Source organism: Verrucosispora sp. WMMD1129 (genome assembly GCF_029581255.1).
Classification (GTDB): domain Bacteria; phylum Actinomycetota; class Actinomycetes; order Mycobacteriales; family Micromonosporaceae; genus Micromonospora; species Micromonospora sediminimaris.
On sequence record NZ_CP120741.1, the window covers coordinates 5,262,186 to 5,377,528 of the forward strand.

Here is a 115,343-nt window from a genome sequence, read left to right on the forward strand (position 1 = left end):
CGGTGTCGGTCCCGACGGACCTGCCGGTGCCGTACGTGACGCTGCCGTACCTGTCCGACATGGACGCCGGGTACGCGGCGGCGGACCTGATGCTCGGCCGGGGCGGGGCGATGACCTGCGCCGAGGTCGCCGCGATCGGGCTGCCGACGATCTACGTGCCCTACCCGCACAGCAACCAGGAGCAGAAGCGTAACGCACTGCCGGTGGTCGAGGCCGGTGGCGGCCTGCTCGTCGACGACGCCGAGGTGACTCCGGACTGGCTCGAACGTACGGTCATTCCGCTGATCCGCGATCCGCAGCGGCTGCACGCGATGGGTACCGCCGCCGCGGCCTACGGGCGGCGCGACGGCGACGAGGCGCTGCTCAACTTCGTCTACGAGGCGGTTACCCGGTGACCCCGCAGTCGCGAACGAAAGGCTGGTCCCGATGACCACGTTCAGCCCGGCGGGCACGCTTACCGCCGAGGATCTCGGCCATATCCACCTGATCGGCGTGGGCGGGGTCGGCATGAGCGGGCTGGCCCGGCTCTTCCTCACCCGGGGCCTGCCGGTCTCCGGCAGCGAGCTGCGCGAGTGGCCGTCGCTGGCCGGCCTGCGGGCGCTCGGCGGGACGATCCACATGACCCACGAGACGGCCAACCTCGACGGGGTCGACACTGTCGTGTACTCCTCGGCGATCCCCGCCGATCATCTGGAGATGGTCGAGGCACGCCGCCGCGGGCTGCGGGTGCTGCACCGCTCGGAGGCCCTGGCAGCCGCGATGACCGGTCGCCGTACCGTGGCCGTCGCCGGCACCCACGGCAAGACCACCACCACCTCGATGGTCACCATGGTGCTGCAACAGGCCGGGGCCGATCCGTCCTTCGTGATCGGTGGGGAGATCTCCGAGGTCGGCTCGGGGGCACACCACGGCACCGGCGAGTACTTCGTGGTCGAGGCCGACGAGAGCGACCGTTCGTTCCTCATCTACCGTCCGTACGTCTCGATCGTCACGAATGTCGAGGCGGATCACCTGAACACCTACGGCGACCTGGCCAACCTGGAGGCCACCTTCGCCGAGTTCGCCCGGCTCACCGACCCGGAGGGGTTCGTCATCACCTGCGCCGACGACGCGGGTGGCCGGCGGCTGGCGGCGACGCTGCGCGCCGAGGGGCGTCGGGTGTACACCTACGGGGAGGCCGAGGACGCTGACCTGCGACTGACCGACATCGCCTCCTCGGCGCGGGGGGTGCGCTACCTCGCCCACATCGACGGTCGCTCGCTGGGCGAGTTCCGACTGCCGGTGCCGGGCCGGCACATGGGGCTCAACAGTGCCTCGGCGGTGCTGGCCGCGTACCTGCTGGAGCTGCCACTGCCGGCGGCGGAGGCCGCGCTCGCGGCCTTCCCGGGGGTGCGCCGACGTTTCGAGCGCAAGGGCGACGTCGACGGGGTGCTCGTCTACGACGAGTACGCCTACCACCCGACCTCGATGACGTTGGCCCTGCGGACGTTGCGCGAGGTGGCCGGGGAGGGCCGGCTGATCGTGGTCTTCCAGCCCTACCGGCTCTACCGCACCCGGGAGTTGCAGGCGGAGATCGCCGAGGCGCTGGCGATCGCCGACGAGCTGGTGCTGCTGGAGGTCTTCGGGCCGGGCGAGGAACGTGCCCCCGGCGAGGGCTCGACGGCGCTGGTTGAGGCGGTGTCGCTGCCGGCGGAGCGGAAGGTCTTCGTCGACACGTGGGAGGCGGCGCCGGCCGAGGTGGCCCGCCGGGCCCGGCCGGGCGACGTGGTGGTGACGATGGGGGCTCCGCCGATCTCGCTGATGGGTGACGAGTTGTTGGCCGCGTTGACGGCGCGTACCGCCGGTGCGTCGGCGCTGACCGGCACCGTCGCCGGCGGGGCGGCTGGCGGGTCGACGAGCATCGGGGGCAGCGTTCCCGGAGCCGTCGGCGTGGACGGCGCGGCGCCCGTCGCGGAATGAGTCCCGGTCCGGCCCGGGGGCGCGGCACCGGTGTGGACGGTGGCGCGGGGCGTCGCCCCGTGCGCCGGTGGCAGTTGGTACGTGCCGGCAGCGACGCGGTACCCGCCTCGACCCGGCGGTTCATGGCCCGGGCCCGGCGTCGGCGGATGCGCGCGGCGTTGCCCTGGGCGGTGGCCGCTGGTGTGGTCGCGGTGGCCGGGCTGGTGGCGTGGACGCTGCTGGGCACCGGCCTGTTCGGGGTACGCGAGGTTCGGGTGGAGGGTGCCGAACTGGTGACGGCGGTGCAGGTGCGGGACGCAGCGGGCGTGCCGGACGGTGCTCCGTTGGCCCGGGTGGACCTGGCCGCGCTGGCCGGCCGGATCGGTGCCCTGCCGCCGGTGGAGCGGGTCACCGTCACTCGGGACTGGCCGGACGCGTTGGTGGTACGACTGACCGAGCGTACGGGTGTGGCGGTGGTGCCGCGCGGGGAGCAGTTCGCGGTGGTCGACGCCGCCGGGGTGGTGTTCCGGACGGTGCCGCAGCGGCCGGACGGCCTGCCGCTGGTACGGCTGGCCACGCCCGGTCCGGACGACCCGGACACCCGGGCCGGTCTGGAGGTGCTCGGTGTGCTCACCCCGGAGCTGCTCGACCAGCTGGTCGAGATCAGTGTCGAGGGGCTGGCCCGGATCAGCCTGAGGTTGCATGACGACCGTACGGTGTTCTGGGGCGACGCGACCCGTGGTGCGGACAAGGCGCGGGTGGCCACCGCGCTGCTCGACCAGGATGCGGCCCGGATCGACGTGAGCGCGCCGGATGTGGTCACCTTCCGGTGAGCGACCGGTCAGTGGTGAGCCGTCTCGCTACACCGGCGACACGCCGGAGAGGTCCTTGGCTCATCGCTCGGCTGCGCTTACGTTGCCCCGAAGAGGATCAGTGGTTGACATAACTCTAACCCTCTAGTAGAGGGTGAGGGTTTACCTCTCGACCTCGGTGGTGGTAACTGCGTCGACCGTCGGTCCGGCCAGGCCGTAGCTCGGTCGGGGAGTAGCCGATCTCGAAGGAAAGGACCGGAGATGACACCTCCGCACAACTACCTGGCGGTCATCAAGGTCGTCGGCATCGGGGGTGGCGGCGTCAACGCCGTCAACCGGATGATCGAGGTTGGGCTCAAGGGCGTCGAGTTCATCGCGATCAACACGGACGCGCAGGCGCTGCTGATGAGCGACGCCGACGTCAAGCTCGACGTCGGCCGCGAGTTGACCCGGGGGCTGGGCGCCGGCGCCAACCCGGACGTCGGCAAGAACGCCGCCGAGGATCACCGCGACGAGATCGAGGAGGTCCTCAAGGGGGCCGACATGGTCTTCGTGACCTGCGGTGAGGGTGGTGGCACCGGCACCGGCGGCGCGCCTGTGGTGGCGAACATCGCCCGGAAGCTCGGCGCGCTGACCATCGGTGTGGTCACCCGCCCGTTCTCCTTCGAGGGCAAGCGCCGCCAGGTGCAGGCTGAGGCCGGCATCGACGAGCTGCGTAACCAGTGCGACACCCTGATCGTCATTCCCAACGACCGGCTGCTGGCGCTCGGCGACCGCAACATCAGCATGATGGACGCGTTCCGGACGGCCGACCAGGTGCTGCTCTCCGGTGTGCAGGGCATCACCGACCTGATCACCACGCCAGGTCTGATCAACCTCGACTTCGCCGACGTCAAGAGCGTGATGAGCGGCGCGGGCAGCGCGCTGATGGGCATCGGTAGCGCCCGGGGCGAGAACCGCGCGGTCGAGGCCGCCGAGGCCGCCATCTCCAGCCCGCTGCTTGAGCAGAGCATGGACGGTGCCCGTGGCGTGCTGCTCTCCATCGCCGGTGGCTCCGATCTCGGCCTGTTCGAGATCAACGACGCGGCCCAGCTGGTCACCGACGCGGCACACCCGGACGCGAACATCATCTTCGGTGCGGTCATCGACGACGCGCTCGGCGACGAGGTGCGGGTCACCGTGATCGCGGCGGGCTTCGACGGTGGCACACCGGCGTACAAGGCGGCCGAGCCGGCCCGCAAGACCAACCAGAACCAGCCGGCACAGCCGAGCACACCGATCCTGCCGTCGCCGGCCGCGCCGGCCGCGCCGCAGTCGCCGCGTCGGGTGCTCTTCGACGACGTGGATGTGCCCGACTTCCTGAAGAACGGGTCCTGAACACCGCCGATGACCGACAGCCAAGCCCCGGCGAGAGCCGACCGGCGCGCGGAGATCGCCGCCGGGCTCGCCCGCGTACGCTCCCGGATCGCTGACGCCTGCGCGGCTGCGGGCCGGGACCGGGCGGAAGTGACCATGATCGCGGTTACCAAGACCTACCCGGCATCCGATGTGGTGACTCTGGTGGGCCTCGGCGTGACCGACGTGGGGGAGAACCGTGACCAGGAGGCGGCGACCAAGGCGCCGCAGGTCGCCGCCGCCGGGGTCGCCCCGCGCTGGCATTTCGTCGGCCGCTTGCAGCGCAACAAGGTCAAGTCGGTGCTGCGGTACGCGGACGTGGTCCAGTCCGTCGACAGCGTCCGCCTGGCGTCCGCGTTGGACGCCGGTGTCACCGCCATTGGCCGGGACCGGCCGTTGGACGTCCTGGTGCAGGTCAGCATCGACGGAGACGCGGCCCGGGGCGGTGCCGTGCCGGACTCGGCCGATCCGGACGCCGGCCTCGGCGCGGTCACCGAGGCGGTCGCCGCCGCCGGTGGGCTGCGGCTGGCCGGCCTGATGGCGGTGGCGCCGCTGGGCTGGGAGCCGGAGCGCGCCTTCGCCCGGCTGGCGACCATCGCGGCGCTGGTGCGGGCGGACCATCCGCAGGCGACGGAGCTGTCCGCCGGCATGAGCGGCGACCTGGAGGCAGCGATCGGTCACGGCGCGACACATGTCCGCGTCGGCAGCGCGTTGCTCGGAATGCGTCCCACGCTGCGGTAGCCTGGCCGCGAGGGAAGCAAATTACATCAGTGTTGTTTGTGGGAACGGCCTTCCCGGCGACGGGGGGCGTGACGTGCAACGCGAATTGCGCGTCGGGGGATTGCCGTTCCAGTCCGGTGGGCAGGGATGGTCCACTCGCGACAGGCGACACGGCGGGGGCGTGTGCCGCACGGCGGACGGGAAGGGCGCGGGGATGGGTGCACTGCGCAAGGCGGGGGTCTGGCTCGGACTGGTCGAAGAGGACGACGAGCGGGCCTACGACGACGGTGGCTACGACAAGGGTGGCTACCGGGAGTCGCGCTACCGGCAGAGCCGGTACGCCGAGGAGTTCGCCGACGAGGAGGAGGAGCCGGAGGAGCCGCCGGCGCCGCGTCCACGGTTGGGTGACCGTGGGCGGCTGAGTGAGCGGTCGGGCCGGCTGGGTGAGGCCGAGCGGCTGGAGTCCGAGCGCCCGGAGCGGTCTGAGCGGTCCGAGCGGTCCGAGCGGTCCAGTGTCCGGTCGATCACCAGGTCGACCGGCGAGCCGTCCGGCGCGCTGACCTATCACACCCGGGACAATCTCGCCCTGGCGCCGCAGGTGCAGCCGCGCGAGCGCCCGCTGGTGCCGGAGGAGGAGCAGCGGTACCAGATCACCACGTTGCACCCGACTACCTATCGCGAGGCGCGGACGATCGGCGAGCACTTCCGCGACGGGGTGCCGGTGATCATCAACCTCACCGAGATGGATGAGGCGGATGCCCGCCGTCTGGTGGACTTCGCCGCCGGGCTGGCCTTCGGGCTGCGCGGTACGATCGAGCGCGTGACCAACCGGGTGTTCCTGCTCTCACCGGCCAATGTCCAGGTCACCGCGGAGGACAAGGCCAAGATCGCTGAGGGCGGGTTCTTCAGCCTGAGTTGACCCGCCCGACCCGAGGGACGTCGCCTGCCGTGTTGTCGATCTTGTTACAGGTCCTCTACCTGACCACGTATGTCTTTCTGATCGTTCTTCTGGCCCGTTTCGTGCTGAGCGCGGTGTTGCAGTACGGCCGACGCTGGCAGCCCGGTCGGGGAGCGTCAGCCGGACTGGAATCCGTGTGGAGCGTCACTGATCCCCCGCTCCGGGCGTTGAGGCGTGTGATCCCTCCGCTGCGAATTGGTACCGTGAGCATCGACCTGGCCTCCCTTGTGCTCCTGGTTATCCTGTTCGTGCTGATGAGGTTTGTGTTAGAGCCGGCGATCATCAGGACCGCCTGATGACCGACGCGCTATCGCGGCCGCAACTGACCCGAGGAGTTTCGATGCCGCTGACCCCGGCCGACGTCCACAACGTCGCCTTCAAGAAGCCGCCGATCGGCAAGCGGGGCTACGACGAGGAGGAGGTCGACGCCTTCCTGGACGAGGTCGAGCGCGAACTCGCCCGTCTGATCGAGGAGAACAACGAACTGCGCGCCCAGGTGGAGCGCGGTGGACGGGGCGGTGCCCCGGCCGGCCCCGGCGGCGACGCCCGCCTGGCCGCCGAGCTGAACGACGTCAAGGCCCAGCTCGACCGGGTGCAGCGCGACAAGGCCGCCGCCGAGCAGGCCGCCCGCGCCATGCAGGCCGAGCTGGAGCAGGTCCGCTCCGTCGGTGTCGGTGGCGCCGTGGCCGGCCCGGACGGCGAGCAGCAGGCGCTGCGCGTGCTCATGATGGCCCAGCGCACCGCCGACGACCACGTCTCCGACGCTCGCCGCGAGGCCGACCAGCTGCTCTCCGAGGCCCGTTCCAAGGCCGAGGAGGTCACCCGCGAGGCCCGTGCCAAGGCGGACGCGCTGGAGCGCGACGCCCGGCAGCGGCACCAGGAGGCCATGGGTGGCCTGGACGCCAAGCGCACCGCGTTGCAGAAGCACATCGAGGAGCTCAAGCAGTTCGAGCGCGAGTACCGCACCCGGCTCAAGGCGTACCTGGAGAGCCAGCTGCGGGACCTCGACGGCCGCGGTCAGGGCCTGGAGGCCGAGATGACCCGCGGCGAGGGCGCCCGGGCTGCCGGCAACGGGCTCGCTGCGGCGGGTCTCGCCGGTTCCTACGGCGGGGGCCGCTCCGGCGCGCTTGAGGCCGGTCGCTGAACCGGGTCGGTGACTGCCGCCAGCGCGGCGATCACCCGCCCAGCCTCATCGGTACGACACGGCGAGGGTGAGCCATGATAGTCATCAGTCTCGGGCTCATCCTCGTCGCTGTGGTGCTGCTGGTCTTCGGCCTGGCTGGTGGCTCCAGCCCGCTGCTGGTCGTCTCGATCGGGGCCAGCCTGCTGGCCGCCGTGGCACTTGTCGCAGGCGCCCGCCAGGCGGCTGGCCGGGCCTCGGCTCCCAGCGGCGATCCGGCGGGCCAGACCCGTCGCGACGGCGACGGGCGTGGGTGGGGCATTCCGAACCAGCAGACCTCGGCAACCGTGGACACCGGCGATGTCGGGTGGCGGCAACCACCCGGCTCGCCGGTTACCGAGCCGCGCGAGCGGTCGGGTGTTGCCGACGAGTACGACGACGAGCCTGCCGCCGAGGAGACCACGGCGGAGCAGGCCGCCCGGGTGGCCCGCCTCGCGGACGAGGTGCGGGTCGTCGACGGCCGGCCGCGGTACCACCTCGACGGGTGCCCGCACCTGGTCGGCCGGGAGCACGAGCCGCTGCCCGTCGCCGAGGCGGTCGAACTCGGTTTCACCCCCTGCGCGCACTGCACGCCGGACACCGTGTTGCTGGCGGAGACCGAGCGCCGCTGACGTGGCCCCGATGGACGATGCGCTGGTTGTCGCCGTACGGGTGAAGCCGGGCGCCTCCCGGGCCCGCGTGGGTGGCCGGTTCGACGGCCCGCACGGGCCCGCTCTCGTCATCGCGGTGCACCCACCGGCGGCGGACGGTCGGGCCACCGAGGCCGCCCGTCGCGCGTTGGCTGCCGCGCTCGGCGTCCGGCCGGCCGCCGTGTCGCTCCGCACCGGTGCGGCGAGCAGAGACAAACTCTTCCTGGTCACGCCCTCCGGGCCGGATCTGATCGGCCGGCTGAGCCAGCTGCGGGACGGCGCGGAACCGACCGGCTGAGTGTCGGACATCTGCTAGCGTTCCCTTTGCCCTGAAATGGCGGTAACCGGGGTGGAACGGGCGTCGCGGTGCGGCACGTTGTCGGACGCCTTTACGTTCCGTATCCTTGCCAACCTCCGGAGTGCGCGGCCCCGTGGCCGCGCGCCCGTTTTGTACCTGGGGCGGCCGATGCGGCGGCCCCTGTCGAGGCGTCGCGGGCAACCGCGGCTCCGTGGCCGAGGGAGCGACGATGGCCAAGCCAGCCGACACCAGGACCGCAGGCCGCAAAACTGCGGCGAAGTCCACCCGCAGCGCCGCGGAGACCGAGAAGATCCGAGCCGCGTTGGCGGCCCGGCACGAGGAACTGCGAGCCGAGTACGATCAGACGCTGAGCGAGATCACCGAGCTGCAGCGCGACCGCCTCACCGACTCGGCCGGGGACGACCAGGCCGACACCGGCACCAAGACGTTCGAGCGGGAGCAGGAGATCTCCCTCGCCAACAGCATCCTGGAACGGATCACGCAGGTCGAGCGCGCCCTGGAGCGTCTCGATGAGGGTGGCTACGGCTGGTGCGAGCGATGCGGCAACCCCATCCCGGTGGAGCGGCTGGCCGCGTTCCCGTCGGCCACTCTCTGCGTGACCTGCAAGCAGCTGGAGGAGCGGCGCTGACGGCACGTTCCCCGGCGTGAGTGCGCAGCGGTGCGACCGTACCGCCGCGATAGTCGATGGGGAGCAGATGAGCGCAGCACCGCCCGTTGGATCCGGCACCACCGGGTCGGGCACCGCCACGAGATCGCGACGCCGAGCCGTCACGATCCTCCTCTCGCTTGCGGTGTTCGCGTTGGCCGTCGACCTGTTGACCAAGCACCTGTCCCTCCAGGAACTCAGCGACCGCGAGCCGGTGCGACTGCTGGGTGGGGCGCTCTACCTGTCGCTGACCCGCAACAGCGGGGCCGCGTGGAGTCTGGGCAAGGACTACACCTTCATCTTCCCGATCATCGCGATCGGGGTGCTGGGCTGGATCGCCTGGATGGCGCGGACGTTGCGCTCGGCGTCGTGGGCGGTCGCGCTGGGCCTGGTGGTCGGTGGCGTCACCGGCAATCTGCTCGACCGGATCTTCCGGGCACCGGGCTGGTTCGTCGGGCACGTGGTCGACATGTTCAGCGTCTTCGACCCGTACGGTCGGGTCTTCCCGATCTTCAACGTCGCCGACAGTGCCCTGGTCTGCGGCGTGCTGCTCGCCGTTGCGCTGGAGTTCACCGGACGCCAGCGCGACGGCACCCGGGCGCTGCCCGACGGCCGGCGCAGTGACACCGACCGGGAAGACCCACCGGCCGGGGGCGGCACCGCCGACCGGCAGCCCGCCGGGGCCGGCGACCCGGGCGACACCGACAGCGGACGGCGGGAGCGGGCGTGACGGCCACCTTCGCCGCCGGCGGCGACCAGCGGAGCCTGCCGGTGCCCGACGGACTCGACGGGATGCGACTGGACCAGGCCGTCGCCCGGCTGTTCGGCCTGTCCCGTACCGCCGCCGCCGCGCTCGTCGATGCCGGGGAAGCGCTGGTGGACGGTGCGGTACGACCCAACTCGCACAAGGTGCGGGCGGGCTCCTGGCTGGAGGTGACGTTGCCCGCGCCGGCCACGGCGCCGGTGGTGGTGCCCCAGGCGGTGCCCGGCCTGCGGGTGGTGTACGCCGACGACGACATCGTGGTGGTGGACAAGCCGGTCGGCGTGGCCGCGCATCCCAGTCCCGGCTGGACCGGCCCGACCGTGATCGGCGGGCTCGCCGCGATCGGGCACACCATCGCCACCAGCGGCGCCGCCGAGCGCCAGGGCGTCGTGCACCGCCTCGACGTCGGCACCACAGGCGTCATGGTGGTGGCCAAGAGCGAGCAGGCGTACAGCGTGCTGAAGCGGGCCTTCAAGTATCGGGAGGTGGAGAAGCGCTACCACGCGGTGGTGCAGGGCCACCTGGACCCGTTGCGGGGCACCATCGACGCCCCGATCGACAGGCATCCGCACCACGACTACCGCTGGGCGGTGGTCTCCGGCGGTAAGCCGAGCATCACCCACTACGACACCATCGAGGCGTTTCCGTCCGCGAGCCTGGTCGACGTGCGGCTGGAAACCGGCCGTACGCACCAGATCCGGGTGCACTTCTCGACGCTGCGGCATCCGTGCGTGGGTGACCTCACGTACGGCGCCGATCCGACACTCGCCGCCCGGCTCGGACTGGACCGGCAGTGGTTGCACGCCAGAGAGTTGAGCTTCGAGCACCCCCGTACGGGGGACGAGGTCCGCTTCGTCAGCGACTACCCTGACGATCTGGGACGCACGTTGGAGATCCTCCGCGACTGACGCGTCCCACCCGTTCCGACCGACCGACGAGGGGACCGCCCGTGCGCGCCGGCGATCTGCTGCGGAAGTTGGACCAGCGACTGCTGCCCCGCCTCGCGGCCACGGTGACCCGGCTCGGCCATGGCCCGAGCCGCACTCCGCTGCTCGGCTGGGTGGCGATGCTGTCGTGCACCACGGTGCTGGCCACGGCCGTGCTCGCCACCGGTGGCCCGCCCGTGCCGGACCGCACGGTCGGCGAGGTGACCCGGGTGGGCGTGGTCGAGGGCGACTCCATCCCCCGTTACGAGGCGACCGCGGCGGCCGACCTGGCCGCGCTGGCCGGCTCGCTCGGCGACGGCACGTACGCCCTCGTCTCGCTCACCGAGTACCTCACCCCGGCCCGACTCGCCGCGGTGGTCGGTGACGTGGGGGTCGCGGTGGTGTTCGGACGGGTGCCGCTGCCGGAGCGGCAGACCGAGATCGTCCGTATTCCGACCCAGCGGGTGCCGGAGGACGTGACGGCCGGAATGATCAAACTCGCCGAGCGCAAGGAGCGGGAGGCCGCCGACTACCGGGCCCGGGCCACCGCGCTGGGCGGTGGTGGCCCGGAGGAACGCGAACTGCGCGGCCTGTACCTCAGCGGCGCCCAGGTCGCGGCGGCGGAGGCGGCCGCGTTCCGGGCCGAGTGCGCCTGCCTCTACGCCCTGGTGGTACGTGCCGAGCCGGCGAAGCTACGCGGCGTTGCGGCCCGCTCCGGGGTGCGGGTGGTGGATCCGGCTCCTGAGGTTCGGCGGTTGGAGCGGACCGTCTTCACTCCGCCGCTGCCGGAGCAGCGAGATGTCGTCCGGCCGCCGGTGGACCGGACGGCCACACCGGAACCGACGGCGAGCGCCACCGTCTCCGCCACCGCAAGTGCCACCACAGCCGCCACCGAGGGCCCGCCCGCGCCGGAGCCGACAGTGGCGGACCGCTCGCTGACACCGCCGGAGGTGACGGATCCGTCACCGTCACCGTCACCGTCGCCGCCCGCACCCGCGCCTTCGGCTTCGACATGGACGCCCTCGACCTCGGCAGACACCGACGACGAGGATGATCCAGAGTCGGCACCTTGACGGTTGTCGACACATCCGGTTGTCGCCCGGTGTGGCCTCAGTAGGCTTTCGTTCGTAGCCTGTCAGACGGAGACCGAAGCGCTGGGGAGGCGATCCGTGGAGGGCAGCGAGACCGGTTGGGAACGGCCCGCCGAACCCGCACCGCGGTGGCGGGCGCTGCTCGACCGAGCCCGCCTCGGCGGACGCAGCGCAGAGCCGGCCGCCACCGAGCGGCGGGCCGAGGAGCCACCGCCGTCTCCGTCACCTGAGCCGTTGCCGCGGCGGGGGCCCGGCACCGGCTACGCGGGGCGGGCGCCGGCCGTCGGCCAGCCGGCGGACCGGTCGTACGGGGAGGAGCCGGCCTACCGCGCCGAACCTGCCTACCGCGCCGAACCTGCCTACCGGGTCGACCCGGCGCATCCGGTCCAGCCCTACCGCGGACAGCCGGCGCAGCCGCCGTACCCGCCGGTGCCGGAGCCGCGCCGGCCGGAGCCGATGGAGTCCCGGTACAACCTGCTGGACAACGGCTACCGGCACGCCGCGCCGCCGGTGGAGTCCCGGTACGCCCTGCTGGACAACGGCTATCAGCCGCCCTCGGCGGCGATGGCGCCCCCTGCCGTGGCGCCGCCGGTGGCACCGTTGCCGGCCGTGGCCCCGCCGACCCCGCCGCCGGCTGTGCTGCCACCGGCCACCGTGGCCGGCCGCCCCGGGCGCATCGAGTGGCGTGCGCAGAGCGCCGGCAGCGACCTCGAACGGGCCGCCGCCGTGCTCCGGCGCGACCTGGGCACCCCCCGGGTGATCGCCTTCGCCAACCCGAAGGGCGGGGTGCACAAGACCACGGCCACCGTGCTGGCCGCGGCGACCGTCGGCAGCGTACGCGGCCGAGGCGTGCTGGCCTGGGACGACAACGAGCTACGTGGCACCCTCGGGCTGCGCGCCGGCAGCGCCCGGCATGCCCGAACGATCCGGCACCTGGTCGCCGATCTCGTGCAAATCGAGATCCGGGAGGGGGCGGAGCTGCTGGAGATCCTGGACGACTACCTGCGGCACGCCTCCGACGGGTCGTACGACGTGCTCGCCGGTGAGGAGAGCCCCCGGTTCGCCCAACGGCTGGACCAGTTCACCGTCAAGCGGGTGCTGGAGCTGCTGCGTCGCACCCACGACGTGATCTGTGTGGACACCGGCAACAACGTGGAGAGCCCGAACTGGCGTACCGTCATGCAGGCCGCCGATCAGCTGGTGGTCACCACGGTGCCCCGCGAGGACGCCGCGTTCAGCGCAGACTGGATGCTCGACCTGCTGCACGAGGAGGGGATGGGTCAGCTGGCCGACAACGCCGTCACGCTGATCTCCTGCCCCACCCCGGGCCGGTTGCCGTTGCAGGGCGACCTGGAGAAGCACTTCGCCACCCGGACCCGCGCGGTGACCGTGGTGCCGTACGACCCGGCGCTGGAGACCGGCTCGTCGATCGAGTACCACCAGCTCCAGGGCGAGACCCGACAGGCCTGGCTGCGGGCCGCCTCGGCGATGCTGGAGCCGTTCGGCCGCTGACCGACACGCGGGATACCGGCCGGCCGGGCGGCTCGCGGCACCTGCTGCCGCGACACGGTGTACGACCGACGACGGTAGCTGCGAGGATCATCGGGTGAGCCCGACCACCCCCGCCGCCGAACCGCCCGCCCGGCCGTCGGCTGCCCTGCCTAATTCGTCGACCGAGCCGACGACCAGATCGACAAGCCAGCCGGCGACGGACGCCGCCGTGGCGGCTACCCAGTCGGCGAGCCAGCCGGCCGCCGAGGCCGCTGCGCCGGGTACCGAGACCACCGAGCCGGGTGGCAAGGTCGCCGGGCTGGCCGCCGAGATCGACGGGCCGGCGGCTGCGGCCACCGGGCCGAGCAGCGACCCGGCTGCGGGGGCCGCGGTGCTCTCCGCCGAGACCGTCGATTCGACCGCCGGGGGGCCGGGTGGGCGTGGCCGAGTGGCGGCGTTCGGGGCGGCGACGGTGTTGGTCCTGGGCCTGCTGGGGGCGCCGCTGGGGTGGCTCTGGGCGGCGGTCGCGCCGGCCACGCCGGTCGTCAAGAGTGGCGACGGCGCGGTGTACGGCCAGGCGCAACCGGAACAGCCGATCGCCGCGGACGGATGGTTCAGCCTGCTCGGGCTGGCGTTCGGGGTGCTCACCGCGCTCGCCGTGTGGTTCCTGCTGCGTCGCCACCGGGGGCCGGTCGGGCTGGTCGTCGCGGCGGCCGGTGGGCTCGCCGCCGGACTGGTCGCCTGGCAGGTGGGGCGTCGGGTCGGCCTGGCCAGCTACCAGCGGCTGCTGGACAGCGCCCCGGACGGCACGCGCTTCAGCAAGCCGGCGGACCTGCGGGCCGGCGGGATCGAGCTGTTCCTCGGGGTGCTGCCGGTGCCCTACGGCAACCTGCTGCTGCCGGCCTTCGCCGCCGCGGTCACGTACACCCTGCTCGCCGGCTGGTCACGATGGCCGTCGCTGCGGCCCGAGCCCGAGCCGGACGCGGCCTGGCTCGCCGCGCATCCGCCAGCGGCGCCGAAGCCAGCGGGGCCGGAGCCGGACGCGGCCTGGCTCGCCGCGCATCCGCCGCTGCCCGCCGGGCCGGCGGGAGCAGCCGGTTCCGGGCCGGCGGGCGAGGTCAGTTCGGGGCCGGCGGGGGCGAGGCCAACTCCGCCAACGGCACCGGAACCGCCCGCACCTGGCGAAGCAGCGCCGCCTCGCGGTTGAGCAGGTGCAGTTCGGCGCGCAGCCGGGCCGCCGTGCCGTCGATGGCGAGTAGGCGCTGGCGGTCGGTCAACGTCAGCGCCGCGGTCGCGGCGACCAGGTGGGACAGCACCGTCGGGTCCTCGGGCAGCTGCTCGGTGAGCTGACCGGCCTCGGCCCGGATCAGGCCCAGGTACTGCCGGAAGACAGCGATCACCCGGGCCGACAGCAGATCGGCGGTTTCGTCCGGGCCGTCCGGCTCGGGCAACCACTGCACCTCGGCGGTCAGGTACGGCGCGGAGGTCCGGTCGACGTCGCCCATCCGGAAGCGACGCCGCCCCACGGTGACGATGTCGAAGCCTCCGTCATCCAACTCGGTGACCTGCCGCAGCTCGGCGGTGCAGCCCACCTCGTGCAGGGTGACCTCGCCGGTGCCGGACATGTCCTGGCCGGCAGCGGAGGCGACCTCCCAGCCACTGCGGATGGCCACCACCCCGAACTCGCGTGGGGCGCCCTCGGGCAGCGCGACGAGGTGTCGGACCAGCGCGCGGTAACGCTCCTCGAAGATGTGCAGCGGCAGTACCAGCCCCGGGAAGAGCACCGTGGCGAGCGGGAACACCGGCAGCCGTGCGGTCACGTGATCAAGCGTAGCCCGATCGGCGGGCGGCGGCGTGTCCCGGCTCACCGTCCCGGACAGCGGACGGCGCGGTCGGCCCGACGGAGGGCCGCCTAGACTCGCAGGCGTGTTGAACCGGATCGACCTGCGCGGTGGCGCGCGTGACCCGCGCCACCTGCTGCCTCGTGCCCAGCTCGACGTCTCGGTGGCGGTCGAGCGCATCCGCCCGATCGTCACGGCGGTGCGTGAGCATGGATATCCGGCGGTCCGCGAGGCCAGCGAGCGGTTCGACGGGATCGCCCCCGAGGTGCTGCGGGTGCCGGCGGAGGCCATCGCGGCGGCGGAGGGCACGCTGGACGACCAGGTCCGTGCGGCGCTGCTGGAGTCGATCGCCCGGGCCCGGCGGGTGCACGCCGATCAGCGACGGGTCGACCACACCACCCAGGTGGTGCCCGGCGGCACGGTCACCGAGCGGTGGACCCCGGTCGACCGAGTCGGTCTCTACGTCCCCGGTGGGCTGGCGATGTACCCGTCGACCGTGGTGATGAACGTGGTGCCCGCCCAGGCGGCCGGCGTCCGGTCGCTGGTGGTGGCCAGCCCGCCGCAGAAGGACAACGGCGGCCTGCCCGATCCGCGGGTGCTCGCCGCCTGCGCGCTGCTCGGCGTCGACGAGGTGTACGCCGTCGGCGGCGCCCAGGCCGTGGCGATGCTGGCGTACGGCTGTGCCGTCGACGCCGCCGGCAGCGCGCACTGCGCACCGGTCGACATGATCACCGGCCCGGGAAACATCTGGGTCACCGCCGCGAAGCGGCTGCTGCGCGGGGTGGTCGGCATCGACGCGGAGGCTGGCCCGACCGAGATCGCGATCCTGGCCGACGACACCGCCGACCCGGTGCACGTCGCCGCCGATCTGATCAGTCAGGCCGAGCACGACCCTCTCGCGGCCAGTGTGCTGGTCACCCCGTCGGTCGCCCTGGCCGACGCGGTGGATCGGGAACTGGCCCGACTGGTGCCGGCCACCAAGCACGCCGAGCGGGTCGGCACCGCGCTGGGCGGCGAGCAGAGCGGCGTGGTGCTCGTCGACGACCTGACGGCGGGCCTGCGGGTGGTCGACGCGTACGCGGCCGAGCACCTGGAGATCCAGACCGCCGACGCCCGTCAGTGGGCGATGCGGGTACGCAATGCCGGCGCGGTCTTCGTGGGCGCGTACTCGCCGGTGTCGCTTGGCGACTACTGCGCCGGCTCCAACCACGTGCTGCCCACCGGGGGATGCGCCCGGCACTCGTCCGGGCTGTCGGTGCAGTCGTTCCTGCGCGGCGTGCACGTGGTGGAGTACACCGAGGAGGCGCTGCGGGAGGTCGCCGGCCACGTGGTGACCCTGGCGAACGTGGAGGATCTGCCGGCGCACGGCGAGGCCGTCATTGCCCGGGTTCCCGGTGCTTCCCGACCCCCGGCGCCGCAGTCGCCGACCGGGGCGACCACATGACCGGGTTGGCCGACCTGCCGATCCGTGACGATCTGCGGGGGCTGTCGCCGTACGGTGCGCCGCAGCTCGACGTGCCGGTGCGGCTGAACACCAACGAGAACTCCCACCCGCTGCCGGAGGCGGTGACCGAGGCGATCGGCAAGGCCCTCGCGGCGGAACTGCGCGACCTCAACCGCTACCCCGACCGGGACGCGCTGGCGTTGCGGGCCGACCTGGCCGGGTACCTCGGCCACGGGCTCACCGCCGACGGGGTGTGGGCGGCCAACGGTTCCAACGAGGTCCAGCAGCAGCTGCTCCAGGCGTTCGCCGGGCCGGGACGCAGCGCGCTCGGGTTCACCCCGGCGTACTCGATGCATCCGCTGTTGGCGCTCGGCACGGGCACCCGGTGGGTGCCGGCCCGCCGGGGCGCCGACTTCGCGCTCACCGCCGACGAGGCGGTCGAGCAGGTCCGCGAGCACCGGCCGGACGTGGTCTTCCTCTGCTCGCCGAACAATCCCACCGGCACCGCGCTCGACCCGGCGGTGATCGGCGCGGTGCTGGACGTCGCTCCGGGGATGGTGGTCGTCGACGAGGCGTACGCGGAGTTCGCCCGGCCGGGCACGGTCAGCGCCCTGTCGATGCTGCCCGGGCACCCACGGCTGGTGGTCACCCGGACGATGAGCAAGGCGTTCGGGTTCGCCGGGGGTCGGCTGGGCTACCTGGCCGCCGATCCGGCGGTGGTGGCGGCGGTGCAACTGGTCCGCCTGCCGTACCACCTCTCCGCACTCACCCAGGCCGCCGCCCGGGCCGCGCTGGCGCACTGCGAGGCCCTGCTCGGCACGGTCGCCGAGATCGCCGAGCAGCGCGACCGCATCGTCAGTGAACTGCGCCGCCGTGGCCTGCGGGTCGCCGACAGCGACGCCAACTTCGTGTTGTACGAGGTGGGCGGCGACCAGTCGGTGGCCTGGCGGGCGCTGCTGGCGCACGGCGTGCTGGTACGTGACGTCGGCCTGCCCGGCTGGCTGCGGGTCACCGCCGGTACCCGGGCCGAGACCGACGCCTTCCTGGCCGCCGTGGACAGTATTCAGCGCGAGGGTTCCATCGCCCCGCAGCCGCGACCGACGAAAGGCACATCATGAGCCGGACCGCCCGGGTGGAGCGGATCACCAAGGAGACCAAGGTCCTGGTCGAGGTCGACCTCGACGGCACCGGAGTGGCCGAGATCAGCACCGGGGTCGGGTTCTACGACCACATGCTGCACCAGATCGCCCGGCACGGTGGCTTCGACCTGACCGTGCGCACCGTGGGCGACCTGGAGATCGACGCGCACCACACGATGGAGGACACCGCGCTGGCCCTCGGTGCCGCGTTCGACCAGGCGCTGGGCGACAAGGCCGGCATCCGCCGGTACGGTTCGGCCACCGTGCCGATGGACGAGGTGCTGGTCCGGGCGGCCGTGGACCTCTCCGGCCGGCCGTACGTGGTGCACGACGAGCCGCCCCTGGCGCCGTACATCGGTCCGGTCTATCCGACAAGCATGACCCGGCACATCTGGGAGTCCTTCGGCCAGGCGGCCCGGATCACGCTGCACGTGGACGTGTTGCGGGCGGCCCGGCCCGGCGGGCATCCGGACGCCCACCACGTGGTCGAGGCGCAGTTCAAGGCGGTGTCCCGGGCGCTGCGGGAGGCCACCGCGGTGGACCCGACGGCGGGCGGGGCGATTCCCAGCACCAAGGGGGCGTTGTGACGGGTACGGCGCGGCGGAGGTGTCGCCGGTGAGCGGCATCCTGCCCACGTTGCTGTTGATCCTGGCCGGCGTGCTTGTCGGCGGGGCGTTGTCCCTGCATCGGCAGGGTGCGCCCCGCGGCGCGGTGGTCGTCACCGCGCTGCTGGCCGTGCTGGCCACCGCCGCGGGGGTGCTCTGGCTGCTACCGGGGGACGGGTCGTGACCGGCCGACCCGACGGCGGGGCGGCCCCCCGTGGACGGCGTCGAATCGTGGTGCTCGACTACGGCTCGGGTAACCTGCGCTCCGCCGAGCGGGCGCTGGCCGCAGCCGGCGCCGACGTGGTGGTCACCGGTGACCTCGCCGCCGCGGCCGACGCGGACGGTCTGGTGGTTCCCGGAGTGGGCGCCTTCGCCGCCTGCGTGGCCGGCATCGAGGCGATCGGTGCCGGGCCGGTGATCGCCGGACGGGTCGCCGCCGGCCGCCCGGTGCTGGGCATCTGCGTCGGCATGCAGATCCTCTTCGAGTCCGGCGACGAGCACGGGGTGGTGACCAAGGGGCTGGGACTGCTGCCGGGCTCGGTCACCCGGCTCGCCGCCGCCCGGCTGCCGCACATGGGCTGGAACACCGTGCAGGCGCCGGTCGGCTCGGTGCTCTTCGCCGGCCTGCCCGCCGACAGCCGGTTCTACTTCGTCCACTCGTACGCTGTCGGCGACGCCGCCGCGTTGACGGCGTCCGGGGCCCGGGTGACCACGGCCCACCACGACTGTGACTTCGTCGCGGCGGTGGAACGCGGCGCGCTGTCGGCCGCCCAGTTCCACCCCGAGAAGTCCGCCGAGACCGGTGCCGCGTTGCTGCGCAACTGGCTGGCCACCGTGCCGGCCGGTGACTGAGCCGGTGGGGCGCACCCGCCGGGAGGCACAATGAGCAAGGAACGGGCCCAGCGCCGGGCGGCCCGCGAGGCGGAGGCGGCCCGGCAGCGGGTGCTGCGCGAGCGGGCCACCGCCCGTCGGGCCCGCCGTCGGGCGTTGGTCCGCCGGGTGGTGCCGACGGTGCGTCGTGGCCGCACCGGCCGGTTGCCGCGATACTCCCGGGGAGAGCGGGCCACGATCGTGGCGCTCACCCTGGCGGCGATCACCCTCATCTGGGTGCTCGTGCCCGACCTGGCGCTGCGGGTCGGGCTGATCCTGCTACTGCTGCTCGTCCTGCCGGTGATCGTGGTGATCGCCCTGGACCGCCGTTGACCATGCGAGAGGGACACGACACATGAGCCTCACCCTGTTGCCCGCCGTGGACGTCGCCGACGGCCAGGCCGTCCGGCTCGTGCAGGGCGCCGCGGGCAGCGAGACCACCTACGGCGACCCGCTGGAGGCCGCGCTGGCGTGGCAGCGCGACGGTGCCGAGTGGATCCACCTGGTCGATCTGGATGCCGCCTTCGGCCGGGGCAGCAACGCCGAGCTGCTCGCCGAGGTGGTGCGCCGTCTCGACGTGCGGGTGGAGCTGTCCGGTGGCATCCGGGACGACGCCTCGTTGCGGGCCGCGTTGGCCACCGGTGCCGAGCGGGTGAACATCGGCACCGCCGCGCTGGAGGACCCGCAGTGGTGCGACCGGGTCTGCGCGGAGTACGGCGACCGGGTCGCGATCGGGCTGGATGTACGCGGCCGGACCCTGGCGGCCCGGGGCTGGACCCGCGACGGCGGCGACCTGTACGAGGTGCTGGAGCGGCTCGACAAGGCCGGCGCCTCTCGGTACGTGGTCACCGACATCACCAAGGACGGCACCATGCGGGGGCCGAACCTGGACCTGCTGCGCGAGGTGTGCGCCCGTACCGACGCCCCGGTGATCGCCTCCGGCGGCGTCTCCACCCTGGACGACCTGCGGGCGCTCGCCACCCTGGAGCCGGTCGGCGTGGAGGGCGTCATCGCCGGCAAGGCGCTCTACGCGGAGGCGTTCACCGTGGCTGAGGCGCTGGCGGTCCTGGCCAACCCGTGATCGGGCCGAGGCCCGGTCGCGCCATCGCCCCGACGGCAGAGAAAGGACACTCCCGTGCCCACCAACCGTGAGATCCAGCTGGCCTCGCGCCCGCAGGGCTGGCCCACCGAGGACAATTTCCGGCTCGTCACCGCCGAGGTGCCCACGCCCGGCCCGGGGCAGCTGCTGGTCCGCAACCGGTACATGTCGGTGGATCCGTACATGCGCGGGCGGATGAACGACGTTCGGTCCTACGTGCCGCCGTTCGCCCTGGACGCGCCGCTGGACGGCGGGGCGGTCGGTGAGGTGGTCGGCGGCGAGGCCGACGGGTTCGCCCCGGGTGACACCGTGCTGCACGGTCTCGGCTGGCGGGACTACGCGCTGGTCGAGGCGAAGGCGGCCCGCAAGGTCGAGCCGGGTCTCGCGCCGGTGACCGCGTACCTCGGTGTGCTCGGGATGACCGGGCTGACCGCGTACGCCGGGCTGCTTGAGGTGGCGGCGATGCGTCCGGGCGAGACGGTCTTCGTCTCCGGGGCGGCCGGCGCGGTCGGCAGCATGGTCGGCCAGATCGCCCGGCTCCGCGGTGCGGGCCGGGTGGTCGGCAGCGCCGGATCGGCGGCGAAGGTCGAGCGACTGCGAGCGCTCGGCTTCGACGACGCGTTCGACTACCACGACGGCCCGGTACGCGACCTGCTGCGGGCCGCCGCCCCCGACGGCGTCGACGTCTACTTCGACAACGTCGGCGGCGAGCACCTGGAGGCGGCCATCTCGTCGATGAACCTGCACGGTCGGGCGGCGATCTGCGGCATGATCGCGCAGTACAACGACACCGAGGCGCCGGCCGCCCCGCGCAACCTGGCCCAGGTGATCGGCAAGCGGCTGACCCTGCGCGGCTTCCTGGTCAACGATCACGGCCACCTGCGGGAGCAGTTCGTGCGGGAGGTCTCCGGGTGGCTGCGCGACGGCACGCTGGCGTACGACGAGACGGTCGTCGACGGCCTGGAGAACGCCCCGGCGGCCTTCCTCGGCCTGCTGCGGGGGGAGAACCTCGGCAAGATGCTGGTGCGGCTGTGACCGGCGGCGCACCCCGTCGCCCTGGTCGGGCCGGCGCAGGTCGTCCGGGCGGCGATAGGCTCGTCGCATGACGGTGGCGGTGCGGGTGATCCCCTGTCTCGACGTGGACGCGGGACGGGTGGTCAAGGGCGTCAACTTCCTCGACCTGCGGGACGCGGGCGACCCCGTGGAGTTGGCTGCCGCGTACGACCGCGCGGGTGCCGACGAGTTGACCTTCCTCGACGTCACCGCCTCGTCGAGCGACCGGGGGACGATGCTCGACGTGGTCCGGCGTACGGCGGAGTCGGTCTTCATCCCGCTGACCGTCGGCGGCGGGGTGCGGACGGTGGCGGACGTGGACACCCTGCTGCGCGCCGGAGCCGACAAGATCGGGGTCAACACGGCGGCGATCGCCCGGCCGGAGCTGCTCGCGGAGATCGCGGAGCGGTTCGGTCGGCAGGTGCTGGTGCTCTCGCTCGACGTGCGGCGAGCATCGGCGGGCACCACTGCCAGTGGCTTCGAGGTGACCACCCACGGCGGGCGGCGCGGCACCGGGCTGGACGCCGTGGAATGGGCGCGGCGCGGCGCGGAGCTGGGCGCGGGTGAGATCCTGCTCAACTCGATGGACGCCGACGGCACGAAGGCCGGGTTCGATCTGGAGCTCATCGGCGCGGTGCGCCGGGTCGTCGACGTCCCGGTGGTGGCGAGCGGCGGTGCCGGTGCGGCGGCCCATTTTCCTCCGGCGATCGGTGCCGGCGCCGACGCGGTGCTGGCCGCCAGTGTGTTCCACTTCGGGGAGCTGACCGTGGCGGAGGTCAAGGACGTGCTGCGCGGCGCCGGTCACCCCGTGCGCTGACGCCGATCACTGCGCTGCGGCCGTCAGGGCGCATCCTGGCAGCCGCAGCGGACGACGGCGCGGAGGTCAACCGCGTCCGGAGTGTCCCTCGGGGGAGCGTCGGGGCATCGGGATGGATCGCACCAGGTACTCCTGCACGGCGGCGGCGTGCTCCTGCTCGTCGAGGTGCCAGTCCGCGGTGCCGGGCGCGTGCCGGCGGCTGAGCACCCCCTGCACGGTGTCGACTGTGGTGGCCAGCCCGGCGCTCGGCCGTGAGCGCCACAGGTGCTCGCCGTCGGGCGTGATCCGGAACCAGCCGTCGGAGACGTCGACCAGCCCGGCGCCGAGCAACCGGCGGATCGCCTCCTCGATGTCGTGCCGATCGGGGATGCTGCGGTCGAGATGGTCGGCCGTGGAGAGCACGTCGGCGAGGCGTACCCCCTCGGGGCGGCGAGTGGTCGTGGACCGTCGGTGGCGTCCGGCGCCGCTGGCGATCACCAGCGAGACGAAGATCCATGCGTCGGTACGACGCCAGGCGTTGTCCCCCATGCGGAGATTCTGCCGGGCGACCCGGCTCCAGGAAAACACCGACCGTCGCACTGCGACCGTGAGTGGCATCATGATTGCCGACAGTCGATGTGGGTGGACGGAAGCGGCCCGATCCGGTATGTGGCGGTGGCGCTGGGTGGTCGTCAGGTCGCCGGAGCCGGCTCGATCCGGGCCGGTGGGTTCGGTTCGGCGACGTCGAACAGCGGCAGGAACAGTTGGGCCAGTGGTCCGATGGTCAGCGCGTAGGCGATGGTGCCGATGCCGACCGTGCCGCCGAGCAGCGCTCCCACGGCCAGCACGCCGACCTCGATGACGGTGCGGACCAGGCGTAGCGACCGGCCGGGGCGGCGGGCGACCAGGCCGGTCATCAACCCGTCGCGGGGGCCCGGGCCGAGTCGAGCGCCGAGGTAGAGCGCGGTGGCCGCGCCGTTGCCGACGATCCCGACGACCAGCAGGACGATTCGCAGCGCAAGTGGCCCTCCGGGTGGCAGCAGGGCCAGGGTCGCGTCGACCGCCAGGCCGATCACCACCACGTTGGCGACGGTGCCGAGGCCGGGGCGTTGGCGCAGCGGGATCCAGGCCAGCAGCACCAGCGCGCCCACCGCGATGACCACGGTGCCCATGCTCAGGCCGGTCAGTCGGGACAGCCCCTGATGGAAGACGTCCCACGGGTTCAGCCCGAGCCCGGAGCGGATCATCAGCGCCATGCTGAAGCCGTAGAGGAGGAGCCCGACGAACAGGTGGGTGAGCCGTCGCGTCGGCCGGTGCCGGAGGTTGCCAATCATTGCCACGCATGCCACTCTAGGTGCCAATTGGCCTCGCGACAGAGCCAATATTGGGAGAGTGGCCATGGTCAGTCAAGTGCGTGGGGTCCAATTGGCCCGGCTGCTCGGGCAGTGGCACGCCCTGCCCGGCCGGCGACGCAGCCCTGACTACGCCGCGCTGGCCGGGGCGGTACGCGGTCTGCTCGCCGACGGGCGGCTACCTCTCGGCGTGCGCCTGCCGGCCGAACGCGACCTGGCCGAAGCGCTGCGGATCAGCCGTACCACCGTCACGGCCGCGTACCGCGAGCTGCGCGACAGCGGGCACCTGGCCAGCCGGCGGGGTGCCGGAAGCTGGACGATGCTGCCGGGAACGCACCGGGTGGCGCCCAACGGGCTCTGGATCCCGCTGGACGACCGGGACATGCTCGACCTCGGGGTGGCGGCGCTGGCCGCCCCGCCCGAGCTGCTGCCGGCGGCCCGCGCGGCGGCGGAGGACCTGCCCCGCTACCTGAGCGGCGCCGGGTACCACCCGATCGGGATCATCGAGCTGCGGGAGGCGGTCGCCCAGCGCTACACCGAGCGGGGCCTGCCCACCTCGCCCGACCAGATCATGGTCACCAACGGTACTCAGCACGCCCTGGACCTGGTACTACGGTTGGCGCTCGCGCCGGGCGGCGGGGTGCTTGTCGAGTCGCCGAGCTACCCCAACGCGCTCGCCGCGCTCGCCGCCCGGCGAGCCCGGATCACCACGTACGGCCTGGCCGCCGATGCCGACGGTTGGGACGCGGACCTGCTGCTGGGCACGCTGCGGCAGGTGCGGCCCCGGGTCGGCTACCTGATCCCTGACTTCCAGAACCCGACCGGGCACCTGATGCCGGCCGAGCTGCGGGAACGGGTGGTGGCCACCGCGCACGCGGTCGGCACCGACCTCGTGATCGACGAGTCGTTCGTGGACCTGCCGCTGGACGGGACGGACCTGCCGCCGCCGACGGCGAGCTTCGACCGGCACTCCCGGGTGGTGAGCATCGGCGGCATGAGCAAGCCGTTCTGGGGCGGGCTGCGGATCGGCTGGATCCGCACCTCGGCGCCACAGGTGCAGCGGCTGGCCGCGGCCCGGGTGGGGGTGGACATGTCCAGCCCGGTGCTGGACCAGTTGGTCGCGGTGCACCTGCTGGACGTCGCGCCGGCCATCGTGGCCGCCCGGCGGGCGCAACTGGCCGTGCAGCGTGACGCGTTGCTCGGCGCGCTGGCCGCCCGGCTGCCGGAGTGGCGGGTCACCGTGCCGCGTGGCGGAGTGACCCTCTGGGCCGAGTTGGACGGGCCGATCTCCAGCGCTCTGGCGCGGGCCGCCGAGGAGGTCGGCGTACGCCTGGCGCCCGGACCCCGCTTCGGCCTCGACGGGACGCTGGAGCGTTTCCTGCGGCTGCCGTTCACCCTGCCGGCCACCGACCTGGTCGAGGCGGTCGGACGGATCGCGGCGGTCCGGTACGACCTGGACCGGGCGGGGCAGCCCCGCTGGCGGGAGCCCGCCGTCATCGCCTGAGCGGCGCAGCGGCACGGGTCGTCACCGGCTTGGCCGGTCGGGAGGCGGGCTCGATGCGGCCGTGTCGCGGCGGCCGGCCACCGGTGCCGGGGGTTCGTGGAACCTGCCCGGGCCCGTCGTCGTCCTTGGCACACTGCCCGGGTGGGCACTGGCGGGAGACTCGAACTGGTCAGCTGGGGACGGCCCGGCACCCGGGTGACCCGCCTTGAGCTCTTCTACGACGTGGTCTTCGTCTTCGCCTTCCTCAACGTCACCACCTTGACCTCCGAGAATCTAACCGGGGTGGCCCTGTTCGAGATGTTCCTCGTGCTGGCGCTGCTGTGGTCGTGCTGGAGCGGCTTCGCCGCACTCGGCAATTTCGTCCGTGCCGACCAGGCGATCATGCCCGCGATCGGCTTCGGCATCATGGCGTCGATCTTCGTGCTGGCCCTCACCACCGACGTGGCGTTCTTCGACGAGCCGGGCGGTCTGGACGGTCCGCTGGTGTTCGCCACGGCCTACCTGCTCACCTGGCTGATCAAGATCGTGACCTTCTGGGTGGGTGTGCGGGTGTTGTCACGTCGCCGGGCGCTGCTACTGACGCTGCCGACGACGGGCGGCGCGGTGCTCATCCTGATCGCCGCTGTGCTGCCCGACATGTTCTTCGACGGCACGGTGGCGCTGGGCGTGCGGCTCGGGCTGTGGGTGGTGGCACTGTCGTTCGAGTACGCCACCGCCCTGATGCTGATCCGTACCGAGTGGCAGGTGCGCTCGGCCGGGCATCTGGCTGAGCGGCACGGACTGATCGTGCTCGTCGCGCTGGGTGAATCGGTGATCGCCCTGGGCCTGGGTGCGGCGGAACGCACCGGACGGCCGATCACCTGGTGGGCCATCTACGCGGCCGGCGTCACCCTCGGCATCATCTTCGCGCTGTGGTGGCTCTACTTCGACACCCTCGCCCTCGCCATGGAGCAGCACCTGCACGGTGTGCGAGGGGCGGAGCGGATCCCCCTGATCCGCGACGTCTACACCTACCTGCACCTGGCGTTGATCGTCGGGATCATCTTCTTCGCCCTCGGGATCAAGCGCATGCTCGCCCGCCTCACCGACCCCGACGTGCTGGCCAGCCGGAACATCTTCGGCGGGCTGGAACTGCTCTCGCTCTACGGCGGGTTGGTGGTCTACCTGCTGGCGTTGGTCGCCATGCAGTGGCGCATGTTCCATCGGTTGGCCCGCCGGCCGCTGGTGGCTGCCGGCCTGCTGACCGTCTCGGCGCCGGTGCTGTTGTCGTTGCCGACCCTGGTCGACCTGACCCTGATCGGTGTGGTCTTCGTCGTCCTGGCGCTGATGCAGATCGGGCGGGACCGCCAGGTGCGCCGACGGGTGCGGAGCCTGGCCCTGGAGGAGCAGGTCGCCCTGGAGGACGAGGCGAACGTGTTCCGCGGCCGCCGCCTGTGAGCCGAGCGTCATCGCCTGAGCGGCTGACTCGCCGCTGTCCGTGGCGCGGCACGGATCGGCCCCGCACCCCGGGGAGGGACGGGTGCGGGGCCGAGGCCGTGGGCCGTCAGATCTCGGCGACGGTGCCGGCGTACATCTTGTCGATCTCGTCGGCGAAGTTGTTCTCCACGCCACGGCGCTTGATCTTCAGCGAGGGGGTGATCTCGCCGTCCTCGATGGTGAGGTCGCGCCGCAGGATGGTGACCTTCTTGATGGTCTCCCAGCGGTTCAGCTTCTGGTTGAGCTGGGCGACGTACTCCTCCACCATGGCCTGGGCCTCCGGAGAGGCGACGATCTCGGCGTACGGGCGACCCTCCAGCGGGGTGCCGGCCGCCCAGCCGGCGATGGCGTCCGGGTCCAGCGTGACGAGCATGGTGCAGTAGTTGCGGGCCTGGCCGATCACCACGGCCTGCGAGGTGTACGGGCAGGTGGCCTTGAACATGCCCTCGATGTGCGACGGTGCGACGTACTTGCCGCCGGAGGTCTTGACCAGGTCCTTCTTGCGGTCGGTGATGCGCAGGTAGCCGTCGTCGTCGAGGCTGCCGATGTCGCCGGTACGGAAGAAGCCGTCCTCGGTGAACGCGGCGGCGCTCTCCTCGGGCAGGTTGTGGTAGCCCCGCATCACCGGCCGGCCCTTGAGCAGGATCTCGCCGTCGGTGTCGATGCGGCACTCGAGGTCGCCCATGGCCCGCCCGACGGTGCCGATCCGCAGCCCGTCGGGCGGGTTGACGAAGTTGCCGGCGCTGGTTTCGGTAAGCCCGTAGCCCTCGGAGATCGGCAGGTTCGCCGCGGCGAAGAAGGTGGCGATCTCCGGGCTGAGCGGGGCGGCGCCGGAGACCAGCACCCGGATCCGGCCACCGAGCCGGGCCTGGAGCTTGCTGAAGACCAGCTTCTCCGCCAACGTGTACTTGAGCTTCAGCCCGCCCGGCACCGGTTTGCCGGCCTGCTCCAGGGCGACCTTCTCCTTGCCGACGCCGACCGCCCAGGCGAAGATCTTGGCTTTCGCCCCACCGGCGTCCTGTGCGGTGGTGACCGACTTGTTGTAGACCTTCTCGAAGACCCGGGGTGCGCCGCACATCAGCGTCGGGCGGACCACCGAGAGCAGTTCGACGAGCTTGTCGACCCGGCCGTCCACGTACGTGGGCAGGCCGACGTGCGTGGCGCCGCAGAGCAGCGTCTTGCCGAACGAGTGGGACAGCGGCAGCCAGAGGTACTGGAGGTCGTCCTCGCGGAGCAGCCCGACCGCCTCCTGCGCCACGCCCTCCCAGCACCAGCCGCCGTGCAGCAGCTCGACGCCCTTGGGACGGCCGGTGGTGCCGGAGGTGTAGATCAGGGTGGCCAGATGATCCGGGCCGATGCCGGCGACCAGGCGCTCGATCAGTTCCGGATCCTCGGCGAGCCGCTGGGCGCCCTGCTCCTCCAACTCGGCGAGGGTCAGTTGCGGCACGGCCGCGGACGGGTCGGGGGCACCGTCGAAGAGGACCACGTGGGTCAGCGCGGGCAACTGCGCTCCGGCGATCTTGGCCGCCTGGTCCGGGTTCTCCGCGAACAGCACCTTGGAGCCGGAGTCGGAAATGATGTAGGTGGCGTCCTCCGGCTCGGTGGTCGGGTAGACGGTGGTGGTGGCGCCGCTGGCGCACATGATGCCGAAGTCGGCGATCACCCACTCGATCCGGGTGTTCGCCAGGATCGCGACCCGGTCCTCCTGACCGACGCCCAGGCCGTGCAGGCCGGCGGCGATCGCCGTGGCCCGCTGGGAGACCTGCGCCCAGGTCAGCCAGACCGGGCCGTCGGGGCCGGGGTGGGCGAAAGCGTGGCGGTCGGGGGAAGCCGCGACGCGCTTGAGGAACATGTCAGGAATGGAGCTGTACGGTACATCGAGAGCCATCGCTGTAGCCGCCTTCGGGGGTGGAGGCGTGACGGTCGTCACGGTCGGTGTTCGTTACCGAAGGGTATTGCCTGTCCCCGGGCATCGGCTAGCCCTGACGATCATCCACCAGCCTCTTCCCACGAAAGGCACCTTCGTCTCACTCGTAGCGGGCCGCCGCCCGTGACCAGTCGTAGGTGGCCCGGATCCAGTTCCGCCGGGTGTCCAACGCCGGGCGTACCGCGTCGCCGTGGCTGGCCAACAGGTCGGTCTCGGCCGCCAGATACGCCCCGAGTCGATCGTTGAACCGGTCGGCAGCGGCCCGCAGCGCCACCGACTCGTCGCCGGTCTCCCTGGCCAGTACCGTGATCAGATTGTGCGCGTCCGGCCCACCCTGGTGCTCCTTGCGGTAGGAGAAGACGTCGTTGCACCAGCAGATGAGATCGGCGGCCAGCGCCTCCAGGGTGGCCCACCCGGGATCGGCTCGGCGTACGGCCGGCGGAAAGCCGTCCAACGCCAGGTCGGTAAGGGTGAGGCTGGGGTACACGGCGCCGGTGTGCCGGCGCATCTGGACGTACTCGTCGATCGGCGGGACCCGCTCGTGTTCCCGGTTCGCCGCCTCCCACAGCAGCGCGAGCAGGTACTCGCGCATCCCGGCGACGAATCGCAGCAGCACCGCCGGACGCCGGTGGCCACGCACCCGTTGGCACAGGTCGGCCAGGCCGAGCGCCAGCGTCCCGGCCGCTCCGGGCGGCACCGGACCCGGCGCGCCCTGGCGGTCCAGCACGTCCAGCAGCGCTGCCACGGTCGGCGCGAGTCGGGTGGGTTCGGCGCCCAGCCCGTCCTCGTCGCAGGCGTCGTCCATCACGAACAGCCAGGAGATCAGATCGGTCAGTAGGCGCAGACGTTCCCGCGGAGCCTGCGGACAGGCCCGCCCAGCGAGCCCGGCGGCATCTGCCCGGTGCAGCCGCTGCCCGTTACTGATCAGGCCCAGGTCCTGCGCCCAGTCCGCGCTCTCCCGCGCCACGTGCTCGGTGTCCTCGTGCCGCACGTGGGCGAACGGAGGCTCGCGCAGGGCCGAGACCACAAAGCTTCGCATCGCGCTCCCTGTCGCCGCCCCCCCACGAGGCGGCGCGGTCAGCGTACGGGAGCACCGATCGTGGTCGACCGATGAGCTGAGTAACGTTTCGGATTTTGCCGTGACCGGTTCCGCACAGAGGGTTAGAAGCCCAGGCTGGCGGTGCGGAGCCGATCGGCCAGGGCCGGCGCGCCGTCGAGTTGCACCCGCGCCGCGCGTTGCCGGCCGGACAGGAACAGGGCCAGCTCACCGGGGGTGCCGACCAGCCGCAGCGGTTCGCCGCCACGGCCGGTGGCCACCTCGCCGTGGCCGGGCGCCTGCACCAGCACCTGGGCCGGAAAGCGGCGCAGCGCCATCCGCCCCAGCGTCGACACCCGTCGCCACAGTCCCCGCTCCAACCCCACCGGCAACTCCCGGGGCTGCCAGCCGGCCCGGGCGCGGCGTACGTCCTCGTGGTGGATGAAGAACTCCAGCGTGTTTGTCAGCTCGTCGGTCAGCGGGTTGCTCACCGGGCTCCACAGCGGAGGACGTCGCACCTGAGCGAGCAGTTCGGTCCAGTCGAGGGCGGCGACCTGACGCCGCACCCGCTCGGCGTGCCCGCTCAGTGGTGGGAGGACGATGCCCGCGGCGGCGTCCGGACGACGCTCCCGGACCACCAGGTGGGCGGCGAGGTCACGGGTCGTCCAGCCCTCGTTGAGGGTCGGGGCGTCCGGGCCCAGGGTGGACATCAGTTCGGTGAGCGCCTCGCGCTCCGATCGGGCGTACCGCGGCATGGCAGTGATCGTAGGCCGGTGCGGGGCAGCTCGCGTCCTGAGCCGGGCGCGCGGGCGACCCGGGTCCCGGGGTGACGTCGGACATATCGCCGCGGGTCGGCGTACCGGGTCGGTAGCGGTAAGGATGAGAGAGGATTATGGCGGCTTACGGCGGGGGAGAATGTGGCGAGCGGGACTAGTCGGGACGTGCTCGGTCGCGGGCTGACCGTTCTCGGGCGGGCCATCCGGGAACAACCGAGGATCTTCGCGGTCGCGGTGGCCGGCAGCGTGCTGTTCGGGCTGATGGTGGTCGCCAGCGCGTTCGTGGTCGGCGCGGTCGTCGGTGATGTGGTGGTGCCGGCCGTCGAGAGCGGTTCGGTGGCGGTGGGCGCGTTGGGGCTGGCCGCCGCGGCACTGCTCGGGCTGAGTGTGCTGCGGGTGGTCGGCATCTTCGGTCGCCGGCTCGGCGCCGGCTACATGCAGTTCCGCCTCCAGGCCGCCTACCGTCGCCGGGTCACCCGGCGGTACCTGGAACTGCCGCTGTCCTGGCACCACCGCAACGCCACAGGCACGCTGCTGTCCAACGCCAACTCCGACGTCGAGGCCGCCTGGCAGCCGATCGCGCCGCTGCCCTTCGCGGTGGGCACGCTGGTGATGCTGATCGGCGCGGTGACGTCGCTGTTCGCCGTCGACTGGGCGCTGGCGCTGGTCGGGCTGGCCGTCTTCCCGGCCCTGTTCGCGCTCAACGTGGCGTACTCCCGCCGGATGGCGCCCCGGCAGGCGCGGGCGCAGCGGCTGCGCGCCGAGGTCAGCGGCATCGCGCACGAGAGCTTCGACGGCGCGCTGGTGGTCAAGACGATGGGTCGGGAGGCCCAGGAGACCGCCCGGTTCGCGGCCCGGGCCGCCCAGTTGCGCGACGCGCTGATCTCGGTCGGTCGGCTGCGGGGCATCTTCGACCCGATGCTGGAGACGCTGCCCAGTCTCGGCACCCTCGCGGTGCTGGTGGTCGGCGCGTACCGGCTGCGGCAGGGTGCCATCGAGGTGTCCGAGCTGGTCAGCGTGGCCTTCCTCTTCACCGTGCTGGCGTTCCCAGTGCGGGCCATCGGCTGGGTGCTGGCCGAACTGCCGCGCAGCGTCGCCGGCTGGGACCGGATCCGCCGGGTGCTCGACGCCACCGGCGAGATGCCGTACGGCGACACCCGGCCGGACCCGGCCGTGGCGACGCCGGCCACGCTCACCTTCACCGACGTCGGCTTCGCCTACGAACCGGCGGAGGCGCACCTGCCCGGCGCCGAGGTGTTGGGCGAGGTCACCTTCACCGTGCCGGCGGGCAAGACCGTCGCCCTGGTCGGACCGACCGGCGCCGGCAAGTCGACGATCACCGCGCTGGCGGTCCGGCTGGTCGATCCATTGTCGGGCACGGTCAGCATCGACGGCGTGGATGTTCGCGACCTGGCCGCTGACGTGCTTGCCGGCACCGCCGCGCTGGTCGCCCAGGTGCCGTTCGTCTTCGACGACACGGTCCGGGCCAACGTCTCGCTGGACCGTCCGGGCGTCGACGACGAGGCCGTCTGGGCCGCGCTGCGCCTGGCCGAGGCCGACGGGTTCGTCGCCGCCCTGCCCGACGGGCTGGACACCATGGTCGGTGAGCGGGGTACCTCCCTCTCCGGCGGCCAGCGGCAGCGACTCACCCTCGCCCGGGCGTTGGCGGGTCGTCCCCGCCTGTTGGTGCTCGACGACGCGACAAGCGCGGTCGACCCCCGGGTGGAGGCCGCCATCCTGGCCGGGCTGCGCTCGTCGTCCGGCGGCGGCCCGGGCGCGTCGATCCTGGTGGTGGCCTACCGGCGGGCGACCATCGCGCTCGCCGACGAGGTCATCTACCTGGAACAGGGGCGGGTCGTGGCGCGGGGCACCCACAGCAGGCTGCTGGCCACCGTGCCGGGGTACGCCGATCTGGTCACCGCCTATGAGCAGGCCGAGGTCGACCACGACCGGCAGCGCACGTACGACGAGGTCACCCCGATGACCTCCGGACTGGAGGTGGACCGGTGAGCGTGGGAGCGGGGACGGTCGGCGAAGCGCCTGAGCAGGCCGAGTCGACGTGGCGGACGCTGCGGCGAGGGCTGGCGCTCTCCCCGGAACTGCGGGTCGGGCTGGCCGGCACCCTCGGTCTGGCGCTCGTGTACATGGTCGGCCGGGTGGCCGTGCCGGTGGCGGTGCAGCAGGGCATCGACCGGGGCATCGCCGGCGGGTTGGACCTGGACGCGCTGTTCGTGGTGGTGTCGGTCACCGCGGCGGTGCTGGTGGTGACCACGACGTGTGGCTACCTGATGATGCGCCGGCTGTTCACGGTGAGCGAGACGGCGCTGGCGGGGGTACGCGTACGTGCCTTCCGGCACGTGCACGACCTGTCGATGCTGCACCAGCAGTCGGAGCGGCGCGGTTCGCTGGTCTCCCGGGTCACCAGCGACGTCGACCAGATCACCCAGTTCCTCCAGTGGGGCGGGGTGATCCTCCTGGTCAACCTGGGGCAGTTGGCGGTCACCACGGCCGTGATGCTGGCGTACTCGTGGCAGTTGACCCTCGTGGTCTTCGCCGCCTTCGGGCCGGCGGTGCTGGTGATCCGGCTGCTCCAACGCCGGCTCGCCGCGGCGTACGGGGTGGTCCGGCAGCGCACCGGCGCCCTGCTGGGCGCGGTCGGGGAGAGCGTGGTCGGCGCGCCGGTGATCCGGGCGTACGGCATTGCGGGGCGCACTGCCCGGCGGCTGGACGAGGCGATCGACGGTCAGCGGCGGGCACAGCAGAAGGCGATCCGGATCAGCATTCTCGGCAGCTCGGTCGGTGAGCTGGCGGCCGGCCTGGCGTTGGCCGGTGTGGTGGTGCTGGGGGTGTTCCTCGGCGCCGACCAGACGCTGAGCATCGGTGAGATCACCGCGTTCCTGTTCCTGGTGACGCTCTTCATCCAGCCGGTACAGATCGCCACCGAGGTGCTCAACGAGGCGCAGAACGCGATCGCCGGCTGGCGTCGGGTGCTCGACGTGCTGGACGTCGAACCGGATGTGGCGGATCCCGGGTCGCAGGGGCGTGAGCTGCCCACCGGGCCGCTGGACATCCGCTTCGGCGGCGTACGTTTCGCCTATCCGGGCGGCCCGACGGTGCTGCATGACATCAGCCTGGAGATTCCGGCGAAGAGTCGGGTGGCGGTGGTCGGTGAGACCGGCAGCGGCAAGACAACCTTCGCCAAGCTGGTGACCCGGCTGATGGACCCGACGGCGGGGGCGGTGCTGCTGTCCGGGGTGCCGCTGACCGACGTGCGCTTCGACTCGCTGCGCTCCCGGGTGGTGATGGTGCCGCAGGACGGGTTCCTGTTCGACGCCACGGTGGCCGACAACGTCCGCTTCGCCCGCCCGGAGCTTACCGATGGGCAGCTGACCGCCGCGTTCACCGAGCTGGGTCTGGCTGACTGGCTGGACGGGTTGCCCGCCGGGCTGGCGACCGGGGTGGGTGAGCGGGGCGAGGCGTTGAGCGTGGGGGAGCGTCAGTTGGTGGCGTTGGCCCGGGCGTACGTGGCCGATCCGGACCTGCTGGTGCTGGACGAGGCGACAAGCGCGGTGGATCCGGCCACCGAGGTGCGGTTGCAGCGGACGTTGGACGCGGTGACCCGGGGTCGGACCACCCTGGCGATCGCGCACCGGTTGTCGACCGCGCAGAACGCCGACGAGGTGATCGTGGTGGATCAGGGGCGGGTCGTGCAGCGTGGTTCGCACGACGAGCTGATCCGCGACCCGGATTCGGTGTACGGGCTGCTCTACGCCTCGTGGCTTGAGCAGACCCGGTAGACGCCGCCGGGCCGATGCCATACCCTCCGAGTTAGGTAAGCCTAACCTCAAAGGAGGTCGTGTCATGCGGCCCAGCCCCGCTGAGATCGTCCGGACCCTGGTTGCGGGTCGGTTGCCTGGCCTCGTTCACCTGGCCTGCCGGCCCGGCCTGCACCATGCGCGCCACGCCACCGACCCCGAGGGGCGGGTGCTGCTGCTGGTGCCGGTGGTCAGCGATCTCGCGGCAGCGCTGGGTGCCGGTGCCGAGGAGCGCGCCGTCGCGGTGGTGCTCGACGTGCTGGACCTGCCGCCCGCCGCCGGGGCGCCGTCACTCGGCCGGGCCCTGGTCTCCGGTTGGGCGCGCCGGTTGGCCGGCGACGAGGCACGGGGCGCCGCGCTGGACTTTGCCGCGGTGGAGCCCACCGGCGACCTGCTCGACGTCGGCACCCGCTTCCGGCTGTTCCGCTTCGAGGTGGCGGAGGCGCGTTGGCACCGGGCCGGCGAGTTGCGCCGGATCGACCCTGCGGCGTACGCGGAGGCCGAGCCGGATCCGCTGCACCCGGTCGAGGCGGGGCTGCTCGCCCACCTCGGCGAGGACCACGCCCAGCGGATGACGGACTACCTGCGCCGGCAGCTTGGCCTGGCCGCCGGTCCGGCCGGGCACGCGCCACGGGTCGAGCGGATCGACAGGTACGGAATGCTGGTGACCTTCGGTCGGCCGGGTGCCCGGCGACGTGCCCGGCTCTCCTTCGGCCGCCGGTTGACCGACCAGGCCGACCTGACCCGGCTGCTGGAGCCGGTGCTCAGCGCGGGCTGATCCTGGGCGACTCAGCCGCCGAGTTCGCCGGTCAGATAGCGGTGCACGGTCGGGCCGACCGTGGCGATCAGGGTCTCCGGCGCGGCGGAGGCGACCGGCTCCAGCCGGATCACGTAGCGCATCAGCGCCAGCCCGACGAGTTGGCTGGCCACCAGCGACCCGCGCAGCGGCACCTCGGCCGGATCGACGTCGAGCTGGTCGAGGACCCGGCGCAGCACCTGGGTGGTGAGAAACTCGCGCAGGAGCCGGGCGGTCCATTCGCTGCTGACCGCGGAGCGCAGCAGGGCCACCCCGGCGGCACCGGCGGGCGAGTCCCAGACCGTGACGAACATGCGGACCAGCCGTTCGCCGAGGGCTGCACGGTCACCGGCGAGCACCTTGGGCAGCAGTTCCCCCGGGTTCACCGGAAAGCGCATGGCGGCCAGGAAGAGCTGTTCCTTGGTGCCGAAGTAGTGGTGCACCAGCGCCGGATCGACCCCGGCGGAGGTGGCGATGGCTCGGATGGTGCTGGTGTCGTAGCCGCGTTCGGCGAAGACGGCCCGGGCGGCGTCGAGAATCGTGTCCCGGGTGCCGGGTTTGCCGGGTCGCCGTCCGCTGCGCCGTACCATCGCCCTCCCTCGCTCCTGTCCGCGCCGGTGCCTGCCCGGCGCGCGCGGTCCACCCGCGCCGGGCAGGCATGGTGCCGTCAGCCGCTGCGTCGGCGCAGGGTGGCCGCGGCGAGCACCAGCGCCAGCACCGCCGCGCCGGCGACGATCGCCACGTCGCGCCACATCGTCCCGGTCGGTTCGGCGTGCCTGCCGACCTCTTGCAGGGCCTCGACGGCGTACGACAGGGGCAGCACGTCACTTATCGCCTGCAACCAGCCGGCCATCTCGTCGCGGGGTACGAACAGCCCGCAGAGCAGCAGTTGTGGTGCGACCACGACCGGCATGAACTGTACGGCCTGGAATTCGGTGCGGGCGAAGGCACTGCAGAGCAGCCCGAGCGCGACGGCGAGCACGGCGTTCAGTGCGGCGATCATGATGACCAGCGCGCTGCTGCCAGCGGTCTGGAGACCGAAGACCCAGTACGCGACGGCGGAGGCGATGCCGGCCTGCACCGCGCCGGCCAGCCCGAAGGCGATCCCGTACCCGAAGAGCAGGTCGGTCTTGGCCAGTGGAGTGGTGAGCAGTCGTTCCAGCGTGCCGGTGGTGCGCTCGCGCAGCATCGCGATGCTGGTCACCAGGAACATGATGATGAACGGGAAGAAGCCGAGCATCACCAGCGCGATCCGGTCGAACGTCGACGGCTGCCCGGGCGGCGCGGGCTGGTCGGCGTACATGTAGTAGATCAGGGTGAGCAGGACGGTGGGCACGGCCACCAGCAGCGCGACGGTTCGTTTGTCGTGGCGCAGCTGCCGCAGGATGCGGGCGACGGTGGCGGCCAGGATGCGCGGGCTCATCGCGCCTCCCCGGACTGGTCGGGCTGACTGGCTCTGATCAGCCGCAGGAACGCCTCGTCGAGGTCGTCGACCCCGGCGGCGGCCCGGACGCCCGCCGGGGTGTCGTCGGCGATGAGCCGTCCCTCCCGGATGAGCAGCAACCGGTCGCACCGGGCGGCCTCGTCCATCACATGACTCGACACCAGCAGAGTCGTCCCGGTCGCGGCCAGCGCATGGAACCGGGCCCAGAGGTCGGCCCGCAGCACCGGATCCTGACCCACTGTGGGCTCGTCGAGCACGATCAACTCGGGCTCGCCGACCAGTGCGCAGGCCAGCGACGCCCGGCTGCGCTGCCCGCCGGAGAGGGTGCCCACAAGTTGGCCGGCCGCCGAGGCGAGGCCGACGTCGGCTACCGCGCGGTCGGCCTCGGACCGGTCGCGGCCGTGCAGCGCGGCGAAGTAGCGGGCGTTCTCCCGCACCGTCAGGTCGGCGTAGACGCTCGGCGACTGGGTCAGGTAACCGACCCGGTGGCGCAGCGGCGGTGAGCCGGCCGGGGCCCCGAGCACCGTCACCTTGCCGGCGCTGATCAGCTGCACGCCGACGATCGCGCGCATGAGCGTGGTCTTGCCGCTGCCGCTGGGCCCGAGCAGCCCGGTGACCGAGCCGCGCGGCACCGTGGCGTCGATGCCGTGCAGCACCCGCCGTCGGCCCCGGTCCACGACCAGGCCCCGAACGGCGATCGCGTCGTCCATCGCCCACCTCCCCAAATTCATTGTCTGTTGAAATCAACGGTAGGTGAAATACGGCCGGTTCGGCAAGCGCGGGTCACGGGGTCGCGCCGGGCCGTCCGGTGCTGGGACCCTCGAACGATGGACATCGGTACGCGGGAGCCGACCTACACCGTCAGCGAGGCAGCCCAGCGGGTCGGCCTGACCACCCACACGTTGCGCTGGTACGAGCAGGAGGGGCTGGTGGCCCCGGTGGGCCGGGATTCCGCCGGTCGGCGTCGCTACACCGCGGACGACGTCAACTGGCTGCTGCTGCTGACCCGGCTGCGCCGTACCGGCATGCCCGTCCGCGACATGCGCCGCTACGTCGAGCTGGCCCGACAGGGCGACGGCACGCTCGGCGCCCGCCGGGCGCTGTTCGAGGAGCACCGGGTACGGGTGCTGCACCGGATGGCCGAGCTGGAGGAGGACCTGAAGGTCCTCGACTTCAAGATCGACCATTACCGGCGGGCGGAGCTGGGTGAATTCGACTGAGCCGCAGAATTGGGCGAAACGCCCTCTGGGTTAGGAAGGCTAATAGCACGGTCAGCTGCCGTCAGATCGGACGCCAGGTCCGTCACCGGTCATTGCGCCCGGATCGGACGTGCGGCACGATTGCTCAGTGGATCACGCTCCGTCACCGGACAGTGGGTTCTTCGACGACTGGGCCGCCCGGCTGCGGGCGAGCGCCGACCGGCCCGTGGTTGGCATCCTGCTGCGTGGCAGCCACGCGCGCCGGGCCGCCACCGCGCACAGTGACGTCGATGTCGACGTGCTGCTCGGTGGCGCTCCGTACGCGGCCCGTCGGGCGTACCTCGCGGAGCACTCCGGCCGGCTGACCCATGTGTCGGTGGCGGCCCGGGACATCCGCTCCTGGGTGACCCGCCTCGGTGAGCCGGCCGACTGGGCGTTCGGCCTGCCGGTGACGGCCCCTACCCGGCTGCTCTGGGCCGACCCGTACTGGCGGCACCGCATCGACCTGCCGGTGCTCTGCCAGCCGGCCGACGAGCCCCGGCTGGAGGAGTTGATCGCCACGCTCGGCAAGGTGGCCGCGGCCCGGGACGACGAGGATCCGCTCGGTGCCCGGCTGGCCGCTGCCGACCTGGCCCGGCTCTGCCCCTCGGTGCTGCGGCTGGCGAACCCGTCGGTACGGGTGGTCTCCCGCCGGTCCGCCTTCGCCGCCGCGCTCGACCTGCCGGTGGCGCCGGCCGGCTACCGCGAGGACATGCTGCGCTGTCTCGGCCTGCGTCCCGGCTCGACCGGCCAGGTGTGGGCGGCAGCGGCTCGCCTGGTGACCGGCACCCTGCCGTTGATCCGTCCGTACGCGGCCGAGGTGGGCCAGGTAGCCGGTCCGGATCTCGCCGACGCCCTGCTGGACGGGCGCCTGGACCGCTACGTGGCCCAGTTGGGCCGAACCGGCGGCGGTGCCCCGTCCGCCAGCCGGGAGCCCGCTGGGGTGCCCGCGCCGCGTGCGGGACAATGGGTCACTGTGCCCGTACCTGACGCGCCGGTGACCGGCGCCCACCCTGACCAGCCGGAGCCGTTGGGCGGTTCGCAGCGACCGTCACGGCTCGATCCGGCTATCGCCGGCCGCCTGCGGCGGACCCCTGACGGCCTGGTGGCCGCCGTGGTCCGCCAACACGACAGCGGTGAGGTGCTGATGATGGCCTGGATGGACGACGAGGCCCTGCACCGCACACTTACCACCGGTCGGGCCACCTACTGGTCGCGCAGCCGGCGCGAGTACTGGGTCAAGGGCGCCACCTCGGGCCACCACCAGTACGTCCGCTCCGTCGCGCTCGACTGCGACGGTGACGCGGTGCTGGTGAGCGTCGACCAGGTCGGTGCCGCCTGCCACACCGGGCAGCGCACCTGCTTCTCCACCGAGCTCCCCGTCACCGGCGAGGTGGCCTCATGAGCGAGCGGAGCGAGCGAATCATCAGGCTCGGCGCGGTGGTGCCTCATGGCGGCGCGGAGCGAAGCGGAGTGCCGGCATGAGCGAGCGGAGCGAGCGAATCATCAGGCTCGGCGCGGTGGTGCCTCATGGCGGCGCGGAGCGAAGCGGAGTGCCGGCATGAGCGAGCGGAGCGATGGTCGGGTCAGCCCGGACGCGGCCACCTTCACCGAACTGGCCGCCCGGTGGCGGGTGGTGCCGGTCACCCGTCGGCTGCTTGCCGACGCGGAGACGCCGGTCGGCGTCTATCGCAAGCTCGCCGGTGGCCCGGGGACGTTCCTGTTGGAGTCGGCCGAGCAGGGGGTCGGCTCGTCCGGGCTGGCCTGGGCCCGGTACTCGTTCGTCGGGGTGCGCAGCAGCGCCACCCTGGTCGAGCGGGACGGCTCCGCGGCCTGGCTCGGCGTGCCCCCGGCCGGGCTGCCGACCTCCGGGGATCCGGTCGAGGCGCTACGCGCGACGGTGACGGCGCTGGCCGGCCCGCCCGGCACCGCGGGTGACGGGATGCCACCGCTGACCGGCGGCATGGTCGGTTATCTCGGCTACGACCTGATCCGCCGCTTCGAGCGGCTGCCCGCGTTCACCGAGGACGATCTGCGCCTGCCGGAGTTGGGCATGATGCTCGCCACCGATCTGGTGGTGCTCGACCACTTCGACGGTTCGGCGATCCTGGTCGCCAACGCGATCCTGCCGCCGTTGGATGAACCGGGGCGCGACGAGCGGGTCGTCGCCGCCTACCACCACGCGGTGGGCCGTCTGGACGCGATGACCACGGCGCTGTCGCGGCCCATCCCGCCGATGGTCGCCACGGTCGCCCGCCCGCCGGCCGGCGAGGTGCGCAGCCGCACCCCGGAGGGCGGATACCCGAAGGCGGTGGAGGCGGCCAAGGAGGCGATCCGGGCCGGTGAGTGCTTCCAGATCGTGCTCGCCCAGCGGTTCGAGCGGGAGACCGACGCCGACCCGTTGGACGTCTACCGGGTGTTGCGCACCACCAACCCCAGCCCCTACATGTACCTGCTGCGCTTCGACGACTTCGACATCGTCGGCTCGTCACCGGAGGCGCACCTGAAGGTGACCGGTGAGGTGGACGGCGAGCGGCGGGCACTGCTGCACCCGATCGCCGGGACCCGGCCCCGTGGCGCGACCCCGGAGGCCGACGCCCGGCTCGCCGCCGAACTGCTCGCCGACCCGAAGGAACGCGCCGAGCACGTGATGCTCGTCGACCTGGGCCGTAACGATCTCGGCCGGGTCTGCCGTCCCGGCACGGTCGAGGTGCCGGAGTTCGCCACCATCGAGCGGTACAGCCACGTGATGCACATCGTCTCCACGGTGGTCGGCACGCTGCGGGTGGACCGCACCGCCTTCGACGCGCTCGCGGCGACCTTCCCGGCGGGCACGCTCTCCGGCGCGCCGAAGGTACGCGCAATGGAGATCATCGAGGAGCTGGAGCCGGTCCGCCGGGGCCTCTACGGCGGGACGGTCGGCTACTTCGGTTTCGCCGGTGATCTCGACATGGCCATTGCGATCCGGACCGCGCTCATCCGGGGCGGCCGGGCGTACGTGCAGGCCGGGGCAGGCGTGGTGGCCGACTCCGACCCGGCCGCCGAGGACCAGGAGACCAGGAACAAGGCCGCCGCGGTGCTGGCGGCCATCGCCGCCGCGGAAACCCTCAGGCCGGCCCGGTGAGCGCGAGGAACGTAGCGCAGCGGAGTCCCGCAGTCGCGAACGGAAGGTGGGCTCGGTGAGCGCGAGGAATGTAGCGCAGCGGAGTCCCGCAGTCGCGAACGGAAGGCTTACCCGGTGAGCGTGCCGGTGGGGCCCGGGACGGGCGACGCACGGGCCGTGCCGGGCCGGCGTGAGCTGGCGTACGCCGTGCTGCTCTGTTTGGCCGGCGCGGGGCTGGCGCTGTGGGCGGCGACCCGCACCTGGGCGGACGGGGCGGTCGACCGGACGGAACCGATGTTGCGGGTGGCGGAAGGCCGCACGGGTGGGCAGCTGCTGCCGTGGCTGCCGGCGTTGGCCCTCGTCGGGCTGGCCGGTGGCGGCGCGGTGCTGGCCACCCGGGGCCGGCTGCGTCGGGTGCTCGGCGGGCTGCTGACCCTGCTCGGCCTGGCCCTCGCGGCGGGTGGAGGCTACGGGCTGCTTGGTGATCTCGGGGACCCGGTCACCTGGCAGTGGCCGGCGCTCACCCTGCTCGGCGGGATCCTCGCCGCCGTCGGTGGCGCGCTGACCATGCTGCGTGGTCACCGCTGGCCGGCGATGGGTGCGCGCTACGAACGTCGGACCACCCGGCCGACCGGCACCGGCGGTGCGATCGGCGGGGCGGGCACCGTCGAGGCGTGGGAGGCGTTGGACCGCGGCGAGGACCCGACGATCCGCTGACCGGCCGGCGTCGGTGCGGTCAGCCGACCGGTTGCCGGGCGCGCCCCCGGGCGGCGCTGAGTTCCGCGACGAGGCGGTCCAGTTCGGCCCGCTGGTCGGCTCGGGCCCGGTCGGCGCAGATGGCCTCCCAGGCGTTGCCGGACGCGGTCCGCATCCGGTCCGGTCCGATCACTGCCCGCTCCAACGTGTGGACGACACCGACGGCGAGCGACGCGACGGTGCGCGAGATGGTGGTGAGTCCGATGGTCTGGTGCGGCGCGGAGGTACTCATGATCACCCCGGGGAGAGATCGTCGTGGCGATGGGGCAGGCGCGTCATTGAGTGTGCCCGAGCCTGATGCTGCTCGGCCCGGGTTTCGTGGTGATGACTGCACCGTCAACTCTGCGGTAGCGGGCCTGACCGGCACAGGGACCTTGGTCCTTGAGCTTGGTCACAGCATCGACATGGCCGGATCCCCCGGCCGTCGCGCGACCTCCCGGCCGCTCTCACATGGGTGATCGTCGATGATGCCGTGACGTAGAGTCACGGTCCGTGCGCACAAGTGGGCCATTATGCCGCAGCCCATTTCGTGAGGAGCGCCATACCCCCGGCGGTCGGGTCCAGGTGGGGCCCCCTAGCATCGGCCCATGACACCCGGAGAGGGGAGTCCGTTGGTGACTGCTGAACATGCCCACGCGGAGGGGGACGAGGCCGGCTCGGCGACGCCCGTCAGCGTGCTCGACGAGATCCTGGCCGGCGTCCGGGAGGACGTGGCCCGGCGGCAGGAACAGGTTCCGCTGGAGCGGATCCGTGAACTGGCCGCCGCCGCGCCGCCGCCACTGGACGCGTACGCGGCCCTGCGCCGGCCCGGCGTCGCGGTCATCGCCGAGGTGAAGCGTGCCTCGCCGTCCAAGGGCAAGCTGGCCGAGATCGCCGACCCGGCGGACCTGGCCGGCGAGTACGCGGCCGGTGGTGCCCGCGCGATAAGCGTGCTCACCGAGGGGCGCTGGTTCGGCGGGTCACTTGACGACCTCGCCGCCGTGCGGGCCGCGGTGAACATCCCGGTGCTGCGCAAGGACTTCGTGGTCTCCAGCTACCAGGTGCACGAGGCTCGCGCCCACGGCGCGGACCTGGTGCTGCTGATCGTCGCCGCGCTGGAGCAGAACGTGCTGGTCGGCCTGCTGGAGCGGATCGAGTCGCTGGGCATGACCGCGCTGGTCGAGGTGCACGACGAGGAGGAGGCCGACCGGGCCATGGAGGCCGGCGCTCAGGTCATCGGGGTCAACGCCCGTGACCTGCGTACCCTTCAGGTCGACAGGTCGGTGTTCGAGCGGATCGCGCCCGGCCTGCCGAGCAACGTCGTCAAGATCGCCGAGTCGGGCGTACGCGGCCCGCACGACCTGATCCGGTACGCCTCGGCCGGCGCCGACGCCGTCCTCGTGGGGGAGGGTCTGGTCACCCAGAAGAGTCCCCGGGAGGCGGTGGCCGAGCTGGTCAACGCCGGCAACCACCCGGCGACGCCCCGCCCGGTGCGCTGAACCGAGCCGGGCGACCGTTTGTGAGCGAGAGGACCCGCGATGAGTGCTGACGCCACGAACACCGAGGTGCCGGCGCAGTTCCCCGACGCCGCCGGCCACTTCGGCACGTTCGGCGGCCGGTTCGTGCCGGAGGCACTTGTCGCCGCGCTCGACGAACTGGCCCTGGCGCACCAGGCGGCGATGGCCGACGAGACGTTCCGGGCCGAGTTCGCCGGATTGTTGCGCGACTACGCGGGGACGCCGTCGCTGCTCTACGAGGCCCGGCGGTTCTCCGCCCGGGCCGGTGCCCGGGTGCTGCTCAAGCGGGAGGACCTCAATCACACCGGCGCGCACAAGGTGCGCAACGTGCTCGGTCAGGCGCTGCTGACCCGGCGGATGGGCAAGCGGCGGGTGATCGCCGAGACCGGTGCCGGTCAGCACGGTGTCGCCACCGCCACCGCCGCAGCCCTGTTCGACCTGGAGTGCGTGGTCTACATGGGGCAGGTCGACACCGGGCGGCAGGCGTTGAACGTGGCCCGGATGCGGATGCTCGGGGCGACTGTCGTGCCGGTGACGACCGGCTCGCGCACCCTCAAGGACGCGATGAACGAGGCGATGCGGGACTGGGTCGCCAACGTCGACGAGACCCACTACCTGATCGGCACCGCCGCCGGACCGCACCCCTTCCCGGCGCTGGTCCGCGACTTCGTCCGGGGCATCGGCGAGGAGGCCCGGGCGCAGTGCCTGGACCTGACCGGTGCGCTGCCGGACGCGGTGACCGCCTGTGTCGGTGGCGGCTCCAACGCGCTGGGCATCTTCCACGCCTTCACCGACGACCCGCAGGTGCGGCTGTACGGCTTCGAGGCCGGCGGCGACGGGGTGAACACCGGCCGGCACGCCGCGAGCATCACCGGCGGCTCCACCGGCGTCCTGCACGGCACCCGGACCTTCGTACTCCAGGACGCCGACGGCCAGACGCAGGAGTCGCACTCGATCTCCGCCGGCCTGGACTACCCGGGCGTGGGCCCGGAGCACGCCTGGCTGCACGACACCGGCCGGGCCACGTACCAGCCGGTCACCGACGACGAGGCGATGGCCGCCTTCGAGCTGCTCTGTCGGACCGAGGGGATCATCCCCGCGATCGAGAGCGCGCACGCCCTCGCGGGCACCCTGGCCATCGCGCCGAAGCTCGCCGCCGAGCTCGGCCGGCAGCCCACCATCGTGGTCAACCTCTCCGGCCGGGGCGACAAGGACGTGCACACCGCCGGCGAGTACTTCGGCATCCTCGACAAGGAGTGAGGCCATGAGCGAGCGGACCAGCCGGATCGGGGTGGCCTTCGACAAGGCCCGGGCGGACGGCCGGGCGTTGCTGGTGGGCTGCATGCCGGCCGGCTTCCCGACCGTCGAGGGCAGCATCGCCGCGATGAAGGCGATGGTCGCCGCGGGCGTCGACGTGATCGAGGTGGAGATCCCGTACTCCGACCCGGTGATGGACGGCCCGGTGATCCAGCGTGCCAGCGACATCGCCCTGGCCGGCGGCGTACGCACCCGGGACACGCTGCGCATCATCGAGGCGGTGGCCGCCACCGGCGCGCCGGTGGTGACGATGACCTACTGGAACCCGATCGAGCGGTACGGGGTGGACGCGTTCGCCCGGGATCTCGCCGCAGCCGGCGGGACCGGGCTGATCACCCCCGACCTGATCCCCGAGGAGGCCGGCGAGTGGCTGGCCGCCTCGGACGCGCACGGGCTGGACCGGACGTTCCTGGTCGCGCCGTCCTCCACCGATGAGCGGCTGGCGATGACGGCCGCGCACTGCCGGGGCTTCGTCTACGCCACCGCGATCATGGGCGTCACCGGTGCCCGGTCGCAGACCTCCCAGGCGGCGCCGGTGCTGGTGTCCCGGGTGCGGGAGGTCACCGACCTGCCGGTCGGCGTCGGGCTGGGTGTGGGCACCGGTGCCCAGGCCGCCACGGTCGCCGGGTACGCCGACGCGGTGATCGTCGGCAGCGCGCTGATCCGCTGCCTGCTCGACGCCCCCGACGAGGCGGAGGCCCTGGCCGCCCTGCGCACGCTGAGCGCCGAACTGTCCGACGGCGTCCGCCACCCCGACCGCTGATCTTCCACGCCACCCCTCAACGTCGATCTTGCAGTTTGGTCGCTGTTTAGTCCTTGATGCCGGCTTTGCGGTGACAGGAAGTGCAAGATCGCGAGCGTTGGTGTGGGGAGGGTGCGACAGACCGGGGTGACGGTACGGGGGTCCGCAGCGGTAGCGTGTGCACCCGTGAGTCTCGCCTCGCCGACGTCCCTGGCCGCCATCCCCAGCCCGAGCAACGCCGTGTGGCAGCTCGGCCCGATCCCCATCCGGGCGTACGCGCTGTGCATCATCGCCGGCATCGTGGTGGCCTGCTGGGTCACCGAGCGGCGGCTGCGCCAGCGCGGCGCGGCTCCGGGTGCGGTGCTCGACATCGCCGTCTGGGCGGTGCCGGCGGGCATCATCGGCGCCCGGATCTACCACGTGATCACCTCGCCGGAGCAGTACTTCGGCACCGGCGGGGAACCGATCAAGGTGTTCTTCATCCACGAGGGCGGGCTGGGCATCTGGGGCGCGGTCGCCGGTGGCGCGGTCGGCGCCTGGATCGCGGCCCGGCAACTGGGCATCCCGCTGACCGTGGTCGCCGACGCGCTGGCGCCGGGCCTGCCGCTGGCCCAGGCGATCGGCCGGCTCGGCAACTGGTTCAACAACGAGCTCTACGGCGGTCGGACCGACCTGCCCTGGGGGCTGGAGATCCACCGGATGGACGGCGGGCAGGCGCTGCGCGACGAGGCCGGCCAGCCGATCCTGGAGGAAGGGCTCTACCACCCGACCTTCGCGTACGAGTTGCTGTGGAACGTCGGCGTCGCCGCGATGGTGTACTTCCTCGACCGTAAGCTGCGGCTCGGCCGTGGCCGCGCCTTCGCCCTCTACGTGATGGGCTACACCGCCGGCCGGTTCTGGATCGAGATGATGCGTACCGACGAGGCCAACACGATCCTCGGCGTACGGGTCAACGTCTGGACCGCGGCGCTGGTGTTCCTCGGCGCCCTCATCTACTTCCTGCGGGTACGCGGGCCACGGGAGTACCTGATCCCGGTCGGCCTGCCGAGCGTCGCCGCCCCGCCCGCCGGCTCCGACGTCTCGCAGGTGGACCTGTCGGCCAAGGGCGCCACCACCGAGCCGGCGGTACCCGAGGGCTACCGGGTGGTCGGCGAGGAGCAGTTCGCGCACTGGCGACGGACCGGGGAGGCGCCACCCGAAGCGGCGGCCCCGGTCGACGCGGGCTCCGAGTCCGCCCCGGACCGGCCGGCCGGCGAGGCGTCCGCCCCGGACCAGTCGGACATGGACGACGTGGTGACCCCCTCGAAGCGGGCCGACGAGGCGTCCGTCCTGGACCGGCCGGCCGGCGAGGCGGCGACCGCCGCCCGGCCGCAGGGTGAGCCGTCCGGAGGGTCGGCTGGCGGGCCCGCCGGGTTGGCTGGTGAGCGCCCCGGGTCGGTTGGTGGGCCCACCGACGGCGAGGAGACCGGGTCGGCGTCGGATTCACCGGCCGAGAGCACGGCGGGCGAGTCCGCCGCTGCGCGGCCCGCCGACCGCGACAGCTGAGGCCGGGTACGGTCATGCGTACCGCGGTGGTGGTCGGCGGCGGGCTCGGCGGCCTGGCGGTCTCCGGTGCCCTCGCCCGTTCGGGCTGGCAGGTCACTCTCCTGGAGCGGGCCGACCGGATCCGTCCCGAGCCGGCTGCCGTGGTGCTCTGGCCCAACGGGGTCCGGGCGTTGCGCGCCCTGGGGCTCGGCGCCGGTCTGGACGCCATCGCCACCACCCTGTCCGACGGCGGGGTACGCCGTCCGGACGGGCACTGGCTGGTGCAGCCCCGACCGACGCCGGCCGAGCGTCTCCCGGTGGTGGTGCACCGGGAGGACCTGCACGACGCGCTGATCGCGGGCCTGGGCGAGCGGGTCGAGCTGCGTACCGGGGTGACGGTGCGGACGGTGCGCGCCGCCGCCGGTGAACGGCCCGCTGTCGGCGACGGCCGGCACACGTACGAGGCGGATCTGGTCGTCGCCGCCGACGGCACGGACAGCGTGATCCGGCGTCAGCTCGCCCCCGCCTCGGGGGTGGTCAGCTCCGGCTGCGCCGCCTGGCGGGCGGTGATCCCCTGGTACCGCGCGCCGAGCCTGCCCGATGCGGTCGGCGGTGAGATCCTCGGTGCCGGTTACCGTTTCGTGTCCGCCTCGCTGGGCGAGCGCGGCTCCTCCGGTGCCTCCAGCCGTGGCGGCATCTACTGGATGGCCACCGCGGCGGGCGCGGCCCGTCCCGAGCCGCCGGAGACCCAGTTGGCGCTGCTGCGCCGCTGGTACGCCGGCTGGCCCGCGCCGGTCGACGAACTGCTGGCCGCGACCGAGCCGGGCGACCTGGTGCAGCGGGAGATCCGGGAGCTGCGTCCGCTGCCCCGGACGTTCGGCTTCCCGGCCGGGCCGGGCGGGGTGGTGCTGCTCGGCGATGCCGCGCACGCCATGCCGCCGCACCTCGGGCAGGGTGCCTGCCTGGCCTTCGAGGACGCCGCGACCCTCGCCGTGCTGCTACGTGAGTCCACCCTGCCCGACGCGGTGTTGGCGTACGACCGGGCGCGGCGACCCCGCGCGGCTGCCGTGGTCCGGCAGACCCGACGGATGTCCGCCGTGCTGCGCACCCGGGGGCGCCTGGCCCTGCGCGCCCGCGACGCCGCCCTGGGCACCATCACCCCCCGCCTACTCGGCACCGCCGCCACCATCGCCGCCCAATGGCGCCCCCCAACCTGACCCGCCCCCGCCCCCGCGCCTGTCAGAGTTGATCAAGAGGTTTTGGTCACCGTAAGCGCGGATCCCGACCAAAACTTCTTGATCAACCGGGTGGGTGCGTGATCAACCCGGGTGGGTGCGCGGTCAACCGGGTGGGCGTGCGGTCAACCGGGTGGGTGCGCGGGGGTGGGGGAGGCGATGCAGGCGGTGCCGATGCGGCGGAAGCCGACGCGCAGGTAGACGCGGGCGATCTCCTCGCTACCGGCGGAGAGGAACACCAGGTCGGTGCCGGTGTCCAGCAGGGCGCGGGCCAGGGTGGCGGTGACTGCCGCGCCGAGCCCTCGACGGCGGGCGGTGGGCAGCGTGGCCACTCCGGCGATCTCGGCGACGTCGCCGACCCGCAGGGCCATCCCGCTGGCCAAGGGGCCCTCCGTCGGGGTGCCGGCCAGCGCGGACAGCCGGCTGCCGTCGGCGATACGGGACCGTTCCTCGTCGACCGCCGCCGCGTCCAGCCCGATCATGGCAGCGTCGCGGTCGGCCGGTCCGGCCTCGCCTCGTCCGGTGCCGGGGGCGGCGAATCCGACCGCCGCCACGGCCCGCCGGGCGGCCACCGCCGAGTCGAAGTCCTCGTCCGCCGGGTCGAGCAACCGCACCGGTGCGCCCAGGTCCGCCGGGTTCGGCAGGGCTGCCGGATCGAGCACCATCAGCGGAGCTTCGAGGACGCACAGGCCGCCCGAGCGGGCCACCGCCAGCAGCGCGGGGGTGGTGTCGTGCACCCATTCGAGGGCCTCGGGTAGACCGAGTTCGCGCTGGCGCGTCCGCACCGCCGACACGTCGGCGAGAGTCGGTGACCCGGTGCCGTCCCGCCGTGGCCGGGCGTAGAACGGCCATCCCGGGCCTTCCCGGACGAACAGCACCAGACCGCCGTGATCTTCCACACGGGCCGCGTCCCGGGGCACCGCGTCGTAGAACCGTTCCAACCGGTCGAGGAGGTCGGTACGCTCGGAATCCACGGCGCGAGACTACATGTCCCAGACTCTGGACGGTGTGATCAATCTGCACTGGCCTTGCGTGCCGGGCCCTAACGTAGACTCAATAGTCCGATACAGGGCCGACGTCGTCCCGACCATGATCCAGCCTGAGCGACGACAGGAGGCCCGGTGGCCCTTGCGTACCCACACCGCCCCCAGCCGGCGCCGCGAGAAGGCCAGGTAGCGTCCCCTGCCGGCCTCCATGACCCCGCGTACGAGCATGATGCGTGCGGCGTGGCCTTCGTGGCGGACCTGCACGGCCGGCGCTCGCACACGGTGGTCGCCAACGGCCTCGGCGCGCTGTGCCGGCTGGACCATCGTGGTGCCCGGGGCGCCGAACCGAACACCGGTGACGGCGCCGGCATCATGATCCAGGTGCCGGACGAGTTCCTGCGCGCGGTGGTCGAGTTTCCGCTGCCTCCGGCCGGCGAGTACGCCACCGGTCTGGTCTTCCTGCCCGACGACGCCACCGCCGAGGCCCGTGCCCGGCAGGTGGTCGAGAAGTACGCCCTGGTCGAGGGGGCTGAGGTGCTGGGTTGGCGGGACGTCCCGATCGACCCGAGCGACCTCGGTGAGACGGCGCTGGCGGCGATGCCCCGCATCCGTCAGGTCTTCCTCGCCGCGAAGCGGCTCACCGACACCCCCGCCGGTCCGGCCGGTGCCCCGCTGGCCGGTGTCGAGCTGGAGCGGGTCGCCTTCTGCGTACGCAAGCAGGCCGAACGGGAGACCGCCGAGCGGGGCGTGCCGGCGTACTTCCCGTCGCTGTCCGGCCGGACCATGGTCTACAAGGGGATGCTCACCCCGGACCAGCTGCCCGCGTACTACCCGGATCTCACCGACGAGCGGGTGGCCAGCGCCATCGCCCTGGTGCACTCCCGGTTCTCCACCAACACCTTCCCGTCCTGGCCGCTGGCGCACCCGTACCGCTTCATCGCCCACAACGGCGAGATCAACACCATCCGGGGCAACCGGAACTGGATGCAGGCCCGCGAGGCGCTGCTGCGTACGCCGGACCTGCCCGGCAACATCCGGCGGGTCTTCCCGGTCTGTACCCCGGCCGCCTCCGACTCGGCCAACTTCGACGAGGTCCTCGAACTGCTGCACCTGGCCGGGCGCAGCCTGCCGCACGCGGTGCTGATGATGATTCCGGAGGCGTGGGAGAACGACCCCGACATGCGCGCCGACAAGCGCGCCTTCTACCGGTTCCACGCCAGCCTGATGGAGCCGTGGGACGGCCCGGCCTCGGTCGCCTTCACCGACGGCGAGATCGTCGGCGCGGTGCTCGACCGCAACGGTCTGCGTCCGGGCCGCTGGTGGCAGACTGCTGACGGCCTGGTGGTGCTGGGCAGCGAGGCGGGCGTCCTCGACCTCGACCCGGCTGCCGTGGTGGCCAAGGGTCGGCTCCAGCCGGGCAAGATGTTCCTGGTCGACACCGTCGCCGGCCGGATCGTGCACGACGACGAGATCAAGACCGAGTTGGCCGCCGCCCAGCCGTACGCCGACTGGCTGCACGCCGGGCTGATCGAGATGGACGACCTGCCCGCCCGCGAGCACGTCGTCTACACCCACGACTCGGTACGCCGCCGTCAGCAGACCTTCGGCTACACCGAGGAGGAGCTGAAGATCCTGCTCGCGCCGATGGCGCGGACCGGCGCGGAACCGATCGGCTCGATGGGCACCGACACCCCGATCTCCCCGTTGTCCACCCGGCCACGGCTGCTCTACGACTACTTCCATCAGTTGTTCGCCCAGGTCACCAACCCTCCGCTGGACGCCATCCGGGAGGAGTTGGTGACCAGCCTGGCCACCACCATCGGCCCGGAGGGCAACCTGCTCGATCCCGGCCCGGCGAGCTGCCGGCAGATCGTGCTGCCCTACCCGGTGATCGACAACGACGAGCTGGCGAAGATCCTCTGTATCGACGAGGACGGTGACCTGCCCGGCTTCAAGGCGGTACGGGTCTCCGGGCTCTACCGCATCCGCGACGGTGGGGCCGGGATCCGAGCCCGGCTGACCGAGATCTGCCGGCACGTCTCCGAGGCGATCGAGGACGGCGTACGGATCCTGGTGCTCTCCGACCGGGACTCCAACGCCGACCTGGCTCCGATCCCGTCGCTGCTGCTCACCGCGGCGGTGCACCAGCACCTGGTGCGGGAGCAGACCCGGACCCAGGTCGCGCTGATCGTCGAGTCGGGCGACTGCCGCGAGGTGCACCACGCGGCGGTGCTGATCGGCTACGGGGCGGCGGCGGTCAACCCGTACCTGGCCTTCGAGTCGGTGGAGGACATGATCTCCACGGGCGCGCTGGCCGGGGTCGAGCCGCGGGCCGCGATCCGCAACTACGTCAAGGCGCTCGGCAAGGGCGTCCTGAAGATCATGTCCAAGATGGGCATCTCGACGGTGTCGTCGTACTGCGGCGCACAGGTCTTCGAGGCGGTCGGGCTGGACACCCGACTGGTCGAGCGGTATTTCCGGGGCACACCGAGCACGATCAGCGGGGTCGGCCTCGACGGCATCCACGCCGAGGTGGCCGCCCGGCACGCGCTGGCCTGGCCGGCGGCCGGCGCCGAGGCGGTCGACCTGCTGCCGGTGGGCGGCGAGTACCAGTGGCGCCGCGAGGGTGAACTGCACCTGTTCAACCCGGAGACGGTCTTCCTGCTCCAGCACGCCACCCGCAGCCGCCAGTACGACGTCTTCCGCGACTACACCGCCAAGGTCGACGAGCTGGCCGCGCGGGCTGGTTCGCTGCGCGGGCTGTTCCGGCTACGCAGCGGCGTGCTGCCGCCGGTGCCGATCGAGGAGGTGGAGCCGGCCAGCGAGATCGTCAAGCGGTTCGCCACCGGCGCCATGTCGTACGGGTCGATCTCGGCCGAGTCGCACGAGACCCTCGCCATCGCGATGAACCGGCTCGGCGGCAAGTCCAACACCGGCGAGGGCGGGGAGGACGTCGAGCGGTTGCACGACCCCGCCCGCCGTTCCGCCGTCAAGCAGATCGCCAGCGGTCGGTTCGGGGTCACGAGCGAATATCTGGTAAACGCCGACGATCTCCAGATCAAGATGGCGCAGGGGGCCAAGCCCGGCGAGGGTGGTCAGCTGCCCGGCAACAAGGTCTGGCCGTGGATCGCCCGTACCCGGCACGCCACCCCCGGCGTCGGCCTGATCTCGCCCCCGCCGCACCACGACATCTACTCCATCGAGGACCTCGCCCAGCTGGTGCACGACCTCAAGTGCGTCAACCCGGCCGCCCGGGTGCACGTCAAGCTGGTCAGCGAGGTCGGTGTCGGCACCGTCGCCGCCGGGGTGGCCAAGCTCAAGGCCGACGTCATCCTGATCTCCGGCCACGACGGCGGCACCGGCGCGTCTCCGCTGAACTCGCTCAAGCACGCCGGTACGCCGTGGGAGCTGGGCCTGGCCGAGGCGCAGCAGACGCTGCTGCTCAACAAGCTGCGTGACCGGGTGACCGTCCAGGTCGACGGGCAGCTCAAGACCGGCCGGGACGTGATCGTGGCGGCGCTGCTCGGGGCCGAGGAGTTCGGCTTCGCCACCGCCCCGCTTATCGTCTCCGGCTGCATCATGATGCGCGTCTGCCACCTGGACACCTGCCCGGTGGGCATCGCCACCCAGAACCCGGTGCTGCGCGAGCGCTACACCGGCAAGCCCGAGTTCGTGGAGAACTTCTTCCTGTTCCTCGCCGAGGAGATCCGCGGCTACCTGGCCGAGCTGGGTCTGCGCAGCATCGACGAGGCGATCGGGCGTACCGAGCTGCTCGACGTCGCACCGGCGGTCGAGCACTGGAAGGCCGGTGGGCTCGACCTCGGTCGGGTGCTGCACCTTCCGGAGCTGCCCGAGGGCGCGGCCCGACGCGGCGTACGCGCTCAGGACCACGGCCTTGAGCTGGCCCTGGACAACGAGCTGATCGCCCTCGCCGAGCCGGCGCTTGGCGCCACCGGTGCCGACGAGTCGGTGCCGTTGGTGCGGGCCGAGGTGGCGATCCGCAACGAGCACCGCAGTGTCGGCGCGATGCTCGGCGGTGCGGTCACCCGCCGCCACGGCGGTGCCGGCCTGCCGGCCGACACCATCGAGTTCACCCTGCGCGGCACCGCCGGGCAGTCCTTCGGCGCGTTCCTGCCGCGCGGGGTGACCCTGCGCCTGCACGGCGACGCCAACGACTACGTCGGCAAGGGACTCTCCGGTGGCCGGCTGATCGTCCGGCCGGACGCGGCGGCACCGTTCGTCTCGGCCGACGCCGAGGCGGGCGGCCGGGCCGAGGATCAGATCATCGCCGGCAACACCATCCTGTACGGCGCCACCGCCGGTGAGGTCTACCTGCGGGGGCGGGTGGGGGAGCGGTTCGCGGTCCGCAACTCGGGCGCGGTGACTGTCGTTGAGGGTGTCGGCGACCACGGCTGCGAGTACATGACCGGCGGCACCGTGGTGGTGCTCGGTCCGACCGGCCGCAACTTCGCCGCCGGCATGTCCGGCGGGACGGCGTTCGTCTGGAACCTCGACCGACGCCGGGTCAACACCGAGCTGGTCGACCTGTCCGCGCCGAGCGAGGCGGAACGGACCCGCCTGCACGAGCTGGTGCAGCGGCACTTCGCCGAGACCGACTCGGCGATCGCCGAACAGCTGCTCAAGCGTTGGCCGGAGGCGGTGGAGGAGTTCACCGCCGTGGTTCCCCGGGACTACCGCCGGGTGATGGAGATCATGCGGGCCGCCGAAGCCGCCGGCCAGGACGTCGACGACGCGGTGATGAGCGCACTGGCGGCACCGGGGCAGCCGGCCGCCGGCTCGGCCGCGCCGGTAGCCCCCGCCCCGCGGGCGGTCGCCCAGGAGGTGGCTCGTGCCTGACCCGAACGGTTTCCTGCGTTACGGCCGGCGGCTGCCGGCCCGCCGGCCGGTGCCGGTGCGCATCAGCGACTGGCGGGAGGTCTACCCGCCGGCCGGCGAGGGACTGATCCGCGAGCAGGCCACCCGCTGCATGGACTGCGGCATCCCGTTCTGCCACGACGGCTGCCCGCTGGGCAACCGCATCCCGGACTGGAACGACCTGGTCCGCACCGGCAACTGGGACGCGGCCGTGGAGTCGCTGCACGCCACCAACAACTTCCCCGAGTTCACCGGCCGGCTCTGCCCGGCGCCCTGCGAGGCCGCGTGTGTGCTCGGCATCGCCGGTGGCGCGCCGGTCACCATCAAGCAGGTCGAGGTGGAGATCGCCGACGCGGCCGCGGCCCGGGGACTGCCCCCGCGTCCGGCGCCGGCACCCTCCGGTCGGTCGGTCGCCGTGGTCGGCTCCGGGCCGGCCGGGCTCGCCGCCGCGCAGCAGCTGGCCCGCGCCGGTCACGCCGTGACCGTGTACGAGCGCGACGACGCGATCGGTGGCCTGCTGCGGTACGGCATCCCCGACTTCAAGCTGGAGAAGCGGCACATCGACCTCCGGATGACGCAACTGCGCGCCGAGGGGGTCGACTTCCGGACCGGGGTGAACGTCGGGGTCGACGTCACCGCCGAACAGCTGCGCGCCCGGCACGACGCGGTGCTGCTGGCCTGTGGCGCGTTGCAGGGCCGGGACACCGACACACCGGGACGGCAGCTGCGTGGCGTACACCAGGCGATGGCGCATCTGGTGGCGGCCAACCGGGTGGTCGCGGCGGCCGGCGAGGGCCAGCCGGCGCTGGCCACCCTGCCGGACGGTACGCCGATCGACGCGGCCGGCAAGCACGTGGTCATCATCGGCGGTGGCGACACCGCGGCGGACTGCCTGGGTGTGGCGCACCGGCAGGGCGCGGCCGGCGTGCACCAGCTCGACCTGTATCCGCAGCCGCCGCGCGCCCGGGACGAGGGCCGCGACCCGTGGCCGACGTGGCCCTGGATCCTGCGGGAGTACCCGGCCCACGAGGAGGGCGGCGAGCGGGTCTTCGCGGTGGCGGTGCAGGAGTTCGTCGACGACGGCACCGGTGCGGTGCGGGCGGTGCGGATCGCCGAGGTGACCGTCGAGAAGCGCGACGGCCGGCGGATCGTCACGGCGGTGCCGGGCACCGAGCGGGAACTGCCGGCCGACCTGGTGCTGCTGGCGATCGGCTTCGAGGGCACCGAGGAGCAGCCGTTGCTGGCGCAGCTCGGGGTGGCCCGGAACGCGCGGGGCGCGGTCGACTCCCGGGCGGACTGGCAGACCGAGGCCGACGGGGTCTTCGTCGCCGGTGACATGCACCGGGGTGCGTCGCTGATCGTCTGGGCGATCGCCGAGGGGCGGGCCGCCGCCGCGGCGATCCACACGTACCTCGACGGCGTCGGCGCCCTGCCGGCCCCGGTCCACCCGGCCAGCCAGCCCCTGGCGGCCCGCTGACGGCCAGCTGCCGGAGAGGTCTCGACGAGGCCGCGTCCACGCGGGACGACCGCGCGGACGCGGCCTCTCCTTAACGGCTATTCACTTTATCCAGATGTTTCGATAGCATTACCGACCAGTAACAACCCTTGGCCACGCGCGCGGCTCTCGGGCTCCACCACCACCCCCGTGGAGGTCCGTCATGCCCCACCGTCCGTTGGCCCGCGCCCTGACCGCGCTGGTCGCCCTCCTCACCGCCGCCGTCGGCGCGCTGGCCGTCCCCGGCGTCGCCCAGGCCGCCGCCCCGATCCACTACGTCGCCCTGGGCGACTCGTACTCCTCCGGCGTCGGCGCCGGACCGTACGACCTGTCCACCTGCCTGCGCAGCCAGAAGTCGTACGCCCCGCTCTGGGCCGCCGCCAACAACGTGGCCAGTTTCCGCTTCCCGGCCTGCGGCGGCGCCGTCACCGCCGACGTGCTCGACAACCAACTGGGCGCGCTCTCCGCCACCACCACCATGGTCACCATCACCATCGGCGGCAACGACGCCGGTTTCGCCGACGTGATGACCGACTGCCGGTTCGGCAGCACCTCCACCTGCACAAACGCCGTCAACGCCGCGAAGGCGTTCGCCACCGGCACGCTGCCGGCCCGGCTGGACCGCACCTACGCCGCCATCCGGGAACGGGCCCCCAACGCCCGACTGATCGTGCTCGGCTATCCACGGCTGTTCGAGACCCGCTACTGCGGACTGCTGGCCATGAGCACCTACAAGCGCACCATCCTCAACGAGGCGGCCGACGTCCTCGCCACCGTGACCGCCGACCGGGCCGCCGCGGCCGGCGCCACCTTCGCCGACACCCGACCCACCTTCGCCGGTCACGGCGTCTGCGGCGCCCAGCCGTGGATCCGGGACGTCACCGGGGTCATCGAGGCGTACCACCCGAACGCCGACGGCTACCGCTACGGCTACCTGCCGGCGCTCAACGCGGTCACCGGCTGACCGTACGCCGCGGCCGACGGTCCGGTTCGGGCCGTCGGCCGCAGCGCGTCAGCACCCGGCCGAGGCGGCGGTCCGACACGTCCGGTTCGGACACGTGCCGGTGTCGCCGCCGTCCGTTAGGGTTTCTGCGACCAGGCGGCGCTCGGCGGCGAAGGGCAGGGGTGTGGGCAGGCTCGCGTCGGCGTACGAGCAGGCGGTCGCCGCTCACCGGGCGGCCCGCGCCCACCTCGAATCCGCCCGTACCGCGCTGAGCGCCACCCCACCATCGGCCACAGTGGTCGACACCGACCTGCTGGCCCGGCTGGCCCGGGTCGGTGCCGCGCTGGCCACCCCGACGCCGGGCACCCCACTGGCCCGCCGACCCGTCCCGGTACGTGTCGGGGAGGCGGTCACCGCCGGCGGCGGCTTCCCGGTGCTGCTGCCCCTGGGCGCCGGGCACCACCTGGCGATCGACGGCGACGCCCGCCAGCCGACGGTCGCCGGCCTGCTCCGCGCCCTGGTGCTGCGGCTGTTGGCCACCGCCGCGCCCGGTGGTGTCCGGGTCGCCGCGCTGGACACCGCCGCCCTCGGCGCCACCTTCGGTCCGCTGCGACCGCTGCTCGACGCCGGAGTCGTCGACCCGCCGGCCACCACCGAGGCGGAGGTCACCACGCTGCTCGACGCCGCCGAACGGCACGCGCGGGCCGCGCGGCAGGCCGACCGACCGGACCAGGACCTGCTGGTGCTGGTCGCCGCCTCCATCCCCGCGCCCCGCGAGGCCGCCCGACTGGCCGCGCTCACCCACGCCGGCCCCGCCGCCGCCGTCTGCGTGCTGCTCGCCGGCTGGCCGCCGGCCGGGCCGGGCGAGTCCGCCCCACCGCTGGGCGCCACCACACTGCTCCGACTGACCGACGGGTACGCCCGGGTCGGCGACCCGCCCGGCACGCCGTTCAGCGCCGACGGCAGCGGACTGGCCGCGCCGGTGGTCCTCGACGGCGACCCCCCGCCGGCCTCCGTCGCCGCGCTCGCCACCCACCTGGGCGAGGCGGCCCGACGCGGCGAGGCGGTCGGCTTCGCCGACCTGCTGCCCGGGCAGCGGTGGGGGCTCTCCGGCCGGGCGGGCCTGCGCACCGTGGTGGGCCGCGCCGGACGCGACCCGTTCCCGATGGCCTTCGACGACGCCACCCCGCACTGGCTGGTCGGCGGGCGTACGGGCGCCGGCAAGACCGTCTTCCTGCTCGACGTCCTGTACGGCCTGGCGGTCCGCTACTCGCCCGCCGAGTTGCAGCTCTACCTCCTGGACTTCAAGGAGGGGGTCAGCTTCACCGAGTTCGTGCCCACCGAACGCGACCCTTCGTGGTTGCCGCACGCCCGCGCCGTCGGTATCGAGAGCGACCGGGAGTACGGCGTGGCGGTGCTGCGCGAGCTGCGCCGCGAACTGCACCGGCGGGCCACCGCACTCAAGCGGCACGGCGTCACAAAGCTCGCCGACCTGCCCGCCGACACCCCGGTGCCCCGGATCGTCGCGGTGATCGACGAGTTCCACGTGCTGCTCGCCGGCAACGATCCGCTGGCCCGCGAGTCGGCGGACCTGCTGGAGGAGTTGGCCCGCAAGGGCCGCTCGTACGGCGTACACCTGGTGCTGGCCAGCCAGAGCACCACCGGGATCGAGGCGCTCTACGGCCGCGCCGAGGCGGTCTTCGGGCAGTTCGCCCTGCGGGTGGCGCTGCCCGGCGGCGGAGGAGTCCTCGACCACCTCAACGACGCCGCAGCGACGCTGCCGGTCGGCTCGGCCGTGGTGAACACCGCCGCCGGCGCACCCGGCGCGAACACCGTGATCCGCTTCCCCGACGCGCACGCCGCAGCCGACGAGTTGACCCGGCTGCGTCACGAGCTGTGGCAGGCCCGCCCGGCGGGGGCCCGCCCACCGTCGGTGTTCCGCGGCTACGACACCGCCCGCGTCGAGGAGGACGCCACCTTCACCGGGTTGCGCCCCGGCGGCCGGCGTCCCCTGGCGTTGGTCGGCCGGACGGTCGACGTGGACGGCACCACCGCCCTGTTCATCATGGACACCGCCCCCGGCCGGCACCTGGCCGTGGTCGGCACCTCGTCCGCCGGGGCCGAGGTGCTGCGGGCAGCCACCCTGAGCCTGGCCCGACAGCATGCCCCCGGCGAGGCGGTGTTCGTGCTTGCTCCGCTGGTCGCCGCCGCCGACCCGGCGGCCGACGACACGGCCGCCACGTTGGCCGCCGCCGGGCACCGGGTCCAGCGGCTCGACGCCGCTGCCCTACGCGACCGGATCAGCACCCTCGCCGCCGACGGAAGCGGTGACCGGCCCGCGCGCAGCTATCTGGTGGTGTTCGGGATGGACGCCGCCGCCGGCCTGCTCGGCGAGAGCGACCCGACCACGTTCCGCTCCGGCCACGACGACCTGCGGGTGCTGCTGCGCCAGGGGCCCGGCCACGGGGTGCACCTGCTCGGTTGGTGGCGCGGCCTGCGCCGGCTCGCCGACGACCTCGGCGGTACGCAGAACCGCGACGACGTCGCCTGCCTGGTCGCGCTGAACGTGCCCGGCTCTGATCTCGGCCTGCACCTCGGCGTGCACGACCTCGCATACACCCCCCGCGCGGATCGGGCGCTGCTGGTGGACCGGCATGACCAGCGGGTCCGGTTGATCGTGCCGTTCGCCCGCGACGGTCACCCCTCCGACGGGCAGGAGTGAGGCGTGTCCACCTTCGACGAGTACGCGGCGCTGGCCCGTCACCTCGCCGTGCAGCAGCGCGCCGGGGAGCAGGGCGCCGCCGCCGAGGCCGAACGGCAGCGGGATCTCGGCGCCGCCGTGGAGTACCTCGACCGGCGGCTGACCGCGCAGGGGCAGCGCCTTGACCACCTCGGCCGCACCATTGGCATCGCACCGGGCGGCCCGAGCGGCACCGCACCGACCGGTGCCACGCCGGGCGGAGTCGTGCCCGGTGGTCCGCCTCCCGGTCCGCCCCCGCCCGGCGCGCCGATGTCCGGCCCGCCGGCCCCACCCGGCGCACCGGTGTCCGGCGCACCGGTGTCCGGCCCAGCCGGGCCGTCGCCGACCGGCGCACCTGTGTCGGGCGCACCGGCCCCGCCCGACCAGTCGTGGCGCGGGGCAGCGGTGTCGGGCCCGCCGGGTCGGCCGCCGGGTCTGCCCGGGTACCCGGGCGGCGGGTGGGGACCGGGGACGGGGTCGGACGGCGGCGCAGCCGCCGCCCCGGGGCGGCCGGATGTCGGGGCGTACTCTCCGGTTGGGGTGGGACAGACGGGCCCGGCGCTGCCGGTGGCCGTGAGCGCGACGGCGGCTGGGGTGCCGGCCCCGCGCGCCGGAGCGGTCGACCCGGCGACGGAGCTGGAGCTGGCTCGGCGGTGGGCCGACGAGGCCGACCGGCACGGGCAGCAAGCCGAACTGCTCGCCCAGCAACCGGCGCTGTTACCTGGCTGGTCGTCGCGGGCCCGAGCGGTCGCGGTCTACGCCGGTGCCGCCGGCATCGCCGCGCTGCTGTTGCTGGTCCTGACGTTCGGCTGGAGCCTCGGCGTGGTCGGGTTGGGCACCCTGCTCGCCTGGATGCTCGCCGGCCTGCCCGCCATGGCGCTGATCGGCGGCTGGCTGGTGCTCGGCCGCTGGGGGCGGCCGGCCGTCGGCGCCGCCACCCCGCCGCGCCATCCGGTCATGGGTTTCCTGATCTGCTTCCTCGCGGTACCCCTCGCCTACTGCGGCTACCTGCTGCTCTTCCGCGTGCTGCGCTGACCCCGGAGCCGGTCCACCGAATCGTCGGCACGGCGGCTGGCGGGACGAGGCGAAACGGGGGGTGGGTGCAGTTGTTGTCGCCATGACAGCGACAGATGTACCCACCCTTGGCGGTGTGGCGCGTTCGGGTGGTCGCGATGCGTGTGTGGATCTCGTACGCTCCTGTGTGGTCGCTGCTCGTGGGCAGGCGGCGACGCCGGGGTGGTGCGATCGTGGGGAGGGCGTGTGAGCGCAGCGGAGATGATCGCCAGGCTGGCGGCGGCGGCGCAGAAGCTGGACGAGGCGAAGGCGAAGACAGCGGCGGCGGCGCAGGACGCGGCCGAGGCCCGCCAACTCGTCGCCGGGGCCCTTCAGGGTGTCGCCGCCGGGCCACTGATCAACATGATCGACTCGTACCGGCAGGCGCTCACGCAGGCGGCGCAGGGGCACGAGCCCGCCCGGCAGCACGTCCAGGAGACGATCGCCAAGGTACGGGCGCTTGGTAACTGAGTCGGAAACCGATCGAGGCGGTGGGATGAGCAGCGGCGAGAGGCGGGACGGCGGGCTGCTTGACGGTTTCCACATCGGGCAGGTGCCGGCCGGTGTCGGCGACGAGGTGTCCGACTTCGCCACCGAGTGGGGCGACGTACGCTTCGCCAGCCGGGTCTGGGAGCGGCAGACGCCCGAGGGGCATCGCGTGGATCTGCGGGTCCACGTGCTGCGCGGGGACCGGCTGGTCGACGTGACCGCGCTACGGGACTTCCTCTGCGAGTATCACGAGCGCGACCCCGCCGAGTGGCACCTGAGCGAGTTCCCGCAGGGTGACAGCGCCGGTCTGCACGACGGTGTCCAGGCGTTCTGGCTGGTCGAGCCCGGCGTCGCGGTAAACGTGCTGACGCTCCCGGAATTCAGCGATGCGCTGCTGCCGACCGCCCGGTCCATCCAGGCCGGTGACAGCGGGCCGCAGGAGTGACGAGGCTGGCCGCTCAGCGCAGCCACCGTACGCGTTTCTCGACGTTCCGGATCACCCTGCGCCACGCGATGCTCGCAGGCCCCGAATTCATGGCGTCGAGCCGACGCCGTGCGCCCCATCCGGCGAGTGGTCGGTCGGCGACCCGCATCAGATCGTCGAGAGTGTCGATCGCCGATCCGACGCGCAACACCTCCAACGCCTCGGTGATCCCGAACGCCTCCGCTATGTCCACCAGGAGATCGCGGTTGGTGATGAAGAGTCGGGGAACCCAGTCGGTCACCGGGCGCCTGATGCTGTAGAGAATCAACCCGAAGTCGTACGACCGATCGTCGCCGACGCTGATTCCGGCCTTGAGGATCGAGTTCATGAACTCGTCCCAACCGCCAACGGCGGCCAGCTCGTGGGAGCTGGTCTCGGTCAGGTACCGGTGCAGCGTCTCCTTGGCGCGGAACAGGAGCAGCTCGCCGTCGGCGCCGGGAAAGAAGACCACAGACTCCTGGTCTTCGGATCGAGCCAACAGCGTGTAACCCTCGGCGCCATCCGACAACGAGATGGTTATCGGTTCGATGGTCAGCGGTTCCGGTAGCTGCGCCGGCTGGTACCGGGGATGCGTCCACCGGGCGCGGGGATGCTGGTGCTCGCGTGCCTCCCGCTCGCGTATCCGCGCCAGCCGCTCGGCCTCCGCCCGCTCGCGCACCTCGCGCTCGCGGGCTTCCTGCGCGCGTGCCTCGCGTGCCGCCCGCTCCCGGGCCCGTCGTTCGTCTGCCGCCCGCTCCCGGGCCTCCTGTTCACGCGCCTCGCGTTGCTGTGCTGCCCAGTCGCTGGCCCGCTGCCCACTGCCCGCCCGCTGGTGCGTCGCGCGTTGCTGTTCCTCGGCCTGGCGGGCCTGGCGCTCGCGGGTCTCGCGTTCCCGAACGTCGGTGAGCAGTTTGTACGCGTGGTTGATCTGCTGCATCTGCCGGGTGGCTTCGGCGCGCACGTTCTCCGGGCTCGACTGATGCTTGTCCGGGTGCCAGACCTGCACCAGGATCAGGTAGCGCTCACGAATCTGCGCCAGCGACGCATCCCGGCTGACGCCGAGAAGCACGTACGGATCCTGCTCGTTCCGAGACATCGATTCGCCGGATCCTCATGAGTGCTGACCGCGTCCGCCGGTGATGCTAACAGCACCCGTCGATACGGAGGATCCGGCCGCCGCCGCAAGAATGGAGCGCTCTATCATGGACCAAAGCCAAAGATCACAGAGGCTGACGTCTGTGCAAACACCGGTTGATGAGGCGTCCAGATCAACGCTGTAGTGCGGCGACAAGCTCACCAACTGAGGTGGAGGGATTTCCAGCGGGTGGTGGATCGAGTCGCGCTGCCCGCCGGCATGCGTCGGGGACGCCGCTGCGGAAGCTGTCGAAGTCGAGCAGCGTCTTGTCCCAGTGGGGGAGGTGCTTACGGAGCAGGTCCCGGGCCTTCTTGGCGTTCTCGACATAGCCGGCGTGGTGACACAGATGGAGTAGCAGCCACACCTCGAAGCAGGGGTTGGACCAGGCAAGCCGTACCCCCGACCGCTGTGCCTCGGCTGAGGCTTCCTCGGGTGGGTAGTGGTCGACGTCGCACACGGCCCATGCCTCGTCGTAGTCGTTGTCCCGCTGCCGGCGGCCCGTGCCGCGTACCAGGTCGGTGGGGGAGCCGCGTTCCACTGCGACTGCCACTTTGGCGCTGATCCACGGTTCGCGCTTCAGCGCGTCGAAGTACGTCCGCTCGGTCGATTCACCGTTCGTGGTGATCAGCACGGTTCGCCGTTGTTCCCGAGAAGCCGGCTGCCTGCGTAGGTCGGTTTCCCGCCGGCCGGTGTCGACCGTGCGGCCTGTCCGGTGTTCAACGCGTCGAGGCGTCATCCACGTCTCCACGGGTGGCGAGTGCCTGCTCGAACAAGTGGCTGGACAGGTCGGGGACCGCCCCGTAGTTGCCGTTGAGGTAGCGGCGTTGACGGTTCTCACCCTCTTTGCGGGGTTTGAAGTCGGTCAGCGGATAGAGCGAGGACGTTCCCTGGCCATCCTTTTCCACAAACCAGATCTCATCGCGGCGCAGGATCTCCTCAGCGTCGATGGTGCCGAGCAGCGCCGCGTCGTGGCTGGTAAAGATGAGTTGGCTGCCCAGGGGGTTGGCCTGCGGGCTGCGGAACAGGCTGATGAGCTTGGCGGTCAGGATCGGATGCAGGCTGGCGTCGATCTCATCGATCAACATCGTGGCGCCGGTGCGGAGCATCGCAGCGGCGTGCAGCCCCAGGGTGAGCAACTGCCGGGTGCCGCTGGACTGGTCGTGAAGATCGAGCAGCGCGGTGCCGTTGGGACCTTGGTGCGCGAACTGGATCCGGGGGAGGCGCATCGAGGCAACCGCTGTTATCAGCCACTTACTGAGCGCATTCTGCGCGGGTTGCTCCTCGGGGTCTGCGTCAGTTCGGACCACGATGTCGACGATGCCCACGTCAGCGGCCTGCAACAGGTCGACGACGAGTTGGCGTACCTTCTCCGCGTCCGAACTGCCGGCACGCATCAGGGCGGAGAGCCCGGAGGCAGGATCGGTGCGCTGGCTCATCAGGTAGAACCATCGGTAGGTGTCGTGCAGCGGCTGCGGGTTTGCCGGATCCGGCTCCGGGCGGCTGTGGCCGAAACGGGCGACGGTGCTGAGGAAGAGCGCGGTCGGGGCGGTGATCTCGGCGATCTGCTCCAAGGGACGGCGGCCCGACTCTTCGCCCCAGGAGAATTCGCTTCCATCTCGTTCGAAGATGCGCCGCCTGCGACCCAGCGGATAGTGGTAGAGCCATTCGTCGAGCACCCGGTCGTCATCGATCGTGAACCCGTAAGTGTGCCGAACCCCGCCGAGCATGAGGTCCACGACGTACTGCGAGGGCTGCGTGGCGATGTCGGGATCCAGCCGGAATTGCTCCCGAGACAGTCCCACCCCGGGCTCGACCGCCCGGTCTGACTCCACGACCATCTGTCGCATGAAACCCAGGGCACTCAGACAGTTGGACTTGCCGGATGCGTTGGCTCCGAAAATGCCAACGACCTGGACCGCCTGCGGAGCTAGCTCGTCCGCCTCGGCGCCGTCGCCGTAGACGGGCATGAGGTTGAGCTGATGCTCGTCGCGAAATGAACGATGGTTGGCGAAGCGGAAACTTAGCAACATCGGCGGTGTGCCCCTACCCTGTAGGCGGTTACGAGCCCATCCTTGCGAGTAAACCACGGGAACGACACCCAAGCCCTTGAATGGGTCGCCCTGCTTCCGTGTCGGAGCTGACCGCATCATCCGCAGGACCCGCCCCCGGACGCGGCAGGGGATTACCGCGCTCCAGGGCGGGTGGCCTTCAGCGGGAGCGGGCCGGTATCCAGTCGGTGAAGCGTCGGTGCAGGTCCGGCAGGCGGGTGCCGGGATCCCGTTCGGCGAGTTGGGCGATGGCCTCTTCGCGTAACGTCACGAGGTAGATCATGAGTCCGGGGAGGTTGCCCCGGTACTCGGCGAGCAGACGCAGCTTCGCGGCAGAGCAGGGCCAGGCGATGCCGCAGGCCCGGCAGCGCCACGTCGGGCGGGACGGTGTGTGCTCACGGGCGGGCGTGCTCATCCGGCGGCCCTTGTCTGAGTACGCCGGGCCGGTGGGCTGTGTGGGTGCGGCGGCGCGGGGCGCATCCCGTCGGGGCGTACGTACAACTCGCGGCGGTCGGTCGCCTCGCCACGGGAATCGAGCTGATACACCTCGATCCACGCCCAACCGTCGTAGGTGCTCCGGCCGGTCCGTTCACGGATCACCCGTACCGTGATCGGCCTGACGAACTGCGGGGATGCGTCGCGGGTCAGCAGGTAGACGCCGGGTGTGACCCGGGGCGTCCCATCCTCGCGGCTGCCGCCCGGCGCGACGGCGGGGTGGGCGGCTCGGCGGGTCGGCCAGCGCGCTGTCGGAACGGCACTGGCTTGCCTCGTCGCGGCCACGACACACCTCCTTGGTCGGTGGCGGGGATCGGGGGTCGCCGCGGATGCTCGCCCAGCGGCGACCCCCGGCACGTACGCGCCAACCGGTCCGGGGGATAGACCGTCCCCAGGTGCGCCGTGCTCCTTCCACCCTGGACGCACGCCCCCTACGCTCGGAACAGTCATTGCTCGATCGCGGAACGTGACGACCGGTTTCGAGGTGGCACGGAACGGCGTGGACCGTCATGGAAGGGCGTGGAAGTCGTGGGAATCTCGCCGTCGGAGTACCTGCTTCGCGAGCTGAGGCGACGTCGGGCGACCGCCGGGCTGACCCAGGCTCAGCTCGGCGAGCGGGTCTTCTGCTCGGACTCCCAGGTGAGCGCGATCGAGACCGGCACCAAGCCGCCGACGCTGCCGTACCTGACCGCCGTCGACAAGGCGCTTGACACGGGTGGCTACTTCGCGACGCTCTGGGACGAGCTGGTCAAGGGCGAGGCCGCGCCGGTCTGGCTGCGCGAGTGGATCCAGATCGAGCGGGAGGCGACGGCGCTGCGCTGGTATGAGCACTCCTTCGTGCCGGGGCTGCTCCAGACGGAGGCGTATGCCCGCGCGGTCTTCCGGGCGGCCGGGACGCCGCTTGCCGAGCTGGACCAGCGGGTCGCGGCGCGGCTGGAGCGGCAGGCCGTGCTCGCGCGTGACCCGGCCCCGCAGCTCTTCGTGGTGCTTGACGAGATGGTCCTGCGCCGGGCGTGCGGTGGCCCCGATGTGATGGGTGAGCAGGTCGAGCACCTGTTGAGCTGCGCCGAGCAGCCGCATATCCGGTTGCAGGTCGTGCCGCTCTCCGCTGGCATCTACTCAGGACTGGCCGGGACGTTCATCCTGGCCGACCTGCCCGACGGATCACGAGCCGCCTGCGTAGATCATCAGTTGGAGTCGCAAACCACCGGGCAGTCGGATTCGATTGCTCGTCTTGCACTGGCATGGGACGTGGTTCGGGACGAAGCCCTTCCATTGGGGCAGACCCTCGACGTACTCAAGGAGGCGGCGAAGACATGGACCACCTGACCGGCGCGCGGTGGCGAACGTCGTCCCGCTCGTCCACGAACGGCGGCGTCTGTGTGGAGGTCGCCGACAACCTGCCCGGTGTCGTTGGCGTGCGGGACTCGAAGGACCCGACCGGCCCGGTGCTTACCTTCCCCCCGACCGCCTGGCAGGCGTTCCTCACTCGACTCGCCGACCGGCCCTGAGCCGGCGAGCCGTCGGAACGATGGTCATCGACGGGCGCACCTGACTCGGCCGGATGCCACGGCGGTCGCGGGATGCGGCATGACGGCGTCACCGGGGCACGTGATGCCGCGACATGCCGCACGTCGCTTCCGTGCCGTCCCCGTAATCCTGCGGGGGCGGCGTGTCCGTTCCTGCTGGGGCTCGCGGGATGCGGCATGTCGGCCGTTCCGGAGCGCGTGATACCGCGACATGCCGCAATCCGTGCCGGCATCGGGTCGACAGCAGGTCGTGTCGGCGTCGGGCCGACAGCAGGTCGTGTCGGCGTCGGGCCGACACCGCAGGTCGTGGCGGCGTGGGCGGGGGCTACGGGTCGGTGAGCAGGAGCCAGTCGGTGTCCAGGGGTTCGACGTGCGTACCGTCGGGCCAGGTGTGGTGTGCCGACGTGGTCGCTCGGGCCTGATCGAACAGGGGTCGGTGGGCCGTGGTGACGCCCTCGAAGGTGACCGGGCCGTGGAAGCGGGCGCGGCCGAAGCTCGCCGACCCGGCGAAGCGGGCGTCGGCGAACGAGACTTCGCCCCCGAACTCGGTCCAGCGGAACAGGGCCAGGTCGGCGAAGTGGGCCCGCCGGAAGCTCGCGTCCCCGCCGAACGTGGTGTGCTCCAGGGACAGGCCGCCCTGGAACGCAGCGTCGCGGAAGCTGGCGCTGCCGCCGAAGCTGGTGTGATCGAAGGTGACCGTCCGGCGGAACGTGGTGCCGCGCCAGGACGTCTCGCCGATGGTGGCCCGCTGGCAGGACAGCTGGCCGCCGATCTCGGCACCGTCCGCGCTGAACCCACCGGTCACCCGGGCGTCGTCCAGAACGATCGTGGCGTCGCCGCCGACACCGTCGAGCACCAGCGCGTCGAAGCTCGCCCCGAGGGCCAGCCGCCCGGTCAGCGTCGCACCGGTGAACCGGGTGGTGCCGGTGCAGGTGGCACCGGTGAGGTCGGCGTCGTCGAGGGAACAGCCGGTGGCGTCGAAGTCGTCCAGCCGCGCACCGGTGAGGTCCAGGCGCATGCCGGGCCAGAAGACGTCACCGTCCGCGCGCAGGTGCCGGGTCAGCATCCGCTGCGCGCTGCGGCGTACCTCCGTCTCTCGCGCGTCGTCCGGCGACGGCATCCGCAGGTACGCGCAGAGCACCCCCACGATCGTCGTACGCTGCGCCGGGTTGTCCTGAGCGAGCCGTTCCAGGGCGTGCAGGCCGCCGAGGCGTACGGCCGCGTTGTCGTTGCCGAGCAGTTCGACGGCCCGGGTGTACAGCTCGGTCAGCCGGCGTTCGGCGGCGTCGTGCGTGGCGGTCTCGGCCTGGTGTTCCTGGTGTCGCTGCCCGGCCTCGGCGACCGCCTCGACGTGCGCCTGCACCCGGTCACGGTGCGACTGGTCGGCGGCGGCGACGACCTCCTGGTGTCGCTGCGCCCGTTCGCTGATCCACTGTCGCCGGGCGGCGAGCAGCAGCGCCAACCCGCCGCCGGTGCCGGCGACCACTGTCAACCCGGTGCGAATGGCGTCGATGCGCAGCGTGGCCCGGGTGTCCGGCGCGGCGGCGCGGTCGGCCTCGCCGAGCAGCCAGTACAGCACCCACCAGCCGAGCAGGGCGGCCAGCAGCAGCCCGATGAGTACCAGCCACCACGGCATGACCCGCAGTCGTTCGTCGGGAGGTGAGGTGCCGGGCACGGCCACAGCATGCCATCGATCCGTCAGTGGCGTAGGGCCCCGGGCCCGCCCGTCCGAAGAGCTGTCGGTGCCGCCGCCGTGGCGCGCGACCGAGACCGACCGGGACCTGTCGGGACGTCTGTCGTGGGTTGCGGTATGTCGGGGCTTCCCGTCGCCGGGAAGGGCCGACATACCGCAAGTCGTGCGACCGGTCCCAGAAGTGGCCGGGGGTGCTGTGGGGCGGGCGGGGTTGCGAAGCGGTTGGCGGCCCGGTAGGTCATCATGATGCAGATCAGCCGATGGTCCGGGTGCCGACCCGGCGGCCGGTCGTGAGAGTCGAGGATGGCATGGAGTTCCTGACCAGTCCCGAGCTGTGGATCGCGTTCGCGACCCTGCTCCTGCTGGAGATCGTGCTGGGCATCGACAACGTCGTGTTCATCTCGATCCTGTCCGGGCGGTTGCCCGAGCACCAGCAGGCCCGGGCGCGGACGATCGGCATCTCGCTCGCCCTGATCACCCGACTGCTGTTGCTGGCGTCGTTGTCCTGGATCATCGGTCTGACCGCGCCGCTGTTCACCGTGCTCGGGCAGGAGATATCCGGGCGCGATCTGATCCTGCTACTCGGCGGAATATTCCTGGTGGGCAAGGCGACGTACGAGATCCACGAGCATCTGGAAGGTTCCGACCATGGCCGCGAGGGCGGCAAAGTGGTCTCGTTCGGCGCGGTCATCGCGCAGATCCTGGTGCTGGACGTGGTCTTCTCGCTCGACTCGGTGATCACCGCGGTCGGCATGGTCGACGAACTCGCCATCATGGTCGCCGCCGTGATCATCGCGATGATCATCATGCTGGTCTCGGCCGGTGCGGTCAGCAGGTTCGTCAACCAGCACCCGACGGTCAAGATGCTGGCTCTGTCGTTCCTGCTGCTCATCGGGGCGAGCCTCATCGCGGAGAGTTTCGACCAGCACATCCCGAAGGGCTACGTGTACGGCCCGATCGCCTTCTCGATCTTCGTGGAGTTCCTCAACCTGCGGGTCCGGGCGCGGCAGCGTCGCCAGCAGGAGAGCCGGCCGGTGCAGCTGCACCCGACGTACGTGAAGCAGGGGCAGGCCCGTCCTGAGTCAGAGCCGGAGACGACGCCAGCCAGCTGACCCACGCCGAACTCGACGCCGCACGCACCCATCCGGTGCGTGCGGCGTTCGTCGTACGTGGACGGTTTTGTCGGCTCCACTCGCGGAACGCCCGGTGGGCATTCGCTACCCGCGCGTAACTTTTCATTGACGTTTCTGGATCGTGACCCGCATCATCAGTGCACGGTCGATCGGACATCCCACCGCCTCCACCCGGTAACCCCGGGATCCCCTTGGGAGGTGCAGCGATGCTGCTCCGAAAGGCTGTCCCCGTCCTGACGCTCACGGTCGCCGCCGTCCTCACGGCTCCCGCCGCCACCGCCGCTCCGCCCGATCCGGCAGCACCCACCGCCGCCGCAGCACCCACCGCCACCACCGCCGGCACCGTGACCGCCGACACCACTGCCACCGCCACCACCGCTGCTGCCACCACTGCCGGCACCGTGACCGCCGGCACCACCGGGCCTGCTGGCACCACCATCACCGGCATCCCCACCACGAACGGTGCGACCGCAGCGGCCGGCGTGCTCGCTGCGCCCGGCACCGCCGCCGGGTCTGCCCGCGAGGTCGGGTCGGTTCGCGAGGTCGGGTCTGCCCGCGAGGCTGGAACTGCCGACACGGCCGGGTCTGCCGGCGTCGCGTCCACCGGTGCGGCTGTCGCCGACGCCGGCTTGCGGGCGCTGGCCGACGCCAATCCGGTCATCGTGGTAGGTGGGCTCAGCGGTATCGCCGCCGTCTACGAGCCACTCGCCGCCCGGCTGCGCGCCGACGGCTACCGGGTCTGGATCTACCAACTGCCCAACCTCGGACTTGGTGACATCACCGCGTCCGCCGCCGGGCTGCGCGGGTACGTCGGGCAGGTCCGCGCCGCCGCCGGAGGCGCCAAGGTCGACCTGGTCGCACACTCCGAAGGCGGCCTGGTCAGCCGCTACTACATCAAGAACCTCGGTGGCAGCGATTCCGTCGAGCGCTACGTCAGCCTGGGCACCCCGCAGTACGGCACATACGTGGCAAACATCGTGTCGTTCCTCGGTCTGGGCAGCTGCGCCGGCGTGGTGGCCTGCCAGCAGATGACCATCGGGTCGTCGTTCCTCACCGCCCTCAACGCGGGCGACGACACGCCGGCCCCGGTGCGTTGGACTGCGGTGCGGACCTGGCAGGACGAACTGGTCCGACCGGTCGACAACGCGAAGCTGGCGGACGGCGCGACAAACGTACTGATCCAGTCCCGGTGCCCGTTGCGCGTGGTCGGCCACCTCGGCCTGGTACTCGACGGCACCACCTACACCGTCATCCGGCAGGTTCTCCGCGATGCCGCGATCAAACCCAACTGCCTCGCCCTGTGACCCACCCGGCCCGGCGGCTTCACCGAGTCGCCGGGCCACAGCCATCGATACCCCACCCAGACAACACCCCCGATGCCAGGCGGGCCGCGCAGGCAGCATTTTTCCCGAAGTTGTCGGGTCCAGGCGGGCGCAGGCAGCAGTTTCCCCGAAGTTGCAGGCGCACGGCGCACGGCGCACGGCGCACGGCGCACGGCGCACGGCGCACGGCGCGCGGCGGGCACGGCGCACGACACGCAGGCGCAGGGTATGGCGCGGGGGCGACGCGGCGTGGGCGGGGGGTGAAGTGTCGCGTGGGGGGTCAGGCGGTGGCGGCGGAGAGCCTTTCGTACTCGGCGTCGGTCAGCTTCACCTGGGCCGCGGCCACGTTCTCCTCCAGGTGCGCCACCGACGACGTACCGGGGATCGGCAGCATGACCGGCGACCGGCGCAACAGCCAGGCGAGGGCCAGTTGCGCGGGCGTCGCATCGTGCTCGGCGGCGACGGCGTCCAGCGGGCCGCCCGGCCGGGCCAGGTCACCGGTCGCGATCGGGAACCACGGGATGAACGCGAGATCGTGCCGTTCGCAGTGGTCGAGCACGTCCTCCGCGTCGCGGTTGGCCAGGTTGTACAGGTTCTGCACGGACACGATCGGCACGATGCGGCGGGCCGCCTCGATCTGGTCGACGGTCACCTCGGAGAGCCCGATGTGCCGGATCTTGCCCTCCTCCCGCAACAGTGCCAGCTCACCGAGCTGGTCGGCCAGTGGCACCGCCGGATCGATGCGGTGCAGCTGATAGAGGCCGATGGTTTCCAGCCCCAGGTGGCGCAGGCTCAACTCGCACTGCTGACGCAGGTACTCCGGTCGGCCCACCGGCCGCCAGTCACCCGGGCCGCTGCGGGTCAGCCCGGCCTTCGTCGCGATGAGCAGGTCGTCGGCGTACGGGTGCAGCGCCTCGCGGATCAGCAGCTCGGAGACGAACGGACCGTACGAGTCGGCGGTGTCGATGAACGTCACCCCCAGCTCGTACGCGCGACGCAGCACCCGGACCGCCTCGGCCGGATCCTTCGGGTCGCCCCAGACCCCGGGGCCGGTGATCTGCATCGCGCCGTAGCCGAGCCGGTCGATGCGAAGATCGCCCCCGATGCGGTAGGTGCCGGACTCCTTGGCAGGCCGGGTGCCGGCTTCGAGTGCCATGGGGATCACCTTTCCGATCGTTGCCTGTCGGAGCCCCAAGTTACCCGGTCGGTTTTGGGACAGCGGCCGTTCACCGCAGCTGCTACCCCTGGGCGGACGGTGCCTGCGACGGGAGGGCTGGCATGTGGCAGCGATTCAGGTCCGACCCGGTGCGGCGGCTGCGGAAGCGGCTCGACGACTTCGGCACCACCATGGAGCCCAGGTGGGTGCTGGAGCCCGCAGCCCTCCAGGAGGCCCGACCGGTGTACGAACTGCTCGACGGGGTGGCCGGGCGCGATTCACTCGCCGAGCACGAGGCTGAGGCCCTGTTCCTGCTGGCCTGCCTGCACTGGTACCGGTACCAGAGCCTGCCGGCCGGGCAGAACGCTGCGGATCTCGTGCAGGCGGTCGGGTTGACCGAGATGCTGCTGTACCTGGCACCGCAGCGGGTACCGCCGTCGCTGCTGGCCCTGCTCCACGCCCACACGCCCACCAGCGCTGGTTCCGCCCAGACCGGTGGCCGGAGCCCGGCCGCCCGCCCCGCGTCCGCCCGGACCGGTGGCCGGATCCCGGCAGCCCGCTCAGCGCCCGGCCGGTCCGGCGGCGACGCGCCGGCCGAGCTGTTCCGCCAGGCGGTCGCGCTGATGGGCGGGGCCGAACGTTCCGGGGACTACCGGGTGGCCGGCCAGGCGCAGGCCCTGCTGGAACGGGCGCTGGCCGAAACACCGTCGGGCGTACCCGAGCGCCTGCACTACCTTTCCGCGCTCGGACGGGTGCACCGGGACCAGTACCTGCACCTGGGCCGGCAGCTGTCGCTTCCGGCGGCGATCGACGCGCACCGGGAGAGTCTGGAGTCGACTCCGGCCGGTGACCCGGAGCGCCCCACCCGGCTGTTCAACCTCGGCAACGTTCTCGGCGACCGGTTCGAGCAGGCAGGTGACGTGGCGGCGCTGGACGAGGCGATCCGCCTGCTCGGCGACGCGGCCCGGGCCGCGTCCGCCGACTCGCCGGTCTGGATGATCGCCCGCGTCAACCTCGGCGATCGGCTGCGCGAACGCTGGCAGCGACGAGGTGAGCCGGCCGACCTCGACCGGGCGGTCGACGCGCTGGCGCAGGCGGCGTCGGCCCGGGCCGATCCGCTGGTGGTCTTCACGTACGCGACGCTGGCCAGTAGGCGGTTCGTCGCCAGCGGCACCGACGGCGACCTGGACACGGCGATCGACGCCAACCGTGCCGCGCTGGCGGCCGGGCTCAGCGAGCAACGGGAAGGTCTGGCCCGGGCCACCCTGGCCGGGCTGGTCGGCGAGCGTCACCAGCGGCGACAGACCTCGGCCGACCTGGACGCGGCGATCGAGGCGTATCGGGCGGCGGCGGCCGGACCTCGACTCGACGGGCTCGACATTGGCGGGCTGTGGCAGGCCGAGGGCAAGCTGCGGGAGGCGCGCTATGCGCGGCACCGCCGGGCTGAGGATCTCCACGAGGCGGAGCGACTGCTGCGGGCGGCGGCCGACGGAACGAGCGACCCGGTGGAGCGGGCCCGACGGCTCGGCGACCTCGGTCACGCGCTGGGCCGCTGGTACGCCGACCTGGCCGGGTTGGCGACCCTGCGGGAGGCCCGCGACGTGCTCACCGAGGCCGAGCGACTGCTGCCGGCGGATCATCCGGATCGGCCCGACCTGCTCAACAACCTGGGCACCACGCTGCGGGAGCTGACCAACCTGGCGGGGGAACCCGACCTGCTGGAACCGGCCGTGGTGCGGCTGCGGGAGGCGGTCGCCGCCACCGCGAGTTCCGCGAAACTGCCGCTCCGCCTGTCGAATCTGGGTCTGGTCCTCCAGGAACTCTTCGGCCGCACCCAGGACCTGGGCATCCTCACCGAGGCGATCGACGTGCTGCGGCGGTCGGTGGCGGCTGCCCCACCCGGGCACCCGGACCGGATGCTCGGCCTGCTCAACCTGGGCTCGGCGTTGAACCGGCGCACCGAACTGGTCGTCAACGCCGCGCTGCCGGCCGATGGCCGCACCGCACCGGAGCAGGCCCGGGCCGCCGCGCTTACCGACGCCGAACAGGCGGTCGCGCTGCTGCGGGAGGCGGCGGAGCTGGCGCAGCGGGAGGCCGAGCCCGTCGACCGCGTACGGATCGCCCGCACGCTGGCCCTCAGCCACCTGCTGCGGCACCAACTCTCCGAGGATCCCGCCGCGCTCGACGAGGCGGTCACGCTGCTGCGCCAGATCGAACAGGCGACACCCGCCTCGGCCCCGGAACGGCACCAGCTGCTGACCAACCTCGGTAACGCGTTGCTGATCAGGTTCCGGGCCGGCCGGGCCGGCCGCGACGCCCACGAGATGCTGACCGTGTACCGGGCGGCGGTCGCGGCTCTGCCCGGCGACCATCCAGAGCGGACGATGTGCCTGAACAACCTGGCCGCCGCCGTCGAGGAGATCGCGCACGCCACCCGCGCCGCCGCCGCGCCGGACCCGGCCACCGGTGGCCCGGACAGCACGGCGCTGCCCGCAGACCCGACCGTCATCGCTCCGGCCGTCACCGGCGACCTGCCGCCGGTCGACATCTCCGAGGCGATCACCGCGTTACGTGAGTCCGCCGCGACCGAGGCGGCGCCGTCGCTGTTGCGGGCCGGCGCCGCCCGGACGTACGCCGGTCTCGCCGCCGAGGCCGGCGACCTGCCGGCGGCGCTTGAGGGCTACACCACGGCGATCGAGCTGCTCGACCTGGTGGCCTGGCACGGCATGGACCTCGACGACCAGGGCCGGCTGCTCGGGCAGTTCCCGGGCCTGGCCGGCGACGCCGCGGCGGTGGCGATCGCGCTCGACCGGCCGGAGCGCGCGGTGGAGCTGCTGGAGTACGGCCGGGGGGTGCTGCTCACCCGGGCCCACGACGCCGGGGCGGACCTGGCCGCGCTACGCGAGCGGGAACCCCGGTTGGCCGAACGACTGGCCGACACACAGGCCGCCCTCGACCGTCTCGATCCCCGGCCCGGCCCGTCGTCGGTCGCCGGGCTGACGGCCCCGATGGACGCCGGGACGAACGTCGACCAGGTGGGCTCGGAACGCCGGCACGAGCTGGCCCGCCAGCGACGCGAGGTGCTGGCGGAGATCAGGCGGCTGCCCGGCTTCGACGGTTTCCTGCGCCCACCCCCCTTCGCCGACCTTGCCCAGGCGGCCGGGAACGGCCCGGTGGTGCTGGTCAACGTCGCCGCCCGGCGCTGCGACGCGCTGCTGGTCGACGAGGGGCGGGTGACGGTGGTGCCGCTGCCCGAACTGACCCTCGGCGAACTGCACCTGCGGGCCGCGTACTTCCTGACCGGCCTGGCCGAGGTCACCGCGTCCGGTGGTGACCCGGGACCGGAGGCGCAGCGTCGCCGGGAGGCGTTCCGACGACGGATCCCGGAGACCCTGGACTGGTTGTGGCGGGTGGTCGCCGCCCCGGTGCTCGACACGCTGGGTTCACCCGCCGGGCCACCGGACCCCGGCGTCGTCCCGGCCCGCCTGTGGTGGTGCCCCACGGGAGCGCTCACCCTGCTGCCGCTGCACGCCGCCGCCCCGCTGGGTGGGGGGACCGGGGTCCTCGACCGCGTCGTCCCGTCGTACACGGCCTCGTTGCGGGCGCTCATCCGGGCCCGGCGGGGGCCGACGGGCAGGGACGTGCCGGTCAGCTCGGCCCTGGTGGTCGGGATGCCGCGGACGCCGGGGCTGGCGGACCTGCCCGGCGCGGCGGGAGAGGAGGCCGTGGTGCGCCGGTACGTGACCGACGTGAGGTCGCTGACCGGGCCGGCGGCTACCCCTTCGGCGGTGCTCGGCGCACTGCCGGGAACGTCGGTGGTCCACCTGTGCTGTCACGGCACGCAGGATCTCGCCGCACCGGCCCGGGGCCGGCTCGCGTTGGCCGGCGGCCCGTTACACGTCCGGGATCTGTGGCGGCCGGCGGGCACCACTGCCGCGCTCGCGGTGCTGTCCGCCTGCGACACGGTACGCGGCGGCGCGGCCCTGCCCGACGAGGCGCTGACCCTGGGCACCGCGTTCCAGTTGGCGGGTTTCCGACACGTCATCGGCGCGCTCTGGGCCATCTCCGACACGTTGACCGTGCAGCTGTGCGAGGACCTGTACGCGGCGCTGGCGGTACCCGGCGGGCTCGACCCGGAGCGGGCCGCGTCCGCCCTGCACCACGCCGTCCGGCAGGTGCGTGCCGCCCTGCCCGACCTGCCGGAACTCTGGGCCGGCTACGTCCATATCGGTCCCTGACCGGGGAGCGTCCCGCCGGGCGCCGATCACTGGCACGACCCGCAGCGGACCCGGCCCACGACGCACGGCCGTGCGCCAAGCCCCGGGCCGGTACGGGGGCGGCGCTGGTCAGGGTTGGCCGGGCGCGTACCAGGTGACTCCCACGGCGGCGACGAGCAAAGCCGTGCAGAGCAGCACCAGCAGCACCCCGAGGCGCAGTGCCCGGGCCGCGACGAGGGCCTCCCGGTGTTCGCCGAACGGAGCCGGAGGCACCTCGGCGACCGGTGTCACCGACAGTGGCCCGTGCGCGGCCCGCAGCAACGCCAGCGCTCCGGCGACCCCGGCGATGATCGCGGCCAGCAGCAGTACGCCGACCAGCGCGCCCCAGCCCGGGGCGAGAGTGCTGACGTCGGAGCGACCCCGGATCAGGCTGAAACCGACCAGCGCGACGAGCAGGCCGCCCAGCCCGTTGCGCCAGGCCAACGCGGCCGCCCGGACCCGGTCCAGTTCACCGCGCAGCAACGCGGCCAGCTCCTGCGCCCGGCGCAGGTCGGTGAGCGTCGCCGCAGGACCCGGCCGCACTCGGATCACGACTCGACCTCCAGCGTCACCGTCCAGTACGCGCCGCAGCCAACCAGCCCGTCCGGGCGGGCCGGGTGGTCGGCGGCGCAGCTGCACAGCAGCGTCCGGTAGCCAGGATCGACGGATGTCAGCGGCGTCTCCCGCCGGTACACCTCGCCGACGATCGGGCAGGTGATCGGGTGCCGGCAGCGGGGGCAGTCGCCGCTGAGCAGCACCGCCGGACCGTACCGGCGAACCGAGAACGTCTCCGCGACCCGGCTGCCGTACCCCTCGTCGGTGACCTCCGCGTAGGGCAGCGGCTGCGCCGCCGGCTCACCATCCCGCACCGATGCACCCTCCCACCGTCACCCGCACGACATCGACCACACGGTAGCGACCGCCTGCCCGTCGGTCACCCGGCGCGCGGGGGGACCCGGCGACCGGGCACCGGGGGAGGGGGAGCCCCCGGGGAGGATCGGCGGAGCGCCCGTGCGGTCGGACCGTCCGTGGGAGGCTGGACGGTACCGCCGCCTGCACCGCCCGGCGTCGGGGGCCGTGCGAAAGGGAAGCCATGTCAGGGGAGCCGCAGGTCGACTTCGCGCTCGACACGTACGAGTGCATCGTGCTGTATCCCGGCGCCGCCGGACGGGCGTTGCCGGCCGAGACCGTCCAGCGGTTGCAGGCCGAGCATGCCCGGCACATGCAGGCGATGCAGGAGCGGGGGATCATCCTGGTCGCCGGTGCGGTGGACGGCCAGGCCCGGGAGCCGGACCCGCCGCTCGGCTTCGGGCTGGCCCGGACCGGATCGGTCGACGATGTCCGCAGCGTGATGGAAGCCGACCCGGCGGTGCAGGCCGGCCTCTACCGGGTGGACGTGATGACCTTCCTCTGCCCGGCGGGATCGATGGAGTTTCCGCTGGTCAAGACGGAGAGCTGAGCCAGCCCGACCGCACTCACGCCGGGTGGTCGAATGGTGGCGTACAGTTGCTGCCCCGGAGCGCCCCGACGCGCCCTGGCGCCGGGGGCGTACCATTCCGGCGCGCGGTCGCCGTTGCCCGCCATCGACGTCCGGAGCGGCCCACGCTCGCCGGCTGCGCGCGTGAGCCGCGCGCCGTTGGACAACTGTTCCACATTGCGCAAGGGGTCGGCCGGTGGTCCGACCCGGAGGAGAGACTAGCCTGATGGGCGTGACACGCCGCGCGAAGATCGTCTGCACTCTTGGCCCCGCCACCTCGTCGCCCGAGCGCATCCGTGGGCTCGTCGAAGCCGGCATGAACGTGGCGAGACTCAACTTCAGTCACGGCAGCCACGCCGACCACGAGTCGGTCTACCGCCTCGTCCGGGAGGCGGCTGAGGCGGCGGGCCAGCCGGTGGCGATCCTGGCCGACCTCCAGGGGCCCAAGATCCGACTCGGCCGGTTCGCCGACGGGCCGCACGAGTGGCGTACCGGTGACTCCGTGGTGATCACCGGCGACGACGTTGTGGGCAGCAAGGAGCGGGTCTCCTGCACGTACCGCAAGCTTCCCCAGGAGGTCAAGCCCGGTGACCGGCTGCTGATCGACGACGGCCGGGTCGCCGTCGAGGTCACCGACGTCACCGGCAACGACATCCGGGTGCTTGTCACCGAGGGTGGGCCGGTCAGCAACAACAAGGGCGTCTCGCTGCCCAACGTGGCGGTCAGCGTGCCCGCCCTGTCGGAGAAGGACGCCGCCGACCTGCGCTTCGCGCTCGGCCTCGGTGTCGACCTGGTCGCCCTGTCGTTCGTCCGCTCCGCCGACGACATCAAGCTGTGCCACGCGATCATGAGCGAGGTTGGCGTGCACCGCCCGGTGCTGGCCAAGGTCGAGAAGCCGGAGGCGGTCGATCACCTCGAAGCGATCGTGCTGGCCTTCGACGGCGTGATGGTGGCCCGCGGCGACCTCGGCGTGGAACTGCCGCTCGACGAGGTGCCGCTGGTGCAGAAGCGCGCGGTGCAGTTGTGCCGGGAGAACGCCAAGCCGGTCATCGTGGCCACCCAGATGCTCGACTCCATGATCGAGAATTCCCGGCCCACCCGCGCCGAGGCCTCCGACGTCGCCAACGCGGTGCTCGACGGCGCCGACGCCGTGATGCTCTCCGGTGAGACCAGCGTCGGCAAGTATCCGGTGCTCACCGTCAGCACCATGTCCAAGATCGTCACTACCACCGAGGCCGGATCCATCCTGGTGCCCCGCCTCCAGCACGACCCGCGTACGCACGGCGGGGCGCTCACCGTCGCCGCCTCCTCGATCGCCCGGGCCATCGGCGCCAAGGCGCTCGTCGCGTTCTCGCAGACCGGTGACACCGTGCGTCGGCTCAGCCGGTTGCACTGCGACCTGCCGTTGCTGGCCTTCACCCCGGTGCCCGAGGTGCGCGCGCAACTCGCCCTCTCCTGGGGGGTGGAGACCTTCCTGATGCCGTTCGTGCAGCACACCGACGACATGTTCCGTCAGGTCGACCAGGCGCTGCTCGGGCTGAACCGGGGCAACCCCGGCGACTACGTGGTGATCGTGGCGGGCAGCCCGCCCGGCAGCCCCGGCTCGACCAACACGCTGCGGGTACACCAGCTTGGCTCGCTTGTCGACGCCGCCACCGCGCGGGCGTTGCAGTGACCGACGGCTCGCTCGTCGGCCAGGCCGCCGTCGACCAGCTGTTGGAGGTCCTGGACCTCGCCCCGACCGGCACCATGTCGTTCCGCGGGATGAGCCCGCCGGTCGGTCCGCAGCGGGTGTACGGCGGCCAGGTCGCCGGCCAGGCCCTGGTCGCCGCCGGCCGCACCGTCGATGCGGAGCGGGTGGTCCACTCGCTGCACGGCTACTTCGTGCGTGCCGGCGACCCGGTCGAGCCGATCGAGTACGAGGTGGAGAACATCCGGGACGGCCGCTCGTTCTCGGTGCGCCGCTCGGTCGCGCTCCAGCACGGCAAGCCCATCTTCTTCATGTCCGCCTCGTTCCAGCGGCCGGAGGAGGGGCTGGACCACCACGCCCCGCTGCCGCCGGACGTGCCCGGGCCGGAGTCGGTCCCGACCATGACCGACCGGCTTTCCCGCTACCCGGAGCGGCTGGGCATCTGGGGGCAGATTCCCCGCCCGATCGACGTGCGCTACGTCGGCGAGCCGGGTTGGGTCCGGCCGGGCGACCGGCCGGCCGACCCGCACCAGCGGGTGTGGATGCGTATCGACGGCAAGCTGCCCGACGATCCGCTGTTGCACGCCTGCGCCCTGACGTACGCCTCCGACCTGACCCTGCTCGACTCGGTGCTCTCGGTGCACGGCGAGGTGTGGGGGCCGGGCGGCGTGGTGGGTGCGAGCCTCGACCACGCCCTGTGGTTCCACCGGCCGTTCCGGGCCGACGAGTGGTTCCTCTACGACTGCTGGAGCCCGTCGGCCTCCGGGGCGCGCGGGCTGGCCACCGGCCGCATGTTCACCGTGGCCGGCAGCCAGATCGCCAGCGCCGTGCAGGAGGGCCTGCTGCGCCGGGTCGGCGGCTGAGACACCGTTCGGCGTCCTCGGTCGGCGACCGACAGCGACCACGGTATGACGCGCCGGACCTTGGTCGGGCCGCCGGGCAACCTCCGGATACCCGACAGTTAACCTTTCCGACATGCGTCTCTCAGCCCGGGTGGACTACGCCCTTCGAGCGGTCGCCGAACTGGCCTCGGTGACCGGGGCTGGACGTGGTCGCCCGGTCACCGCCGACCAGATCGCGCGGGCCCAGCAGATCCCACCGAAGTTCCTGGAGAGCATCCTGCTGCAACTGCGCCGTGCCGGTGTGGTGCAGGCCCAACGCGGGCCCGAGGGCGGCTACTGGCTGGCCCGGCCGGCCGAGGAGATCTGCCTCGCCGACGTGATCCGGGTGATCGACGGGCCGTTGGCCCACGTTCGGGGCCAACGCCCCGAGCATCTCGGCTACCAGGGTGCGGCCCGGGCGTTGCAGGAGGTCTGGATCGCGTTGCGGGCCAGCGAGCGGCAGATCCTCGAACTGGTCACCGTCGCCGACGTGGCGCGGGGCACCCTGCCCGAGCCGGTCACCAAGCTGGTCGCCGACCCCGGCGCCTGGACCTGACCAACCGCGCCACCGTCGGACGGCGGCCACGCGTCGGCGTGTCGTCTCACTGACTGATCCCAGGGTTGACCGGAGACCGACCATGCCGCATTCTCGACCAAGCCGATAGGAGATATCGAATAGCCAGGAGGCGTCGTGCGCAAGCTGCTCGTCATCGCGTTGGTGGGGCTCGCCGCGCAACTGGTCGATGGTTCGCTCGGCATGGCGTACGGGCTGACCTCCTCGACGCTGTTGCTCCTGGCCGGCGTCGCACCGGCCGCCGCGTCCGCCTCGGTGCACCTGGCCGAGATCGGCACCACGCTCGCCGCAGGCACGGCGCACTGGCGGTTCGGCAATGTCGACTGGCGGGTGGTGCGCCGCATCGCGCTGCCCGGCGCGCTCGGCGCCTTCGCCGGCGCCACCTTCCTCAGCGCGCTCTCCACCGAGTCGGCCGCACCCTGGATGGCCGCGATCCTGTTCACGCTCGGCGCGTACCTGCTCATCCGGTTCTCCCGGCCGCTGCGCCGAAACCCGGCCGCCGGCCGGCTGCGCGGGCGTTTCCTCGGCCCGCTCGGCCTCGTCGCCGGCTTCGTCGACGCCACCGGCGGCGGTGGCTGGGGCCCGGTGGCCACCCCGGCCCTGCTGGTCAGCGGCCGGATGGAGCCCCGCAAGGTGATCGGCTCGGTGGACACCTCCGAGTTTGTCGTGGCCGCCGCCGCCAGCCTCGGCTTCCTGATCGGTCTGGGCACCGAGGGCTTCCTGCTGCCGATCGTGCTCGCGCTGCTCGCCGGTGGCCTGATCGCCGCACCGATCGCGGCCTGGCTGGTGCGCATCGTGCCGGCCCAACTGCTCGGCGCGGCCGTTGGCGGCGTGATCGTGCTGACCAACGCCCGCGTCCTGATCCGCGCCGGTGACCTGGGTGGTCCCCTGCCGGTGCTCGTCTACCTGCTGCTGGCCGCGGGCTGGATCACGGCCCTGACGCTGGCGATCCGGGTGCTGCTGCGGACCCGCCGCGAGCGGGCCCTCGCCGCGACCCACGCCACCGACGTGGCGCCCCCCACCGCCGAGCCGGTCGGCGCATCCGCCCACCCCGATCCCCGTTGACCATGAGGTTTGTCGTTTCGGCAAGCCGGAGCGGGGGACGACGACCTCATGTCGACAAGCGGGTTGCGGGCGATCAGATCTCCCGGGGCAGGGTCGCTGCGGTGCGCGAGATCAGCTCCCATGCCTCGTCGACGTGCGCCTGCGTGGTCTGCGGGGCGCCGATGGCCAGCCGCAGAGTGTGGCGGCCGGCGACCCGGGTGTGGGTCAGGTACACCTTGCCGGCGGCGTTCACCGCCGCCAGCAGCCGCTCGTTCGGCCCGTCCGCGCCGCGCAGCCGGAAACACACAAGGGCGTACGGGTGGTCGGCGACCAGTTCGAACCGGTCGTCGGCGCGGACCCGGTCGGCGAACCCGGCGGCCAGCGCCACCCCTCGGCGGATGTGCTCGCGCAGGCCCTCGACGCCGTACCAGCGCAGCACGAACCACAGCTTCAAGGCCCGGAACCGCCGACCCAGCGGCACCTGCCAATCCCGGTAGTCGATCACCGCGCCGGACTCGGTGGCGGCGTTGCGCAGGTACTCCGGCAGCACGGTCAGCGCCTCGACCAACTCGCCCGCGTCGGCGACCCAGAACGCGTCGCAGTCGAAGCCGGTGAGCAGCCACTTGTGCGGGTCGAAGCAGTACGAGTCGGCGTACTCCAGACCCGCGTGGCCGAACCGCAACTCCGGGCAGACCGCCGCCGCGCCCGCGTACGCGGCGTCGACGTGCAGGAAGACACCCTGCTCGGCGCAGATCGGGCCGATGGCCGGCAACGGATCCACCGCCGTGGTGGAGGTGGTGCCGACGGTCGCCACCACCAGGGCGGGCACCACCCCGGCAGCCCGGTCCGCCTCGATCGCGGCGCGCAGCGCCACCGGCGACATCGCTCGGGTCGCCGGGTCAACCTCGATCAGGCGTACGCCGTCGGCGCCCAGCCCGGCGATCCGGGCGGCCTTCTCCACCGACGAGTGCGCCTCCGTCGAGGCGTACACCCGGTAGCGGCGGTCGACGCCGGCCTGACGCCACCGCCCGCCGGCGGCCCGGTGCAGCGCGACCAGGGTGGCCACCAGGGTGGCCGAGGAGGCCGAGTCCTGGATGACGCCGCCGCCGCTGCCGGTGGAGCGAAACCGGGCCGGCAGGTCCAGCAGGTCGGCCAGCCAGTCGAGCAGCACCGTCTCCAACTCGGTGCAGGCCGGACCGGTGGCCCAGAGCATCCCCTGCACGCCGAGCCCGGCGCTGACCAGGTCACCGAGCACGCTGGGGCCCGAGGTGTTGGCCGGGAAGTACCCGAAGAAGCCCGGATGCTGCCAGTGGGTGAGCCCGGGAGCGACCAGCTTGTCCAGGTCGGCGAGGACCGCCTCGACCGGTTCACCGTGGGCCGGTGGCCCGGCCGGCAGCCCGGCGGCCACCGTGCCGGGCGGGTCCTGGGAGGTCACCGGGCGTTGCGGCAGGGTCGCCCAGTAGTCGGCGATCCAGTCGACCACCGCGTACCCGGCCCGGCGGAACTCCTCGGGCGTCATGTGTGCAGCCACCTGGCGAGTGGATCAAAGGAGCGGCTCCGGAGCAAGGCGGCAGATCGATTGTGAGCAGAAAACGCTTGCCCTAGCATCACAGATGCGCGGGAACGCACTCACTGCCATCGATTCGATGGACTCTTTCCGCTAGCGCGGCGCGGCCGCCGGCCCGGGCACGGCCGGCGGACAACGCTCGTCGGCTCCGGGCACGGCCGGCGGACCACCTGACGCCGCGCGTCCGACCTCCACCGGAGGAACCATGCTTCGCACCGCCCCCCGGGCGGCCCTGTTCGCCGCGGCCACCGTCACCGCGGTCGCCGCCGCCGGCGTGCTGACCACCCTGACCGCCTCGGCCGCCGCCGCGGGATGCCGCGTCGACTACCGCGTCACCAACCAGTGGACCGGCGGGTTCGGCGCCGACGTCACCGTCACCAACCTCGGCGACCCGGTGAACGGCTGGACGCTGACCTGGTCCTACGCCGCCGGGCAACAGGTCACCCAGGCCTGGAACACCACAGTCACCCAGTCCGGCGCCCAGGTGAGCGCCCGCAACGTCGACTACAACGCCGCCATCGGCACCAACGGCAGCGTCAACTTCGGTTTCAACGGCTCGTGGAACGGCAGCAACCCGGCCCCGACCAGCTTCGCGCTGAACGGCACCACCTGTACCGGCGCCACCACCCCGACCACCCCGCCACCCACCACCTCGCCACCGACCACGCCGCCACCGTCACCCACCACGCCGCCGCCCACCACGCCTCCGCCCACCACGCCACCGGCCGGGGCCATGCAGGCGGAGGACCTGGACCGGGGCCTGGTCAGCGTCCGCTCCGGGTCGGCCAACCTGGTCTCCTGGCGGCTGCTCGGCACCGAGACCACCGGCGTCGCGTTCAACCTCTACCGGGGCACGACCAGGGTGAACTCCAGCCCGATCGCCGGCGCGACCAACTACCTGGACAGCGGCGCGCCGGCCGGCGCGCCGTACACCGTACGGGCCGTGGTGGGCGGCACCGAGCAGGCCGCTTCCGCCCCCGCTCTGCAGTTCGCCTCCGGCTACCTGGACGTGCCGTTGCAGGTTCCGCCCGGCGGCACCACCCCCAGCGGCGAGGCGTACAGCTACAGCGCCAACGACGCCAGCGTCGGCGACCTCGACGGCGACGGCCGGTACGAGTTCGTGCTCAAGTGGGACCCGTCAAACGCCAAGGACAACTCGCAGTCCGGCTACACCGGCAATGTCTACGTCGACGCGTACACCCTCACCGGCACCCGGCTGTGGCGCATCGACCTCGGCCGCAACATCCGGGCCGGGGCCCACTACACCCAGTTCCAGGTGTACGACTACGACGGCGACGGCCGTGCCGAGGTGGCCATGAAGACCGCCGACGGCACCCGCTCCGGCACCGGCCAGGTGATCGGCAACGCCAGCGCCGACCACCGCAACTCCGCCGGCTACGTTCTCGCCGGCCCCGAGTACCTGACCATGTTCGACGGCCGCACCGGCGCCGCCCTCTCCACCGTCAACTACGACCCACCGCGCGGCACCGTCTCCTCCTGGGGCGACAACTACGGCAACCGGGTCGACCGGTTCCTCGCCGGCACGGCGTACCTCGACGGACAACGCCCATCGCTGATCATGGCCCGCGGCTACTACACCCGCGCGGTCATCGCGGCCTGGGACTTCCGCAACGGCACCCTCACCAAGCGGTGGACCTTCGACTCCAACGCCGCCGGCAACGGTGCCGCCGCCGGGCAGGGCAACCACAGCCTCTCCATCGCCGACGTCGACGGCGACGGCCGGCAGGAGATCGTCTACGGCGCGGCCACCATCGACGACAACGGTCGCCTGCTCTGGTCGACAGGCCACGGCCACGGCGACGCCGGGCACGTCGGCGACCTCGACCCGTCCCGACCCGGGCTGGAGTACTTCAAGGTCAGCGAGGACGGCAGCAAGCCCAGCTCCTGGTTCGCCGACGCCCGCACCGGCCAGATCCTCTGGTCCACCCCGACCGGCGGCGACAACGGTCGGGGCGTCTCCGCCGACATCTGGGCCGGCAGCCCCGGCGCAGAATCCTGGTCGTCCGCAGTCAGCGGACTGGCCAACACCCGCGGCCAGAACATCGGCCGCAAGCCCTCCTCGACGAACTTCCTGATCTGGTGGGACGGCGATCCGGTCCGCGAACTGCTCGACGCCACCCGGATCGACAAGTACGGCACCGGCGGCGACACCCGCCTGCTCACCGGCAGTGGCGTGGCGGCCAACAACGGCACCAAGGCCACCCCCGCGCTCTCGGCCGACCTGTTCGGCGACTGGCGGGAGGAGGTGGTCTGGCGTACCAGCGACAGCCGGGCGCTGCGGATCTACAGCACCCCGACGCCGACAGGCACCCGGATCCACACCCTGATGCACGACCTGCAGTACCGGGTCGCCATCGCCTGGCAGAACACCGCCTACAACCAGCCCCCGCACCCGAGCTTCTTCATCGGCGACGGCATGACCACGCCACCCCCGCCCGACATCCACCTGCGTTGACCGGCGGCCGGACGAAGCGGTAGAAGAGAGAAAGGAAAAGGCACCGGGCCGCAATCGCGGAATCCGCACAACTGCGGCCCGGTGCCCCACACCGCGGCACCCCCGACCCGTCCCGACCGGGGAGTGCCGTACCACCACCGGATACAAAGTTAGGCGGGCTCCGCGTCGCGAGGGTGACGCTGTCGTGAAGATCGTGTTTCGCGGCCCCGGAAACGCTGTGACCTGGGCCACCATGCGGTCCCGGCCAGCGAAGCCCACCGGGCGGCGGCCACCGCGTCAGCGGCGCAGACCGCCAGCCACCTCGGTCGCGATCAGCTCGAACGAACGCACCCGGTCGGCGACGTCGTACACCATCGTGGTCAGCATCAACTCGTCCGCGCCGGTGCTGGCCAGCAGGTCGCCCAACTGCCGGCGTACCGTCTCCGGGGAACCGCTCGCCTGACCCTGCCGGCGCTGCGCCAGGAACTCCCGCTCGAACTCGGTGTACGGGTACGCCGCCGCCTCGTCCGGGCTCGCCAGAGGCTGCGGCCGACCCGACCGCAGCCGCAGGAACGACAACCCGGCCGGCCCGGCCAACCACTCGGCGCGCTCGTCGGACTCCGCACACACCGCGTTCACCGCCACCATCGCGTACGGCCGCTCCAGCCACCGCGACGGACGGAAACTCTGCCGGTACAGCGCCAACGCCGGCAACGTGTTCTGCGCGCTGAAGTGGTGCGCGAAGGAGAACGGCAGGCCCAGCGCGCCGGCCAGCTGACCGCTGAACCCACTGGAACCCAGCAACCACACCGCCGGTCGCTGCCCACGCCCCGGAGTCGCGGTGATCCGGCCCGACCCGGCCTCGTCGAAGTAGCCCATCAGGTCGTTCAGCTCGCGGGGAAAACCCTCGGCGGACAGGCCCTCCATGGTCCGGCGCAGCGCCAACGCGGTCACCTGATCCGTGCCCGGAGCACGGCCGATGCCCAGGTCGATCCGCCCCGGATGCAACGCCTCCAGGGTGCCGAACTGCTCGGCAACCACAAGCGGCGGGTGGTTGGGCAGCATCACCCCACCCGAACCGACCCGGATGTCGGTGGTGTGCGCGGCCAGATGCGCGATCAGCACCGCCGGCGCCGAGGACGCGATGGCCGGCATGTTGTGATGCTCGGCCACCCAGAACCTGTGGTAGCCCAACTCGTCGGCGCGTCGCGCCAACGCGGTGGTGTGCCGCAACGCCTCACCGGCGGAGGCGCCGGCGGCGACGGGAGCGAGGTCGAGGACAGACAACGGTACGTCGATCACGCGGCTGGCCAACCCGGCGTACGCCCGTTCTGTTCCCGAACCGTACGGCGACGTGATCAACCTGACCCGCGGGCCTGTTCGAAGATCAGGCTGGTCTGCGTGTGCTGCACCGCCGGATCCACCGCCAGATGGTCCAGTACGAAGTCGCGCAGCGCCTCCGCCGAGGCCGCCCGCACGTGCAGCACGTAATCCTCCGCGCCGGCAACATGGAACACCGACACCACGCCCGGCAGGCGCACCGAGCGGGCCCGGAACGCGTCCACCGCCGCCCGCGCGTGCTCGGTCAGCCGCACCGACACCAGCGCCTGCAACGGCAATCCCAACGCCGCCGGATGCACCTCGGCGTGGAAACCCCGGATCGCTCCGCTCTCCCGCAGTGCCCGGGTGCGCGCCAGGCAGGTCGACGGCGCCACCCCCACCCGTTCGGCCAGGGCATTGTTCGGCAACCGGCCGTCGCCGGCCAGCGCGGCCAGGATGGCGCGGTCGGTGTCGTCGAGGGCCGCGAACGGCCGAACATCGTTCGATACGGGGGGCATGCCGCCATCCTGCACCGAACGTCGCCGGCAACGAAAGGGATTATGGCGAATATTATTCGGAACTATTGCCCATGATGGGCGGGATGTTCGATCCTCTCGACATGACGACCGTGGACACCCGAGCCGTGCACGCCGGCCGCGACGACCTCGCCGCGCTCGGCGTCCACGTGCCGCCGATCGACCTGTCCACCACCAACCCCCTGCCCTCGGTGGACGCCGGCGGCGACGCCTACGAAACCCTCGCCACCGGCGGCACCCTCCCCACCGACGCCAGCGCCGTCTACCAACGGCTGTGGAACCCGACCGTCGCCCGCTTTGAAACCGCCCTCGCCGAACTGGAAGGCACCACCGAAGCCGTCGCCTACGCCAGCGGCATGGCCGCGCTCACCGCCGCCCTGCTCGCCGCCACCCGCGACGGCCGACGACACCTGGTCGCCGTCCGCCCCCTCTACGGCGGCACCGACCACGTCCTCGCCACCGGCCTGCTCGGCACCGACGTCACCTGGGCCCGGCCCGACACCGTCGCCGCCGCCATCCGCCCCGACACCGCCCTGGTGGTCGCCGAGACCCCGGCCAACCCCACCCTCGACCTGATCGACATCGCCGCCCTCGCCGACGCCGCCGGCCAGGTGCCCCTGCTGATCGACAACACCGTCGCCACGCCGGTCCTCCAGCAACCCACCCGACACGGTGCCCAGCTGGTGCTGCACAGCGCCACCAAGAGCATCGGCGGCCACGGCGACGTCCTCGCCGGAGTGATCGCCTGCGACGCCGAGTGGGCCGCCCGGCTGCGTCAGGTCCGCGCCCTCACCGGCGCGATCCTGCACCCACTCGGGGCCTACCTGCTGCACCGCGGCCTGCAAACGCTGCCGCTGCGGGTCCGCGCCCAGCAGGCCGGCGCCGAGAAACTCGCCCCCTGGCTCGCCGCGCACCCGGCGGTCGCGCGGGTCCACCACCCCGGCACCAACGATCCGGCCGGGCTCGTCGGCCGGCAGATGTCCGGCCCGGGCAGCCTCCTCGCCTTCGAGGTACGCGGCGGCGCACCCGCCGCCGCAGCGGTCGCCGACGCCTGCCGGCTGATCACACACGCGGTCTCCCTCGGTGGCGTCGATACGCTCATCCAGCACCCGGCTTCCCTCACCCACCGCCCCGTCGAGGCGGATGCCAGACCCGACGGCGGACTGCTGCGCCTCTCCGTCGGCCTGGAGGACCCCGAGGACCTGCGCGCCGACCTGGAGCACGCGCTCGCCACGATCTGACCCCGGTCGACCCTTCGGGGGTGCGGAGAGTCGTCGGTCGGCGGTGTCCGCGTGGTTCACGACTTCGGGCCGACGTGGCGATCGAGCGCGGCGACCGCCTCCCGCCGGGCGACCGAGAGGCTGTTGGGACGGTTCATCCGCCAGGCGATGCCGAGCAGGTCCAGGCCCCACTGGCAGAGGCCCATGATGTCGGTGGACTCGTTGACGAACATGTAACGCGGGTAGACGTACGTCTTTCCCCGCACGGTGACCCGGTTCGCGATCCGGCAACCGTCGGAGTGGAACAGGCCGCGCAGAAAGGCGCCGGGGACCGTCCGGACAATGCGCTCCTGCCAATCGGCAAGAGCTATCCGCCGTTCGTGCTTCTTGCCGGGCCCGTGTTGCGGCAGCAGGCAGGGCCAGTGTGTGCCGTAGCTCTGCACCCCAACGCAGCCCTGTTTCTGCACGCGTTGCACGGAGGCTGCCAGCACCGCGCGCATGGCGCTGTCGCACAGGGAGATCAGGTTCGGCCAGGTGTCGGAGCAGTAGATGCGCAGAACCGGTACCCGTGCGCTGGTCACCAGGTGACCGTCTCCCAGGTAGAGACCGAGGAGGTAGGCGTAGGCCGATGGCTCGGAGGGACCGTCCTCACCCGGCAGGCAACGGAAGCAGCGGGCCGAACTTCCGGCCATGACGGGTTCTGGCCGGTCGACACACCAGTGCCACACGGTGGTGTAGGGGAGCGAGAGGGCACGGGCCGTCGAGCGGATGTTGTGGCCCTGGGCACGTAGAGCACGGACGCGCTTCCGCATTTCGGGAGGATGCACGTCAGCATCATCGAACGCGTGTATGACAGGAGTGCCGGGAGCGGGATTCGAACCCGCAAGCCCTTTCGGGCAGAAGTGTTTGAGACTTCCGTGTATGCCGTTCCACCATCCCGGCGGGTGGGGCCTACTGTACCCGACTACGCTCGTGCGGGAGCATGGGTGGTAGCCGTGCCGGAAACGATGGTGGGAGTGGCTCGTGGCCGAGACGCAGACGGATGCCGCGCGCAGGCGGGTACTGATCGCCGAGGACGAGGCGCTGATCCGGCTGGACCTGGCCGAGATGCTGGCCGAGGAGGGCTACGAGGTGGTCGGCGAGGCCGGTGACGGCGAGACCGCCGTCCGGCTGGCCGAGGAACTCAAGCCCGACCTGGTGATCCTCGACATCAAGATGCCGATCATGGATGGGCTGGCGGCCGCCGAGCGGATTGCCGGTGCCCGGATCGCCCCGGTGATCATCCTGACCGCGTTCAGCCAGCGTGATCTGGTGGAGCGGGCTCGCGCGGCGGGTGCGATGGCGTACCTTGTCAAGCCCTTCCAGAAGAGCGACCTGGTGCCGGCCGTGGAGATCGCCCTCTCCCGCTACTCGGAGATCGCCGCGCTCGAGGCCGAGGTGGCCGGGCTGACCGATCGGCTTGAGGTCCGCAAGACCGTCGAGCGGGCCAAGGGCGCGCTGATGACCACGTACAACATGAGTGAGCCGCAGGCGTTCAAGTGGATCCAGCGCACCGCGATGGACCACCGGATGACCATGAAGGAGGTCTCCGAGCGGATCCTCGCCGAGACCGCCGGCGGTGAGGTGGCCGAGCCGGCCTCCTGACCGGCCGTCGACCCGGTCGCCGTAGCCGGTGGCCACAACGGGGCTGTCGTGGTTGCGCCCCATCGCCGAGGCTCGTTGTCACCGCTAGCATCTGGCCGTATGGGCGTTCGGTGCTTCGCGCGTACCCGGCGTCGCTTCTTCCTCGTGGTGTGCGGCCTGCTCGTGGTGCTGCTGGCTGGCTGTCCCGCAGCCGGCGGTGAGACCGACGAACCGGAGCCGGCGTCGTTGGTGTGGCAGCGGGTCCAGCTGCCGTCGCCCGACGGGCCGGGCCGGATCGTGGTGCGGGATCTGGCTGTCTGCGCGGGCCGTTGGTATGCGGCGGGTGCGGTTGCCGACGGGGCCGGTGCCGCCCGACCGGCAGCGTGGTCCAGCCGGGACGGTGCCCTGTGGACGCCGGTGCCGGTGGTGGCCGATTCCTATTACGGACGGCGGAGCGTGTTGTTCTCGATCGCCTGCCGCGACGGGCGCGCTGCTGCCGTCGGCGGCAAGGTGGGTGGTGCGCACGGCAATCCGCGGGTGAGCACCTGGTGGCAGCGGGGGGACGGCACGCTGGTCGAGGTGGCGGCGTCGTTCGAGCTGTACGGCGGGCCGAAGGCGGTGAATGTCTCCCGGTTGGCCGCCGGTCCCGCCGGTTGGCTGATCGTCGGCAATCGGGCCAGCGGTGCGGCGGCCTGGGTCTCGCCGGACGCTGCGGAGTTCACGCTGATCGAGGGCGCGCCGGAGCTGTCCACCGACGAGCAGGGTGTGACCTGGGCGTTCGATGCGGTGGCCGGGTCGTCGGGGTGGTTGGCGGTGGGTGGGCTGTTGGTCCCGGGCCGCATCGACCGGGATCCGGTGGCGTGGACGTCGGCGGACGGGCGTGGCTGGCGTCGCACCGTACTGGCCGGCACCGAGGCGTACGAGGAGATGCAGCGGGTGGTCCTGGTCGACGGCGCGCCGGTGGGGGTGGGGCTGCGGGGCCGGGGGTTCGGCGCGTGGCGTCAGGAGCCGACGGGTTGGACGGCGGCCGGTGGGTTCGGCGGGGTGGGCGGCGGGGTGCCCTCGGTCGGTGGGCTGGCCGCCGGGGCCGGCCGGATCGTGGCGGTGGTTTCCGACGGGGAGCGGTACGGCGGGTGGCTGTCGGACGACCGGGGTGACCGGTGGCGGGTGGTCGAGTTGCCGGTGCCGGCACCGGTGGGGGCGGACCGGAGTGTCAGCCTGGCGGCGGACGACAAACGGTGGTTGCTGGCGGTGGACGACGGCTTGGCCACGTCGCTCTGGTTCGCCCAGTTTCCGGCGACGCCGCAGTGAGTCCATTTGGCTACTTTCTGTAGCTGCTTCGGTTGATCGTACGGCGACGTCCGATTGTGGTGCTCGGCGTTCGGTACAGGTCCGTTCGGGTGATCGACGACGTCCCGAGTGGCGGACGGGCAGCCGCTCAACGACCGGTCAGCGGATTGACCTGTTACGGGAGTGGCGGCATTCGGGGTCGTCTTCGTAACGGTTTCGCAGACCCCGCCTCTGACTCTTCCGAGACCGTAGGAGTGTGGGTACGCTCCGCCATCACGAGCCGTAATGCAGGGGGTGTCCTTGCTGGGCCGGTGGTGCCGCGCCACAGCCGTCGCCGCCGCCCGGATCAGGTACCTGTCCTGCTTCTGGAGGAGGTCAGGAAGCCGTGAGGCGAAGCTATTCAAGGGCGCTGGGTACTGCCGCGCTCGCCGCGGTGCTGGTGGCAGCCGCGGGTTGCCAGGACACCGGTGGCAGCAACGGCGATGACACCGCGTCCGGGGACTGCGGTGGCAAGATCGCCATTTTCGGCGCGTTCAGTGGTGACAACGCGGGTCTGGTGCTGCCGTCGCTGAACGGCGCCAAGCTCGCGATCAAGCAGCACAACGACGCGAACGCCGACTGCCAGATCGAGATGGTCGAGTTCGACACGCAGGGTGACCCGGCGCAGGCCACTCCGGTGGCGAACCAGGTTGCGGGTGACGCCTCGTTCCTCGGTGTCATCGGCGGTCACTTCTCCGGTGAGTCGGACGCCACCATGCCGGTCTACGAGGCCGCCGGTCTGGTGATGGTCGCCCCGTCGGCGACCCGGACCGACCTGACCCAGAAGGGCAACAAGTCCTTCTTCCGGGTGGTCGGCAACGACGGCACCCAGGCGGGCGCCGTGGCGACCTACCTGAAGTCGCAGAACGCGCAGCGGGTCTTCCTGATCGACGACGCCAGCGCCTACGGTGCCGGCATCACCGCCGAGCTGACCAAGAACCTGGGCGCCACGATCGCCGCCAGCGACAAGATCCAGGAGCGGCAGGCGCAGTTCGACGCCACCATCTCGAAGATCAAGGCGGCGAACGCCGACTTCGTCTTCTACGGCGGGTACACCCGTGAGGCCGCGCCGCTGGTCCGCCAGATGCGTGCCGCCGGTGTCGAGGCGAAGTTCATCGGCCCGGACGGTCTCTACGACCCGGCCTTCCCGGCGGGTGCCTCCGGCGGTGCCGAGGGCTCCATCATCACCTGCCCGTGCCTCCCGGCCGACAAGGCCGGCGGTACCTTCACCGCCGACTACCAGGCCGCGTACGGCCAGGCGCCGGGTTCCTACGGCGCTGAGGGCTTCGACGCCGCGCAGATCTTCGTGGACGCCTTCAAGGATGGCAAGAAGAGCCGCGCCGAGATCCTGGAGTACGTGAAGAACTACGACAAGCAGGGCGTGTCGAAGTACATCAAGTTCGACGCCAACGGTGACGTTGACCCGTCGCGGGTTGTCATCTGGTCGTACGAGATCAAGGGCACGGCGTTCGAGCCGCTGCAGGAGCTCAAGCTCAGCTGACGACCGGCACCGAGTGCGGCCGGGGTTGTTCGTTGCCCCGGCCGCGCTCCATGCAAGGAGACCTTGGTGAATTTCGACGATCTCTTCGGCCACATCGGCCAGCACACCGTCGACGGGTTGTCCAAGGGGGCGATCTATGCCCTGATCGCCCTGGGCTACACCCTGGTGTACGGCGTCCTGCGTCTGATCAACTTTGCTCACTCCGAGGTGTTCATGGTCGGCACCTTCGCGGTGCTCGGCCTGTGGACCGCCTTCGGGGTGGAGAACAACCCGCCGATCGGCCAGGCGGTGCTGCTCCTGGTGCTCGGCCTGATAGTCGCGGCGCTGGCCTCGGGCGGCACCGCGCTGGCGATCGAACGGATCGCCTACCGCCCGCTGCGGCGTAAGAACGCGCCGCCACTGATCTTCCTGATCACCGCCATCGGCCTGTCGCTGGTGCTGGTGGAGATCTTCGGCCTGGTGCTGCCGAAGCTGCTGGGCGAGGCGGTGCCCTCGATCTTCGGTCGGGCCCGGATCATCCTCGGCATGCCGACGATCATCGAGCAGAAGACGCTCTTCACGATCTTCGGCACGTCGATCACCAACATTCAGTTGATCGTGTTCGTCTCCGCCGTGGTGATGATGGCGCTGCTGGACTGGTTCATCAACCGCACCCGGTACGGCCGGGGCGTGCGGGCGGTGGCGCAGAACCCGGAGACGGCGGCGTTGATGGGCGTCAACCAGGAGCGCGTGATCATGCTGATCTTCGTGCTGGGCGGCATCATGGCGGGCGCGGCGGCGCTGTTGTGGAGCATGCGCTTCGGCTTCACGCAGAACAGCATCGGGTTCGTGCTCGGTCTCAAGGCGTTCACCGCGGCCGTGCTCGGTGGCATCGGTAACCTGCGTGGCGCGCTTGTGGGCGGGCTGTTCCTCGGCATCGTCGAGGTCTACGGCGCCACCCTCTTCCAGTCCAGCTGGGAGGACGTCATCGCCTTCGTGGTGCTGGTGGTGGTGCTGATGTTCCGGCCCACCGGCATTCTGGGCGAATCGCTGGGGAGGGCCCGAGCATGATCAACAAGATGCGAGAGCTGGACCGCGGTCGGGTCAACGCCCTGCACGCGGTCGGCGACCGGTGGCGCGCGCTGCCGAAGTGGCAGCGGTCCCTGGCGTTCGTCGCCTTCGTGGTGTTCCTCTACTACCTGCCGCTGCTCGGCATCCCCGGCCTCACCTGGTTGCGTACCGACTCGATCTCGGGCGGCAGCAACTGGGCGGGTGTGCTCTTCACCTGCGCCGTCTACGTGCTGGTGGCGATCGGCCTCAACGTGGTGATCGGCCTGGCCGGTCTGCTCGACCTCGGCTACATCGGCTTCTTCGCCATCGGCGCGTACGCGGTGGCGTTGTTCGGTTCGGTGAACTCGCCGGTGGTGCAGTGGTTCCAGCGGGAGTTCGACCTGCCGCCCACCTGGGCGGTGACCTGGGCGATCTGTGCCTTCATCGCACTGGTGCTGGCGCTGATCTCCGGGGTGCTGCTGGGCTGGCCGACGCTGCGGCTGCGCGGTGACTACCTGGCCATCGTGACGCTCGGCTTCGGTGAGATCATCCGCATCGTGGCCCGCAACCTGGAGGGCGTCACCCGGGGCCCGCAGGGCATCTCGGCGATTCCCGGCCCGGAGGGACCGCCCTCGCCGGACAACCAGATCTTCGGCCTGATCGACATCAAGCCCTGGTACTGGCTGGCGATCACCGTCGTGCTGCTCATGGTCTTCGCGGTACGGCGGCTGGAGCACAGCCGGGTCGGTCGTTCCTGGCTGGCCATCCGGGAGGACGAGGACGCGGCCGCGGTGATGGGCGTCTACCCGTTCAAGTTCAAGCTCTGGGCCTTCGCCATCGGCGCGGCGCTCGGCGGCTTCGCCGGGTTCCTGTTCGCCAGCCGGTACGCCTTCATCGACCCGACCCAGTTCAACGTGAACCTCTCCATCCTGTTCGTGGCGATGGTGGTGGTCGGCGGGTCGGGCAACATGGTCGGCGTGTCGGTGGGTGCGGTGCTGCTGGCGTACCTGCCGGAGCGGTTCCGGGAGATCGCCGACTACCGGTGGCTGGCCTTCGGTCTGGCCATGGTGCTGGTGATGATCCTGCGTCCGCAGGGCCTGATCCCGAGCCGGCGGCGGGCCCGTGAGCTGAAGGACCGCGCGGCGGAGGCAGAGGAGGCGCCCGCTCATGTCTGATGAGACGAAGACCCCGGCGGCGCCGAAGATCCCGGCCCAACCGGGACCGGCCAGGAACCTCCTGGAGGTCGACAACGTCACGCTCCGGTTCGGTGGTGTGGTCGCGCTCAACGAGGTCAACTTCGAGATCAAGGAAGGCGAGATCCTCGGCCTGATCGGGCCCAACGGTGCCGGCAAGACCACCTGCTTCAACGTGATGACAGGGGTCTACAAGCCGACCTCGGGTGCGGTCCGGTTCGGCGGCGAACGGGTCACCGGTCGCAAGCCGCACCAGATCAGCCGGCTGGGCATCTCCCGGACGTTCCAGAACATCCGGCTGTTCCCGGAGATGTCGGCGCTGGAGAACGTCATGGTCGGGACGGACTCCCGGCACAAGACGAGCGTGCCCGGCGCGCTGTTCCGGCTCTACCGGGTGCGGCCCACGCCGGAGCAGTTGCCGGAGGTCACCGCCGCCGGCGGTGTCGCACGTACCTGGCAGCAGTTGCGACGGTCCTTCGCCAAGACCTTCGGCCTGTCCCGCTACGTTCTGGAGGAGCGGGCGGCCGAGGAGAAGGCGATGGAGTTGCTGCGTTTCGTCGGCATCGCCGACCGGGCCAACGACGCGGCGCGCAACCTCCCGTACGGCTACCAGCGGCGGCTGGAGATCGCCCGGGCGCTCGGCACCGAGCCGAAGCTGCTCTGCCTGGACGAGCCGGCGGCCGGGTTCAACCCGGCCGAGAAGGAGGAACTGCTGGGGCTGATCCGCCGGATCCGCGACAACGGCGTCACCGTGCTGCTGATCGAGCACGACATGCGGCTGGTGATGGGTGTCACCGACCGGATCGTGGTGCTTGAGTTCGGCAGCAAGATCGCCGACGGCCTGCCGGACGAGGTCAGCCGAGACCCGCGGGTGATCGCGGCATACCTGGGGGAGTCCGCCGATGCTGCTTGAGTTGGACAACGTCAGCGTCTCGTACGGCCGGATCGAGGCGCTGCACGGCATCAGCCTCACCGTCAACGAGGGTGAGGTGGTGGCCCTGATCGGTGCCAACGGTGCCGGCAAGACCACCACCATGCGGGCGATCTCCGGTATCCGGTCGCTGTCCGGCGGCCGGATCACCTTCAACGGTGAGGACATCAGCAAGCTCCGCGCCGACCTGCGGGTGGTCCGGGGCCTGTGCCAGTCGCCCGAGGGTCGGCAGATCTTCCCCGGCATGACCGTGCTGGAAAATCTGGACATGGGGGCGTACACCCGGCGCGACCACGCCGGCATCGCCGCCGACCTGGAGCGGGTGCTGGAGATGTTCCCCCGGCTGCGCGAGCGGCGTAAGCAGGCCGGTGGCACCCTCTCCGGCGGTGAGCAGCAGATGCTCGCCGTCGGCCGGGCGCTGATGAGCCGGCCGAAGCTGCTGCTGCTGGACGAGCCGTCGATGGGTCTCGCTCCGATGATCATCCAGCAGATCTTCGACATCATCGTGGAGATCAACCAGCAGGGCACCACGGTGCTGCTGGTGGAGCAGAACGCCCAGCAGGCGCTCTCCCGGGCCCACCGGGCGTACGTGCTGGAGACCGGTCGGATCGTCAAGGAGGGCACCGGTCAGGAACTCCTGCACGACCCGTCGATCAAGGAGGCGTACCTGGGCGTGGCCTGAGGTGTGTCGTACCGGCGTCGGCCGTCCGTCCCTCGTGGGTGGGCGGCCGGCGGCGTTCCGGTGCTGCCGCGCCAGCCTTGTCGGCGGTACGGACTAGAGTCGCAGCCGTGACAGCTACGACCCCGCGCCTGCTTCTCGTCGACGGACACTCCCTGGCCTACCGGGCGTTCTTCGCCCTGCCGGTGGAAAATTTCTCCACCACGACCGGGCAGCCGACGAACGCGGTCTACGGCTTCACCTCAATGTTGATCAACGTGTTGCGCGACGAGCAACCGACCCACATCGTCGTCGCCTTCGACGTCTCCCGCCGGTCCTTCCGCACCGACCGCTACGCGGAGTACAAGGCAGGGCGCAGCGAGACCCCGACCGACTTCAAGGGCCAGGTCAGCCTGGTGAAGGAGATCCTGGCAGCGCTGCGCGTCCCGGTGGTGGAGAAGGAGGGCTACGAGGCCGACGACGTCATCGCCACGCTGGCCTGCCAGGCCCGCGACCAGGGCATGCCGGTGCTGATCTGCACCGGCGACCGGGACGCCTTCCAGCTCGTCGACGAGCACATCACCGTGCTCTACCCGCGCAAGGGCGTCTCCGACCTGGCCCGGATGGACCCGGCTGCGGTCGAGGCGAAGTACGGCGTCACCCCCGGCCGCTACCGCGACCTGGCCGCCCTCGTCGGCGAGACCAGCGACAACCTCCCCGGCATCCCCGGCGTCGGCCCGAAGACCGCCGCGAAATGGATCAACACGTACGGCGGGGTGGACGGCGTCATCGCCCGCGCCGACGAGATCAAGGGCAAGGCCGGCGACAGTCTCCGGGAACGCCTCGCCGATGTGATCCGCAACTACGAGATCAACCAGCTGGTCGCCGACCTGGAGTTGCCGCTGCGTCCCGAGGACGCCCGCTGGCAGGGATGGGACCGCGAGGCGGTGCACCAGGTCTTCGACACCCTTCAGTTCCGCATCCTGCGGGACCGCCTCTACCAGTACCTCGAAGCGGTCGAGCCGGAGGCTGAGTCGGGCTTCGACCTGGTCGGCGAGGTGCTGGCCGCGCCCGGCGCGCTCGTGGGTTGGCTGGAGACGCACGCGCCGGCCGGCACCGGCGTCGGCGTCGCGGTCAAGCTCGACACCGGCCCGAATCGCCGGCACACCGCCACCGTCACCGGCATGGCGCTGGCCACCGCCGACGGCGCGGCGGCCTGGTTCGACCCGGGCCAGCTGGAGGCCGGCGACGAGGCGGCGTTGGCGGCGTGGCTGGCCGACGAGACCCGCCCCAAGGTGCTGCACGACAGCAAGCCGGCCGTGCTCGCCTTCGCCGCGCACGGCTGGGATCTCGCCGGCATCGCCCGCGACACGCAGATCGCCGCCTACCTGGCCCGCCCGGACCAGCGTTCCTACGACCTCACCGACCTGGCGCTGCGCTACCTGCACCGGGAGTTGCGGGTCGACGCCCCGGAGACCGGGCAGCTGACCCTCGACGGGCTCGGCGGCGACAGCGAGGCCGAGCAGAACCTGATGCTGCACGCCCGGGCCACCCTCGACCTGGCCGACGCGATCGACGCGGAGCTGTCCCGCGACGGGGAGCAGTCGGCCCGGCTGATGGCCGGGGTCGAGCTGCCGCTGATGCGGGTGCTGGCGCAGCTGGAGCGCACCGGCATCGCCGCCGACACCGACTACCTGACGGAGTTGGAGGCGCACTTCGCCGCCGAGGTGAAGGCCGCCGCGCAGGGTGCGTACGAGGCGGTGGGGCGGGAGTTCAACCTCGGCTCACCCAAGCAGTTGCAGGAGATCCTCTTCGGCGAGCTGAATCTGCCCAAGACCAAGCGGATCAAGACGGGTTACACCACCGACGCGGACGCGTTGCAGTGGCTCTACGCGCAGAACCCGCACCCGGTGCTGGCCCACCTGCTGCGGCACCGCGACGTGGCGAAGCTCAAGTCGACGGTGGACGGGCTGCTCAAGTCGGTCTCCGACGACGGGCGCATCCACACCACCTTCAACCAGACGGTGGCCGCCACCGGCCGGCTCTCCTCCACCGAGCCCAACCTGCAGAACATCCCCATCCGCACCGAGGAGGGGCGACGGATCCGCCGCGCCTTCGTGGTGGGGGAGGGCTTCGAGTGCCTGCTCACCGCCGACTACAGCCAGATCGAGATGCGGATCATGGCGCACCTGTCGGCCGACGACGCGCTGATCCAGGCGTTCAACTCCGGCGCCGACTTCCACGCCGCGACGGCCTCGTCGGTCTTCACCGTGCCGCTCGCCGAGGTCACCCCGGACCAGCGGCGCAAGATCAAGGCGATGAACTACGGCCTGGCGTACGGGCTCAGCGCCTTCGGCCTGTCCCAGCAGCTCGGCATCAGCGCCGAGGAGGCGCGCGGGTTGATGGAGAACTACTTCGCCGGGTTCGGCGGGGTACGCGACTACCTGCATGAGGTGGTCGCCCGGGCTCGCCAGGACGGCTACACCTCCACCATCCTCGGCCGTCGGCGGTATCTGCCCGACCTGGTCAGCGACAACCGGCAGCGTCGGGAGATGGCCGAGCGGATGGCGCTCAACGCCCCGATCCAGGGCTCCGCGGCGGACATCATCAAGGTCGCCATGCTGCACGTCGACACCGCATTGCGGGACGCCGGCCTGCGCTCCCGGATGCTGTTGCAGGTGCATGACGAGCTGGTCTTCGAGGTCGCGCCGGGAGAACGGACGGTGCTTGAGGAACTGGTCCGGCGCGAGATGGGTGGGGCGTACCCGCTGTCAGTGCCGTTGGAGGTGTCGGTGGGCGACGGCCGCGACTGGAACAGCGCCGACCACTGACCCGTTCCTTGGGGGTTTCGGGGCAGCCCGACCCGCTCCGGGCGGTCAGGCTTGATCCCTGCGCGGGTCGGGCTGCCCCGAAACCCTGACGTGGTCGGGGAACGCCGGTCGGTCACGGTCCTGTGGACGAACCGCGCTGATGCCACGCAGTTTCGGGGCAGTTGTTGCCTCGCGGGCGGCTGACACAGCAACTTCGCCGAAGTTGTGGCCTGCTGGGTGGGTCCACGGTCCGGCGCGGATCTCAGCGGCCGGGGCCTCGGCGGGACTTGGGTGGGGTGCCGTGCCGGTCGAGGGCCTTGCGGGAGGGGCCGCCGGGCGGTGGCAGCGGCGCCTTGACCGGGTCGTGACCCCAGTTCATCAGCGAGTACCGCCACCGGGTGTCGCGGACGTCGCCGCTGGGACGCTGCGCCATGTGCCGTCGGACGTACCCGACGACCTTGCGCATGTGCTTGTAGTCGGCCTCGGTCAGCTGGCCGCGTTTGCGGCGCAACAGGTCGATGATCTTTCGGCCGGATTCGTGGCCGACCGTCTCGCCGCCCCCGCTGCCCTTTCTCCGCCAGCCGACATGCTTGGACTCGTCGGTGTCCAGCCACTTCGACAACTCGCCGGGCTTCATGTTCACCGCCTCGGTGAACTCCCGGTAGGTCTGATCCGGGTCGTCACGACTGCTCACGGCGCAGCACCTCCGGACGGTGGGCCACGTCCCGACCCGAGTCGTCGTTGCGGATGCGGTACTGCGGCTGCTCCGGTGACGCGTTCACGGGGTGCCCGCGTACGTGGGTCCGTTCGGTCAGCTTCTCCTTGACCACACCGTGGGCCCGGCCGCTGTGGCTGGCCCAGGAGACGTGGTCACCCTTGCGGAACTCCTGGTCGGCCATGGTGTTCGGGTACCCGGGGGCGGTCGGTGAAAACGCCGCCGTCGGGTCACGTGCACGGTCGGGGCTATGGAGTGAGGTCGCGGACCGGAAGTTTGATCTCGAAAGGCTCGGTCAGCTCGATCAGCTCCGCGCTGTCGGCGACTAGTTCGTACTGCCGTTCCCCGCCCGGCCCGATCCGGTCGCCGAGCCGGTACGCGTACACGTGCACCGGGTTCTGCTCGACGCGCCAGTAGAAGGGGATGCCGGCGGCGGCGTACTCGCCCGGCTTGGCGAACCGGTCGACGCGGCGGGTACCCGGCGAGACGACCTCGACGGCCAGCACGACGTCCGCTGGTCGCAGCCGGGACCGGTCGGCGGGCAGTCCGGCGCGGCAGAGCAGCACGTCGGGTTGTCGGCTGGTGTTGTGGCTGAGCCCGACGCCGATCGCCTGGGCGGCACGCAGGTGCGCTGGCGCGTGGGATCGCAACCACGACGTCAGCAGGAATGAGATGTCCTGATGGCCCAGGGTGGGGGAGGGTGTCACGTGGATGACTCCGTCGACGAGTTCGACGCGGGGGGCGTCGTCCGGCAGGGCGAGCAGGTCCTCCAGGGTGTAGTCCGCACGCTGCTGCCGCATCGGGTCCGGACACCAGGGGCCAGGTGATGTCGGGATGGGCTCGGCGCTCATGTGGTGAGCGTAACGCCACCCGGGGACGACGGCGTCGCACTGACCGTCCGGCACGGCGTCGTTCCTCAGCGGGCCGGTTTCTCGGTGACGAAGATGGCGGTGCCGGGAAACAGTCGGCCGCGCAACGGGCTCCACTGCCCCCAGATCCCCTCGTGTCCCTCCGGCCACTCCGGTTCCACCAGGTCCAGCAGCCGGAACCCGGCACCTACCAGCTCGCGTACCCGGTCGCCGAGGGTGCGGTGCTGCTCGACGTAGCTGGCCCGGCCGTGTTCGTCCAGTTCCACGTACGGCCGGGTGTCGAAGTACGAGTGCACGGCGGTCAACCCGCCCTCCCCGGGATCGTCCAGGAAGATCCAGCGCATCGGGTGGGTGACCGAGAAGACCCACCGGCCGCCGGGACGCAGCACCCGGTGCACCTGGCGCATCAGTGCCGCCGAGTCCTCGACGAACGGGACCGCGCCGAACGCCGTGCAGGCGATGTCGAAGGTCTGGTCGGCGAAGGGCAACGCCAGCGCGTCGGCCTGCGCCAGTGGCACGCGTACCCCGCTGCGGGCGTTGGCCTGTGTCGCGTGCCGCAACATGCCGGCGGACAGGTCCACCGCGACCGGCCGGGCCCCCTGGGCGGCCAGCCAGCGGGAGCAGGAGGCGGCACCGCAGCCGACCTCCAGCACCTGCCGCCCGGTCACCTCGCCGAGCAGCCCGGCGTCGGCCTCGCGCAGCCCCTCCGGACACCAGACGAAGTCCACGTCGCCCAGGAAGCTGCCGTGTTCGGCCTGGTACGCGTCGGCGTCGGCGTCCCACCAGCGCCGGTTGGCGGTGCGTGCCTCGGCATCACCGACCCGACGCCGGGTCACCCGGTCCTCGTCGTCCACCAGGCCACGCTAGGCCCTCACCGCGGTGGGGCCGGCGGCGGCCCGTCGCGCCCGCGGCATCTCTGGTCGAAATCTCCGCTTTCGCTGCTGGTGCGCCGATGAGTAGACGGGAGGGCTTGCACGCTGTGGTAATGCAGCAGGTAGGGTAGACGATGCGCTCGCGGATCGTGTGCCTCGGCAGGGAGCAGGTGCGCGGTCGACGGAGTCACATCAAGATCTCGTTCAGCGATATCCAGGTGGGCCCGCCGACGGATCCGTTGGCGCGCACAGGTCACCGCGACACCAGCCTGCTGTGACACACCATCCGACCGGAGCAACCGCCCACATGACGAGCAGCATCGAGGCCCCCTCGAGCGCCACCAAGGTCACCGTCGACGATCTCGGCTCTGAGGAGGCTTTCCTCGCCGCGATCGACGAGACCATCAAGTACTTCAACGACGGCGACATTGTCGAAGGCACCGTCGTCAAGGTCGATCGGGACGAGGTCCTGCTCGACATCGGCTACAAGACCGAGGGTGTCATTCCCTCTCGGGAGTTGTCGATCAAGCACGACGTGGACCCGGCAGAGGTCGTCTCGGTGGGCGACCACATCGAGGCCCTTGTCCTTCAGAAGGAGGACAAGGAGGGCCGGCTGATCCTCTCCAAGAAGCGGGCGCAGTACGAGCGGGCCTGGGGCACGATCGAGAAGATCAAGGACGAGGACGGCGTCGTCCGCGGTTCCGTCATCGAGGTGGTCAAGGGTGGCCTCATCCTCGACATCGGGCTGCGTGGCTTCCTGCCGGCCTCCCTGGTCGAGATGCGCCGGGTGCGCGACCTGCAGCCGTACGTCGGCCGCGAGCTCGAAGCCAAGATCATCGAGCTGGACAAGAACCGCAACAACGTGGTGCTGTCCCGCCGGGCCTGGCTGGAGCAGACGCAGTCCGAGGTGCGTACCGAGTTCCTCAACAAGCTCCAGAAGGGGCAGGTCCGCAAGGGCGTCGTCTCCTCGATCGTCAACTTCGGCGCCTTCGTCGACCTGGGCGGCGTGGACGGCCTGGTGCACGTCTCCGAGCTGTCCTGGAAGCACATCGACCACCCGTCCGAGGTCGTCGAGGTGGGCCAGGAGGTCGAGGTCGAGGTTCTGGACGTCGACCTGGACCGTGAGCGGGTCTCGCTGTCGCTGAAGGCGACCCAGGAAGACCCGTGGCGTCAGTTCGCCCGCACCCACGCGATCCAGCAGATCGTGCCGGGTAAGGTCACCAAGCTGGTGCCGTTCGGCGCCTTCGTCCGGGTGGACGACGGCATCGAGGGTCTGGTCCACATCTCCGAGCTGGCCGAGCGGCACGTGGAGATCCCCGAGCAGGTCGTTCAGGTCGGCTCCGAGGTCATGGTCAAGGTCATCGACATCGACCTGGAGCGTCGCCGGATCTCGCTCTCGCTCAAGCAGGCCAACGAGGGCTTCGTCGAGGGCGAGGAGCACTTCGACCCGACCCTCTACGGCATGGCCGCGACGTACGACACCGAGGGCAACTACATCTACCCGGAGGGCTTCGACCCGGAGACGGGCGAGTGGCTCGAGGGGTACGACAAGCAGCGCGAGACCTGGGAGAACCAGTACGCCGAGGCGCGGCAGCGCTGGGAGGCGCACCAGAAGCAGGTGCAGACCTCCCGGGCCGCCGAGGCCGAGGCCGCTGCCAACCCGCAGCCCGCCCCCACGGGCGGCGGCACCACCACCTCGACCAGCGCGGCCCCGAGCCGGCAGGCCGAGGAGCCGGCGGGCACGCTGGCCACCGACGAGGCGCTCGCCGCACTGCGGGAGAAGCTCGCCGGCGGCAAGTGAATCTGCGGCACGTCCAGTCGCGGGGTGTCTGACGCCGCGCCGCGACCTGGATCTGTCGGTTGACAACGGAGGGCCCCGCCCCGACCCGGAACACCCGGGTCGGGGCGGGGCCCTCCTCATCCCCGTTGATCATGAAGTTGACGGCAGTAGTCGATCAACAAGTGTCGCCAACCTCATGATCAACGCTGGGGCGGGCGGGGTGGGGTTGGCGGGGGTGGGGTGATCGGGTTGACTGGTGCCGTGCTGAGGGTGGGGTTGACCGGCGGGATCGGTTCGGGCAAGAGCGCGGTGGCGGCACGACTTGTCGAGCGGGGTGCCGTGCTCATCGACGCCGATCAGCTCGCCCGGGAGGTCGTCGCACCCGGTACCGAGGGGCTCGCCGAGGTGGTCGCCACCTTCTCCGACCGGGTGTTGGACGCCGACGGGGCGCTGGACCGGGCTGCCCTGGGTGACCTGGTCTTCGCCGACGAACCGGCCCGGCGCAGGCTGGAGGCGATCATCCATGGCCGGGTCCGGGCCCGTACCGTCGAACTGACCGCCGCCGCCTCGCCGGACGCCGTGGTGGTCAACGATGTCCCGTTGCTGGCCGAGGTGGGACTGGCGCCCGCGTACCACCTGGTGGTCGTGGTGCAGACCGGGGTCCACATCCGGCTGGCGCGGCTGGCGCGCGACCGGGGGATGAGCCGGGCAGAGGCGCAGCGTCGGATCGCCGCCCAGGCCGACGACGCCCGCCGCGCGGCGGTGGCGGACGTGCTACTGACCAACGAGGGCACCCTCGACGAACTGCACGAGTCGGTCGACGCGCTCTGGCGCGACCGGCTGGTGCCCTTCGAGACCAACGTCCGTCATCGGCGGGCGGTGCGACTTCACCAGGTCAGGCTGGCCGATCCCGACCCGACCTGGCCGAGACAGTACGCCCGGCTGGCGGACCGGATCCGGCACGCCATCGCCCCGGCCGACCTGCGGATCGATCACATCGGTTCGACCGCCGTCGCCGGCCTGGCCGCCAAGGACGTCATCGACATTCAGCTAAGCGTGCCGTCCCTCGCCGAGGCCGACGGTGTGTTGGCCGAGCGGCTGGCCGAAGCCGGTTTCCCGCGGTTGCCGGGCGAGTGGTGGGACAGTCCCCGACCGGCCGGCAGCGGCCAGTGGGCGAAGCGGCTGCACGGCAGCGCGGACCCGGCCCGCCCCGTCCACCTGCACGTGCGGGTGACCGGTTCGCCGGGCTGGCGGTACGCCCTGCTGATGCGCGATCACCTACGGGCCGATCCCGACCAGCGGGCCGCGTACCTGGTGCTCAAGCGGGAACTGGCCGCGTCCGCGCCGGACAGCGGCGCGTACGCCACGGCGAAGGACCCGTGGTTCGACGAGGAGCACCTCCGGGCGGAGGAGTGGGCCGCCCGCACCGGTTGGCGTCCCTGACGGTTCGTCGGGGTCGCATGGGAGGGCGTCCGATGGCCCGGTCAACGCTGCCGCGGCGACGTCAGCCGTGGCACCCGGCCCGGGGCCAGGTCGAGCTGCGCCCAGGCGCCCGCCCGCGTCGGCAGTTCCAGCCGGCGCAGCATCCCGGACCGGTCGACCCAGTAGCGCAGCGGCCCGCGGGCCGTGTCGACCTGCACCACGTCGACAGTGGTGTTGGCGAGGGTGTCGCCGCGTAGCCGTCGCGCGCTGCCCTGGACACCGGTGCGCTGTGCGGCCTGGAGCGCGGCAGCCACCAGCGGGTCGAGAGCCTGCGTGCGGTGCGGTCCCGCCCGCCAGCCGGCGGCCGGCGGCGGCAGCGGCGGACGCGCCGAGTCGCCGGTGCCGTCGATCCGGGTGACCTTGCGGCCGTGGTGGCGGACCAGGGTGCGCCGACCGTCCGCGTCGAGGTCGGTGACGCCGAGGTAGGCGCTGCCCGACTTCCAGCTCAGCCAACCGCTGCCACGTAGGTTGGTGGCGGTGGAGACGGGCATGGTCAGGGTGGCCGTTGCCCCGCCGGCGGTGCGCAGGCGGGCCGGCAGCCGGCGCCAGCGGTCCCGCTCGGTGGCGGTCAGGGCGCGGGGCAGGCCGGGTCGGCCACCGAGCGCCTCGACCGGTCGCAACGTCGGTCGGTCCGCCCGGTTCAGGACCACCGTGACGGGTCCGATTCCGGCGAGGTCGGCCTGTACCCGGTGCAGCCGGCCGGCCCGGTCCAGCCAGTAGCGGACCGGGGCGCCGGCGTCGGCCGGGGCAGCGGGTTCGCGGCTCGGCGACGCACCGGAGCCCGGCGTCGACACCTCCAGCACGTCGACCGGCTCACCGTTGAGGTGTTCCCGGTCCATCCAGCGGCCGACCCAGCCGTCCACCTCGTCGGGCCGGTCGGCGGCGAGCGCGAAGATCATCCCGAGTAGCGGATCGAGCCCCCGGTCCGCGGGTAGCCGCCAACCGTCGGCCGGTGGCACCAGCGGCGGCATGGCCGGCGTCGGTACCGCCGTCGGGTCGGGTCTGATCACCAGCACGGTGGGAGTGGCCTGGGCCAGTCCGCGCGACGGGCCTGCGCCGGGGCCACCCACGTCGAGATAGGCCAGCCCCCGGGACCAGTCGACCCAGCCGAGCAGGTCGGTGCGGGCGGCACCAGCACCGGCGGTGACGTGCAACCCGGCGCGCAACTCGCGATAGTTGGTCACCCGCATGACGGCCAGGCGCTCCCGTTCGGCCGTGGTCAGGTCCCGTGGCGGCGGCCCGTCCGGCGTCCAGTTGACCAACGTGGTCACCAGCATCACGGCGGAGAGCACCGCGGTGAGGGTCAACCCGGCGAGGGTGAGACGACGTCGGCGGTTGGCCGCGCGCCGTGGGCCGTCGGCCCCGGTGGCCGCCCCGGCCAGGTCCTCCTCGTCGGCGCGGTTGCCGGCGGCCAGGTCGAGCAGCCCGCCGGAGACCACTGCCCGGCGGATGCCCGGCCGTGACTGCGGTGTCCGGCCGGCCGTCTCGGTGCTGCCCAGGTGGAGGACCGCGGGTGGCACGATGCCGGCGCGGTGGCGGCGGTTGGGCGCGCGGCGGCGGCGGTCGGACGGCGGTCGTGAGTTGTTCTCCACGGGAGGATGAACGGCCCGGAGCATGCCGGGGTGACGAGCAGGGGCGCTCGCGGCGGCCGGTCAGCGCGATCCGCGCGACCACGTCCGGTGCGCACGCCAGGCATGCCGGGTGCTGCGACCCTCGGTGCCGGGGGCGGCGTGGCCTGTGCGGCCCGCCACCGGCCCGGTCGGCCGCCGCGAGCGGCCTACAGGAAAAGCGTAGCCGGGTGAGAAGAACCACACAATGCGAATATCGAAGCCGATCAGGTGCCGCACGTAGTCGTCCGAAAGGTGGGCGGGTCCGCCGACGCGGTCCGCCGGCCGCGCCGAGCCGAACAGCGCCCCACCGGTGTCGACCTGGCGGTCCGCCGGGTCGCCGGGGGCCGGAAGGGGCCTGGCTGTCATAGCCCCGGCGTACCGTTGACGTCATGGCGCTCGACATACCCCGGCTCGACGGCCGTTTCCAGGTCATAAGTGATTTTCAGCCGGCCGGTGACCAGCCGGCGGCGATCGACGACCTGGAGCGGCGGGTGCGTCGCGGCGACCGGCACACGGTTCTGCTGGGCGCGACCGGCACCGGCAAGAGCGCCACGACGGCCTGGCTGATCGAGCGGCTGCAACGCCCCACGCTGGTGCTGGCACCCAACAAGACGCTTTGCGCCCAGCTGGCGAAGGAGTTCAGCGAGCTGCTGCCGGACAACGCGGTGGAGTATTTCGTCTCCTACTACGACTACTACCAGCCCGAGGCGTACATCCCGCAGACCGACACGTACATCGAGAAGGACTCCTCGATCAACGAGGAGGTCGAACGGCTGCGGCACTCCGCGACGATGTCGCTGCTCACCCGCCGCGACGTGGTGGTGGTCGCGACCGTCTCGGCGATCTACGGGTTGGGCACCCCGGAGGAATACCTCGACCGCGCGGTACGGGTGGCCGTCGGCCAGGAACTCGACCGGGACCAACTGTTGCGCCGTCTGGTCGACATCCAGTACACCCGCAACGACATGGCCTTCCAGCGGGGCACCTTCCGGGTCCGCGGCGACACCCTGGAGATCATTCCGGCGTACGAGGAACTCGCCGTGCGCATCGAGCTCTTCGGTGACGAGGTGGAGAAGCTCTACTACCTCAACCCGTTGACCGGTGACGTGGTGCGTGAGGTGGACCATCTGCTGATCTTCCCGGCGACGCACTACGCGGCCGGCCCGGAGCGGATGGAACGGGCGGTCCGCGACATCGAGGCGGAGTTGGGCGAGCGGCTGGCCGAGCTGGAACGGCAGGGCAAGCTGCTGGAGGCGCAGCGGCTGCGGATGCGCACCACCTACGACATCGAGATGATGCGGCAGGTGGGCTTCTGCTCGGGCATCGAGAACTATTCGATGCACATCGACGGCCGGCTGCCCGGCAGCCCGCCGCACTGCCTGCTGGACTACTTCCCCGACGACTTCCTCACCGTGGTCGACGAGTCGCACGTGACGATTCCCCAGATCGGCGGCATGTACGAAGGGGACGCCTCGCGCAAGCGGATGCTTATCGATCACGGGTTCCGGCTGCCCAGCGCCGCCGACAACCGGCCGCTGCGGTTCGACGAGTTCCTGGAGCGGGTCGGCCAGATGGTCTTCCTGTCGGCGACCCCCGGCCCGTGGGAGCTGGAGCACGCCCAGGGCGAGTTCGTGGAGCAGGTGATCCGCCCAACGGGTCTGGTCGACCCGGAGGTGGTCGTCAAGCCGACCCGCGGGCAGATCGACGACCTGATGCACGAGATCAAGCTGCGGACCGAGCGCGACGAACGGGTGCTGGTCACCACGCTGACCAAGAAGATGGCCGAGGATCTGTCCGACTATCTGCTGGAGAACGGCATCCGGGTGCGCTACCTGCACTCCGAGGTCGACACCCTGCGCCGGGTGGAGCTGCTGCGCGAGTTGCGTCGGGGCGACTACGACGTGCTGGTCGGCATCAACCTGCTGCGCGAGGGCCTCGACCTGCCCGAGGTGTCGCTGGTGGCGATCCTGGACGCGGACAAGGAAGGCTTCCTGCGCAGCGGCCGGTCGTTGATCCAGACCATCGGCCGGGCGGCCCGTAACGTCTCCGGCCAGGTGCACATGTACGCCGACAAGATCACCCCGTCGATGGCCGACGCGATCGAGGAGACGAACCGGCGGCGGGCCAAGCAGATCGCCCACAACGAGGCGCACGGCGTCAGCCCGGAGCCGCTGCGCAAGAAGATCCACGACATTCTCGACGACATCTACCGTGAGGCGGAGGACACCGAGGCGACCCGGGTCGGCGGTGCGGTGCGGCAGCTGTCGCGCGGCAAGGCGCCGGTCAAGGAGACCCGCAGCCGAACTCGGGGCGGCACCGCCACCCCGGTCCGCGAGGGCATGGCACGGGCCGAGCTGGCGCAGCTCATCCAGGAGCTCAACGACCAGATGCTGGCCGCCGCGCGGGACTTGCAGTTCGAGTTGGCCGCCCGGATCCGCGACGAGGTCGCCGACCTCAAGAAGGAGTTGCGGGGGATGGACGCCGCCGGCGTGCGGTAGGCGCCGCCAGCCGGGCAATCCACATCCTACGGTGGGGCAATAGCGGAATGCGAGCGTCCTATTGCGCTAAGTGATCGCCCTGCGTACTCTCCCTCGGTGGGGAGGCAGGGATGCCGTTGCCAACAAGTCCGGTCATTCGACGTGCGCGACTGGGCGCCGAGTTGCGTCAGCTACGCCGACGGGAGGCGCTGACGCTGGAACAGGTGTGTGAGCGACTCGGTTGGGCGTCCACCTCCAAGCTGTCCCGCATCGAGCTGGGGCAGAGCCGGCCCGACCTGGCCGACGTGCTCGACCTGCTCGACGTCTATGAGGTGCCGTCGTTGCAGCGCGACGCCCTGATCGTGATCGCCCGGGACGCGGCGACCAGCCGGGGCTGGTGGAAGTCCCTGGGGGAGATGAGCGAGCGGCAGCGCACGTACGCCGAGCTCGAGGCCGGGGCGGCGGGCATCGTGGAGTACCAGCCGGTGATCGTGCCCGGGCTGCTGCAGACCCCGGCGTACGCCCGGCTGCGCATCGTCGCCGGTCAGCTCATCGACCCCACGGTGGACGTGGAGGCCGACCTGCGGGCCCGGGCCGCCCGACAGGCGGTGCTGCGTCGTGTCGAACCGCCCCGCTACACGGCGCTGGTCACCGAGGTGGCCTGCGAGCCGGGCGACGACCCGGTGGAGGTGTGGCGCGAGCAGGTGGGGCACCTGCTCGAACTGGCCGCCCTGCCGCACGTGACGATCCGGCTGCTGCAGGTCGGCGCGGGCCGGCGCCCGCTGCCGCTGACCCCGTTCTCCTGCTACTCATTCCCAGACCCGGCGGACCCGCGCACGGTGATGCTGGAGGCGTTGACCACCGATGTGCGGCTGACCACCGCGACCGACGTCGACCGGTACGAACGGATGACCGACTGTCTGCTGGAGACGGCGTTGCCGGAGGAGGAGACGGTGCGGCTGCTGTCCCGCCGGCTCGACGGATGACGAACTGCACCTGCCACCCATCAAAGGGGGCGGCAGGTGCACACGCGGTCGTGGCGTCGGGACCGGACCCGGCGCCCCCGAAGCCGTCGGGGCCGGTGCCGACGCGAGACGCACGATAGGTGGACGGTGTGACACTTTCTCGGTTCGGTGCGTGGTGATGATCCGGTGTCGGTCACGCGGGTACGTCGACGAAGTGTTCGACTCGCGGTGGCGCGGCGAAGTGCGGACCGATCAACTCCCGCCAACCGGCGAAACGCTCCGTCGCCCGGAAGTTCTGCTCGTGCGCCTCGACCGTGTCCCACTCGACCAGCAGCACGAAACGGGAGGGTGACTCCAGGCCCCGGGTCATGCGTACCGAGCGGCAGCCGGGCGTGCCGGCGAGCAACGGGCGCCCCTGGGCGTACGCGGCGGCGAACGCCTCCTCGTGACCGGGAATGACATCGATGAGCGCAACCTCAAGGACCATGCCGGCAGCCTGCCACATCGCTGCCGGCACCATGCCGGCTGGCCGGCATCTCCGTCACCGTCTCCTGCCCGGGGCCATCACCCACCCCGGTAACCCATCCTCCTAGGATGCCCAAAGGGGGTGGGGCACCCACCTCACCCGACAGGGCGTACCGTGTGCCGGTTGCTGGGTGGCGACCGGAGGAATGAGACTGTGAACGTGTCCGGACTGGTGTGGGCGGCGACGCTCGCAGCCCTGACCACGGTCCTCGTGGTGGACCTGCTCATCATCGGGCGCCGGCCGCACGAGCCGAGCGTGCGGGAGTCGAGCCTCTGGGTCGCCTTCTACGTCGGACTGGCCCTGCTGTTCGGTGGCGGACTGTGGCTCACCGCCGGGGCGAGCGTGGCGGGGCAGTTCTACACCGGCTGGCTGACCGAGTACAGCCTCTCGGTGGACAACCTCTTCGTCTTTGTGATCATCATGGCCCGCTTCGGGGTGCCCCGGCAGTACCAGCAGAAGGTGCTGCTCGTCGGCATCGTCCTCGCGCTCGTCATGCGGGGTGGTTTCATCGCCGCGGGGGCGGCATTGATCTCGCAGTTCACCTGGGTGTTCTACGTCTTCGGGGCGTTCCTGATCTACACCGCTATCAACCTGGCCCGGCAGGGCGAGTCGAGCGAGGAGGAGTTCACCGAGAACGTCCTCATCCGCTGGAGCCGGCGGGCGCTGCCCATCTCCCGGGGCTACGAAGGCGCCCGGCTGACGGTACGGGAGAACGGTCGGCGGATGTTCACGCCGATGCTCATCGTCATGATCGCCATCGGCACCACCGACCTGATCTTCGCGCTCGACTCGATTCCAGCGATCTTCGGGATCACCCAGGAGCCGTACCTCGTCTTCACCGCCAACGTGTTCGCACTGATGGGGCTGCGGCAGCTCTACTTCCTGCTCGGTGGGCTGCTCAACCGATTGATCTATCTGAGCCACGGACTCGCGGTGGTGCTCGGCTTCATCGGGGTGAAGCTGATCCTGGAGGCGCTGGCGGAGAACAATCTCCCGTTCGTCAACGGTGGCGAACACGTCGGCTGGGCACCACACATCCCGATCTGGCTGTCCCTGCTGATCATCCTCGGCACCCTGGCGGTGGCCACGGCGGCGAGCCTGATCAGGTCCTCGCGGGACCGGCGACGCGAGTTGGCCGAGTCCCGCCGCTGAACCGGCTTCGAGCCGCACCGGGCAGGGTGGCGTCCGAGGGCTGCGTCATTAGGACTACCGGGCGGCGGCGAGGCCGGCGACCCACGCCCCGACGTCGGCGGGTGAGCCGAGCGCCGGGGCGTCCACCGGCCGGACCGCGCCGGGGCGACTCCACCGGGCAGCGACGGCGACTCGGCTCACCGCCTCGGTGCCCGACTGCACGACCACCCCGGTCGGTCGCACCCCCGTTGCTCGGACCATAGGGCGGACCACCACGACCATCAATTCGTCAGTCTGGATTCTTACGGCGACCGTCCCGGCACCGCCGGGCCACGGACCGGTGCCGGCCGGCTGTAGCCACTCCGCGATCGGGCGACGGGTGCCTGTCGCGACGATCAACGGGTACGGCACCCTGTACGCGAGGGGGCGACATGATTGGTGAGCGAGCGACGGCATCGGGCTGGACACTCGTCGGTGCACCCAACGCACGGGACCTCGGTGGACTGATCGGTGCCGAAGGCCGGCGGGTACGACCCGGACGGCTGATCCGAACGCCCGCGCTCGGCCGGCTGACCGACGAGGACCTGCCGGTGCTGGCGAAGCTCGGACCGGCCTGCGTGGTGGACCTCCGAGCCGAGTCCGAGGTGTCGGTGGCGCCACCGGACCGGCTGACCGGCGATCCGACCGTGGTGCACCTGCCGGTGCACGACCCGGCGCATCCAGTCTTCACGTACGTCTCGGCCGTGCTGCTCGGCCACGACCTGAGCGAGTACGCGGAGCTGGCGCGGCAGGGGACACCGGCGGCGATGGCAGCGATCTACCGCTGGTTCGTCACCGGCGCCGCGGCCCGGGAGGGCTTCGCCGCGGCGGTCCAGCTGGCGGCCGACGAACGCAACGTTCCACTGGTGTACCACTGCTCGGCGGGCAAGGACCGCACCGGTTGGCTGACCGTGGTGCTGCTGCACGCCCTCGGGGTGGACGAGGCCGCGATCCGAGCCGACTACCTGGCCCACAACCCGTTGACGGAGAGCCTGCGCGAGGTGCTCGTCGATGCGATGCGCCAGCGTCACCCGGGGCTGGACGAGACGGCGGTCCGGCCGGTGCTGGAGGTCCGCCCGGAATACCTCGACGCCGCGTACGAGCAGGTGCGGCAGGTACACGGGTCGTTCGGGGCGTACCTGCGCGACGGCCTGGGGATCACCGAGGAGACGGTGGCGGCGTTGCGGGCGAACCTGCTGGAGTGAGCGCGGTGAGGTTGTGACGGGCCTGCCACACCTCGCGGGAGATGTCGGCCACCAACTGGTTGGCGTCGACGTCGGCCTGAGCGTTGGTCTGGTCGTCGTCGACGGTGGTGCAGACGACGAGCAGGTAGGGCGCGGCGTCGTCGGGGTAGACCACCGCCGCGCCGTGCCGTACGCCGCGTACCCAGCCGTTCTTGTGGGCGAGCCGGATGCCGGGCGGCAGACCTTCGGCGACATCCTGACGGATCTGCTGGGCGCAGAGCACGTCCAGCATGGCGGCGCAGCCGGCGGGTGAGGCGATCGGGCCGGGGCGGTTGGCGCCGGTGGCGACGGCACCGAGCAGCGCGGCCAGGTCGGCGGCGGTGACCAGGTTGGTGATCTGGGCATCGCGGGCGGCGAAATCCTCGATGCCCCGCCCGGTGACGCTGTGCCGGGCACCGGCCAGTCGCCAGACCTCGGCCACCGCAGGCAGCCCGACGTGTTCGATGACCAGGTTGGTGGCGAGGTTGCTGGAGCGGACGATCATCCGCTCGGCGAGCCAGCGCAGCGACGCCCGTCCGTCCAGCCGGTCCCACACGGCCTCGTCGTTGTCGTACGCCCGCCGGCAGGAGTACGGCGGGGCATCCGGCCGGGCGGAGGTGAACCGGTTGACGACCTCGACCGGGGCGTCCGGGTCGAGGTGGCCGGCCTCGGCAGCGCGGTGCAGCGCGGCGAGCACGGCCAGTTTCATCGTGCTCGCCGCATAGTGGGTGGCCTCGGCGTGCCGGGTCCAGGTGGGTGGGGCACCGAGGGGCCCCACGTACACCGAGATCGTGCCGGGCTCCCGGTCCAGCCGCGCGTGGAGGTCGCCTGCGGCCATCGCGCGTCTCAGCCGGCGTGCTTGCGGCGGGCGGCGGTGCGGGCCCGCTGGGTCTGGTCGAGCACGACCTTGCGGATGCGGACGGCGGCCGGGGTCACCTCGACGCACTCGTCCTCGCGGCAGAACTCCAGTGCCTGCTCCAGCGAGAGCTTGCGCGGCGGGATCAGCTTCTCGGTCTCCTCCGAGGTGGAGGAGCGCATGTTGGTGAGCTTCTTCTCCTTGGTGATGTTGACGTCCATGTCGTCGGAGCGGGAGTTCTCCCCGACGATCATGCCCTCGTACACCTCGGTGCCGGGCTCGACGAAGAGCGTGCCGCGCTCCTGGAGGTTCATCATGGCGAACGCGGTGGCGGCGCCGGAGCGGTCGGCGACCAGTGAGCCGTTGTTGCGGGTCCGCAGCTCGCCGAACCACGGCTCGTACGACTCGAAGACGTGGTGCAGGATGCCGGTGCCCCGGGTCTCGGTGAGGAACTCGGTGCGGAAGCCGATCAGACCGCGGGCCGGTACCAGCCACTCCATCCGGATCCAGCCGGTGCCGTGGTTGACCAGCTGCTCCATCCGGCCCTTGCGGGTGGCCAGCAGCTGGGTGATCGCGCCGAGGTACTCGTCGGGCGCGTCGATGGTGAGCCGTTCCACGGGTTCGCAGGTGCGCCCGTCGATCTCCCGGGTGACCACCTGGGGCTTGCCCACGGTCAGCTCGTAGGACTCGCGGCGCATCTGCTCCACCAGGATGGCCAGGGCCAGCTCGCCCCGGCCCTGCACCTCCCAGGCGTCCGGTCGCTCGGTGGGCAGCACCCGCAGCGACACGTTGCCGACGAGTTCCTTGTCCAGGCGGTCCTTGACCATCCGGGCGGTCACCTTGGCGCCCTTGACCCGGCCGACCAGTGGCGAGTTGTTGGTGCCGATGGTCATGGAGATCGCCGGCTCGTCGACGGTGATCAGCGGCAGCGGGACCGGGTTCTCGGCGTCGGCGAGGGTCTCACCGATCATGATCTCGGGGATGCCGGCGACCGCGATGATGTCGCCCGGGCCGGCGCTGTCGGCGGGCTTGCGCTCCAGGCCCTCGGTCATCAGCAGCTCGGAGATGCGGACCCGCTGGGTGCTGCCGTCGGTGCGGCACCAGGCCACCGACTGGCCCTTGGCGATGGTGCCCTGCCGCACCCGGCACAGCGCGAGGCGGCCGAGGAACGGCGAGGCGTCCAGGTTGGTGACGTGCGCCTGCAGCGGGGCGCTCTCGTCGTACGCGGGCGGTGGGATGGTGTCGAGCAGGGTGCGGAACAGCGGCTCCAGGCTGTGGCTGTCGTCCGGCACCGAACCGTCGGCGGGCTGGGTGAGGGAAGCGATGCCGTCGCGGGCGCAGGCGTAGACGATCGGGAAGTCGATCTGCTCCTCGTCGGCGTCGAGGTCGAGGAAGAGTTCGTAGGTGTCGTCGACGACCTCCTTGATCCGGGCGTCCGGGCGGTCCACCTTGTTGATCACGAGGATGATCGGCATCCGGGCCTTGAGGGCCTTGCGGAGCACGAACCGGGTCTGCGGCAGCGGCCCTTCGCTGGCGTCGACCAGGAGCACCACCCCGTCGACCATGGTCAGGCCACGCTCCACCTCGCCGCCGAAGTCGGCGTGCCCGGGGGTGTCGATGATGTTGATGGTGACCGGGTCCGAGCCGTCGGCGGGCAGGTAGCGCACGCCGGTGTTCTTGGCCAGGATGGTGATGCCCTTCTCCCGTTCCAGGTCCATCGAGTCCATCACCCGCTCGGTCACCTCGCCCCGGGCGCCGTAGGCGCCGGCCTGCCGCAGCATGGCGTCGACCAGGGTGGTCTTGCCGTGGTCGACGTGAGCGATGATGGCGACGTTGCGGAGGTCCGTGCGAAGCTGCATGAGCTCCATCCTCCCGCCTGCGCGGTAGCCGCGTGGCG

The 115,343-nt window shown here is 71.9% G+C and carries 104 protein-coding genes, 1 tRNA gene and 2 pseudogenes (1 of these 107 only partly in view); 73 read left to right on the forward strand and 34 right to left on the reverse strand.

Annotated features, from left to right (window positions below):
* From murG to O7624_RS24655, 16 genes are all read left to right on the forward strand, one after another.
* A protein-coding gene (murG, locus tag O7624_RS24580; RefSeq protein ID WP_093401146.1) for an undecaprenyldiphospho-muramoylpentapeptide beta-N-acetylglucosaminyltransferase crosses the window boundary here: on the forward strand, positions 1-395 show its 3' portion. The gene continues 712 nt to the left of window position 1, outside the view; the window shows 395 of its 1,107 coding nt (coding positions 713-1,107); its start codon lies off the left edge, out of view; the stop codon is at positions 393-395.
* 31 nt (positions 396-426) lie between these two features.
* Positions 427-1,959, forward strand: coding sequence for a UDP-N-acetylmuramate--L-alanine ligase (murC, locus tag O7624_RS24585; protein ID WP_282237429.1), 1,533 nt, complete (start codon positions 427-429; stop codon positions 1,957-1,959).
* Between the two features lie 32 nt (positions 1,960-1,991).
* Positions 1,992-2,771 carry an FtsQ-type POTRA domain-containing protein gene (locus tag O7624_RS24590; protein ID WP_282240747.1) on the forward strand — a complete coding sequence of 260 codons (780 nt, stop codon included), beginning with the start codon at positions 1,992-1,994 and terminating at the stop codon, positions 2,769-2,771.
* Between the two features lie 240 nt (positions 2,772-3,011).
* Positions 3,012-4,127, forward strand: coding sequence for a cell division protein FtsZ (ftsZ, locus tag O7624_RS24595; protein ID WP_093401143.1), 1,116 nt, complete (start codon positions 3,012-3,014; stop codon positions 4,125-4,127).
* Between the two features lie 9 nt (positions 4,128-4,136).
* Positions 4,137-4,886, forward strand: a complete 750-nt coding sequence (locus O7624_RS24600) for a YggS family pyridoxal phosphate-dependent enzyme (protein ID WP_282237430.1) — start codon at positions 4,137-4,139, stop codon at positions 4,884-4,886.
* A gap of 193 nt (positions 4,887-5,079) precedes the next feature.
* Positions 5,080-5,784 carry a cell division protein SepF gene (gene sepF, locus O7624_RS24605; protein ID WP_282237431.1) on the forward strand — a complete coding sequence of 235 codons (705 nt, stop codon included), beginning with the start codon at positions 5,080-5,082 and terminating at the stop codon, positions 5,782-5,784.
* Positions 5,785-5,813: 29 nt separating this feature from the next.
* Positions 5,814-6,119 (forward strand): YggT family protein, encoded by a 306-nt coding sequence (locus O7624_RS24610; RefSeq protein WP_093401140.1) that lies wholly within the window; start codon positions 5,814-5,816, stop codon positions 6,117-6,119.
* A 44-nt stretch (positions 6,120-6,163) separates the two neighbouring features.
* Positions 6,164-6,967: a DivIVA domain-containing protein gene (locus tag O7624_RS24615; protein WP_093401139.1), complete on the forward strand. Its 804-nt coding sequence runs from the start codon at positions 6,164-6,166 to the stop codon at positions 6,965-6,967.
* A 74-nt stretch (positions 6,968-7,041) separates the two neighbouring features.
* Positions 7,042-7,614 carry a hypothetical protein gene (locus O7624_RS24620; RefSeq protein ID WP_282237432.1) on the forward strand — a complete coding sequence of 191 codons (573 nt, stop codon included), beginning with the start codon at positions 7,042-7,044 and terminating at the stop codon, positions 7,612-7,614.
* Positions 7,615-7,624: 10 nt separating this feature from the next.
* Positions 7,625-7,930 (forward strand): DUF167 domain-containing protein, encoded by a 306-nt coding sequence (locus O7624_RS24625; protein ID WP_093401551.1) that lies wholly within the window; start codon positions 7,625-7,627, stop codon positions 7,928-7,930.
* A 229-nt stretch (positions 7,931-8,159) separates the two neighbouring features.
* Positions 8,160-8,579, forward strand: a complete 420-nt coding sequence (locus O7624_RS24630; RefSeq protein WP_093401137.1) for a TraR/DksA C4-type zinc finger protein — start codon at positions 8,160-8,162, stop codon at positions 8,577-8,579.
* A 67-nt stretch (positions 8,580-8,646) separates the two neighbouring features.
* Positions 8,647-9,327 carry a signal peptidase II gene (gene lspA, locus O7624_RS24635; protein ID WP_282237433.1) on the forward strand — a complete coding sequence of 227 codons (681 nt, stop codon included), beginning with the start codon at positions 8,647-8,649 and terminating at the stop codon, positions 9,325-9,327.
* The gene (locus O7624_RS24640; protein WP_093401135.1) at positions 9,324-10,268 is read left to right on the forward strand and encodes an RluA family pseudouridine synthase; all 945 of its coding nucleotides are present in this window, start codon (positions 9,324-9,326) and stop codon (positions 10,266-10,268) included. Before lspA ends, O7624_RS24640 begins: the two co-directional genes overlap by 4 nt.
* Positions 10,269-10,309: 41 nt before the next feature.
* Positions 10,310-11,359, forward strand: coding sequence for a hypothetical protein (locus O7624_RS24645; RefSeq protein WP_282237434.1), 1,050 nt, complete (start codon positions 10,310-10,312; stop codon positions 11,357-11,359).
* Between the two features lie 96 nt (positions 11,360-11,455).
* Positions 11,456-12,889, forward strand: a complete 1,434-nt coding sequence (locus O7624_RS24650) for an AAA family ATPase (protein ID WP_282237435.1) — start codon at positions 11,456-11,458, stop codon at positions 12,887-12,889.
* A 94-nt stretch (positions 12,890-12,983) separates the two neighbouring features.
* Positions 12,984-14,075, forward strand: a complete 1,092-nt coding sequence (locus tag O7624_RS24655) for a DUF2567 domain-containing protein (protein ID WP_348774962.1) — start codon at positions 12,984-12,986, stop codon at positions 14,073-14,075.
* Here O7624_RS24655 and O7624_RS24660 read toward each other — a convergent pair.
* Positions 13,987-14,688, reverse strand: coding sequence for an LON peptidase substrate-binding domain-containing protein (locus O7624_RS24660; protein WP_282237436.1), 702 nt, complete (start codon positions 14,686-14,688; stop codon positions 13,987-13,989). The two genes, O7624_RS24655 and O7624_RS24660, sit on opposite strands and share 89 nt — an antisense overlap.
* A gap of 106 nt (positions 14,689-14,794) precedes the next feature.
* Between O7624_RS24660 and hisD the strand changes: the two genes are divergently transcribed.
* From hisD to hisF, 9 genes are all read left to right on the forward strand, one after another.
* Entirely contained in the window at positions 14,795-16,153 is a 1,359-nt protein-coding gene (hisD, locus tag O7624_RS24665) for a histidinol dehydrogenase (protein WP_282237437.1), read from the forward strand.
* Positions 16,150-17,271 (forward strand): histidinol-phosphate transaminase, encoded by a 1,122-nt coding sequence (locus O7624_RS24670; protein ID WP_282237438.1) that lies wholly within the window; start codon positions 16,150-16,152, stop codon positions 17,269-17,271. Before hisD ends, O7624_RS24670 begins: the two co-directional genes overlap by 4 nt.
* A complete protein-coding gene (gene hisB, locus O7624_RS24675) occupies positions 17,268-17,879 on the forward strand; it encodes an imidazoleglycerol-phosphate dehydratase HisB (protein ID WP_099844733.1) in 612 nt (203 codons plus the stop codon). Before O7624_RS24670 ends, hisB begins: the two co-directional genes overlap by 4 nt.
* A 19-nt stretch (positions 17,880-17,898) precedes the next feature.
* A complete protein-coding gene (locus O7624_RS24680) occupies positions 17,899-18,081 on the forward strand; it encodes a hypothetical protein (protein WP_093401546.1) in 183 nt (60 codons plus the stop codon).
* Positions 18,078-18,749 (forward strand): imidazole glycerol phosphate synthase subunit HisH, encoded by a 672-nt coding sequence (hisH, locus tag O7624_RS24685; protein WP_282237439.1) that lies wholly within the window; start codon positions 18,078-18,080, stop codon positions 18,747-18,749. Before O7624_RS24680 ends, hisH begins: the two co-directional genes overlap by 4 nt.
* A 30-nt stretch (positions 18,750-18,779) precedes the next feature.
* Positions 18,780-19,100 carry a hypothetical protein gene (locus O7624_RS24690; RefSeq protein WP_282237440.1) on the forward strand — a complete coding sequence of 107 codons (321 nt, stop codon included), beginning with the start codon at positions 18,780-18,782 and terminating at the stop codon, positions 19,098-19,100.
* A 22-nt stretch (positions 19,101-19,122) separates the two neighbouring features.
* Positions 19,123-19,848 (forward strand): bifunctional 1-(5-phosphoribosyl)-5-((5-phosphoribosylamino)methylideneamino)imidazole-4-carboxamide isomerase/phosphoribosylanthranilate isomerase PriA, encoded by a 726-nt coding sequence (gene priA, locus O7624_RS24695; protein WP_093401543.1) that lies wholly within the window; start codon positions 19,123-19,125, stop codon positions 19,846-19,848.
* Positions 19,849-19,902: 54 nt separating this feature from the next.
* On the forward strand, positions 19,903-20,901 hold the full coding sequence (locus O7624_RS24700; RefSeq protein ID WP_282237441.1) for an NADP-dependent oxidoreductase: 999 nt from the start codon (positions 19,903-19,905) through the stop codon (positions 20,899-20,901).
* 67 nt (positions 20,902-20,968) lie between these two features.
* Complete coding sequence (gene hisF / locus O7624_RS24705) at positions 20,969-21,736, forward strand: imidazole glycerol phosphate synthase subunit HisF (protein ID WP_282237442.1); 768 nt, start codon at positions 20,969-20,971, stop codon at positions 21,734-21,736.
* 66 nt (positions 21,737-21,802) lie between these two features.
* On the opposite strand, the gene O7624_RS24710 is transcribed toward hisF, so the two are convergent.
* Positions 21,803-22,264 carry a hypothetical protein gene (locus O7624_RS24710; protein WP_093401625.1) on the reverse strand — a complete coding sequence of 154 codons (462 nt, stop codon included), beginning with the start codon at positions 22,262-22,264 and terminating at the stop codon, positions 21,803-21,805.
* Positions 22,265-22,407: 143 nt separating this feature from the next.
* Positions 22,408-23,055, reverse strand: a complete 648-nt coding sequence (locus tag O7624_RS24715; RefSeq protein ID WP_282237443.1) for a hypothetical protein — start codon at positions 23,053-23,055, stop codon at positions 22,408-22,410.
* 58 nt (positions 23,056-23,113) lie between these two features.
* Between O7624_RS24715 and O7624_RS24720 the strand changes: the two genes are divergently transcribed.
* Both O7624_RS24720 and O7624_RS24725 read left to right on the forward strand, forming a co-directional pair.
* Positions 23,114-24,571 (forward strand): PLP-dependent aminotransferase family protein, encoded by a 1,458-nt coding sequence (locus tag O7624_RS24720; RefSeq protein ID WP_093401539.1) that lies wholly within the window; start codon positions 23,114-23,116, stop codon positions 24,569-24,571.
* Positions 24,572-24,712: 141 nt separating this feature from the next.
* The gene (locus tag O7624_RS24725) at positions 24,713-26,008 is read left to right on the forward strand and encodes a low temperature requirement protein A (RefSeq protein WP_282237444.1); all 1,296 of its coding nucleotides are present in this window, start codon (positions 24,713-24,715) and stop codon (positions 26,006-26,008) included.
* A gap of 106 nt (positions 26,009-26,114) precedes the next feature.
* Here O7624_RS24725 and O7624_RS24730 read toward each other — a convergent pair whose 3' ends face one another.
* The 3 genes from O7624_RS24730 to O7624_RS24740 all read right to left on the reverse strand — a co-directional run bounded on the left by O7624_RS24730 (position 26,115) and on the right by O7624_RS24740 (position 29,765).
* A complete protein-coding gene (locus O7624_RS24730; protein ID WP_210938191.1) occupies positions 26,115-27,935 on the reverse strand; it encodes a long-chain fatty acid--CoA ligase in 1,821 nt (606 codons plus the stop codon).
* Positions 27,936-28,074: 139 nt separating this feature from the next.
* Entirely contained in the window at positions 28,075-29,013 is a 939-nt protein-coding gene (locus tag O7624_RS24735; RefSeq protein WP_282237445.1) for a terpene synthase, read from the reverse strand.
* Between the two features lie 122 nt (positions 29,014-29,135).
* Positions 29,136-29,765 (reverse strand): TIGR03085 family metal-binding protein, encoded by a 630-nt coding sequence (locus O7624_RS24740; RefSeq protein WP_282237446.1) that lies wholly within the window; start codon positions 29,763-29,765, stop codon positions 29,136-29,138.
* Between the two features lie 162 nt (positions 29,766-29,927).
* Between O7624_RS24740 and O7624_RS24745 the strand changes: the two genes are divergently transcribed.
* From O7624_RS24745 to O7624_RS24755, 3 genes are all read left to right on the forward strand, one after another.
* Complete coding sequence (locus tag O7624_RS24745) at positions 29,928-31,796, forward strand: ABC transporter ATP-binding protein (protein ID WP_282237447.1); 1,869 nt, start codon at positions 29,928-29,930, stop codon at positions 31,794-31,796.
* A gap of 2 nt (positions 31,797-31,798) precedes the next feature.
* Entirely contained in the window at positions 31,799-33,583 is a 1,785-nt protein-coding gene (locus tag O7624_RS24750; protein ID WP_282240749.1) for an ABC transporter ATP-binding protein, read from the forward strand.
* Between the two features lie 64 nt (positions 33,584-33,647).
* Positions 33,648-34,379, forward strand: a complete 732-nt coding sequence (locus O7624_RS24755) for a DUF2470 domain-containing protein (protein ID WP_093401532.1) — start codon at positions 33,648-33,650, stop codon at positions 34,377-34,379.
* 11 nt (positions 34,380-34,390) lie between these two features.
* Here O7624_RS24755 and O7624_RS24760 read toward each other — a convergent pair whose 3' ends face one another.
* The 3 genes from O7624_RS24760 to O7624_RS24770 form a co-directional block, all read right to left on the reverse strand.
* Positions 34,391-34,987: a TetR family transcriptional regulator gene (locus tag O7624_RS24760; protein WP_093401531.1), complete on the reverse strand. Its 597-nt coding sequence runs from the start codon at positions 34,985-34,987 to the stop codon at positions 34,391-34,393.
* 77 nt (positions 34,988-35,064) lie between these two features.
* Positions 35,065-35,820 carry an ABC transporter permease gene (locus O7624_RS24765; protein WP_282237448.1) on the reverse strand — a complete coding sequence of 252 codons (756 nt, stop codon included), beginning with the start codon at positions 35,818-35,820 and terminating at the stop codon, positions 35,065-35,067.
* Positions 35,817-36,551: an ABC transporter ATP-binding protein gene (locus O7624_RS24770; RefSeq protein ID WP_282237449.1), complete on the reverse strand. Its 735-nt coding sequence runs from the start codon at positions 36,549-36,551 to the stop codon at positions 35,817-35,819. The genes O7624_RS24765 and O7624_RS24770 overlap by 4 nt, the downstream gene beginning before the upstream one ends.
* 117 nt (positions 36,552-36,668) lie before the next feature.
* On the opposite strand from O7624_RS24770, the gene O7624_RS24775 reads away from it, so the two are divergent.
* The 5 genes and pseudogenes from O7624_RS24775 (at position 36,669) to O7624_RS24795 (ending at position 40,899) form a co-directional block, all read left to right on the forward strand.
* A complete protein-coding gene (locus O7624_RS24775; protein ID WP_093401528.1) occupies positions 36,669-37,061 on the forward strand; it encodes a MerR family transcriptional regulator in 393 nt (130 codons plus the stop codon).
* Between the two features lie 490 nt (positions 37,062-37,551).
* Positions 37,552-37,875: pseudogene (locus O7624_RS24780) on the forward strand (phosphoribosyl-AMP cyclohydrolase); the annotation flags it as partial.
* A gap of 180 nt (positions 37,876-38,055) precedes the next feature.
* The gene (gene hisI / locus O7624_RS24785) at positions 38,056-38,484 is read left to right on the forward strand and encodes a phosphoribosyl-AMP cyclohydrolase (RefSeq protein WP_093401624.1); all 429 of its coding nucleotides are present in this window, start codon (positions 38,056-38,058) and stop codon (positions 38,482-38,484) included.
* 156 nt (positions 38,485-38,640) lie between these two features.
* Positions 38,641-40,203, forward strand: a complete 1,563-nt coding sequence (locus tag O7624_RS24790) for an anthranilate synthase component I (RefSeq protein WP_282237450.1) — start codon at positions 38,641-38,643, stop codon at positions 40,201-40,203.
* Positions 40,204-40,323: 120 nt separating this feature from the next.
* Positions 40,324-40,899, forward strand: coding sequence for a Trp biosynthesis-associated membrane protein (locus O7624_RS24795; RefSeq protein WP_282240752.1), 576 nt, complete (start codon positions 40,324-40,326; stop codon positions 40,897-40,899).
* 19 nt (positions 40,900-40,918) lie between these two features.
* On the opposite strand, the gene O7624_RS24800 is transcribed toward O7624_RS24795, so the two are convergent.
* The gene (locus O7624_RS24800; RefSeq protein WP_282237451.1) at positions 40,919-41,170 is read right to left on the reverse strand and encodes a hypothetical protein; all 252 of its coding nucleotides are present in this window, start codon (positions 41,168-41,170) and stop codon (positions 40,919-40,921) included.
* 442 nt (positions 41,171-41,612) lie between these two features.
* Here O7624_RS24800 and trpC point away from each other — a divergent pair, with 442 nt between their 5' ends.
* The 5 genes and pseudogenes from trpC (at position 41,613) to O7624_RS24825 (ending at position 47,234) form a co-directional block, all read left to right on the forward strand.
* Positions 41,613-42,416 (forward strand): indole-3-glycerol phosphate synthase TrpC, encoded by an 804-nt coding sequence (trpC, locus tag O7624_RS24805; protein ID WP_170863280.1) that lies wholly within the window; start codon positions 41,613-41,615, stop codon positions 42,414-42,416.
* Between the two features lie 39 nt (positions 42,417-42,455).
* Entirely contained in the window at positions 42,456-43,694 is a 1,239-nt protein-coding gene (gene trpB / locus O7624_RS24810) for a tryptophan synthase subunit beta (protein WP_282237452.1), read from the forward strand.
* Between the two features lie 4 nt (positions 43,695-43,698).
* On the forward strand, positions 43,699-44,514 hold the full coding sequence (gene trpA / locus O7624_RS24815; RefSeq protein WP_282237453.1) for a tryptophan synthase subunit alpha: 816 nt from the start codon (positions 43,699-43,701) through the stop codon (positions 44,512-44,514).
* A 165-nt stretch (positions 44,515-44,679) separates the two neighbouring features.
* Positions 44,680-45,693 (forward strand): annotated as a pseudogene (lgt, locus tag O7624_RS24820) (prolipoprotein diacylglyceryl transferase); the annotation flags it as partial.
* A 359-nt stretch (positions 45,694-46,052) separates the two neighbouring features.
* Positions 46,053-47,234: an NAD(P)/FAD-dependent oxidoreductase gene (locus O7624_RS24825; protein WP_282237454.1), complete on the forward strand. Its 1,182-nt coding sequence runs from the start codon at positions 46,053-46,055 to the stop codon at positions 47,232-47,234.
* 143 nt (positions 47,235-47,377) lie between these two features.
* On the opposite strand, the gene O7624_RS24830 is transcribed toward O7624_RS24825, so the two are convergent.
* A complete protein-coding gene (locus O7624_RS24830; RefSeq protein ID WP_282237455.1) occupies positions 47,378-48,226 on the reverse strand; it encodes a GNAT family N-acetyltransferase in 849 nt (282 codons plus the stop codon).
* Between the two features lie 147 nt (positions 48,227-48,373).
* On the opposite strand from O7624_RS24830, the gene gltB reads away from it, so the two are divergent.
* From gltB to O7624_RS24865, 7 genes are all read left to right on the forward strand, one after another.
* On the forward strand, positions 48,374-53,095 hold the full coding sequence (gene gltB, locus O7624_RS24835) for a glutamate synthase large subunit (protein WP_282237456.1): 4,722 nt from the start codon (positions 48,374-48,376) through the stop codon (positions 53,093-53,095).
* Positions 53,088-54,590 carry a glutamate synthase subunit beta gene (locus O7624_RS24840; protein WP_282237457.1) on the forward strand — a complete coding sequence of 501 codons (1,503 nt, stop codon included), beginning with the start codon at positions 53,088-53,090 and terminating at the stop codon, positions 54,588-54,590. Before gltB ends, O7624_RS24840 begins: the two co-directional genes overlap by 8 nt.
* Positions 54,591-54,771: 181 nt before the next feature.
* Positions 54,772-55,572: an SGNH/GDSL hydrolase family protein gene (locus tag O7624_RS24845; RefSeq protein ID WP_093401518.1), complete on the forward strand. Its 801-nt coding sequence runs from the start codon at positions 54,772-54,774 to the stop codon at positions 55,570-55,572.
* 163 nt (positions 55,573-55,735) lie between these two features.
* Entirely contained in the window at positions 55,736-58,273 is a 2,538-nt protein-coding gene (locus tag O7624_RS24850) for an FtsK/SpoIIIE domain-containing protein (RefSeq protein WP_282237458.1), read from the forward strand.
* 3 nt (positions 58,274-58,276) lie between these two features.
* On the forward strand, positions 58,277-59,326 hold the full coding sequence (locus tag O7624_RS24855; RefSeq protein WP_282237459.1) for a hypothetical protein: 1,050 nt from the start codon (positions 58,277-58,279) through the stop codon (positions 59,324-59,326).
* Between the two features lie 225 nt (positions 59,327-59,551).
* Positions 59,552-59,815 carry a DUF6244 family protein gene (locus O7624_RS24860; protein ID WP_093401516.1) on the forward strand — a complete coding sequence of 88 codons (264 nt, stop codon included), beginning with the start codon at positions 59,552-59,554 and terminating at the stop codon, positions 59,813-59,815.
* A gap of 25 nt (positions 59,816-59,840) precedes the next feature.
* The gene (locus O7624_RS24865; RefSeq protein WP_282237460.1) at positions 59,841-60,278 is read left to right on the forward strand and encodes a hypothetical protein; all 438 of its coding nucleotides are present in this window, start codon (positions 59,841-59,843) and stop codon (positions 60,276-60,278) included.
* Between the two features lie 13 nt (positions 60,279-60,291).
* On the opposite strand, the gene O7624_RS24870 is transcribed toward O7624_RS24865, so the two are convergent.
* The 5 genes from O7624_RS24870 to O7624_RS24890 all read right to left on the reverse strand — a co-directional run bounded on the left by O7624_RS24870 (position 60,292) and on the right by O7624_RS24890 (position 64,259).
* Positions 60,292-61,392 (reverse strand): J domain-containing protein, encoded by a 1,101-nt coding sequence (locus O7624_RS24870; protein WP_282237461.1) that lies wholly within the window; start codon positions 61,390-61,392, stop codon positions 60,292-60,294.
* Between the two features lie 172 nt (positions 61,393-61,564).
* Positions 61,565-62,062, reverse strand: a complete 498-nt coding sequence (locus tag O7624_RS24875) for an RloB family protein (RefSeq protein ID WP_282237462.1) — start codon at positions 62,060-62,062, stop codon at positions 61,565-61,567.
* Between the two features lie 85 nt (positions 62,063-62,147).
* Positions 62,148-63,461, reverse strand: coding sequence for an AAA family ATPase (locus O7624_RS24880; protein ID WP_282237463.1), 1,314 nt, complete (start codon positions 63,459-63,461; stop codon positions 62,148-62,150).
* Between the two features lie 178 nt (positions 63,462-63,639).
* On the reverse strand, positions 63,640-63,894 hold the full coding sequence (locus tag O7624_RS24885; protein ID WP_282237464.1) for a flavin reductase: 255 nt from the start codon (positions 63,892-63,894) through the stop codon (positions 63,640-63,642).
* Positions 63,891-64,259: a hypothetical protein gene (locus tag O7624_RS24890; protein ID WP_348774963.1), complete on the reverse strand. Its 369-nt coding sequence runs from the start codon at positions 64,257-64,259 to the stop codon at positions 63,891-63,893. Before O7624_RS24890 ends, O7624_RS24885 begins: the two co-directional genes overlap by 4 nt.
* Positions 64,260-64,502: 243 nt before the next feature.
* Between O7624_RS24890 and O7624_RS24895 the strand changes: the two genes are divergently transcribed.
* Both O7624_RS24895 and O7624_RS24900 read left to right on the forward strand, forming a co-directional pair.
* Entirely contained in the window at positions 64,503-65,303 is an 801-nt protein-coding gene (locus O7624_RS24895) for a helix-turn-helix transcriptional regulator (RefSeq protein WP_282240754.1), read from the forward strand.
* Complete coding sequence (locus O7624_RS24900; protein WP_281603454.1) at positions 65,291-65,485, forward strand: DUF397 domain-containing protein; 195 nt, start codon at positions 65,291-65,293, stop codon at positions 65,483-65,485. Before O7624_RS24895 ends, O7624_RS24900 begins: the two co-directional genes overlap by 13 nt.
* Positions 65,486-65,828: 343 nt before the next feature.
* Here the strand turns inward: O7624_RS24900 and O7624_RS24905 are convergent, their stop codons facing one another.
* Entirely contained in the window at positions 65,829-67,178 is a 1,350-nt protein-coding gene (locus tag O7624_RS24905; protein ID WP_282237465.1) for a pentapeptide repeat-containing protein, read from the reverse strand.
* 308 nt (positions 67,179-67,486) lie between these two features.
* Here O7624_RS24905 and O7624_RS24910 point away from each other — a divergent pair, with 308 nt between their 5' ends.
* Together O7624_RS24910 and O7624_RS24915 are read left to right on the forward strand one after the other, a co-directional pair.
* Positions 67,487-68,308 carry a TerC family protein gene (locus O7624_RS24910; protein ID WP_282237466.1) on the forward strand — a complete coding sequence of 274 codons (822 nt, stop codon included), beginning with the start codon at positions 67,487-67,489 and terminating at the stop codon, positions 68,306-68,308.
* 458 nt (positions 68,309-68,766) lie between these two features.
* Complete coding sequence (locus O7624_RS24915; protein ID WP_282240755.1) at positions 68,767-69,633, forward strand: alpha/beta fold hydrolase; 867 nt, start codon at positions 68,767-68,769, stop codon at positions 69,631-69,633.
* Positions 69,634-69,931: 298 nt separating this feature from the next.
* Here O7624_RS24915 and O7624_RS24920 read toward each other — a convergent pair whose 3' ends face one another.
* Positions 69,932-70,807, reverse strand: a complete 876-nt coding sequence (locus O7624_RS24920) for an aldo/keto reductase (protein WP_282237467.1) — start codon at positions 70,805-70,807, stop codon at positions 69,932-69,934.
* 122 nt (positions 70,808-70,929) lie between these two features.
* Here O7624_RS24920 and O7624_RS24925 point away from each other — a divergent pair, with 122 nt between their 5' ends.
* The gene (locus O7624_RS24925; protein WP_282237468.1) at positions 70,930-75,045 is read left to right on the forward strand and encodes a CHAT domain-containing protein; all 4,116 of its coding nucleotides are present in this window, start codon (positions 70,930-70,932) and stop codon (positions 75,043-75,045) included.
* 108 nt (positions 75,046-75,153) lie between these two features.
* Here O7624_RS24925 and O7624_RS24930 read toward each other — a convergent pair whose 3' ends face one another.
* A complete protein-coding gene (locus tag O7624_RS24930) occupies positions 75,154-75,615 on the reverse strand; it encodes a hypothetical protein (protein ID WP_282237469.1) in 462 nt (153 codons plus the stop codon).
* A complete protein-coding gene (locus tag O7624_RS24935) occupies positions 75,612-75,932 on the reverse strand; it encodes a hypothetical protein (protein ID WP_282237470.1) in 321 nt (106 codons plus the stop codon). The genes O7624_RS24930 and O7624_RS24935 overlap by 4 nt, the downstream gene beginning before the upstream one ends.
* Positions 75,933-76,156: 224 nt before the next feature.
* Here O7624_RS24935 and O7624_RS24940 point away from each other — a divergent pair, with 224 nt between their 5' ends.
* From O7624_RS24940 to O7624_RS24960, 5 genes are all read left to right on the forward strand, one after another.
* Entirely contained in the window at positions 76,157-76,522 is a 366-nt protein-coding gene (locus O7624_RS24940) for a YciI family protein (protein ID WP_093401503.1), read from the forward strand.
* 244 nt (positions 76,523-76,766) lie between these two features.
* Positions 76,767-78,215: a pyruvate kinase gene (pyk, locus tag O7624_RS24945; RefSeq protein ID WP_164448336.1), complete on the forward strand. Its 1,449-nt coding sequence runs from the start codon at positions 76,767-76,769 to the stop codon at positions 78,213-78,215.
* Positions 78,212-79,093, forward strand: a complete 882-nt coding sequence (locus tag O7624_RS24950) for an acyl-CoA thioesterase II (RefSeq protein ID WP_164448335.1) — start codon at positions 78,212-78,214, stop codon at positions 79,091-79,093. Before pyk ends, O7624_RS24950 begins: the two co-directional genes overlap by 4 nt.
* Positions 79,094-79,205: 112 nt before the next feature.
* Positions 79,206-79,667 (forward strand): Rrf2 family transcriptional regulator, encoded by a 462-nt coding sequence (locus O7624_RS24955; RefSeq protein ID WP_093401500.1) that lies wholly within the window; start codon positions 79,206-79,208, stop codon positions 79,665-79,667.
* Positions 79,668-79,802: 135 nt separating this feature from the next.
* Positions 79,803-80,750, forward strand: a complete 948-nt coding sequence (locus O7624_RS24960) for a sulfite exporter TauE/SafE family protein (RefSeq protein ID WP_282237471.1) — start codon at positions 79,803-79,805, stop codon at positions 80,748-80,750.
* 73 nt (positions 80,751-80,823) lie between these two features.
* Here O7624_RS24960 and O7624_RS24965 read toward each other — a convergent pair whose 3' ends face one another.
* Complete coding sequence (locus tag O7624_RS24965; protein WP_282237472.1) at positions 80,824-82,260, reverse strand: pyridoxal-dependent decarboxylase; 1,437 nt, start codon at positions 82,258-82,260, stop codon at positions 80,824-80,826.
* Positions 82,261-82,501: 241 nt separating this feature from the next.
* Here O7624_RS24965 and O7624_RS24970 point away from each other — a divergent pair, with 241 nt between their 5' ends.
* Positions 82,502-84,772, forward strand: coding sequence for a cellulose binding domain-containing protein (locus O7624_RS24970; protein WP_282237473.1), 2,271 nt, complete (start codon positions 82,502-82,504; stop codon positions 84,770-84,772).
* Between the two features lie 276 nt (positions 84,773-85,048).
* On the opposite strand, the gene O7624_RS24975 is transcribed toward O7624_RS24970, so the two are convergent.
* Both O7624_RS24975 and O7624_RS24980 read right to left on the reverse strand, forming a co-directional pair.
* Positions 85,049-86,053, reverse strand: a complete 1,005-nt coding sequence (locus tag O7624_RS24975; RefSeq protein ID WP_282237474.1) for an LLM class flavin-dependent oxidoreductase — start codon at positions 86,051-86,053, stop codon at positions 85,049-85,051.
* Between the two features lie 56 nt (positions 86,054-86,109).
* Entirely contained in the window at positions 86,110-86,589 is a 480-nt protein-coding gene (locus tag O7624_RS24980; RefSeq protein WP_093401496.1) for an Lrp/AsnC family transcriptional regulator, read from the reverse strand.
* 83 nt (positions 86,590-86,672) lie between these two features.
* Here O7624_RS24980 and O7624_RS24985 point away from each other — a divergent pair, with 83 nt between their 5' ends.
* Entirely contained in the window at positions 86,673-87,848 is a 1,176-nt protein-coding gene (locus O7624_RS24985; RefSeq protein WP_282237475.1) for a PLP-dependent transferase, read from the forward strand.
* A 56-nt stretch (positions 87,849-87,904) separates the two neighbouring features.
* Here O7624_RS24985 and O7624_RS24990 read toward each other — a convergent pair whose 3' ends face one another.
* Entirely contained in the window at positions 87,905-88,408 is a 504-nt protein-coding gene (locus O7624_RS24990; protein WP_282237476.1) for a hypothetical protein, read from the reverse strand.
* A gap of 278 nt (positions 88,409-88,686) precedes the next feature.
* Positions 88,687-88,769 (reverse strand) — tRNA-Leu (locus O7624_RS24995).
* An 81-nt stretch (positions 88,770-88,850) separates the two neighbouring features.
* Between O7624_RS24995 and O7624_RS25000 the strand changes: the two genes are divergently transcribed.
* From O7624_RS25000 to polA, 8 genes are all read left to right on the forward strand, one after another.
* Positions 88,851-89,471 carry a response regulator gene (locus tag O7624_RS25000; RefSeq protein ID WP_282237477.1) on the forward strand — a complete coding sequence of 207 codons (621 nt, stop codon included), beginning with the start codon at positions 88,851-88,853 and terminating at the stop codon, positions 89,469-89,471.
* A 99-nt stretch (positions 89,472-89,570) separates the two neighbouring features.
* On the forward strand, positions 89,571-90,761 hold the full coding sequence (locus tag O7624_RS25005) for a hypothetical protein (protein WP_282237478.1): 1,191 nt from the start codon (positions 89,571-89,573) through the stop codon (positions 90,759-90,761).
* 364 nt (positions 90,762-91,125) lie between these two features.
* On the forward strand, positions 91,126-92,280 hold the full coding sequence (locus O7624_RS25010; protein ID WP_093401492.1) for a branched-chain amino acid ABC transporter substrate-binding protein: 1,155 nt from the start codon (positions 91,126-91,128) through the stop codon (positions 92,278-92,280).
* 66 nt (positions 92,281-92,346) lie between these two features.
* Positions 92,347-93,330, forward strand: coding sequence for a branched-chain amino acid ABC transporter permease (locus O7624_RS25015; protein ID WP_093401491.1), 984 nt, complete (start codon positions 92,347-92,349; stop codon positions 93,328-93,330).
* An 8-nt stretch (positions 93,331-93,338) separates the two neighbouring features.
* A complete protein-coding gene (locus O7624_RS25020; protein ID WP_232511008.1) occupies positions 93,339-94,484 on the forward strand; it encodes a branched-chain amino acid ABC transporter permease in 1,146 nt (381 codons plus the stop codon).
* Positions 94,477-95,415: an ABC transporter ATP-binding protein gene (locus O7624_RS25025; protein WP_093401489.1), complete on the forward strand. Its 939-nt coding sequence runs from the start codon at positions 94,477-94,479 to the stop codon at positions 95,413-95,415. The genes O7624_RS25020 and O7624_RS25025 overlap by 8 nt, the downstream gene beginning before the upstream one ends.
* A complete protein-coding gene (locus tag O7624_RS25030) occupies positions 95,405-96,115 on the forward strand; it encodes an ABC transporter ATP-binding protein (RefSeq protein ID WP_093401488.1) in 711 nt (236 codons plus the stop codon). The genes O7624_RS25025 and O7624_RS25030 overlap by 11 nt, the downstream gene beginning before the upstream one ends.
* A 107-nt stretch (positions 96,116-96,222) precedes the next feature.
* A complete protein-coding gene (gene polA / locus O7624_RS25035; RefSeq protein ID WP_282237479.1) occupies positions 96,223-98,922 on the forward strand; it encodes a DNA polymerase I in 2,700 nt (899 codons plus the stop codon).
* Between the two features lie 241 nt (positions 98,923-99,163).
* Here the strand turns inward: polA and O7624_RS25040 are convergent, their stop codons facing one another.
* The 4 genes from O7624_RS25040 to O7624_RS25055 all read right to left on the reverse strand — a co-directional run bounded on the left by O7624_RS25040 (position 99,164) and on the right by O7624_RS25055 (position 101,339).
* Complete coding sequence (locus tag O7624_RS25040; RefSeq protein ID WP_282237480.1) at positions 99,164-99,595, reverse strand: DUF3140 domain-containing protein; 432 nt, start codon at positions 99,593-99,595, stop codon at positions 99,164-99,166.
* A complete protein-coding gene (locus O7624_RS25045; RefSeq protein WP_093401484.1) occupies positions 99,582-99,800 on the reverse strand; it encodes a DUF2945 domain-containing protein in 219 nt (72 codons plus the stop codon). Before O7624_RS25045 ends, O7624_RS25040 begins: the two co-directional genes overlap by 14 nt.
* Positions 99,801-99,864: 64 nt before the next feature.
* Entirely contained in the window at positions 99,865-100,416 is a 552-nt protein-coding gene (locus O7624_RS25050) for a Uma2 family endonuclease (protein ID WP_282240756.1), read from the reverse strand.
* A gap of 116 nt (positions 100,417-100,532) precedes the next feature.
* Complete coding sequence (locus O7624_RS25055; RefSeq protein WP_282237481.1) at positions 100,533-101,339, reverse strand: class I SAM-dependent methyltransferase; 807 nt, start codon at positions 101,337-101,339, stop codon at positions 100,533-100,535.
* 325 nt (positions 101,340-101,664) lie between these two features.
* Between O7624_RS25055 and rpsA the strand changes: the two genes are divergently transcribed.
* Both rpsA and coaE read left to right on the forward strand, forming a co-directional pair.
* Complete coding sequence (gene rpsA / locus O7624_RS25060) at positions 101,665-103,158, forward strand: 30S ribosomal protein S1 (RefSeq protein ID WP_093401481.1); 1,494 nt, start codon at positions 101,665-101,667, stop codon at positions 103,156-103,158.
* Between the two features lie 240 nt (positions 103,159-103,398).
* A complete protein-coding gene (gene coaE, locus O7624_RS25065; protein ID WP_282237482.1) occupies positions 103,399-104,580 on the forward strand; it encodes a dephospho-CoA kinase in 1,182 nt (393 codons plus the stop codon).
* Between the two features lie 41 nt (positions 104,581-104,621).
* Here coaE and O7624_RS25070 read toward each other — a convergent pair whose 3' ends face one another.
* Positions 104,622-106,211: a hypothetical protein gene (locus O7624_RS25070; protein ID WP_282237483.1), complete on the reverse strand. Its 1,590-nt coding sequence runs from the start codon at positions 106,209-106,211 to the stop codon at positions 104,622-104,624.
* A gap of 407 nt (positions 106,212-106,618) precedes the next feature.
* Here O7624_RS25070 and uvrB point away from each other — a divergent pair, with 407 nt between their 5' ends.
* Complete coding sequence (gene uvrB / locus O7624_RS25075; protein ID WP_282237484.1) at positions 106,619-108,727, forward strand: excinuclease ABC subunit UvrB; 2,109 nt, start codon at positions 106,619-106,621, stop codon at positions 108,725-108,727.
* Positions 108,728-108,837: 110 nt separating this feature from the next.
* Positions 108,838-109,692, forward strand: a complete 855-nt coding sequence (locus O7624_RS25080; RefSeq protein ID WP_282237485.1) for a helix-turn-helix transcriptional regulator — start codon at positions 108,838-108,840, stop codon at positions 109,690-109,692.
* A 172-nt stretch (positions 109,693-109,864) separates the two neighbouring features.
* Here the strand turns inward: O7624_RS25080 and O7624_RS25085 are convergent, their stop codons facing one another.
* Positions 109,865-110,158, reverse strand: coding sequence for an antibiotic biosynthesis monooxygenase (locus tag O7624_RS25085; protein WP_093401613.1), 294 nt, complete (start codon positions 110,156-110,158; stop codon positions 109,865-109,867).
* 192 nt (positions 110,159-110,350) lie between these two features.
* Here O7624_RS25085 and O7624_RS25090 point away from each other — a divergent pair, with 192 nt between their 5' ends.
* A complete protein-coding gene (locus O7624_RS25090; protein ID WP_093401477.1) occupies positions 110,351-111,349 on the forward strand; it encodes a TerC family protein in 999 nt (332 codons plus the stop codon).
* A gap of 54 nt (positions 111,350-111,403) precedes the next feature.
* Here the strand turns inward: O7624_RS25090 and O7624_RS25095 are convergent, their stop codons facing one another.
* Complete coding sequence (locus O7624_RS25095) at positions 111,404-111,589, reverse strand: hypothetical protein (RefSeq protein WP_282237486.1); 186 nt, start codon at positions 111,587-111,589, stop codon at positions 111,404-111,406.
* 170 nt (positions 111,590-111,759) lie between these two features.
* On the opposite strand from O7624_RS25095, the gene O7624_RS25100 reads away from it, so the two are divergent.
* The gene (locus tag O7624_RS25100; protein ID WP_282237487.1) at positions 111,760-112,572 is read left to right on the forward strand and encodes a tyrosine-protein phosphatase; all 813 of its coding nucleotides are present in this window, start codon (positions 111,760-111,762) and stop codon (positions 112,570-112,572) included.
* On the opposite strand, the gene O7624_RS25105 is transcribed toward O7624_RS25100, so the two are convergent.
* Both O7624_RS25105 and typA read right to left on the reverse strand, forming a co-directional pair.
* Entirely contained in the window at positions 112,526-113,428 is a 903-nt protein-coding gene (locus O7624_RS25105; protein WP_282237488.1) for a serine hydrolase, read from the reverse strand. The two genes, O7624_RS25100 and O7624_RS25105, sit on opposite strands and share 47 nt — an antisense overlap.
* A gap of 8 nt (positions 113,429-113,436) precedes the next feature.
* On the reverse strand, positions 113,437-115,305 hold the full coding sequence (gene typA, locus O7624_RS25110; protein ID WP_210938523.1) for a translational GTPase TypA: 1,869 nt from the start codon (positions 115,303-115,305) through the stop codon (positions 113,437-113,439).
* Positions 115,306-115,343 lie beyond the last annotated feature (38 nt).

Bases quoted from the DNA above. Each gene is read 5' to 3' on its own strand.
- murC (WP_282237429.1), top strand. From the start codon at position 427: ATGACCACGTTCAGCCCGGCGGGCACGCTTACCGCCGAGGATCTCGGC.
- ftsZ (WP_093401143.1), top strand. From the start codon at position 3,012: ATGACACCTCCGCACAACTACCTGGCGGTCATCAAGGTCGTCGGCATC.
- O7624_RS24600 (WP_282237430.1), top strand. From the start codon at position 4,137: ATGACCGACAGCCAAGCCCCGGCGAGAGCCGACCGGCGCGCGGAGATC.
- sepF (WP_282237431.1), top strand. From the start codon at position 5,080: ATGGGTGCACTGCGCAAGGCGGGGGTCTGGCTCGGACTGGTCGAAGAG.
- O7624_RS24615 (WP_093401139.1), top strand. From the start codon at position 6,164: ATGCCGCTGACCCCGGCCGACGTCCACAACGTCGCCTTCAAGAAGCCG.
- O7624_RS24620 (WP_282237432.1), top strand. From the start codon at position 7,042: ATGATAGTCATCAGTCTCGGGCTCATCCTCGTCGCTGTGGTGCTGCTG.
- O7624_RS24625 (WP_093401551.1), top strand. From the start codon at position 7,625: ATGGACGATGCGCTGGTTGTCGCCGTACGGGTGAAGCCGGGCGCCTCC.
- O7624_RS24630 (WP_093401137.1), top strand. From the start codon at position 8,160: ATGGCCAAGCCAGCCGACACCAGGACCGCAGGCCGCAAAACTGCGGCG.
- lspA (WP_282237433.1), top strand. From the start codon at position 8,647: ATGAGCGCAGCACCGCCCGTTGGATCCGGCACCACCGGGTCGGGCACC.
- O7624_RS24670 (WP_282237438.1), top strand. From the start codon at position 16,150: ATGACCGGGTTGGCCGACCTGCCGATCCGTGACGATCTGCGGGGGCTG.
- hisB (WP_099844733.1), top strand. From the start codon at position 17,268: ATGAGCCGGACCGCCCGGGTGGAGCGGATCACCAAGGAGACCAAGGTC.
- O7624_RS24690 (WP_282237440.1), top strand. From the start codon at position 18,780: ATGAGCAAGGAACGGGCCCAGCGCCGGGCGGCCCGCGAGGCGGAGGCG.
- priA (WP_093401543.1), top strand. From the start codon at position 19,123: ATGAGCCTCACCCTGTTGCCCGCCGTGGACGTCGCCGACGGCCAGGCC.
- hisF (WP_282237442.1), top strand. From the start codon at position 20,969: ATGACGGTGGCGGTGCGGGTGATCCCCTGTCTCGACGTGGACGCGGGA.
- O7624_RS24710 (WP_093401625.1), bottom strand. From the start codon at position 22,264: ATGGGGGACAACGCCTGGCGTCGTACCGACGCATGGATCTTCGTCTCG.
- O7624_RS24720 (WP_093401539.1), top strand. From the start codon at position 23,114: ATGGTCAGTCAAGTGCGTGGGGTCCAATTGGCCCGGCTGCTCGGGCAG.
- O7624_RS24730 (WP_210938191.1), bottom strand. From the start codon at position 27,935: ATGGCTCTCGATGTACCGTACAGCTCCATTCCTGACATGTTCCTCAAG.
- O7624_RS24735 (WP_282237445.1), bottom strand. From the start codon at position 29,013: ATGCGAAGCTTTGTGGTCTCGGCCCTGCGCGAGCCTCCGTTCGCCCAC.
- O7624_RS24740 (WP_282237446.1), bottom strand. From the start codon at position 29,765: ATGCCGCGGTACGCCCGATCGGAGCGCGAGGCGCTCACCGAACTGATG.
- O7624_RS24755 (WP_093401532.1), top strand. From the start codon at position 33,648: ATGCGGCCCAGCCCCGCTGAGATCGTCCGGACCCTGGTTGCGGGTCGG.
- O7624_RS24760 (WP_093401531.1), bottom strand. From the start codon at position 34,987: ATGGTACGGCGCAGCGGACGGCGACCCGGCAAACCCGGCACCCGGGAC.
- O7624_RS24765 (WP_282237448.1), bottom strand. From the start codon at position 35,820: ATGAGCCCGCGCATCCTGGCCGCCACCGTCGCCCGCATCCTGCGGCAG.
- O7624_RS24770 (WP_282237449.1), bottom strand. From the start codon at position 36,551: ATGGACGACGCGATCGCCGTTCGGGGCCTGGTCGTGGACCGGGGCCGA.
- O7624_RS24775 (WP_093401528.1), top strand. From the start codon at position 36,669: ATGGACATCGGTACGCGGGAGCCGACCTACACCGTCAGCGAGGCAGCC.
- O7624_RS24790 (WP_282237450.1), top strand. From the start codon at position 38,641: ATGAGCGAGCGGAGCGATGGTCGGGTCAGCCCGGACGCGGCCACCTTC.
- O7624_RS24800 (WP_282237451.1), bottom strand. From the start codon at position 41,170: ATGAGTACCTCCGCGCCGCACCAGACCATCGGACTCACCACCATCTCG.
- trpB (WP_282237452.1), top strand. From the start codon at position 42,456: ATGAGTGCTGACGCCACGAACACCGAGGTGCCGGCGCAGTTCCCCGAC.
- trpA (WP_282237453.1), top strand. From the start codon at position 43,699: ATGAGCGAGCGGACCAGCCGGATCGGGGTGGCCTTCGACAAGGCCCGG.
- O7624_RS24825 (WP_282237454.1), top strand. From the start codon at position 46,053: ATGCGTACCGCGGTGGTGGTCGGCGGCGGGCTCGGCGGCCTGGCGGTC.
- O7624_RS24845 (WP_093401518.1), top strand. From the start codon at position 54,772: ATGCCCCACCGTCCGTTGGCCCGCGCCCTGACCGCGCTGGTCGCCCTC.
- O7624_RS24865 (WP_282237460.1), top strand. From the start codon at position 59,841: ATGAGCAGCGGCGAGAGGCGGGACGGCGGGCTGCTTGACGGTTTCCAC.
- O7624_RS24870 (WP_282237461.1), bottom strand. From the start codon at position 61,392: ATGTCTCGGAACGAGCAGGATCCGTACGTGCTTCTCGGCGTCAGCCGG.
- O7624_RS24880 (WP_282237463.1), bottom strand. From the start codon at position 63,461: ATGTTGCTAAGTTTCCGCTTCGCCAACCATCGTTCATTTCGCGACGAG.
- O7624_RS24885 (WP_282237464.1), bottom strand. From the start codon at position 63,894: ATGAGCACGCCCGCCCGTGAGCACACACCGTCCCGCCCGACGTGGCGC.
- O7624_RS24900 (WP_281603454.1), top strand. From the start codon at position 65,291: ATGGACCACCTGACCGGCGCGCGGTGGCGAACGTCGTCCCGCTCGTCC.
- O7624_RS24920 (WP_282237467.1), bottom strand. From the start codon at position 70,807: ATGGCACTCGAAGCCGGCACCCGGCCTGCCAAGGAGTCCGGCACCTAC.
- O7624_RS24925 (WP_282237468.1), top strand. From the start codon at position 70,930: ATGTGGCAGCGATTCAGGTCCGACCCGGTGCGGCGGCTGCGGAAGCGG.
- O7624_RS24940 (WP_093401503.1), top strand. From the start codon at position 76,157: ATGTCAGGGGAGCCGCAGGTCGACTTCGCGCTCGACACGTACGAGTGC.
- pyk (WP_164448336.1), top strand. From the start codon at position 76,767: ATGGGCGTGACACGCCGCGCGAAGATCGTCTGCACTCTTGGCCCCGCC.
- O7624_RS24955 (WP_093401500.1), top strand. From the start codon at position 79,206: ATGCGTCTCTCAGCCCGGGTGGACTACGCCCTTCGAGCGGTCGCCGAA.
- O7624_RS24970 (WP_282237473.1), top strand. From the start codon at position 82,502: ATGCTTCGCACCGCCCCCCGGGCGGCCCTGTTCGCCGCGGCCACCGTC.
- O7624_RS24980 (WP_093401496.1), bottom strand. From the start codon at position 86,589: ATGCCCCCCGTATCGAACGATGTTCGGCCGTTCGCGGCCCTCGACGAC.
- O7624_RS24985 (WP_282237475.1), top strand. From the start codon at position 86,673: ATGTTCGATCCTCTCGACATGACGACCGTGGACACCCGAGCCGTGCAC.
- O7624_RS25005 (WP_282237478.1), top strand. From the start codon at position 89,571: ATGGGCGTTCGGTGCTTCGCGCGTACCCGGCGTCGCTTCTTCCTCGTG.
- O7624_RS25020 (WP_232511008.1), top strand. From the start codon at position 93,339: ATGCGAGAGCTGGACCGCGGTCGGGTCAACGCCCTGCACGCGGTCGGC.
- O7624_RS25025 (WP_093401489.1), top strand. From the start codon at position 94,477: ATGTCTGATGAGACGAAGACCCCGGCGGCGCCGAAGATCCCGGCCCAA.
- O7624_RS25030 (WP_093401488.1), top strand. From the start codon at position 95,405: ATGCTGCTTGAGTTGGACAACGTCAGCGTCTCGTACGGCCGGATCGAG.
- O7624_RS25045 (WP_093401484.1), bottom strand. From the start codon at position 99,800: ATGGCCGACCAGGAGTTCCGCAAGGGTGACCACGTCTCCTGGGCCAGC.
- O7624_RS25050 (WP_282240756.1), bottom strand. From the start codon at position 100,416: ATGCGGCAGCAGCGTGCGGACTACACCCTGGAGGACCTGCTCGCCCTG.
- rpsA (WP_093401481.1), top strand. From the start codon at position 101,665: ATGACGAGCAGCATCGAGGCCCCCTCGAGCGCCACCAAGGTCACCGTC.
- uvrB (WP_282237484.1), top strand. From the start codon at position 106,619: ATGGCGCTCGACATACCCCGGCTCGACGGCCGTTTCCAGGTCATAAGT.
- O7624_RS25080 (WP_282237485.1), top strand. From the start codon at position 108,838: ATGCCGTTGCCAACAAGTCCGGTCATTCGACGTGCGCGACTGGGCGCC.
- O7624_RS25085 (WP_093401613.1), bottom strand. From the start codon at position 110,158: ATGGTCCTTGAGGTTGCGCTCATCGATGTCATTCCCGGTCACGAGGAG.
- O7624_RS25095 (WP_282237486.1), bottom strand. From the start codon at position 111,589: ATGGTCCGAGCAACGGGGGTGCGACCGACCGGGGTGGTCGTGCAGTCG.
- O7624_RS25100 (WP_282237487.1), top strand. From the start codon at position 111,760: ATGATTGGTGAGCGAGCGACGGCATCGGGCTGGACACTCGTCGGTGCA.
- O7624_RS25105 (WP_282237488.1), bottom strand. From the start codon at position 113,428: ATGGCCGCAGGCGACCTCCACGCGCGGCTGGACCGGGAGCCCGGCACG.
- typA (WP_210938523.1), bottom strand. From the start codon at position 115,305: ATGCAGCTTCGCACGGACCTCCGCAACGTCGCCATCATCGCTCACGTC.